General features: G+C 64.7%; 97 protein-coding genes and 1 tRNA gene (2 of these 98 running past the window's edge). 42 read left to right on the forward strand and 56 right to left on the reverse strand.

Annotated features, from left to right (window positions below; genetic code table 11):
• From fadI to htpG, 3 genes are all read left to right on the forward strand, one after another.
• Positions 1–22: the end of an acetyl-CoA C-acyltransferase FadI gene (gene fadI / locus JKV55_RS07095; RefSeq protein WP_202083636.1), read on the forward strand. The gene continues 1,292 nt to the left of window position 1, outside the view; the window shows 22 of its 1,314 coding nt (coding positions 1,293–1,314); the start codon falls outside the window, past its left edge; it ends in the stop codon at positions 20–22.
• Positions 23–30: 8 nt separating this feature from the next.
• Positions 31–2,139, forward strand: a complete 2,109-nt coding sequence (gene fadJ, locus JKV55_RS07100) for a fatty acid oxidation complex subunit alpha FadJ (RefSeq protein ID WP_202083637.1) — start codon at positions 31–33, stop codon at positions 2,137–2,139.
• 214 nt (positions 2,140–2,353) lie between these two features.
• Positions 2,354–4,264 (forward strand): molecular chaperone HtpG, encoded by a 1,911-nt coding sequence (gene htpG / locus JKV55_RS07105; protein WP_202083638.1) that lies wholly within the window; start codon positions 2,354–2,356, stop codon positions 4,262–4,264.
• Between the two features lie 142 nt (positions 4,265–4,406).
• Here the strand turns inward: htpG and JKV55_RS07110 are convergent, their stop codons facing one another.
• Both JKV55_RS07110 and JKV55_RS07115 read right to left on the reverse strand, forming a co-directional pair.
• Positions 4,407–6,119, reverse strand: coding sequence for an amidohydrolase (locus JKV55_RS07110; RefSeq protein WP_202083639.1), 1,713 nt, complete (start codon positions 6,117–6,119; stop codon positions 4,407–4,409).
• A gap of 235 nt (positions 6,120–6,354) precedes the next feature.
• Positions 6,355–7,020: a metallophosphoesterase gene (locus JKV55_RS07115; protein ID WP_202083640.1), complete on the reverse strand. Its 666-nt coding sequence runs from the start codon at positions 7,018–7,020 to the stop codon at positions 6,355–6,357.
• A 238-nt stretch (positions 7,021–7,258) separates the two neighbouring features.
• Between JKV55_RS07115 and adk the strand changes: the two genes are divergently transcribed.
• Both adk and hemH read left to right on the forward strand, forming a co-directional pair.
• Positions 7,259–7,903 carry an adenylate kinase gene (gene adk, locus JKV55_RS07120; RefSeq protein WP_202083642.1) on the forward strand — a complete coding sequence of 215 codons (645 nt, stop codon included), beginning with the start codon at positions 7,259–7,261 and terminating at the stop codon, positions 7,901–7,903.
• A gap of 63 nt (positions 7,904–7,966) precedes the next feature.
• Entirely contained in the window at positions 7,967–8,935 is a 969-nt protein-coding gene (gene hemH, locus JKV55_RS07125) for a ferrochelatase (protein ID WP_202083644.1), read from the forward strand.
• Positions 8,936–8,982: 47 nt separating this feature from the next.
• Here hemH and JKV55_RS07130 read toward each other — a convergent pair whose 3' ends face one another.
• Entirely contained in the window at positions 8,983–9,441 is a 459-nt protein-coding gene (locus JKV55_RS07130) for a hypothetical protein (RefSeq protein WP_202083646.1), read from the reverse strand.
• A 159-nt stretch (positions 9,442–9,600) separates the two neighbouring features.
• On the opposite strand from JKV55_RS07130, the gene JKV55_RS07135 reads away from it, so the two are divergent.
• The 4 genes from JKV55_RS07135 to JKV55_RS07150 all read left to right on the forward strand — a co-directional run bounded on the left by JKV55_RS07135 (position 9,601) and on the right by JKV55_RS07150 (position 12,830).
• On the forward strand, positions 9,601–9,798 hold the full coding sequence (locus tag JKV55_RS07135) for a DUF4250 domain-containing protein (RefSeq protein ID WP_202083648.1): 198 nt from the start codon (positions 9,601–9,603) through the stop codon (positions 9,796–9,798).
• Positions 9,799–9,853: 55 nt separating this feature from the next.
• Positions 9,854–10,507: a thiopurine S-methyltransferase gene (locus JKV55_RS07140; RefSeq protein ID WP_202083649.1), complete on the forward strand. Its 654-nt coding sequence runs from the start codon at positions 9,854–9,856 to the stop codon at positions 10,505–10,507.
• A gap of 361 nt (positions 10,508–10,868) precedes the next feature.
• A complete protein-coding gene (locus JKV55_RS07145; RefSeq protein WP_202084244.1) occupies positions 10,869–12,239 on the forward strand; it encodes a YjiH family protein in 1,371 nt (456 codons plus the stop codon).
• A 54-nt stretch (positions 12,240–12,293) separates the two neighbouring features.
• A complete protein-coding gene (locus JKV55_RS07150) occupies positions 12,294–12,830 on the forward strand; it encodes a DUF924 family protein (RefSeq protein ID WP_202083651.1) in 537 nt (178 codons plus the stop codon).
• A gap of 248 nt (positions 12,831–13,078) precedes the next feature.
• Here JKV55_RS07150 and JKV55_RS07155 read toward each other — a convergent pair whose 3' ends face one another.
• The 3 genes from JKV55_RS07155 to dinG form a co-directional block, all read right to left on the reverse strand.
• Entirely contained in the window at positions 13,079–13,711 is a 633-nt protein-coding gene (locus JKV55_RS07155) for a YccT family protein (RefSeq protein ID WP_202083653.1), read from the reverse strand.
• Between the two features lie 107 nt (positions 13,712–13,818).
• A complete protein-coding gene (locus JKV55_RS07160) occupies positions 13,819–14,586 on the reverse strand; it encodes a sulfite exporter TauE/SafE family protein (RefSeq protein ID WP_202083654.1) in 768 nt (255 codons plus the stop codon).
• Entirely contained in the window at positions 14,583–16,643 is a 2,061-nt protein-coding gene (gene dinG / locus JKV55_RS07165) for an ATP-dependent DNA helicase DinG (protein WP_202083656.1), read from the reverse strand. Before dinG ends, JKV55_RS07160 begins: the two co-directional genes overlap by 4 nt.
• A gap of 256 nt (positions 16,644–16,899) precedes the next feature.
• Between dinG and JKV55_RS07170 the strand changes: the two genes are divergently transcribed.
• Positions 16,900–17,856 (forward strand): porin, encoded by a 957-nt coding sequence (locus JKV55_RS07170; protein ID WP_202083658.1) that lies wholly within the window; start codon positions 16,900–16,902, stop codon positions 17,854–17,856.
• 153 nt (positions 17,857–18,009) lie between these two features.
• On the opposite strand, the gene JKV55_RS07175 is transcribed toward JKV55_RS07170, so the two are convergent.
• From JKV55_RS07175 to JKV55_RS07210, 8 genes are all read right to left on the reverse strand, one after another.
• Positions 18,010–18,802, reverse strand: a protein-coding gene (locus JKV55_RS07175) for an IS5 family transposase (protein ID WP_202083660.1) whose coding sequence is annotated in 2 segments (ribosomal slippage) — positions 18,010–18,532 and positions 18,531–18,802 — 795 coding nt in all. Because the reading frame shifts where the segments join, the coding sequence is not laid out codon by codon here.
• A gap of 42 nt (positions 18,803–18,844) precedes the next feature.
• The gene (locus JKV55_RS07180; RefSeq protein ID WP_202083662.1) at positions 18,845–19,216 is read right to left on the reverse strand and encodes a transcriptional regulator, TraR/DksA family protein; all 372 of its coding nucleotides are present in this window, start codon (positions 19,214–19,216) and stop codon (positions 18,845–18,847) included.
• Positions 19,217–19,287: 71 nt separating this feature from the next.
• A complete protein-coding gene (locus JKV55_RS07185; RefSeq protein ID WP_202083664.1) occupies positions 19,288–20,217 on the reverse strand; it encodes a tRNA-dihydrouridine synthase in 930 nt (309 codons plus the stop codon).
• Between the two features lie 108 nt (positions 20,218–20,325).
• Complete coding sequence (locus JKV55_RS07190) at positions 20,326–20,808, reverse strand: DUF3299 domain-containing protein (protein ID WP_369409627.1); 483 nt, start codon at positions 20,806–20,808, stop codon at positions 20,326–20,328.
• Complete coding sequence (locus JKV55_RS07195) at positions 20,805–22,052, reverse strand: ABC transporter permease (protein WP_202083666.1); 1,248 nt, start codon at positions 22,050–22,052, stop codon at positions 20,805–20,807. The genes JKV55_RS07190 and JKV55_RS07195 overlap by 4 nt, the downstream gene beginning before the upstream one ends.
• Positions 22,046–22,732, reverse strand: coding sequence for an ABC transporter ATP-binding protein (locus JKV55_RS07200; protein ID WP_202083668.1), 687 nt, complete (start codon positions 22,730–22,732; stop codon positions 22,046–22,048). The genes JKV55_RS07195 and JKV55_RS07200 overlap by 7 nt, the downstream gene beginning before the upstream one ends.
• Positions 22,733–22,735: 3 nt before the next feature.
• Entirely contained in the window at positions 22,736–23,392 is a 657-nt protein-coding gene (gene zrgA / locus JKV55_RS07205; RefSeq protein ID WP_202083670.1) for a zinc uptake protein ZrgA, read from the reverse strand.
• 100 nt (positions 23,393–23,492) lie between these two features.
• Positions 23,493–24,377, reverse strand: a complete 885-nt coding sequence (locus JKV55_RS07210; protein WP_202083671.1) for a LysR family transcriptional regulator — start codon at positions 24,375–24,377, stop codon at positions 23,493–23,495.
• 88 nt (positions 24,378–24,465) lie between these two features.
• On the opposite strand from JKV55_RS07210, the gene JKV55_RS07215 reads away from it, so the two are divergent.
• Positions 24,466–25,656, forward strand: a complete 1,191-nt coding sequence (locus JKV55_RS07215; RefSeq protein WP_202083673.1) for an MFS transporter — start codon at positions 24,466–24,468, stop codon at positions 25,654–25,656.
• On the opposite strand, the gene JKV55_RS07220 is transcribed toward JKV55_RS07215, so the two are convergent.
• Both JKV55_RS07220 and JKV55_RS07225 read right to left on the reverse strand, forming a co-directional pair.
• Positions 25,646–26,176, reverse strand: a complete 531-nt coding sequence (locus tag JKV55_RS07220; RefSeq protein ID WP_237332730.1) for a VOC family protein — start codon at positions 26,174–26,176, stop codon at positions 25,646–25,648. The genes JKV55_RS07215 and JKV55_RS07220 overlap by 11 nt on opposite strands.
• A gap of 5 nt (positions 26,177–26,181) precedes the next feature.
• Positions 26,182–26,946, reverse strand: a complete 765-nt coding sequence (locus JKV55_RS07225) for a DNA repair ATPase (RefSeq protein WP_202083677.1) — start codon at positions 26,944–26,946, stop codon at positions 26,182–26,184.
• 201 nt (positions 26,947–27,147) lie between these two features.
• Here JKV55_RS07225 and cysB point away from each other — a divergent pair, with 201 nt between their 5' ends.
• Positions 27,148–28,122: an HTH-type transcriptional regulator CysB gene (gene cysB, locus JKV55_RS07230; RefSeq protein WP_202083688.1), complete on the forward strand. Its 975-nt coding sequence runs from the start codon at positions 27,148–27,150 to the stop codon at positions 28,120–28,122.
• Positions 28,123–28,209: 87 nt separating this feature from the next.
• Here the strand turns inward: cysB and gloA are convergent, their stop codons facing one another.
• From gloA to JKV55_RS07305, 15 genes are all read right to left on the reverse strand, one after another.
• A complete protein-coding gene (gene gloA / locus JKV55_RS07235; protein ID WP_202083690.1) occupies positions 28,210–28,617 on the reverse strand; it encodes a lactoylglutathione lyase in 408 nt (135 codons plus the stop codon).
• A gap of 50 nt (positions 28,618–28,667) precedes the next feature.
• Entirely contained in the window at positions 28,668–29,054 is a 387-nt protein-coding gene (locus JKV55_RS07240) for a CBS domain-containing protein (protein WP_202083698.1), read from the reverse strand.
• A 91-nt stretch (positions 29,055–29,145) separates the two neighbouring features.
• Entirely contained in the window at positions 29,146–29,511 is a 366-nt protein-coding gene (locus JKV55_RS07245; protein WP_202083701.1) for a transcriptional regulator, read from the reverse strand.
• A complete protein-coding gene (locus tag JKV55_RS07250; RefSeq protein WP_202083703.1) occupies positions 29,508–30,992 on the reverse strand; it encodes a DUF1538 domain-containing protein in 1,485 nt (494 codons plus the stop codon). Before JKV55_RS07250 ends, JKV55_RS07245 begins: the two co-directional genes overlap by 4 nt.
• A 72-nt stretch (positions 30,993–31,064) precedes the next feature.
• Positions 31,065–31,706: an endonuclease III gene (gene nth / locus JKV55_RS07255; RefSeq protein WP_202083705.1), complete on the reverse strand. Its 642-nt coding sequence runs from the start codon at positions 31,704–31,706 to the stop codon at positions 31,065–31,067.
• Complete coding sequence (locus tag JKV55_RS07260; protein ID WP_202083707.1) at positions 31,703–32,398, reverse strand: electron transport complex subunit E; 696 nt, start codon at positions 32,396–32,398, stop codon at positions 31,703–31,705. Before JKV55_RS07260 ends, nth begins: the two co-directional genes overlap by 4 nt.
• On the reverse strand, positions 32,395–33,027 hold the full coding sequence (gene rsxG / locus JKV55_RS07265) for an electron transport complex subunit RsxG (RefSeq protein WP_202083708.1): 633 nt from the start codon (positions 33,025–33,027) through the stop codon (positions 32,395–32,397). Before rsxG ends, JKV55_RS07260 begins: the two co-directional genes overlap by 4 nt.
• The gene (gene rsxD / locus JKV55_RS07270) at positions 33,027–34,076 is read right to left on the reverse strand and encodes an electron transport complex subunit RsxD (RefSeq protein ID WP_202083710.1); all 1,050 of its coding nucleotides are present in this window, start codon (positions 34,074–34,076) and stop codon (positions 33,027–33,029) included. The genes rsxG and rsxD overlap by 1 nt, the downstream gene beginning before the upstream one ends.
• Positions 34,076–36,367, reverse strand: a complete 2,292-nt coding sequence (gene rsxC / locus JKV55_RS07275; protein ID WP_202083712.1) for an electron transport complex subunit RsxC — start codon at positions 36,365–36,367, stop codon at positions 34,076–34,078. The genes rsxD and rsxC overlap by 1 nt, the downstream gene beginning before the upstream one ends.
• A 1-nt stretch (position 36,368) precedes the next feature.
• Positions 36,369–36,923, reverse strand: coding sequence for an electron transport complex subunit RsxB (gene rsxB, locus JKV55_RS07280; RefSeq protein ID WP_202083714.1), 555 nt, complete (start codon positions 36,921–36,923; stop codon positions 36,369–36,371).
• A 1-nt stretch (position 36,924) separates the two neighbouring features.
• Positions 36,925–37,506 carry an electron transport complex subunit RsxA gene (gene rsxA, locus JKV55_RS07285; RefSeq protein WP_202083716.1) on the reverse strand — a complete coding sequence of 194 codons (582 nt, stop codon included), beginning with the start codon at positions 37,504–37,506 and terminating at the stop codon, positions 36,925–36,927.
• Between the two features lie 79 nt (positions 37,507–37,585).
• A complete protein-coding gene (locus JKV55_RS07290; RefSeq protein WP_202083718.1) occupies positions 37,586–38,320 on the reverse strand; it encodes a sulfite exporter TauE/SafE family protein in 735 nt (244 codons plus the stop codon).
• Positions 38,321–38,805: 485 nt separating this feature from the next.
• Positions 38,806–39,768 carry a 6-phosphofructokinase gene (gene pfkA, locus JKV55_RS07295; RefSeq protein WP_202083720.1) on the reverse strand — a complete coding sequence of 321 codons (963 nt, stop codon included), beginning with the start codon at positions 39,766–39,768 and terminating at the stop codon, positions 38,806–38,808.
• Between the two features lie 79 nt (positions 39,769–39,847).
• Positions 39,848–40,600 carry a triose-phosphate isomerase gene (tpiA, locus tag JKV55_RS07300; protein ID WP_202083722.1) on the reverse strand — a complete coding sequence of 251 codons (753 nt, stop codon included), beginning with the start codon at positions 40,598–40,600 and terminating at the stop codon, positions 39,848–39,850.
• A gap of 92 nt (positions 40,601–40,692) precedes the next feature.
• Positions 40,693–41,478 carry an ElyC/SanA/YdcF family protein gene (locus JKV55_RS07305; RefSeq protein WP_237332731.1) on the reverse strand — a complete coding sequence of 262 codons (786 nt, stop codon included), beginning with the start codon at positions 41,476–41,478 and terminating at the stop codon, positions 40,693–40,695.
• Between the two features lie 80 nt (positions 41,479–41,558).
• On the opposite strand from JKV55_RS07305, the gene JKV55_RS07310 reads away from it, so the two are divergent.
• The 12 genes from JKV55_RS07310 (at position 41,559) to JKV55_RS07365 (ending at position 62,662) form a co-directional block, all read left to right on the forward strand.
• Positions 41,559–42,347: a methyltransferase domain-containing protein gene (locus tag JKV55_RS07310; RefSeq protein WP_202083725.1), complete on the forward strand. Its 789-nt coding sequence runs from the start codon at positions 41,559–41,561 to the stop codon at positions 42,345–42,347.
• Positions 42,348–42,465: 118 nt separating this feature from the next.
• Positions 42,466–43,791 carry a chromosome partition protein MukF gene (mukF, locus tag JKV55_RS07315; protein ID WP_202083727.1) on the forward strand — a complete coding sequence of 442 codons (1,326 nt, stop codon included), beginning with the start codon at positions 42,466–42,468 and terminating at the stop codon, positions 43,789–43,791.
• A complete protein-coding gene (mukE, locus tag JKV55_RS07320) occupies positions 43,772–44,446 on the forward strand; it encodes a chromosome partition protein MukE (protein ID WP_202083729.1) in 675 nt (224 codons plus the stop codon). Before mukF ends, mukE begins: the two co-directional genes overlap by 20 nt.
• Complete coding sequence (gene mukB / locus JKV55_RS07325) at positions 44,443–48,873, forward strand: chromosome partition protein MukB (RefSeq protein WP_369409628.1); 4,431 nt, start codon at positions 44,443–44,445, stop codon at positions 48,871–48,873. The genes mukE and mukB overlap by 4 nt, the downstream gene beginning before the upstream one ends.
• A gap of 267 nt (positions 48,874–49,140) precedes the next feature.
• Positions 49,141–52,557: an exodeoxyribonuclease V subunit gamma gene (recC, locus tag JKV55_RS07330; protein WP_202083731.1), complete on the forward strand. Its 3,417-nt coding sequence runs from the start codon at positions 49,141–49,143 to the stop codon at positions 52,555–52,557.
• On the forward strand, positions 52,554–56,189 hold the full coding sequence (gene recB / locus JKV55_RS07335; protein WP_202083732.1) for an exodeoxyribonuclease V subunit beta: 3,636 nt from the start codon (positions 52,554–52,556) through the stop codon (positions 56,187–56,189). The genes recC and recB overlap by 4 nt, the downstream gene beginning before the upstream one ends.
• A complete protein-coding gene (gene recD, locus JKV55_RS07340; protein WP_237332732.1) occupies positions 56,186–58,216 on the forward strand; it encodes an exodeoxyribonuclease V subunit alpha in 2,031 nt (676 codons plus the stop codon). Before recB ends, recD begins: the two co-directional genes overlap by 4 nt.
• A 181-nt stretch (positions 58,217–58,397) precedes the next feature.
• Complete coding sequence (locus JKV55_RS07345; RefSeq protein WP_202083734.1) at positions 58,398–60,062, forward strand: VRR-NUC domain-containing protein; 1,665 nt, start codon at positions 58,398–58,400, stop codon at positions 60,060–60,062.
• 48 nt (positions 60,063–60,110) lie between these two features.
• Positions 60,111–60,653, forward strand: a complete 543-nt coding sequence (locus JKV55_RS07350; protein WP_202083736.1) for a nucleoside deaminase — start codon at positions 60,111–60,113, stop codon at positions 60,651–60,653.
• A 115-nt stretch (positions 60,654–60,768) separates the two neighbouring features.
• Positions 60,769–61,299 (forward strand): DUF3455 domain-containing protein, encoded by a 531-nt coding sequence (locus JKV55_RS07355; RefSeq protein WP_202083738.1) that lies wholly within the window; start codon positions 60,769–60,771, stop codon positions 61,297–61,299.
• 95 nt (positions 61,300–61,394) lie between these two features.
• Complete coding sequence (locus JKV55_RS07360; RefSeq protein ID WP_202083740.1) at positions 61,395–61,961, forward strand: sigma-70 family RNA polymerase sigma factor; 567 nt, start codon at positions 61,395–61,397, stop codon at positions 61,959–61,961.
• Positions 61,958–62,662, forward strand: coding sequence for an anti-sigma factor (locus JKV55_RS07365; RefSeq protein ID WP_202083742.1), 705 nt, complete (start codon positions 61,958–61,960; stop codon positions 62,660–62,662). The genes JKV55_RS07360 and JKV55_RS07365 overlap by 4 nt, the downstream gene beginning before the upstream one ends.
• On the opposite strand, the gene JKV55_RS07370 is transcribed toward JKV55_RS07365, so the two are convergent.
• From JKV55_RS07370 to JKV55_RS07385, 4 genes are all read right to left on the reverse strand, one after another.
• A complete protein-coding gene (locus tag JKV55_RS07370) occupies positions 62,659–65,241 on the reverse strand; it encodes an EAL domain-containing protein (protein ID WP_237332756.1) in 2,583 nt (860 codons plus the stop codon). The genes JKV55_RS07365 and JKV55_RS07370 overlap by 4 nt on opposite strands.
• Before the next feature lie 150 nt (positions 65,242–65,391).
• A complete protein-coding gene (locus JKV55_RS20145) occupies positions 65,392–69,231 on the reverse strand; it encodes a response regulator (protein ID WP_202083745.1) in 3,840 nt (1,279 codons plus the stop codon).
• Between the two features lie 11 nt (positions 69,232–69,242).
• A complete protein-coding gene (locus JKV55_RS07380; RefSeq protein WP_202083746.1) occupies positions 69,243–70,892 on the reverse strand; it encodes a Glu/Leu/Phe/Val dehydrogenase dimerization domain-containing protein in 1,650 nt (549 codons plus the stop codon).
• Positions 70,893–70,985: 93 nt separating this feature from the next.
• Entirely contained in the window at positions 70,986–71,900 is a 915-nt protein-coding gene (locus JKV55_RS07385) for a LysR substrate-binding domain-containing protein (protein ID WP_202083748.1), read from the reverse strand.
• Positions 71,901–72,003: 103 nt separating this feature from the next.
• On the opposite strand from JKV55_RS07385, the gene JKV55_RS07390 reads away from it, so the two are divergent.
• Entirely contained in the window at positions 72,004–72,837 is an 834-nt protein-coding gene (locus tag JKV55_RS07390; RefSeq protein ID WP_202083749.1) for a PhzF family phenazine biosynthesis protein, read from the forward strand.
• A 15-nt stretch (positions 72,838–72,852) separates the two neighbouring features.
• Here the strand turns inward: JKV55_RS07390 and JKV55_RS07395 are convergent, their stop codons facing one another.
• Entirely contained in the window at positions 72,853–73,611 is a 759-nt protein-coding gene (locus JKV55_RS07395; RefSeq protein ID WP_202083751.1) for a MipA/OmpV family protein, read from the reverse strand.
• Positions 73,612–73,655: 44 nt separating this feature from the next.
• Positions 73,656–76,187, reverse strand: coding sequence for an EAL domain-containing protein (locus tag JKV55_RS07400; RefSeq protein WP_369409629.1), 2,532 nt, complete (start codon positions 76,185–76,187; stop codon positions 73,656–73,658).
• Positions 76,188–76,321: 134 nt separating this feature from the next.
• Between JKV55_RS07400 and JKV55_RS07405 the strand changes: the two genes are divergently transcribed.
• Positions 76,322–76,792 (forward strand): hypothetical protein, encoded by a 471-nt coding sequence (locus JKV55_RS07405; RefSeq protein ID WP_202083753.1) that lies wholly within the window; start codon positions 76,322–76,324, stop codon positions 76,790–76,792.
• A 15-nt stretch (positions 76,793–76,807) separates the two neighbouring features.
• On the opposite strand, the gene JKV55_RS07410 is transcribed toward JKV55_RS07405, so the two are convergent.
• Both JKV55_RS07410 and asnB read right to left on the reverse strand, forming a co-directional pair.
• Entirely contained in the window at positions 76,808–78,091 is a 1,284-nt protein-coding gene (locus tag JKV55_RS07410) for an MFS transporter (RefSeq protein ID WP_202083755.1), read from the reverse strand.
• A 228-nt stretch (positions 78,092–78,319) separates the two neighbouring features.
• Entirely contained in the window at positions 78,320–79,984 is a 1,665-nt protein-coding gene (gene asnB, locus JKV55_RS07415) for an asparagine synthase B (protein WP_202083756.1), read from the reverse strand.
• Positions 79,985–80,312: 328 nt separating this feature from the next.
• Here asnB and JKV55_RS07420 point away from each other — a divergent pair, with 328 nt between their 5' ends.
• Positions 80,313–81,332 carry a patatin-like phospholipase family protein gene (locus JKV55_RS07420; protein WP_202083758.1) on the forward strand — a complete coding sequence of 340 codons (1,020 nt, stop codon included), beginning with the start codon at positions 80,313–80,315 and terminating at the stop codon, positions 81,330–81,332.
• A 35-nt stretch (positions 81,333–81,367) separates the two neighbouring features.
• Here JKV55_RS07420 and JKV55_RS07425 read toward each other — a convergent pair whose 3' ends face one another.
• Positions 81,368–82,006, reverse strand: coding sequence for a 2OG-Fe(II) oxygenase (locus JKV55_RS07425; RefSeq protein WP_237332733.1), 639 nt, complete (start codon positions 82,004–82,006; stop codon positions 81,368–81,370).
• 155 nt (positions 82,007–82,161) lie between these two features.
• Between JKV55_RS07425 and JKV55_RS07430 the strand changes: the two genes are divergently transcribed.
• Complete coding sequence (locus tag JKV55_RS07430; protein ID WP_202083760.1) at positions 82,162–83,274, forward strand: hypothetical protein; 1,113 nt, start codon at positions 82,162–82,164, stop codon at positions 83,272–83,274.
• Positions 83,275–83,318: 44 nt separating this feature from the next.
• On the opposite strand, the gene JKV55_RS07435 is transcribed toward JKV55_RS07430, so the two are convergent.
• Both JKV55_RS07435 and JKV55_RS07440 read right to left on the reverse strand, forming a co-directional pair.
• Positions 83,319–83,406 (reverse strand) — tRNA-Ser (locus tag JKV55_RS07435).
• 146 nt (positions 83,407–83,552) lie between these two features.
• Positions 83,553–83,978: a YbjN domain-containing protein gene (locus JKV55_RS07440; RefSeq protein WP_202084256.1), complete on the reverse strand. Its 426-nt coding sequence runs from the start codon at positions 83,976–83,978 to the stop codon at positions 83,553–83,555.
• Positions 83,979–84,202: 224 nt separating this feature from the next.
• Between JKV55_RS07440 and JKV55_RS07445 the strand changes: the two genes are divergently transcribed.
• Positions 84,203–85,063 carry a universal stress protein gene (locus JKV55_RS07445; protein ID WP_202083762.1) on the forward strand — a complete coding sequence of 287 codons (861 nt, stop codon included), beginning with the start codon at positions 84,203–84,205 and terminating at the stop codon, positions 85,061–85,063.
• A 48-nt stretch (positions 85,064–85,111) separates the two neighbouring features.
• Here JKV55_RS07445 and cysQ read toward each other — a convergent pair whose 3' ends face one another.
• Positions 85,112–85,918 (reverse strand): 3'(2'),5'-bisphosphate nucleotidase CysQ, encoded by an 807-nt coding sequence (gene cysQ / locus JKV55_RS07450; RefSeq protein WP_202083764.1) that lies wholly within the window; start codon positions 85,916–85,918, stop codon positions 85,112–85,114.
• A gap of 77 nt (positions 85,919–85,995) precedes the next feature.
• Here cysQ and JKV55_RS07455 point away from each other — a divergent pair, with 77 nt between their 5' ends.
• The 5 genes from JKV55_RS07455 to JKV55_RS07475 all read left to right on the forward strand — a co-directional run bounded on the left by JKV55_RS07455 (position 85,996) and on the right by JKV55_RS07475 (position 90,015).
• Positions 85,996–86,985: a D-2-hydroxyacid dehydrogenase family protein gene (locus tag JKV55_RS07455; RefSeq protein ID WP_202083765.1), complete on the forward strand. Its 990-nt coding sequence runs from the start codon at positions 85,996–85,998 to the stop codon at positions 86,983–86,985.
• Entirely contained in the window at positions 86,978–87,349 is a 372-nt protein-coding gene (locus tag JKV55_RS07460; RefSeq protein ID WP_202083767.1) for a guanyl-specific ribonuclease, read from the forward strand. The genes JKV55_RS07455 and JKV55_RS07460 overlap by 8 nt, the downstream gene beginning before the upstream one ends.
• Before the next feature lie 151 nt (positions 87,350–87,500).
• Positions 87,501–87,764 (forward strand): hypothetical protein, encoded by a 264-nt coding sequence (locus tag JKV55_RS07465; protein ID WP_202083769.1) that lies wholly within the window; start codon positions 87,501–87,503, stop codon positions 87,762–87,764.
• A gap of 112 nt (positions 87,765–87,876) precedes the next feature.
• Positions 87,877–88,323: a barstar family protein gene (locus JKV55_RS07470; RefSeq protein WP_202083771.1), complete on the forward strand. Its 447-nt coding sequence runs from the start codon at positions 87,877–87,879 to the stop codon at positions 88,321–88,323.
• A 99-nt stretch (positions 88,324–88,422) separates the two neighbouring features.
• Positions 88,423–90,015, forward strand: a complete 1,593-nt coding sequence (locus JKV55_RS07475; RefSeq protein WP_202083773.1) for an ABC-F family ATPase — start codon at positions 88,423–88,425, stop codon at positions 90,013–90,015.
• Positions 90,016–90,173: 158 nt separating this feature from the next.
• On the opposite strand, the gene cfa is transcribed toward JKV55_RS07475, so the two are convergent.
• The 4 genes from cfa to JKV55_RS07495 form a co-directional block, all read right to left on the reverse strand.
• Positions 90,174–91,313, reverse strand: coding sequence for a cyclopropane fatty acyl phospholipid synthase (cfa, locus tag JKV55_RS07480; protein WP_202083775.1), 1,140 nt, complete (start codon positions 91,311–91,313; stop codon positions 90,174–90,176).
• Between the two features lie 247 nt (positions 91,314–91,560).
• Positions 91,561–92,415 (reverse strand): universal stress protein, encoded by an 855-nt coding sequence (locus JKV55_RS07485; RefSeq protein ID WP_237332735.1) that lies wholly within the window; start codon positions 92,413–92,415, stop codon positions 91,561–91,563.
• Between the two features lie 100 nt (positions 92,416–92,515).
• On the reverse strand, positions 92,516–93,370 hold the full coding sequence (locus JKV55_RS07490) for a universal stress protein (RefSeq protein WP_202083777.1): 855 nt from the start codon (positions 93,368–93,370) through the stop codon (positions 92,516–92,518).
• A gap of 13 nt (positions 93,371–93,383) precedes the next feature.
• Positions 93,384–94,868: a SulP family inorganic anion transporter gene (locus JKV55_RS07495; RefSeq protein ID WP_202083779.1), complete on the reverse strand. Its 1,485-nt coding sequence runs from the start codon at positions 94,866–94,868 to the stop codon at positions 93,384–93,386.
• A gap of 412 nt (positions 94,869–95,280) precedes the next feature.
• On the opposite strand from JKV55_RS07495, the gene JKV55_RS07500 reads away from it, so the two are divergent.
• On the forward strand, positions 95,281–95,682 hold the full coding sequence (locus JKV55_RS07500; protein WP_202083781.1) for a phosphate-starvation-inducible protein PsiE: 402 nt from the start codon (positions 95,281–95,283) through the stop codon (positions 95,680–95,682).
• Between the two features lie 45 nt (positions 95,683–95,727).
• Here the strand turns inward: JKV55_RS07500 and JKV55_RS07505 are convergent, their stop codons facing one another.
• The gene (locus JKV55_RS07505) at positions 95,728–97,299 is read right to left on the reverse strand and encodes a cation:proton antiporter domain-containing protein (RefSeq protein ID WP_202083783.1); all 1,572 of its coding nucleotides are present in this window, start codon (positions 97,297–97,299) and stop codon (positions 95,728–95,730) included.
• Positions 97,300–97,456: 157 nt separating this feature from the next.
• On the opposite strand from JKV55_RS07505, the gene JKV55_RS07510 reads away from it, so the two are divergent.
• Positions 97,457–97,807, forward strand: a complete 351-nt coding sequence (locus JKV55_RS07510; protein ID WP_096779113.1) for a P-II family nitrogen regulator — start codon at positions 97,457–97,459, stop codon at positions 97,805–97,807.
• A gap of 7 nt (positions 97,808–97,814) precedes the next feature.
• Here the strand turns inward: JKV55_RS07510 and JKV55_RS07515 are convergent, their stop codons facing one another.
• The 3 genes from JKV55_RS07515 to mtgA form a co-directional block, all read right to left on the reverse strand.
• Positions 97,815–99,815 (reverse strand): monovalent cation:proton antiporter family protein, encoded by a 2,001-nt coding sequence (locus JKV55_RS07515; protein WP_202083786.1) that lies wholly within the window; start codon positions 99,813–99,815, stop codon positions 97,815–97,817.
• A gap of 81 nt (positions 99,816–99,896) precedes the next feature.
• On the reverse strand, positions 99,897–100,649 hold the full coding sequence (locus JKV55_RS07520) for an HAD-IIA family hydrolase (RefSeq protein ID WP_202083788.1): 753 nt from the start codon (positions 100,647–100,649) through the stop codon (positions 99,897–99,899).
• 85 nt (positions 100,650–100,734) lie between these two features.
• Positions 100,735–101,418, reverse strand: a complete 684-nt coding sequence (mtgA, locus tag JKV55_RS07525; RefSeq protein ID WP_237332736.1) for a monofunctional biosynthetic peptidoglycan transglycosylase — start codon at positions 101,416–101,418, stop codon at positions 100,735–100,737.
• Positions 101,419–101,541: 123 nt separating this feature from the next.
• Between mtgA and JKV55_RS07530 the strand changes: the two genes are divergently transcribed.
• From JKV55_RS07530 to JKV55_RS07540, 3 genes are all read left to right on the forward strand, one after another.
• Positions 101,542–102,564 carry an adenosine deaminase gene (locus tag JKV55_RS07530; protein WP_202083790.1) on the forward strand — a complete coding sequence of 341 codons (1,023 nt, stop codon included), beginning with the start codon at positions 101,542–101,544 and terminating at the stop codon, positions 102,562–102,564.
• A 61-nt stretch (positions 102,565–102,625) separates the two neighbouring features.
• Positions 102,626–103,495, forward strand: a complete 870-nt coding sequence (locus tag JKV55_RS07535; protein WP_202083792.1) for a flagellar protein MotY — start codon at positions 102,626–102,628, stop codon at positions 103,493–103,495.
• A gap of 84 nt (positions 103,496–103,579) precedes the next feature.
• Positions 103,580–104,371 (forward strand): sulfite exporter TauE/SafE family protein, encoded by a 792-nt coding sequence (locus JKV55_RS07540; protein ID WP_202083794.1) that lies wholly within the window; start codon positions 103,580–103,582, stop codon positions 104,369–104,371.
• A 184-nt stretch (positions 104,372–104,555) separates the two neighbouring features.
• Here JKV55_RS07540 and lpxM read toward each other — a convergent pair whose 3' ends face one another.
• Both lpxM and JKV55_RS07550 read right to left on the reverse strand, forming a co-directional pair.
• Positions 104,556–105,524: a lauroyl-Kdo(2)-lipid IV(A) myristoyltransferase gene (gene lpxM / locus JKV55_RS07545; protein WP_202083796.1), complete on the reverse strand. Its 969-nt coding sequence runs from the start codon at positions 105,522–105,524 to the stop codon at positions 104,556–104,558.
• Positions 105,525–105,578: 54 nt separating this feature from the next.
• Entirely contained in the window at positions 105,579–106,352 is a 774-nt protein-coding gene (locus JKV55_RS07550; RefSeq protein ID WP_202083798.1) for a DUF3025 domain-containing protein, read from the reverse strand.
• 190 nt (positions 106,353–106,542) lie between these two features.
• On the opposite strand from JKV55_RS07550, the gene JKV55_RS07555 reads away from it, so the two are divergent.
• Positions 106,543–107,025 carry an ATP-dependent zinc protease family protein gene (locus tag JKV55_RS07555; RefSeq protein WP_202083800.1) on the forward strand — a complete coding sequence of 161 codons (483 nt, stop codon included), beginning with the start codon at positions 106,543–106,545 and terminating at the stop codon, positions 107,023–107,025.
• A 138-nt stretch (positions 107,026–107,163) separates the two neighbouring features.
• Here JKV55_RS07555 and JKV55_RS07560 read toward each other — a convergent pair whose 3' ends face one another.
• Together JKV55_RS07560 and JKV55_RS07565 are read right to left on the reverse strand one after the other, a co-directional pair.
• On the reverse strand, positions 107,164–107,265 hold the full coding sequence (locus JKV55_RS07560) for a MetS family NSS transporter small subunit (RefSeq protein ID WP_202083801.1): 102 nt from the start codon (positions 107,263–107,265) through the stop codon (positions 107,164–107,166).
• A complete protein-coding gene (locus tag JKV55_RS07565) occupies positions 107,262–108,740 on the reverse strand; it encodes a sodium-dependent transporter (protein ID WP_202083803.1) in 1,479 nt (492 codons plus the stop codon). Before JKV55_RS07565 ends, JKV55_RS07560 begins: the two co-directional genes overlap by 4 nt.
• Positions 108,741–109,182: 442 nt before the next feature.
• On the opposite strand from JKV55_RS07565, the gene JKV55_RS07570 reads away from it, so the two are divergent.
• Positions 109,183–109,392, forward strand: a complete 210-nt coding sequence (locus JKV55_RS07570) for a DUF1127 domain-containing protein (RefSeq protein ID WP_202083805.1) — start codon at positions 109,183–109,185, stop codon at positions 109,390–109,392.
• A 68-nt stretch (positions 109,393–109,460) separates the two neighbouring features.
• On the opposite strand, the gene JKV55_RS07575 is transcribed toward JKV55_RS07570, so the two are convergent.
• Entirely contained in the window at positions 109,461–110,828 is a 1,368-nt protein-coding gene (locus tag JKV55_RS07575) for an SLC13 family permease (protein ID WP_202083814.1), read from the reverse strand.
• A gap of 69 nt (positions 110,829–110,897) precedes the next feature.
• Here JKV55_RS07575 and JKV55_RS07580 point away from each other — a divergent pair, with 69 nt between their 5' ends.
• Positions 110,898–113,192, forward strand: the 5' portion of a protein-coding gene (locus JKV55_RS07580; protein ID WP_202083816.1) for a hybrid sensor histidine kinase/response regulator. The gene runs 414 nt beyond the window's last position; the window shows 2,295 of its 2,709 coding nt (coding positions 1–2,295); the start codon lies at positions 110,898–110,900; its stop codon lies off the right edge, out of view.

A 113,192-nucleotide genomic window follows, 5' to 3' on the forward strand; every position in this document is an offset into this window, starting at 1 on the left:
GGTACTGGAGGCAGCACAATGAGCGACACTATGACCCAAACGACTTTCAGCCTGCGCAACGAAGAGGGTATCGGCATCATCACCATGGATGTGCCGGGCGAGCGCATGAACACCCTGCGGGCGAGCTTCGCCACAGAGATCCGTTCCCTGCTGGAGCAAATCCGGGCCGACGGTGCCATCAAGGGCCTGGTGCTCTGCTCCGGCAAGCCCGACTCCTTCGTGGCCGGGGCCGATGTCCATATGCTGGCCGCCTGCCAGAGCGCCGAGGAAGCCGAAGCCCTGGCCAGGGCCGGCCAGGACATGTTCAATGAGCTGGAAGCACTGGCGGTGCCGTTGATTGCCGCCATCCACGGCCCCTGCCTGGGAGGCGGCCTGGAGCTGGCCCTGGCCTGCCATGGTCGGGTGTGCAGCGACGACGACATCACCCGCCTGGGGCTGCCGGAAGTGCAGCTCGGCCTGCTGCCCGGCTCCGGCGGCACCCAGCGCCTGCCGAGGCTGGTGGGGCTGACCAGGGCGCTGGACATGATGCTCACCGGCAAACAGCTGCGGCCCAAACAGGCGTTGAAAGCGGGACTGGTGGACGACATGGTGCCCCCCAGCATACTGCTGGAAACGGCGATTGCCCTGGCCCGCAAGGGCAAGCCGAGCCACAAGCGCAAGCAGGACATCAAGACCCTGGCGCTGGAGGCCAACCCCTTCGGCCGCAAGCTGGTGTTCGACAAGGCGCTGAGCGCCCTGCGCCACAAGACCCGGGGCAACTACCCGGCGCCGGAAAAGTTGCTGGAGGTGGTGCGCACCGGCCTGGAAGACGGCATAAGCCAGGGCCTGGCGGCCGAAGCCAGGGCCTTCGGCGAGCTGGTGATGACGCCGGAATCGGCTTCCCTGCGCCACCTGTTCTTCGCCACCACCGAGATGAAGAAGGAAAAAACCTTCCAGGGCGCCGAGCCCATGGCGTTGAAGCGCATCGGCGTGCTGGGCGGCGGCCTGATGGGTGGCGGCATCGCCTTCGTCACCGCCACCAGGGCGGGGTTGCCGGTGCGCATCAAGGACATTGCCCATAACGGTATCAACCAGGCCATGGCCACCGCCCACCAGCTGCTGGCGCCCAAGGTCAAGAAGAAGCAGCTGCGCGCCACCGAGATGCAGCAACAGCTGGCGCGGATGACCGGCACCCTGGACTACCGCGGTTTCGACCGGGTCGACCTGGTGGTGGAAGCGGTGTTCGAGGATCTGGAGGTCAAGCGCAAGATGGTGGCGGAGGTGGAGGCCCATTGCCCGGCCCATGTCATCTTCGCCTCCAACACCTCCTCCCTGCCCATCCACCGCATCGCGGAAGGGGCGGCGCGCCCGGAGCGGGTGCTGGGCCTGCATTACTTCAGCCCGGTGGACAAGATGCCCCTGGCGGAAATCATCCCCCACGCCGGCACCGGCAATGAGACGGTGGCCACCGCCATCAAACTGGCCCGGGCCCAGGGCAAGACCCCCATAGTGGTGCGGGACAAGGCCGGCTTTTACGTCAACCGTATCCTGGCGCCCTACCTCAACGAAGCGGCACGGCTGCTGCTGGAAGGGGAACCCATAGAAGCCATCGACCGGGCCCTGGTGGACTACGGCTTCCCGGTGGGGCCCATCACCCTGCTGGACGAGGTGGGCATAGACGTGGCCGCCAAGATATCCCCCATCCTGGAGCAGGAGCTGGGCAGCCGCTTCAAGGCGCCCGAGGCCTTCGGCAAGCTGCTGGAGGACAAGCGCTACGGCAAGAAGAACGGCCGCGGCTTCTACCGGTTCGACAAGAAGGACAAGCCGGCGGACGAGAGCGTCTACAAGCTGCTCGGGCTCAAGCCCCAGGGCCGGCTGCCAGCCCGGGACATGGCCGAACGCTGCGTACTGCTGATGCTGAACGAGGCGGCCATGACCCTGGAGGAGGGCGTGGTGGCCTCGGCCCGGGACGGGGACATAGGCGCCATCTTCGGTATCGGCTTCCCGCCCTTCAGCGGCGGCCCCTTCTACTATATGCACCGGCAGGGCATCGGCGAGATCGTCGCCAGGATGGAGGAATACGCCCGTAAGTACGGCGAACGCTTCGCTCCTTGCGACTCCTTGCGCCGGCTGGCGGAAGAAGGACGCAGCTACTACTGACTAAAGCTTGAAGCTTGAAGCTTGAAGCTTGAAGCTTGAAGCTGGAAGAGTCATCCTTCCGGCTTCCGGCTTCCGGCTTCCGGCTTCCGGCTTCCGGCTTCCGGCTTCCGGCTTCCGGCTTCCGGCTTCCGGCTTTGTTTCCCGCCGCCTCTTGAAATCCCCGCATCCAACCCCATCTTTCTGGCTGTAGGTTAACCCAAGCAAGGAACTTATCATGTCAGAAGCCGTGCATACCGAAACTCATGGTTTTCAAACCGAAGTCAAACAACTGCTCAACCTGATGGCGCACAGCCTCTATTCCAACAAAGAGGTGTTCCTGCGCGAGCTGGTGTCCAACGCCGCCGACGCCGCCGACAAGCTGCGCTTCAAGGCCCTGTCTGACAGTGAACTCTATGAAAATGACGGCCACCTGCGGGTACGTCTGATCCTGGACAAGGATAACAAGACCCTGACCATCTCCGACAACGGCATCGGCATGAGCCGGGACGAGGTGATCGAGCACCTGGGCACCATCGCCAAGTCGGGCACCAAGGCCTTCTTCAGCCAGTTGTCCGGCGACCAGGCCAGGGATTCCCAGCTGATCGGCCAGTTCGGGGTGGGTTTCTATTCCGCCTTTATCGTGGCCGACAAGGTGACCGTGCTGAGCCGGGCCGCCGGCCAGGCCGCCGACCGCGGCGTGCGCTGGGAGTCCGACGGCGACGGCAGCTTCACCGTGGCCGACATCGAGAAAACCGGCCGTGGCACCGATGTGATCCTGCACTTGCGCGAGGAGGAGCAGGAGTTCCTCGACGACTGGCGCCTGCGCAGCATCATCGGCAAATATTCCGACCATATCAGCATCGCGGTGGAAATGTGGAAGGACGGCGAGCCCGAGCGGGAAGAAGACGGCGAAAAAATCCCTGCCACCGAGGGCGAGTGGGAGCAGGTGAACAAGGCCACCGCGCTCTGGACCCGCGCCAAGGGCGAGGTGAGCGACGAAGAATACCAGGAGTTCTACAAGCATATCTCCCACGACTGGCAGGACGCCCTGGCCTGGAGCCACAACAAGGTGGAAGGCAACCAGGAATACACCAGCCTGCTGTATGTGCCCGCCAAGGCGCCCTGGGACATGTGGAACCGGGATCAGAGCCACGGCCTCAAGCTGTATGTGCAGCGGGTGTTCATCATGGATGACGCTGAACAGTTTATGCCAACATACCTGAGGTTCGTCAAAGGGGTGCTCGACTCCAACGATCTGCCGCTCAACGTCTCCCGCGAAATCCTGCAGGACAACAAGGTGACGGCGCAACTGCGCAAGGCCTGCAGCAAGCGGGTACTGTCCCTGCTGGAGCAGATGGCCAGGAACGAGCCGGAAAAATACCAGGGCTTCTGGAAGGAATTCGGCAACGTGCTGAAGGAAGGTCCGGCCGAGGATTACGGCAACCGCGAGCAGATCGCCGGCTTGTTGCGCTTCGCCAGCACCCATAACGACGCCGACGCCCAGAGCGTGTCGCTCGACGATTACCTCGGGCGGATGAAGGAAGGCCAGGACAAGATCTACTACATCACCGCCGACAGTTATGCCGCTGCCAGCCACAGCCCGCACCTGGAAATCTTCCGCAAGAAGGGCATCGAGGTGCTGCTGATGTGGGAGCGGGTGGACGAGTGGCTGATGAACCACCTCAGCGACTATAAAGAGAAGCAGTTCGTATCCGTGACCAAGGGCGAGCTGGATCTGGGCGAGCTGGACGACGAAGAGACCAAGAAGGCCCAGGAAGCAGCCAAGGAAGCCCTGGCGCCGCTGCTGGAGCGGGTGAAGACCGCCCTGGGTGAGGAGGTGAAGGAAGTGCGCCTGAGCCATCGCCTGACCAGCACCCCGTCCTGCGTGGTGGCCGGCGAGCACGACATGAGCACCCAGATGATCAAGCTGATGCGCGCCGCCGGCCAGCCGGTGCCGGAGCAGAAGTACATACTGGAGCTCAACCCGGATCATGTGCTGGTGAAAAAACTGGAGAGCCTGGCCGAAGGCGAGCAGTTCACCGAATGGTCGCACCTGCTGCTGGAGCAGGCGCAACTGGCCGAACAGGGCGGCCTGAAAGATCCCGCCGCCTTCGTGGCCCGGGTCAACCGCCTGCTGCTGGGCTAAGCACAAAACCGCCCCGACGCACCGGGGCGGTTTCAGCCGGGTGACAAAACCCGGCACCTGCTTGTCGCCAGATATTTCCTTAGAGATATCTGAAGGTTTGTCAGCCGTCTGCAACGCCCTGCCTTCGCAGGGCGTTGCTTTTTCAGGGGGCTGGCGGCCGTTGATGGTAGGGTTCGACATGCGAGCCCTGGAACAGCTCCCGGCCGGCGATAATGGTCCTTTCCACCGCCAGGTCCCGCAGCCGCAGCGGATCGACGCTCAGGGGGTCTTCGGCCAGCACCACCAGATCCGCCACCTTGCCCGCCTCGATGCTGCCGCGCTCCTGTTCATCGAAGGTCAGGTAGGCGGGTCCCCGGGTGTAGGCCCGAATCGCCTCTTCCACGGAAATCGCCTCCTCGGCACCATACACCTTGCCATCATGGCCGAGACGGTTCACCGCCGCCCAGATCCCGAGCAGGGGACCATGCGGCAGGCCGTCCGAGCCGTAGGCGATGCGGATGCCGTGCTCCAGCAGCGAACGCTGCGGGTTCTGCCGTTCCAGCCGGTTGCCGCTCACCGCGGCCAGCATAAAGGCGTTGTTGTAATAGGTATAGTTGGGCTGGGTGTCGACGATCAGCTCCAGTGCGGCGATCTTGGCGAGGGTTTCTTCCGGCGGCCTGATGGTCAGGTGATGCAGATGGTGGCGGTGATCCTGCCGGGGTCGCTCATGCAGCACCCGCTCCAGCACCTCGACCGCCTCGACCACGGCGGCATCCCCTATGGTGTGGATGCCGAGCTGCCAGCCCAGTTCATGGGCCCGGCTGGCCACCCGGTACAGGCTGTCCTTGGGGATCACCGTCACGCCGTCGAAATCGCCCTTCCGGTTGTCCCAGGGACCGCGCTCCTTGAAACGCTCCTGGCCGTCATAGGGTTTGAGGGTCCTGAAGTCCGGTACGGCGATGGCGCCATCCATGCTCATCTTGATGGCACCGAGTTTCAGCCGGTCATCGCCGATACCGGTACGAAAACCGAGGCCTTCCAGCTCGGCGAGGCTGGTGTCGACATCGTCGTAGCCGGGAAACAGGAAAATCTGCAGGGTGGCTCGGGGCAACTCGTCGCCCCAGCGCTGGTAGACATCCTGGATCAGGCGCAACTCGTTCGGGCGTACGCCGGCGATATTGACGCTGGTGACCCCCATGGGCAGGAATTTTGCCAACTGGGCGCGCAGGTTGTCCCGGGCGCTGTCGTCACTCAGCGCCGGGTTGGGGATGACCCGGGTGGCGTAGCGGCGCGCGCCCATGGTCAGCACGCCCTGCGGCTCGCCCTGCTCGTCGCGCACGATAAGCCCATCCTTGGGCTCCGGCGTGTCCCTGCTCAAGCCGGCCAGCTCGATGGCCCTGGAGTTGAGGGTCAGCTTGAGCACGCCGCAGGCCAGCATCACCGGGTGGTCGGGCACGATGGCGTCCAGCTCCCGGCGGTCGGGCATCTGCAGATGGCAATGGGGGCGGTTCATCATCCCGACCAGCCAGTCGCCGGCCGGCACCGTGGCGGCCTGCTGAGCCAGTATCTCTGTTAATTGCTCCGGGGTGGGGACATTGAAGGTGGCGCCGAAGGGGCGGGGGCCTGTGCCCACGTGAATATGGCCGTCATAGAAGCCGGGCAGCAGGGACTTGCCCTGCAGGTCGATCTGCCGGGTGTCATCACCGGCCAGTTCCCGCAGCTGATCATAGCGGCCGACCGCCATGATGCGCCCGTCCTTGATGGCCACGGCCTCGGCGATATCGAAGTTATCGTTCACTGTTACCACCCGGGCATTGTGGTATAGCGTGTCGGCCATTCCCTCGGGAGTGCTGGCACCGGCGCTGAATATCGCCATAGGGGCGAAAGCCAGTAAGACCCGAGCGGCCTTGCACATTATGTTGTCCATTGTCTTTCCTCATCACATCCATTGGGATGATATTTGCCTGCACCATGCCAAGGCATTCCTGAGCTGATGGTGACCGTTATGCTAGCTATGGTAATAAATATTGCTAGCAATTATCATCTCAATGGATCCGAGGCCGGGTGGTTAGAGCCAGTGGCTGCACCCTGGTGGAACCAGCCATGGTGGTTCACAGCCAGGATTGTATCTCCAGCAGGGTCAGCCGACCCCGGGAGCTGAAGGCGCCGGTGTCGATAAACAGGGTATTGCCGAGGCGGGTGATGGCGGGGACTATGGTGTGTCCGACCAGAACCAGGTCGATATGGGCGATGGGGCTTCGGTCGCGGCGGGTTATGCGCTCCCGTGCCCACAACAGCTGGGCGAGCCGTGCTTCCGACAGGGGATGCTGCAGGCTGTGCCAGTCGTGAGCCGGCACCTCTGCATGCACCAGGCCCACTCGTTTGCCGCCAACATCCACTTCGATGGCATAGGGCATGCGGGCAAGCGCGGCGCGGGCACAGGCTTCCACGTCGGCCTGGTCGTGTTCTAGCATCCACTGGCCGCCGTTCATATACCATAACGGCAGGGCGAGGGGACTGGCGCGATCGAAGGCATTGAGCATCATCTGTTCGTGATTGCCTCGTATTGCAAAAAACCAGGGTTCGAACACCAACTGCAGGCAACCGAGCGAGTCGGGGCCCCGGTCAATCAGGTCACCGACGCTGAACAGGCGATCACATCCGGTATCGAAGCCGGCCTCGGCCAGCCGGGTGACGAGTTGTTCACGGCAACCGTGCAGATCGCCAATGGCAAAGTCACGGCCCCGAGCATTGCGGGTAAAGGTCTGGAGCTGCACTGCTGTGCTCCTTGGCTGAATGCGCAGAAATCATGCCCTGTTTTCAGTATCGGTATCTTTTGTTGTTTCGTCCCTTGAGCGGGTGCTCGATATGGTTTGGCCTCCTTTGAAGACGCAGTGTTGTCGCCAATATCATCAATAGGTCTAACACCCTCTTGCTCTCCCTTGTCCCCATGCCGGTGTCATGCCACAATCATGCCCCAAATTACGAATGACTAATCAAAAAGAGGACGCTGTTATGCGCATCGTTTTGCTGGGTGCTCCGGGCGCGGGTAAGGGAACGCAGGCTCAATTCATCATGGAGAAGTTCGGCATTCCGCAAATCTCCACCGGTGACATGCTGCGAGCCGCTATCAAGGCCGGTACCCCGCTGGGGCTGAAAGCCAAGGAAGTCATGGATCAAGGACAACTGGTCTCCGACGACATCATCATCGGTCTGGTTAAAGAACGCATCAGCCAAGACGACTGTGCCAAGGGCTTCCTGCTCGATGGCTTTCCGCGCACCATTCCTCAGGCCGATGCCATGAAGGAAGCCGGCGTGCCCGTCGACTATGTGCTGGAGTTTGCCGTGCCGGACGAGGAAATCGTCAAGCGCATGAGTGGCCGCCGGGTACACCCGGGCTCTGGCCGGGTGTACCACCTGGTCTACAATCCGCCCAAGGTGGAAGGCAAGGACGACGTGACCGGTGAAGAGCTGGTGATCCGTGCGGACGACGAAGAGAGCACGGTGCGCAAGCGCCTGGCGGTGTACCACGAGCAAACCGCGCCGCTGATCGACTATTACAAGCAAGAAGCTGCTGCCGGTCACACCCGTCATTATAAAGTGGACGGGACACAATCGGTTGAGCAAGTCAGCCGCGAACTGACCGATATTCTGTCCTAATTCCATTGTGTTTGGCCGGGAGCCCGCGGCTCCCGGCCTTTTTCTTCAGGATATGGTAACAAGGTGAAAACAGGCGTTTTACTGGTTAACCTGGGTACCCCCACCGCCCCTACCGCCAAAGCGGTCAAGACCTTCCTCAGTCAATTCCTGCACGACCACCGGGTGGTTGATGTGCCCAGGGCGTTGTGGTGCCCCTTGCTGCACGGCATTATTCTGCCTTTTCGCTCGCCCAAGGTGGCCAGGCTGTATCAGTCCATCTGGTGGCCGGAAGGGTCTCCGCTGATGGTGGTGAGCCGCCGCCAGCAAATGGCGTTGAGCGAGGCACTGAAGGCGGCGGGTATCGATATGCCGGTGGCACTGGGCATGAGCTATGGTGAACCGTCCATGGCTTCCGCCTGGCAGGCGCTGAAAGCCGCCGGGGTGGACCGGGTGGTCCTGTTGCCCCTGTACCCCCAATATTCGGTCAGCACCACGGCTTCCGTGTTCGACAGCTGGGCCCGGCTGATGAAAAAAGAGCGCCTGGTGCCGGCGTTTCGCTTTATTCATGATTATCACGACCACCGGAGCTATATCCAGGCCCTGGCCGAGTCGGTGCGGGCGCAGTGGGATGCGCACGGCCGGGGAGACATGCTGCTGCTGTCTTACCACGGTATTCCTAAACGGTACGAGGATGAAGGGGATCCCTACGGCCAGCAATGCCATCGTACTTCCGAACTGGTGGCGGCGGAGCTGGGGCTGGAGCGCCATCAGTGGCGAACCACCTTTCAGTCCCGCTTTGGCCGTGAACCCTGGTTGCAGCCCTACACCGACGACACCATGGCAGCGCTGCCGGGGGAAGGCATCAAGCGCCTGGATGTGATCTGCCCCGCCTTTTCCGCCGACTGCCTCGAAACCCTGGAAGAGATCGCCGAGCAAAACCAGGCGCTGTTTATGGCCGCCGGCGGCGAGGCCTATCACTATATTCCCGCCCTCAATGACCATCCCGCCCATATCCGTATGATGATGGATCTGGTTTGCCGGGAGCTGGTGTAGTCCCCTGGAGTGGCCCTGCCTTAGTGGCCCGCCTTGGCGGTCCCACCCTAATGCAGCAGGGCCGCCTCTCTGCTGGCTGCAATCAGGAACACCTTGTTCCGGTGGCGCTGTGCCGCCAGCTCCAGCAGCCGCTGCTGTTCCGCCGCGGGCCTGCATTGCCAGCATACCACCGCGGCTATCCCTTTATGGCTGATGGCCCGCTGCACCAGATTGAACAGGTTGGCACCTACCTTGCCCATGTCTACCACATGGGCCGGCGCCACGCCCATTGCCGCCAGCGCGTGGCGTGAGAGGGGCGCGGGGGTATTGATCGTCAGGATCCAGCCACACCGGCGCTGGCTGATGGCGGCCAGTTCAGCCAGCAGGCGGCGTTGCCGGGCGGCACTCCAGTCATCGATGCGCTCAATCAAGCCGGGGGCGGCCACAGTATGAGTAACAGCCGTGCCATGCCACTGCCCGGGTAGAGAAGGGAGCTCGGGGTTGCGAGTTAACAAGATGGTCGCCATATGCATTCCTTCCTTGTTGGTCTTTACTGTTCATATATACAGTATTGTCCAACCGGGTCCCGGGTCAAGAAGAATACTGTTTAAATTTACAGTATTCCGAGCGGTGAGGATTCAGGCTTCAGGCTATACTGAGCTGAAACGCCGACTCGGGAGCTGGGGATGAACAAAGCACAACTGGAGCACATGGACAATCATATGCTGCTCAGCATCATCAATGAGAAATTGCGGCTGGAGTGCGACAGCCTGGATGCCCTGCTGGCACTGTATGAGCTGGATGGGGGGCATTTGCGCGCCCGCATGTCCCAGATTGGTTACCATTACGATGCGGGCAGCAATCAGTTCAAGGCCCACTCTTGATCACGGTGGGCGAGGCTTGAGATAGTAGCCGGTTTGTTGCACTCAAGGATTTGATATGGACGCCCATTTCTGGCATCAGCGCTGGCAGTCATCCCGCATCGGTTTTCACCAGCAGCGGGTCAACGAGCATCTCAGCCGCTTCTGGCGGCAACTCGGGGTAGCCGAGCGCACCGAGGTACTGGTACCGCTGTGCGGAAAAAGCCGGGACATGCACTGGCTGGTGGAGCAAGGCCATAATATTGCCGGCTTCGAGCTTTCCCCCCTGGCGATCCGGGACTTTTTCAGCGAGGCGGGAGTCATCCCGCAACGGCAGGAACTCGAGCATTATTGCCGCTGGCAGGCTCCGGGTTTCAGCCTGTATGAAGGCGATTTCTTCCAGGCCGACACCCTGGGCCTGCGTTTTGATGCCGCTTACGATCGGGCGGCGCTGATCGCCTTGCCCGCACCCGTCAGGCCAGGTTACGCGCGCCTGCTGGCCCGTTTGCTGAATCCGGGAGCCACCATGCTGCTGGTCACCCTGGACTATGCCCCGATACAGCATGAATCTCCCCCTTTTTCGGTGAATGAGGCGGAAGTCAAGCGCCTGTTTGGCGCCGACTTCGAGGTGGTTTTCCTCGGCGGCATAGAGGAGGGGAGCGCCAACCCCCGGGTAGCCAGCGGGGAGTGCGAGTTTTTCAATGAACTGTGTTTTTCTCTGCGGAGAAGGTAGTTTTTCTTTTTCCGCATGCAACCCACACCGGTGTTCGACAAGGCTGCTTTTGCAGCCTTTCTTGTTTTGTGCGCGGGATCTGTTTGCATGGCGGTACAAAATCTTTATACTCCTTCCCTGAAATTAACAAGTCAGAACAAAAATCTAACAATATTTGTTTTTGTGGGGTTATGTTTTGATTATGTCTTTTGATTAAATATATTTGGCTATAAAATAAGTATTCAGAGAGCTTTCCTGTTAGCGGTAACTTATGCATTTTTTAGTTGCTTTTATTCTGGGTGGCTGGGCTGGGCTGCATAAAAGTGCGGTTTTTACCCTTTTTTAGCCGAGTTGGGTGCTGTTGCCCGATAAGGAAGGAGTAATCATGGAAAAGACGTTGACGGCGCAGGCTGCGGTAAGCAAGCGGAACCTGCTGATGTTCTTGCTGCCCTCGCTCGCGGGCATACTGCTGTTTATGACTCCGGTCAGCTATAACGGCGACCTCACCATTATGATTGCGGTGCTGGCCAAGGGCCTGCAGGCGTTGCTGGCCGACTGGCTGACGGCCATAGTGACCGGCCTTATCGCCCTCTCGGCGCTGCTGTCGCTGCTGACCAGCCTGTTCAAGCCGGCCTTTGTGACCCGCAGCCTGTTCCTGAACACCCTGTTCAACGTGCGTCCGGTATGGCTGTTCAGCCGGCTGCTGGGTGCGGCCTTCGTGCTGATGGTCTTTACCCAGTCCGGCCCCGAGCTGCTCTACAGTGGCGACACCGGTGGCCTGGTCTTGAACGACCTGCTGCCGGTGCTGTTCGCGGTGTTTATTTTCGCGGGCCTGCTGCTGCCGCTGTTGCTGGACTTCGGTCTGCTGGAGTTTGTCGGTACCCTGCTCACCGGCCTGATGCGGCCGGTGTTCCGCCTGCCCGGCCGGTCGGCGGTGGATTGCATGGCCTCCTGGCTGGGAGACGGCAGCGTGGGTATCCTGCTGACCAGCAAGCAGTATGAAGGCCATCACTATACCCAGCGGGAAGCGGCGGTGATCGGCACCACCTTCTCCGCAGTGTCCATCACCTTCAGCCTGGTGGTGCTGGCCCAGGTGAAGCTGGAGCATATGTTTCTGTCGTTTTATCTGGCGGTGTGCCTGGCCGGCATAGTGGCGGCCATAGTGGTGCCGCGGTTGCCGCCGCTGTGCTGGAAAAAAGACACCTTTATCAATGGCGAGCCCCGGCCGGCCAACGATGAGAGCACCCCGGCCGGCTATTCCCGCCTGAGCCACGGCTACGCCCTGGCGCTGGCCCGGGCCGGCAAGGTCAAGAGCATGGGCCAGGTGGCCCGCACCGGGGTGCATAACGCCTTGGACATGCTGTTCGGCGTACTGCCGGTGGTGATGGCGTTCGGTACCCTGGCGCTGGTGATCGCCGAAACCACGCCGCTGTTCACCTGGCTGGGCCTGCCCTTCGTGCCGCTGCTGGAACTGCTGCAGATCCCGGAGGCCGCCGCCGCTTCCGCGACCATAGTGGTGGGCTTTGCCGACATGTTTATTCCGGCCATCCTCGCCACCTCCATCGAAAGCGACATGACCCGCTTCGTGATCGCCGCCCTGTCGGTGACCCAGCTTATCTACATGTCGGAAGTGGGCGCCCTGCTGCTGGGCAGCAAGATCCCGGTCAATATCGTCGAGCTGTTCGTGATCTTCCTGCTGCGGACCCTGGTGACCCTGCCGGTGATCGCCCTGGTCGCCCACCTGGTGTTTTAATCCCTCCCTCATCCCCTATACTGTGGCCAGATATTCACGGTATAGGGGAACCTCATGTATCAGTCTGTACTGGATTTCTGGTTTGAAGAGCTGTCTCCCGAGCGGTGGTGGCTCAAGGATCCGTCCCTGGACGAGGTGATTCGCCAACGCTTCGGCCGGCTGCACGCCCAGGCCTGCCTGGGCGAGCTGTTTGAATGGCGTACCCGGGCCCGGGGACGACTGGCGGAAGTTATCGTGCTCGATCAGTTCTCCCGCAACATTTACCGGGACAAGCCCCAGGCCTTCGCCGCCGATGGCATGGCCCTGGCGCTGGCCCAGGAGGCCATCAGCAGCGGTGCCGAAAAGGGCTTGAACCCGCAGCAGCGGCTGTTTCTGTACATGCCCTTTATGCACAGCGAGTCGCTCAAGGTGCACAATGTGGCGCTGGCGCTGTTCGAGAAGAACGGTCTGGCGGACAACCTGGACTACGAGGTGCGCCACCGGGACATCATCGCCCGTTTCGGGCGTTATCCCCATCGCAACGCCCTGCTGGGGCGGGAGTCCACAGAGGAAGAACAACGCTTCCTGCAACAGCCGGGATCGAGCTTCTGACCCAACGAAAAAGGCACCCTCGGGTGCCTGTGCAGACGGCTGACAACGCGTTGTCATGTGCTGTAGTCACTCCCGCGAAGGCGGGAGTCCAGTGCCATATGTCATGGATCTCCGCCTGCGCGGAGATGACCAGGGGTAAGAAGACGGAGATGACCAGGGTTAAACAGCTGCGACAAAGGGAAATGTCTGGCCAAAAAGCAGGCAGTGGACTTTGCCGTCAAGCTGTTTTCTACGCAAGATCCTGCCGGTTACTGCTGCTGGATAGCCCAGATCTGGAAGGCGCGGCGGGTATCCTGGTCGGCGGCGTTCCACCAGTGTTGCAGCATTTCCAGGGCATCCGCATCGACGGCGGCATCGCCGAACTTCGCCTGGGCGGCGGCCACGGCGGCATTGGTACGGCCGCTGAAGGCCTGGCCCTGCTCCTGCAGGTAGTTCTGGATACCGCGGCCGAGATCCAGCCCCGCCGGGATGGGGATGGTGAAAATGTCGGCATCCATCACCCGGCCGCTGGCCTTGTCGAGCACCCGTACCCGGGTTTCCTGCTCGCGTAAAAACTGGGTTGCTTGCTGATAGTTGGCGGGGGCGCTGTAGTCCAGGCTCAGCTGGGCGTCGGCGGGCACTTCCAGGGTGATGATCACCGGCTGGCCACTCAGTACACGCGCGTCGGAACGGGTGGAGAAATCCTTGCTGTAGGCCACGGCCAGCTGATGCTTGCCTTCGCCCAGGGTGACGTTATATACCGACTGGGTGATGCTGTTGGTGGTTTTTTCACCGTTCACCAGGTGGATCTGGTAAGGCTCTTGGACTTCGAAGGTGGCCGCGCTGGCACCGAAAGACAGGCCGGCAACAACCAGGGTGGCGAGGGTTGAACGCATTTTCATCAGGGGCTCCTGAGCCATTGTGATGCCCGTAACGGGCTGCTAAGTAATTGAACCAAATACCCACTAAACCGCGCGATTGTGGCAATTAATGGGCTGGCGCGCAATGGTCAAAACCAGGCCTGCCAGGCCAGCTTGGCGGAGATGGCCAGTACCATGACCACGAAGATGGGACGGATAAAGCCGCCGCCGAAGCGAATGGCGGAGCGGGCACCGATAAAGGAGCCGGCCATGATCCCCAGGCTCAGGGTCAGGCCCAGCACCCAGTCCACCTGGCCCAGGGCGACAAAGGTCAGCAGCGAAACCGAGTTGCTGATAAAGTTCATCGACTTGGCCAGGCCCGAAGCGAGCAGGATATTCAGCCGGTACAGGGCCATGCCCGAGACGATAAGAAAGGCGCCGGTGCCGGGGCCGAAGGCGCCGTCGTAGGCGCCGAGCAGCAGCCCCTGACCCCACTGGCGGCGATAGAGCCGTCGTCCGGCCCGGGGCAGCTGATTGCCCTGGGGCTCACGCTTGCGATTAAGAATGGTATAAACCGCGACCATCAGGATCAGCAGTGGCAGGGCTTTTTCCAGCCAGGCGGCGCTGATCTGGTTGATAAGCAGGGTGCCCCCCAGGGCGCCCAGGGCCGCGGCCAGGCAGGCCCGCCACCAGAAGGCGGGGGCAAAGAGTCGCTGGCGATAAAAGGTGGTGGCCGAGGTCAGCGAACTGATGCTGGCGGCGACCTTGTTGGTGCCCAGCGCCAGGTGGGGCGGCAGGCCGGCGCTGAGCAGGGCGGGAATGGTGATAAGGCCGCCGCCACCGGCCACCGCATCCAGGAAGCCGGCAACCAGGCCGGTGGCGGCCAGTAACAGGTAAACGGAAATATCCAGGCTCATGACAGCTCCCGGCTGAAGGGGGGCAGGGCGTCCAGCAGGGCGGCGCCGTAACGGCGGCTGACCAGGCGTTTGTCGAGCAACACGATACGGCCGTGGTCGGTTTCGGTACGCAGCAGCCGGCCACAGGCCTGGATCAGCTTGCGGGAGGCTTCCGGCATGGCCAATTGCATAAAGGCATTGCCACCGCACAGGGTGATCCACTCGGCCATGGCTTCTTCCACCGGCGAGGTGGGTACGGCGAAAGGCAGCTTGGTGATGATAAGGTTGGTCAGGTAATGGCCGGGCAAGTCCAGCCCTTCGGCAAAGCTGCCGGTACCGAACAGCACGCTGGGCTGGTTGCCGTCGCACCTTTGCCGGTGCAGCTGCAACAGGGCCTGGCGGCTGGCTTCGCCCTGCACCAGCAGGGAAAACCCCTTGGCCCGCAGTGCCTCGGCCACGCCCTGCATCTGCCGGTAGGAGGAAAACAGCACCAGGCTGGCGCCCTGGCCCGCGAGCCAGACGGGAACCTGCTCCGCCAGTAGCCGATCAAAACCGGCGTCCGTGGGTTCGCAGTCCAGGCGGGGAATGATCAAAGGGGCGCTGCGGTAATCGAAGGGGGAGTGCAGGCGCAGGTAATGGCTGCCGTCGTCCGCCCTGAGCCCCACGGCCCGGCGGAAATAGCCGAAGTCGTTGAGTGCCGTGAGGGTGGCCGACACCATGATCACCGCCGCCGCCCGCGACCAGCACCATTGTTCGAGCAAGTGGCCGACCGCCAGGGGAGTGGCGCACAGGGTCAGCTCCTGCGGCTCCTGCTCCAGCCAGCGGGCCGGCGGGGTTTGCCTGGGGCCGGTGGGGCGCAACAGCAGCTCGCACAGATCCCGGGTCTGCTCGCCGCGCCGCTGTTGCTGGCTCAACAGGGCCAGGGCCGCTTCCAGGGCCGCGGCCCTGGCCGGCTGGCGCTTGAGCTGGTCGCCCAGCTGTCCCTGCACCCGCTCCAGCGCTCGCGCGAAGGCCTTGTTATCTTCCTTCAGGGCGCTCAGCGCTTCGTCCATAAAACCGGGTAATTCACCGGTGGCAAAGCGCAGGCAGCCCTGCTCGTCGGGGCAGAGCTCTGTGCGCTGCAGGGCGCCGGCCAGCTGGTTATAAAGGGTGGTGAGCGCCGGCAGCAGCTGTTGCAAGGCCTGTTGCAGCCGGCCCAGGGCGGGCTGGCCTTCTTCCCCCAGCAGATCGCTGAAGGAGCCCAGCCCTTTGTTGAACTGTTCCAGCCCGCGCCGGGCCTGGCGCAGGGCCAGGCGGGCCGAGCCCTGCTCGCGGGCCACCGCGGCAATATGGTGGGCCTCATCCAGTATATAAAGGCATTGCTCGGGCTCGGGCAACACCACGCCGCCGCCCATCTTCAGGTCGGCCAGCAGCAGGGCGTGATTGACCACTATGATATCGACCCTGTCCAGCTCGGCCCGGGCCAGGTGAAAAGGGCAGTTGTGGTGGCCCCATTGGGGCTGGCAACTGTGCGCCTCCGCCTGCAGCTGTTGCCAGAGCGCATCCGCGATGGGCTCCGGCCAGCTATCCCGGTCTCCGTGCCATCTTTTGTCGCACCAGGCCTGCCAGAGCTCGGCCAACTGCCGTTGCTGGGCGGGGGTGGGGCCCTCGGCCGCTTCGAACAGGCCGAGCTGGTTTTCGCCCAGGGCCAGGGCCTCCAGCCGGCGCCCGCAGCAGTAGCGGGCCCGGCCCTTGGCGAGGGCAAAGGTAAAGCCGGGTTGGCAATGGGGCTGGAACAGCGGCAGATCCTTGGAAACCAGTTGTTCCTGCAGCGCCAGGGTGGCGGTGGAAATAATCAGTTTTTTTTGATTAAGGCGGGCCCAGGGGATACCGGCCTGCAGGTAGGCGAGGGATTTGCCGATGCCGGTGCCGGCTTCGGCCACCAGGATGCGCCGCCCGCTGTCGTACTGCCCCAGCAGCACCTTGCCGATTTCCGCGACCAGGTAGTTTTGTTCCCGGCGGGGCTTAAATCCTTGAATCGACTGGCTTAAGCGGCGGTAATTGGCACGCACCAGGGTGCGGTAATCGGCGTTGGGCATGGGCGTGGACTGGAATGAGGACAGGGGGCCAGTATACCCGTCGGTGGCGTTTATGCCAGTTGCAAGCGCCGGCGCAAGGAAAGGTGGCGGTAGTCACATTTACGTACGCTAGGAACATCTTTGTCATAAAAAGTTCCCGCGATTTTGTTGCAAGCTCAAAAAACCGGTGATAGGCTGCCTGCCATAGTAACGTACGCGTTGCTAACACAGGGAATAACAAGGACTTAGTGTTTAATTACAGTAGGCATTTAAAACTATGAAAAAGACTATTCTTGCACTGACCATCCCTGCGCTGTTCGCAACTTCTGCCAGCGCTGTGACCGTTTACTCTGATCAAGGCGCCCAGGTCGACGTCTATGGCCGTATCCAATACGATATCGGCGAGCTGAAAGGCGCTAACAACGAAGATATCGGTGGTGACGGCAAAGCCCGTCTGGGTGTTAACGTCAAGTACAACGTAAACAACGACGTAGACCTGATCGGTAAATTCGAATCCGAAGTAGCTGCCGAGTCTTCCCAGAACGGCAAGTTCAACTCCCGTTACGCTTGGGCCGGTTTCCGTTTTATGGGCACCACCGACCTGACCTTCGGCAAGAGCGAGAATCCCTTCGTTCAGCTGTCTGACGTGACCGATATCTTCAACCTGTGGGGCGCTTCTGCCTATTCCCACAACTGGCGTGTCGATGACCAGATCCGCGTGAGCTATGCCGACCAGGGCTTCGACCTGCGCGCCGCCTACGCCTTCGCTGACGACAACCGCACCAGCGACACCGTGGGTGCCAAGAACCAGTACAGCCTGTCCGCCGGCTACGCCTTCGCCACCGGCCCCGGCGAGCTGGGCCTGGTTGCCGCCTATGAAGCCCGTAACTCCAACGAAGTTAACAGCGATGAAGAAGAATGGGGCCTGGGTGCCAACTTCTCCATTGACGGCTTCTACTTCGGTGCCACCTACGGTGAAACCGATTTCGATGCCGGCAGCGACGAGCGTTTCTGGGAAGTGGCCGCGTCTTACAACGTAGATGCCTGGACCCTGGGTGCCGCCTACAACAACCGCAAAGAAACCCAAGGCGCCAAGGATAAGTTGGTTGACGAGTACCTGCTGGCCGTTCAGTACGCCCTCAACTCCAAGGCCAAGCTGTACGGTGAGTACGTGATCAACGACCTCAGCAACAGCAACGACCGTTACGGCGTTGGTATCCAATACAACTTCTAAGTTAGCCTTAAGCTAAATTAGCAAGTTCAAAAAAGCCGGCGAAAGCCGGCTTTTTTATTTTTGAACTTATCGATTGACGTCAATACTGCCAGTCCCCAGTCCCCAGTCCCCAGTCCCCAGTCCCCAGTCCCCAGTCCCGTTCTTAGAACCTGTTCACGATCTTCGTAGCAGTAGGGCCAGGAATGCCAAGTGGATGAACTGCAAGCTGGTGTTGAGCTTACGCTCGCAGTTCTTCCACAACCGCCTGTTCTTCTCTAGCCAGGCAAAGCTGCGTTCGACAATCCAGCGCTTGGGGATCACCGCAAAGGTATGCAACTCACTGCGCTTGGTCACCTGCACCGTGGCCCCTAGGATCTCATGTACTCCCTGGGCAAACGGCTTACCGGTGTAGGCGCTATCTACCAAGACACTCTCGACTTGCCCCAACCCTGACTGACATCGCTCAAAGGCCTCCAGGGCTCCCTTTCGATCCGTCACGTTCGCTGTCGTCACCGCCACCGCATGCGGCAAGCCCTGAGTGTCGACGGCAATGTGCCGCTTAATACCCGATACCTTCTTGCCCGCATCGTAGCCTTTCTGTACGGCGCTATCGGTGTTCTTCACGCTCTGCGCGTCCACGATCAAGAACGCGCTGCAGGCGTTGCGCCCCTGTTTCGTACGGGCCGCGCCAACCTGATTTTTTGAGTGCCCGCTCCAGCAGGCTGATCCCTTCCGCATCCGGCTCACTCCATTTGGCAAAGTACGAGTACACCGTCCGCCACTTGGGAAAGTCATTGGGCAAGGCTCGCCACTGGCAGCCGGTGCGCAATACGTACAATACCCCGCACCAGACCTCGTACAGGTCCACTGTTCGTGGTTTGGTCCGCCTACGGGCACTTTCCAGTAGCGGCCGAATGGCCTCAAACTGCTCTTGCGTGGTATCGCTGGGGTATTTCTTCCGTTTCATCCGCCCAGTATCGGATATTTACACGAGATCGTGAACAGGTTCTTACAACTCCCAGGCGCCGTGCTGGGCCTTGCGGTATTTCTGTTCGCAAGGGTCGCACCGCTGGCGGCAGGGATCGTCCCACAGCTGCTCGGGGGTGAGCTCGGCTTCGCAGTCGCTGCACAGGCCGTACAGGCCCAGTTGCCACTGGCAGAGGGCGGCGTCCGCCTGTTTCAGCAGTTTCAGCTGCGGCTGCAGCTGCGGGTAGCCGGCCAGGGGCGGGTAGTCGGCCCACTCATCCGCCGGCAGCCGGTGCAGCGCGGCGGCCAGGGGGGCGTCCAGGGCCAGCAGCGCCTGCAAGAAGAGCTGGCGCCGTTGCTCCGCCACCGCCAGCAGCCGGGCCTCCAGCTGGGACTCGGTAATGATGCTGCTCATGATGATATCCAAAAAGGGGGAATACTGGCCGCCAGTATAGGGCCCTGTCTAGCGGCACATCATGATGCAAATCAAAGGGCAGCCAGAGTCCGGCGGATATCGGCGGTGTGCTTCAGGGTGCGAACCTGGCCGAACAGGGCCTGGGCCTCGGGGTATTGCAGCTTGAGATAACTGAGCCACTGCTTGAGGCGGTTCGGGTAATAGAGCCCCTTGTCACCCTCTATCTCCATATCGGAATAGTCCAGCAGCAAGGCCCTGATTTGCGCCCAGCTCAGGGCAGCGGTGCCGGCCTTGATGGTGGCGGCCAGGTTGGGCAGCGCCAGGGCGCCCCGGCCCAGCATCAGGTCCTGGCAGCCGCTCTCCCTCCTGGCCTGGTCGGCCTGGGCGGCGTTCCAGATCTCCCCGTTCACCACCACCGGAATGGCGAGGGCCGCCCTGATCTCGGCCACCAGCGGCCAGTAGGCGGGGGGACGATAGCCGTCCTGCTTGCTGCGGGCATGCACCGCCAGCTCGCTGATGCCGCCCTCATACAGGGCCAGGCTGTTTTCCAGGTAGGAATCCCGCTCTTCCAGCCCCAGCCGGATCTTGGCGCTCACCGGCAGGCCGGCGGGCACCGCCGCCCGCACCGCCCGGGCGATGCGGTAGAGCTGCTCGCTGTCGCCCAGCAAGGCGGCCCCGCCCCTGTGCCGGTTGACGGTTTTGGCCGGGCAGCCGAAATTGAGGTCGATGCCGCCGGCCCCTAGCCGGCAGGCCTGGGCCGCGTTTTCGGCCAGCCAGTCCGGATCCTGGCCGAGCAGCTGGATGCGCACCGGGGTGCCCGCCGGGGTACGACAGCCCTGGTACAGCTCGGGACACAGCCGGTAGAACACCCGGGGAGGCAGGCGCATGTCTACCACCCGGATAAACTCGGTCACGCAGAGATCGAAGGGATTGAGGCGGGTCAGCAGATCCCGCATCAGGTGGTCCAGTACCCCTTCCATCGGGGCCAGTATCAGGCGCATGGCGGCTCTAAGGTGCTAAAAGCGGGGATTGTATAGCGGCAAGCGGTTCAGGCAAAGCGTTTGGGACTGGGGATGCGGAATTGTCTCCTAATCCCCAATCCCGGGTTTTTACAGATCGTAAGGCTCGACGCTGACGCCTTCGAGGGAGTAGGAGGCGTTGGCCACTTCATGGCTGGCGCTGACGGTACGCAGGGTGCCGGTGACCCAGACCGCGTCCCAGAGATCGTCCACCCGGGCGCCCTTGGGGAAGTCCACGTAGACTATCTGGTTGGTGGGCGGCGGCGGCACATGGATGCAGGCGCCGAAATAGGGCACCAGGAAGAAGGTGGTAATGGCCTTGCTGTCGCCTTCGAGCGGCACCACAAAGCCCGGCAACCGCACTTTCTGGCCATTCAGCGACGGCACTACCTTGCCGATCGGCTGGGGCGGAATGGCGAATTCGTCTTCATGGTTCACCTCGGGGAAGGGCGGCGGGTTGAGCCGCTCTTCCATCGGGATCAGATCGTCCCATTCCAGCAGGGTGAAGTCATCGCCCCAGGCCGGGGCCACCAACAGGGCCAGGGTGGCCAGCCATATCTTTGCGGTTTTCACTGTTTAATACTCATTCCATCGTTGACCGAGTAGCGGTAGGCCTGGGCCGCCGGCAACAGGCCGATCACCAGGCCCGCCAGCCAGATAAGCCCCAACAGGCGCCATTCGGCCGCCGTGGGCAGGCCGGGATACAGCAGCAGCCCGTACTGGGCCTGCACCAGCGGCGCCGCCAGGACAAGGCCAAGATACAACAGCAGCAGCCCCAGTAAAATACCCAGGCCGGTCAAAATGGCCGCTTCCAGTGCCAGCAGTACGAACAGGTGGCGTGGCCCGGCGCCCAGGGAACGCAGTATCGCCAGCTCCCGCCGCCGGGCCGAGAGGCCGGCGAGCAGGGTGGTGAGCATGCCCAGCAGGCCGGCCACCACCACGAACAGGGCGATAAAGGCGATGGCCTTCTCGGCCATGCTCATCATGCTCCACAGCTCGTGCAGGGCGGTACCGGGCAGAATGGCGGACAGCGGCTCGGCCCGGTAGCTGTTGATGGCCCGCTGCAGCTGGAAGGCCAGGATCTTGTTGTCCAGCCCCACCAGGAAGGCGGTGATGGCCTTGGGGGTCAGGTCGGCGGCGCGGGCCTCATCGTGGCTGAGGCTATGGGTCTGGCGGCCGCTCTGCCAGCCGAGGTGGATGGCTTCGAGGCCGTCCAGCCGGACATGCACCGTTCTGTCCACCGGCGTGCCGGTGGGGGCCAGTATGCCCACCAGGGTAAAGGGCAGATCCTCGTGCAGGCTGAAGGAGGTGCTGCCGGCACCGTGGGCGATCACCAGCTCTTCTCCCAGCCGGTAGCCGAGCTGGCGCGCCACGTCGCTGCCTATCACCGCGTCGAAGGTATCGGCAAAGGGGCGGCCCTGGGCCAGTTGCAGCGGTTGCTGGCGGCCGTAGGCGTAGTGCGTGAAGTAGTCCTCGCTGGTGCCCAGTACCCGGAACCCCTGGTGGGAGTCGCCCAGCGACAGGGGAATGGTCCAGGCCACGCCCTTCTGCTCCCTGATGCGCTGATAGGAGTCCCAGCTGATGTTGTTGGTGGGGTTGCCGAGGCGGAACACCGAATACAGCAAGAGGTTGATCTGGCCGGAGCGGGCACCCACGATCAGATCGGTGCCGGAGATGGTGCGGGCGAAGCTGTCTTTCAGCTCATGGCGCACCTTTTCCACCCCCACCAGCAGCAGCACGCTGATGGCGATGGCGGCCAGGGTGAGGCCGGCGGTGAGCCGGCGTGCCCACAGGCTTTTAAAGGCCAGCATTAACATGGAGGTACCTTATTCAGTTCGGGCAGGGACACCACCCGGGAAAACAGCGGCTCCAGATAGGGATCATGGCTGACGAACACCAGGGTGCTGCCCTGCAGGTTGCACTCGTTGAACAGCAGCTCGATAAAGGCGGCCCTGTTGTCGGTGTCCAGCGCCGAGGTGGGCTCGTCGGCGATCACCAGCTCGGGGCGGCCGATCAGCGCCCGGGCCGCGGCCACCCGCTGCTGCTGGCCGATGCTTAAACTGTGCACCGGCTGCTGCCACAGGCTGGCGGGCAGTTGCAGCTCGGCCAGCAGCCGCTCGGCCTCTTCCCGGGCCGGGGCCTGCAACCGGTCGCGCTTGTGGCGGGAGAAAATCAGCGCCGAGGTCACGTTTTCCAGCACCGACAGGAAGGGCAGCAGGTTGAACTGCTGGAAGATATAGCCCAGGTGATCGGCCCGGAAGCGATCCCGGGCCCGGCCCGACAGCTGCGCCAGATCCTGGCCCAGCACCTCGAGCCGGCCCTGGCTGGCCCGCTGGATGCCGGCCAGCAGGCCGAGCAGGGTGCTCTTGCCGCTGCCGCTGGGGCCCTTGATAAAGACGCGCTCGCCGGCGGCCAGCTCGAGCCGCTCGATATGCAGCAGCTCGGGCTGGCCGGGCCAGGAAAAGCGCAGGTTTTCCATGGAGATCAGAGCAGTCATCTATTACCAGCTGAGTTGGGTTTGTGCCGGGGTCAGGGTGGCGGCCACCTGGCCCGAAGGCAGGATACCCTGTACCTCGAGGCGATTAAAGCTCGGGAATTGCTCGAACAGGGCCACGTCGATACGGTTCAGGGCCTGGGGTTGCTCGCAGTGGTAGAAATAGTGCACCTGCACATCGCTGTGGCCATGCTCATCATGGTCATGGTCATGGTCATGGTCATGGTCATGGTCCTTATGGTCGTCGCCATGGGCGTGCTGATGATCATCATGATGGTCGTGGTCGTGGTCGTGCTTATGATCATCATGATGGTCGCGGTCATGATCGTGTTTATGATCATGGTGGTGCTCATCGTGTTCGTCCTTGACCAGCTCGACCTTCTCCAGCCGGCAGCCCGCCGCCGGGGCCAGGGTGAAGAGAGCATCGGCCTGGCGGATTTTTTCCAGGGCCGCAGTCAGCTGGGCCTTCTCGGCGTCGGTGGTGGCTTTATGCTCGAAGCCGACGATATCTGCCGCCGGGGCGGTCAGCTCCAGCACCAGATGCTGCTGCTCCAGGGCCAGGTTGAGCTGGCCAAAGCCGTGCTCATGCACACCGAGCTGGGTTTGGGCGGACAGGCCGAGGGGCAGCAGGGCCAGGGAGAGGGCAACGGGGTTGAGTTTCATACGACGCTCCAGTCAGTTTGATTTGTTACGTTATAACGTTTTTAGTGTCGCTCTGTAAAGGCCGGCCCGGGGGTTCCGCCTCCGGCCGCCGTCCTGAACGTTAACATGGGCCCCGGGGCTGCTCCCGGATAAAGTCGATAAAGGCCTGCTCGGCCCGGGACAATCGCCGGTCGTCCGGCCAGGCCAGGCAGAGGTCGAGGAAGTAGGGCTCGCGGAAGGAGACGGCGAACAGCTCGGGATCGTCCTTGACGGCCATGCGCAGGAAGGTGGTGATGGCAAAGCCCTGGCGGACCACCGCCTTCAGCAGCGGGATCAGGTTGCTTTCGAAGCCGATGCGGGGGCTGATGCCGGCCCGGCGGGCCACCTCCTCGATATACTCCCGGTGGAAGAAGCCGTGGCGGAACAGCGCCAGCTCCTGGCGCAGAAAGTCCTCGATGGCCATGCTGGGCTGGTGGCGGGCCGGGTGCTCCGCCGGTACCACCGCCACCATTTCCTCCCGCAGCAGGGGCAGGCCGGTGAGCCCGGCCGGCAGCGAGGGGGTGAGCACTATGCCGAGGCCGAGTTTTCCCTGGCACAGGCGTCCGAGCAGATCCTGGGTGCCCGCGTCTTCCACCCGCACCGACAGCCCCGGGTAGCGATGCTTGAACGCCATCAGCAAGGGCGGGAAGTAAAAGGAGCCGAGCATGCTGGGAATGCCGATACAGACCTCACCGCTGTTCAGGTCGTGCAAGGCCGCCATGTCCTGCTCGGCCAGCCGCAGGGCGCCGAGGATACGCTCGGCGTGCTGGTAAAGCCGCTCGCCTTCGGCGGTCAAATGCATGCGCCCCTGCCGGCGGTCGAACAGGACGATGCCGAGCTGTTGCTCCAGCTTCTTGATGGTCATGGTCACGGCGGGCTGGGCCAGGCGCAGTTGTTCGGCGGCCCGGGTGATACTGCCTTCCCGGGCCACGGCGGCGAACTGGCGCAGCCACTTGGTCTCAAGCATAACGTTCAATTATTTTTTCTATAAATTATATATATTTCATTTATGCATTGGCGGGCGCTAAGGTCAAGGCTGTGATCCCGGAGGCCCCATGATAGACCTGAAAACCCCGCTCTGGTGGCGTGCCACCCTGGCCCTCGGCCTGGGCTCCATGCTGGTATTCGTCAACCTCTACCTGACCCAGCCGTTGTTGCCGCTGCTGGCCCGGGACTTCGAGCTGTCGGCGCTGAGCGCCAGCTGGGCGTTGTCGGTATCGACCCTGGGGCTGGCCGCCGGCCTGTTGTTCTGGGCCCGGGTGGCCGACCGCCTTGGCCGCAAGCCGGTGATGCTGGGCTGCCTGCTGGTGGCCATCCTGCTCAGCCTGCTGATTGCCCTGGTGCCCGGCTTTACCGCCTTGGTGGTATTGCGGGCCCTGCAGGGCTTCTTCCTGGCCGGGCTGCCGGCCACGGCGGTGGCCTACATGGGGGAAGAGTTCACGCCCAAGGCGCTGGTGACCAGCATCGGCATCTATATTGCCGCCAATTCCGTCGGGGGCATCGCCGGGCGGGTACTGGGCGGGCTGATCGCCCAGTGGGCGGGAGGCTGGCAGGCCAGCTTCCTGATCCTCGGCGGGCTCAGCCTGCTGCTGTGGCTGCCGCTGCTGAAGCTGCTGCCCCGCTCCCGGCAGTTCGTGCCGGCGGCCAGGGGGGAGGGCGCCAGCGCCCTGCTCGGGCATGTGCGCAATCCCCTGCTGTGGCCGGTGTATCTGGTGGGCGGGCTCAACTTTATGGTGTTTCTCAACCAGTACACCTATGTGGCCTTTTACCTGGCGGCGCCCCCCATCAGTCTGGCGCCGGCGGCCCTGGGGCTGTTGTTCCTGACCTACCTGACCGGTACCTTCGCCTCCGGCATCAGCGGCTGGCTTATCCACCGCTTCGGCCTGTGCCAGACCCTGCTGCTGGCCATCGCCATCATGGCGGTGGGCAACCTGGGGTTGCTCAGCCAGCGGTTGCCGCTGATCCTGCTGGCGCTGCTGGTGGACAGCTTCGCCTTTTTCCTGGCCCACGCCTGTGCCAGCAGCTGGGTGGGGCGTAGCGTACGGCAGCACCGGGCGCTGGCCTCGTCGCTTTACCTGGTGTTTTACTACCTGGGGGCCAGCCTGGGCGGGCTTTATCTCTACCCGTTCTGGGAAGGGGCGGGCCTGCCCGGCGTGGCGATGGGCATGATGCTGGTGCTGGTGGTGACGGCGGGGCTTAGCCTGCGGCTGTGGCGCCTGGAGCGGCGGGTGCCGGTCAGCACCTGAAGTAGTCCGCGGGTACCGGCACCACCTCATTCCGGGCGATTTCCGCGGCTATGGTGTCCGCCAGGCTCTGCAGGTGGAATTTGAGCTGGTAGGGGGCCAGGGCCAGGGTCAGCTCCGGCGGATGCTGGGCCAGCCCCCTGGTATCAAACGGCACGGCCGGATAGTCACGCAGCAATTGCTCCAGCTCGGGCACTACTATCTCCCCGTGCTCCAGGCCGTGCAGATGGGTTTTGCCCGGCTTGGGCGCGGCCAGCTCCAGGCAGGGGACGGGGCCGAAAGGGCCTGCCAGCGGCTGGTGCAGCCGGAAGGTGATAATGGGCCGGCCGGCAATCATGCCCTCCACCAGGCAATCGCCCTCCGTCGCCAGGGCTTGGCGCAGTTCAAGGTACTGGTCGTTACTCTCGGCCCGGTAGCAGATATGGTCCATGGGACCCAGAGCGAGGGGCAGGCCATGCTCTTGCAGGCCCCGGGCCAGTTGCTCGAAGAAGGGGCGGGGATCGCCCAGTAGCTGTTTCAGCATCGGGGTTACCATTTGCGCTTGGGTTCGAACAGCACGTCCAGCTCGGACTTTTCCTGTTGCTCTTCCCGCTCTTTTTGCTCCTGCTCAACCCGGATCTGGCTGCTGGTAAGATCGCTCAGCCGCTGTTGCAGGACTTCTTCAACCTTCTTCAACTGCTCATCCTTATCCATGACCTGTTCCAGCACCGTCAGGCCTTTCTGAAGCATCTGCCGGGCCATGGCGTTATCACGGTTTTCGTGGGCCATGCGCGCCCGTTTGGTCAGGTTGGACAGATTGATCTTCAACTGTACCAATTCCAGCCGGCGATCTTCCTGGACAAAGGTCTGGGTGCCGAGCTTGCCCTTGTTATGCTCGATACGGAGCACGGCCCGCAGCCGTTTCACGATTTGCAGCATATGGATGGCCTGCTGATCGGACTCCGGTGGCTTCAGGGCGGATTGCTCCATCTGGTAATGTTCTTTGACCTGCTGCAGCTGCTGCTGAATATTGACGAGGCGGGATTTGACCTGGCTGTTTTTCGGATCCTGCTGCTGCATGGTTTGCAGGCTGGATAAAATGCGCTGGTAGAGGGCCATCACCAGGGTTTTGCTGTAGGGCAACTGGCCGGCGTTCAGCAGCAGCTCATCGGCTTCGTTGATGATGTTCTTGTGCTTGAGCAGCAGGGCGCGCTTTTCGGCTTCCTGCTTTTGTCGGTATTGCTGGAGAATATTGTAAATGATGACCAGAAACAGCAGGGCGCCTATGGCTATGAGTACCAGGGTCAGAGTCATCTGTCAGCGGCTCGCTTCGGTTACGGTGAGAGTCAGGGGGAAATGTTAACCCAGTAATAGCGCTTTGGCTAACTTCCTGCGCGTAAAGACGGCAAAACCGGCGGCAGTTCAGATGATTAGCATATTCGGTGCGGTCGCTACAGAGGATCTTTTTCCAAGGTCTGATAGTATTTAGCTAAGTCACCCTAACCCTGAGACGCCATGAAACTGCAACAGTTGCGCTACATCGTCGAAGTTGCCAACCATAACCTGAATGTATCCGCCACCGCCGAAAGCCTGTATACCTCCCAGCCCGGGATCAGCAAGCAGGTGCGGATGCTGGAGGATGAACTGGGAATTCAGGTATTTGAGCGCAGCGGCAAGCATTTGACCCAGGTGACCCCTGCGGGAAAGGATATCATCCGCATCGCCAGCGAGATCCTGGGCAAGGTAGAGAGCATCAGGGCGGTGGCCAGCCAGCATACCCACCCGGATCAGGGCTCGCTCAATATTTCGACCACCCATACCCAGGCCCGCTACGCCCTGCCCGAGGTGATCAAAGGCTTTATCGCCCGCTATCCCAAGGTGTCCTTGCATATGCATCAGGGCACCCCGGTGCAGATCAGCGAGTCGGTGGCCAAGGGCGCCTCCGATTTTGCCATCGCCACCGAGGCGCTGCACCTGTATCAGGACTTGATCATGCTGCCCTGTTACCATTGGAACCGCTGTATTCTGGTGCCCAAGGGGCACCCGCTCACGGCCATCGATAAACCCAGTATCGCCGATATTGCCCAGTATCCGCTGGTGACCTATGTGTTTGGCTTTACCGGCCGTTCCGAGCTCGACATCGCCTTCAACCGGGCCGGCTTCGAGCCCAAGGTGGTGTTTACCGCCACCGATGCGGATGTGATCAAAACCTATGTGCGGCTGGGGATTGGCATCGGCGTGCTGGCCAGCATGGCGGTGGACCCGGTGCAGGATGCGGACCTGGTGGCCATCGACGCCAGCCACCTGTTCGCCGCCAGCACCACCAAGATAGGTTTCCGCAAGGGCACTTTTCTGCGCAGCTATATGTATGACTTTATGGAAAGGTTCGCGCCACACCTCACCCGGGAGCGGGTGGACAGGGTGATCGCGCTGAAGGCGCCGGAAGAGATAGACAAACTGTTCGAAGGGATAGAGCTGCCTTATCGATAGCCGGAAGCTTGAGGCCGGAAGCCGGAAGCTGGAAGTGGGGCAACTTCCGGCTTCAAGCTTCAAGCTTCAAGCTTCAAGCATCCAGCTTTAGTCCCCCAGCCCTTTGCCGGCGTCTTTCTTGGCGATCAGCTCAATCTTGTAGCCGTCTGGGTCTTCCACGAAGGCGATGACGGTGGTGCCGCCCTTGACCGGGCCCGGCTCGCGGGTCACCTTGCCGCCGGCGGCGCGGATCTGCTCGCACATGCCGTAGATGTCGCCGGCTTCGATGGCGATATGGCCGTAGGCGGTGCCCAGATCATAGCGCTCGGTGCCCCAGTTGTAGGTCAGCTCCAGTACCGCTTCGTCCTTTTCCTCGCCGTAGCCGACAAAGGCCAGGGTGTACTGGTACTCGGTGTTTTCGCTGGTACGCAGCAGTTTCATGCCCATGATGTCGGTGTAAAAGGCGATGGACTTGTCCAGATTGCCGACCCGCAGCATGGTGTGCAAAATACGCATAATCAAGGCTCCCAGTAGTTCAATTAAAGTTTGAAATCAGTCCGTTATGGTTATTCCACCATGTCCAGTATGGTGTCGATGATATCGGTAATGGTGATAAGCCCCACCAGGCTGTTGTTGTCCAGCACCAGTATGCGGTTGAAACCGTAGCAGGTCATCAGCCGGGCCACGTGCTTGATGGCCAGATCCTGGCCCACGGCGATGGCCGGCTTGGCGCAGACATCGTAGACATTGATCAAGTCGATGTCGCCGCTTTCCGCCACTATGGTCTTGATGACGGTGGAGTAGGTGATAAGGCCGTAGGCGTCGTGCTCGCTGGCCTTGTCCACCACCAGGCATTTCACCTTGTGCCGTTTCATCAGGCTCAGGGCTTCCCGCACCTTGGCGAAGGGGGAGACGGTGATGACCTCGGACACCATGATATCTTTTACCAGCATGAGCGTGCTCCTTGACTACCTGACCCTAATTTTGTCGTATCGACCGGGTCTGCTTAGCGATACCCGGCCGTTGTTCCGGGTGATCTTCTGTTTAAAAGTCGTCCTTGATAAAGCGTTCGAACTGCTCGAGCTGGGCTGCCTCTATGCCGCCCAGGTGCTCCAGGGGCAGGGTCAGCACCACGCCCTTGGAGGCGCCTTCTTCCTTGTCCTTCGGGATGATGGCAAGCTCCGCCTGAATGGCCTTCAGCACATGCAGCGACAGGTTTTTCTCCAGCACCATCAGCAGTATGCTCTGGGAGCCCTCGTAGGTGAGCCCGAAAAAGGTCTTCTTGCTGCTGGTGCCTATGCCCCGGCCGCTCATGATGGTGACGCCGCCAGCCCCGGCCCCTTTGGCCGCATCGATGCACTCCTGCTCCAGCTCTTCCGGCACTATGGCCACCAGTAACGAAAATTTCATGAGGATGCTCTCCGGTATTTAAATAGCAGATCCGCTGCGATGGCGTAGATCATCACCGTCACTATGGGGTAGATGGAGGCGAAGGCGATAAGGCCAAAGCCGTCGATCAGCACGTTGCGCCCCTCGATATGGCTGGCCAGGCCTATCCCTAAGGCGGTGATCAGCGGCACCGTCACCTCCGAGGTGGTGACCCCGCCCAGATCGAAGGCCAGCGCCAGTATGTTGCGCGGGCAGAACCAGATCAGCAGCAAGACCAGCAGGTAGCTGCCGATGATGAAGTGGTGGATGGAGCCGCCATCGATGATGCGGTGTACCCCCAGGGTGATGCCCAGGGCCACCCCCAGGGCCACCACCAGGCGGATAGCCCGGGCGTTCAGCTCGCCGGGGGCGGCCTGCTCCGCCTGGTGGCCCACGGCGATCAGTGCCGGCTCCGCCATGGTGGTGGCGAAGCCGATGGCGAAGGCGAACAGGTAGATATAGAGCACCCGGTCCTGGCCGATCAGCTGTTCGGCCATGCGGGTACCTATGGGGAAGAGGCCGAGCTTGAGACCGACCACGAAGGCGTACAGCCCCACCAGCACCAGCAGGAAGCCGAAAAACACCCGGGTCGGGTTGGACAGGGAACGCTTGAGCACCAGGTACTGGAAGAACAGCACCACCACCAGTATGGGGGTCACGTCCCGCAGCATCAGAAAGAGATCGAGAATGACACGCAACCAAGGGGCATGGATGGCGCTGTCCTGGATGCCGCTCGCCGACAGCGGCAGGGGGGCCGTGCCCAGGCTGTAGGTGACGATGCCGTAGAGCTGTACGCTGACCATGGGCACCATCACCGCCAGGGCCACCAGGCCGAAGCCGTCCATCAGCGGGTTGCGGCCCTTGATGGACGAGGCCAGGCCGATGCCCATGGCGGCGATCAGCGGCACCGTCACGATATTGGTGGTGACCCCGCCCGAGTCGTAGGCCAGGCCCACGATTTCGGGCGGGGCGAAGAAGGTCACCAGTACCACCAGGCTGTAGCCGCCTATCATGTACCAGTGCAGGCCCTGGCCGAGGATGATGCGCAGCACCCCGGCGGCCATCACCAGGCCCACCGACAGGGCCACGATCAGGCGCAGGGTCAGGGCCTGGATGCGGCCCTCGCTGACCAGCTCGGCCTGGGAGGCCACCGCGATCAGCGCCGGCTCGGCGATCACCGCCGAAAAGCCCATGGCGAAGCCGAAGCAGAGCAGTATGGGCACCGAGCCCCTGCGGGCGAACTGGTTGGCCAGGCTCTTGCCGAGGGGAAAGATGCTGAGCTCCAGCCCCTGCAGGAAGAGGGCGATGCCGGCGGCCACGATAAGCAGCCCCAGGGCCATGCCGGCGGCGTCCTCCGGCCACTGGCCGAGCAGCAGCTGGAACAGCAGCACTACCCCTATGATGGGCAGCAGGTTGTTCAGGGCATGTAAAAAGGCGCCGGCGAAGAGCCTGATGGTGTGCAAGCCATGCTCCTTGGGTTACTCGGTTGAACCCCAGTCTACCCCGGACCGCGGGGGAAGGATCAAGCCCAAGGTTCAGGAATCGGGATATTGCTTGTCTTTATACTCGCACAAATCCTCGATGATGCAGGCGCCGCAGCGCGGCTTGCGTGCCAGGCACACATAGCGGCCATGCAGGATAAACCAGTGGTGCACGTCCAGCTTGAACTCGGCCGGCACCCATTTCAGCAGTTTCTGCTCCACCTCGTCCACGTTCTTGCCCGGGGCGAAGCGGGTGCGGTTGGCCAGGCGGAAGATATGGGTGTCCACCGCTATGGTGGGCCAGCCGAAGGCGGTGTTGAGCACCACGTTGGCGGTCTTGCGGCCGACCCCGGGCAGAGCCTCGAGGGCTTCCCGATCTTCCGGCACCTCGCCGCCGTGCTGCTCCAGCAGCAGGGTACAGGTCTTGATGACGTTCTCGGCCTTGGCATTGAACAGCCCTATGGTCTTGATGTGCTCCCTGACCCCGTTCACCCCCAGGGCCTGCATGGCGGCGGGGGTGGGGGCGGCGGCGAACAGGCCCTTGGTGGCCTTGTTGACGCTCACGTCGGTGGCCTGGGCCGAAAGCAGCACGGCGATCAGCAGCTCGAAGGGGCTGGCGTAGTTGAGCTCGGTGGTGGGCCGGGGGTTGTCCGCCCGCAGCCGCTCCAGGATTTGGCGGCGTTTTTCCATGTTCATAAGGAGGTGACCCTTGCTCTGGTGATCTCGGCCTTGGGCGCCGGGGCGCGGCGGGCCGCCAGCCGCCCGTCCAGCCAGTTTTTGGCGGCGATCAGCAGGCCCAGGCCGAGAAAGGCGCCGGGGGGCAGTATCGCCAGCAGGAAGGCATTGTCCAGGTGCAGCACATCGATGCGCAGCCCCGCCGCCCAGTCGCCCAGCAGCAGCTCGGCACCGTCGAACAGGGTGCCCTGGCCCAGCAGCTCGCGCAGCCCGCCCAGCACCAGCAGCACGGCGGTGAAGCCCAGGCCCATCATCAGGCCGTCGAGGGCGGCGAGCGGCGGACTGTTCTTGGAGGCGAAGGCCTCGGCCCGGCCGATGATCACGCAGTTGGTGACGATAAGGGGGATGAAGATGCCGAGCGACTGGTACAGGCCGTAGGTATAGGCGTTCATCAGCAACTGCACGCAGGTGACGAAACTGGCGATGATCATCACATAGATGGGGATGCGCACCTCGTTCGGCACCCAGCGGCGCACCAGGGAGACGGTGACGTTGGAGCCAATCAGCACCAGCATGGTGGCCAGCCCCAGGCCCATGGCGTTGGTCAGGGTGCTGGTCACCGCCAGCACCGGGCACAGGCCGAGGATCTGCACCAGGGCCGGGTTGTTCCGCCACAGGCCCTGGCGGATGATGTCTTTGTGTTGTTCGGTCATAGGGTATCTCCGCAGCGGGGGGAACGGCTCAGCAGCCCGGGCTCCTGTTCCAGCATCAGCAGCACCTGGCGCACCGCCTTGACCACCGCCCGGGGGGTGATGGTGGCGCCGGTAAAGGCATCGAACTGGCCGCCGTCCCGGCGCACCGCCCAGCGGGGGTCTTCCTCGCCCTGCAGTTGCATGCCGTCGAAGGCCAACACCCAGGGGGATTTTTTCAGCTCTATTTTGTCACCCAGGCCCGGGGTCTCGTTATGGGCCAGCACCCGCACGCCCGAGAGGCGGCCGTCGGCGTTCACCCCCACCACCAGCTTGATGGCGCCGCTGTAGCCGTCGGGGGCGATGGCCTCGATGGCGTGGCCCCGCACCTCGCCGTTTTTCACCGCGGTGAAGGCGGGCAGCGGATCCCGGCTGCCCAGGTAGTGTTCGTTGCTCACCAACATGCAGTGGTCGAACAGGGGCTCGTCGTGGCTGTCGGGGGGCAGCAGATCATTCAGCACCAGCAGCAGCTGGGCCTGCTCCTGGGCCACTATGGTGTGGCGGGTCAGGCTGTGGGTAAAGGCCACCAGGGCGGTACAGCCCAGGGCGAACAGGGCCAGGATGAGACCGTTCTTGCGCATCATCTCCAGCATCAGCGGGCCTCCCCGTAGGTCTTGGGTTTGGTCAGGCTGTCTATCATGGGCACCGTCATGTTGGCCAGCAGCACCGCGAAGGCCACCGCGTCCGGGTAGCCGCCGAAGGTGCGGATAAGGTAGATAAGCAGGCCGATCAGGGCGCCGTAGACGAGGCGGCCGCGGAAGGTGGTGGAAGCCGACACCGGATCGGTGGCGATAAAGAAGGCCCCCAGCATGGTGGCGCCGGAAAAGAGGTGCATCATGGGCCCTATGCTGCCGTCGGGGGACACCATAAAGCCCACCAGACCGAGCAGGAAGAGGGTGCCGAGCATGGCCACCGGAATGGGCCAGCTGATGAGCCGCAGCCGCAACAGGGCCAGGCCGCCGGCCAGGTAGGCCAGGTTGACCCACTGCCAGCCGACGCCGGCCATGCCGCCGAACGCCGGGCCGGCCAGGATTTCGCCGCTGGTGTGGCCTTGGGTGAAGCCGGTTTTCAGGGTATCGAGGGGAGTAGCCATGGTGGTGCCGTCGGCCAGCTCGCGCAGCTGGTGGGGGGCGAAGCCGTCCAGGGTGAAACCGGTGAAGATGGCGGACAGGCTGTCCAGCAGCCCCGGCGGGTAGGTCTGCAGCGCAAGCGGCGGCAGCCAGCTGGTCATGGGCAGGGGAAAGGACACCAGCAGCAGCACATAGGCCACCATGGCCGGGTTGAACAGGTTCTGGCCCAGGCCGCCGTAGAGCTGCTTGGCGACGATGATGGCGAAGGCGGTGCCGATCACCACCAGCCACCAGGGCGCGAGCGGCGGCACGGCGATGCCGATCAGCAGCGCCGTCAGCAGGGCCGAGTTGTCCCTGAGGGGAGCGAAGCGCCGCTTGCGCAGGGCCAGCACCAGGGCCTCGGCGGCGTAGGCGGTGGTCACGGCCAGGGCTATCTGGACCAGGCTGCCCCAGCCGAAGAACCACCACTGCACCAATATGCCCGGGATCAGGCAGTAGCAGACCCGCCGCATCAGGGTGGCGGTGTTCAGGGGGACGTGATCATGGGGTGAGCTGCTGAGTGTAAACGCCATTAGGACTCGTCTTCTCGATCGGGGTGAGAGGGGGTGGTCTGCTGCTGGGCCCGGCGGGCCTTGGCCCGCTCCACGGCGGCCTTGATGGCCGCTTTTTTGGCGGCGTCGGCATCCTGGGTTTCAGCCGGCGGCTCGGCCGCAGGGGGGACAACGACTGCTCCGGCCGGGGCGGCCCCGGCTTGCTGCCCGGCCTTGCGCGCCTTGGCCCGGGCGATGGCGGCGGCCACGGCGGCCTTTTTGTCGTCGTCGGACTTTTCCGCCGCCGGGGCGGCCCCGGCTTGCTGCCCGGCCTTGCGCGCCTTGGCCCGGGCGATGGCGGCGGCCACGGCGGCCTTTTTGTCGTCGTCGGACTTTTCCGCCGCCGGGACGGCCCCGGCTTGCTGCCCGGCCTTGCGCGCCTTGGCGCGGGCGATGGCGGCGGCCACGGCGGCTTTTTTATCGTCGTCGGATTGCTCCGCCGCCGGGGCGGCGTCGGCGTCCTGTCCGGCCTTGCGCGCCTTGGCGCGGGCGATGGCGGCGGCCACGGCGGCCTTCTTGTCGTCGTCGGATTGCTCCGCCGCCGGGGCGGTGTCGGCGTCCTGCCCGGCCTTGCGCGCCTTGGCGCGGGCGATGGCGGCGGCCACCGCCGTTGCCTTGTCGGCGGCCGGCGCCGGGGGGCCTTGCTCCGTTTCCTGGGCCTTCAGCTCCCGGTTGCGGCGTGCCTCTTCCTTGCGGGCGGCGCGGGCGGCGGTCATGTCCTCCTGGCCCTGCTCCGGCTGTTGGCGGGCCTTGACCCGGGCCAGGGCGGCGGCCACCGGATCCTCGCCGCCGGCGGCCACCTGCTCGGCCATGCGCGCCTTGCGCTCGGCGGCGGCCTTCTCGTGGCGGGCCTGGCGCTCGGTCTTTTCCCGCTCCAGCCGGGCCTGGCGGGCCTCGAAACGGTGTTTGGCCCGCTCCGCCAGCTCCGCCTCGCGCTGGGCTTGGCGGATATCGGCCTTGGCCACCCGGTAATACTGCACCAGGGGGATCTGGCTGGGGCAGACATAGGCGCAGGCACCGCATTCGATGCAGTCGAACAGGTTGTGGCTGTTGAGCTTGTCGTGCTCCCCGGCGCGGGCAAACCAGTACAACTGCTGGGGCAGCAGGCTGGCGGGGCAGGCGTCGGCACACTGGCTGCAACGGATGCAGGCCAGCTCCTCGCCGGCCGGCGGCAGCTCGGCCCGGGTCGGCGCCAGCACGCAGTTGCTGCCCTTGATGATGGGGGCGCTGGCGCTGTGCAGGGTAAAGCCCATCATGGGGCCGCCCATGATGATGCGCTGTTCGGGCTCGGGCCTGAGCCCGTAGCGCTTGAGCAGGTAGCGCACCGGGGTGCCGATATGCACCCAGGCGTTGCCGGGCTCGGCGAAGGCGTCGCCCGCCAGGGTGACCACCCGGCGAGTCAGGGGCTCGTCGTCCATCACCGCCCGCTTCACCGCGAAGGCGGTGCCCACATTCTGCACTACCATGCCGATGTCGGCGGGCAGGCCGTTGTGGGGCACCTGCTGGCCGGTGAGGATCTCGATCAGCTGCTTCTCACCGCCGGAAGGGTACTTGGTGGGCACCGCCACTATCAGAATATGGTCGTCATCATTGGCCTCGCGCAGGGCGGCCAGGGCCTCGGGCTTGTTGTCCTCCACCGCCAGCACAGTGACGTGCGGTTGCACAATGTGCCGCAGGATGGCCACCCCTTGCAGTATTTCCTGCGGGTGTTCGCGCATCAGCCGGTCGTCGGCGCTGATATAGGGCTCGCATTCCACCCCGTTGATGATCAGCGCCTCTATGGCCTTGCGCCGGGGCATCAGCTTGACGTGGGCGGGGAAGCCGGCGCCACCCAGGCCGGTGACGCCGGCGGAGTGAATGCGCTCCAGCAGCACGTCGGCGCCGAGGGCCTGGTAATCGCTGATGGGGAAGCGCGGCCGCCACTGGTCCTCGCCGTCGGGCTTGAGCACCACGCAAGGGCCGTCCAGCCCCGAGGGGTGGCACAGGGGCCTGTCCTCGACGGCGGTCACCACTCCCGAGGTGGGGGCGTGCACCGGTATCATCATGGGGTTGAGCGGCTCGGTCAGGGGCTGGCCCTTGAGCACCCGGTCGCCGACCCCGACCTTTATCCGGGCCGGCTGGCCGATATGCTGGCGCACCTGCAGCACCAGCTCTTCGGGCAGGCCGGCCTCGCCGATGGGGGCAATATTGGCCGGCGCCTTGCGCTCGGGCGGATGGATGCCGCCATGAAAACCGTGCAGCTTGCCTGCGTTCAGATCCTGTAACAGCGACATCTTACTCTACCTGCTTGATGGCGATGGACGGCAGTTGCCATTTCCAGTTGTCGGGGGTGACCGGCAGCGGGATCATCTCGATACAGTCGGTGGGGCAGGGATCCACGCACAGATCGCAACCGGTGCATTCGTCGCGGAGCACGGTGTGCACCGCCTTGGTGGCGCCGACGATGGCGTCCACCGGGCAGGCCTGGATGCACTTGGTGCAGCCGATGCACATGTCTTCGTGGATAAAGGCGACCTGCTTCACCGGCTCGGCGGCTTCCTCGCCCATGGCCTGGGGTTCCACCCCCATCAGGTCGGCAATCTTGCGCATGGTGGCGTCGCCGCCGGGCACGCACTTGTTGATGTCGTCGCCGTTGGCGACGGCCTCGGCATAGGGACGGCAGCCCGGATAGCCGCACTGGCCGCACTGGGTCTGGGGCAGCAGTTCATCCAGCTGCTCGACGACGGGATCCGACTCCACGCGGAACCTGACGGCGGCAAAGCCCAGTACCAGACCGAAGATCAGCGCCAGCAGCGCCAGTACCGCGATGGCGATTAAGATATGCATCATGTTAAAACTTGACCAGTCCGGTAAAGCCCATAAAGGCCAGCGACATCAGGCCGGCGGTGATCATGGCCAGGGCCGCGCCCTTGAAGGGCGCCGGCACATCGGCCCCGGCCAGGCGTTCGCGCATGGCGGCGAACAGCACCAGCACCAGGGAAAAACCGAGCGCGGCGCCGAAACCGTACACCAGGCTCTGCATAAAGTTGTGTTGTTCGTTGATGTTCAGCAAGGCCACCCCCAATACCGCGCAGTTGGTGGTGATCAGCGGCAGGAAAATGCCCAGCAGCCGGTACAGGGTGGGGCTGGTCTTGTGCACCACCATCTCGGTGAACTGCACCACCACGGCGATCACCAGAATAAAAGACAGGGTGCGCAGGTATAAAAGTTCCAGCGGCAGCAGTAGGTACTGGTTGACCAGGTAGGAGCAGGCGGCGGCCAGGGTCAGCACGAAGGTGGTGGCCAGCCCCATGCCGATGGCGGTTTCCAGTTTTCCCGACACCCCCATAAAGGGGCAGAGTCCGAGAAACTTCACCAGCACGAAGTTGTTGACCAGCACGGTGCCGACAAACAGCAGCAGGTATTCAGACATGATCACTCGGCGATATGAAATGGCGGCCGGTATTATCGGACTTTACGCCTCGTTTAACAATGCCACATATTCTATGGGATTATGACAAGGTATTGATTAACATGCCGATCACCGCCAGGGTACAGAGCAATAAAGATCCGTAATGCATCACCGGCCTGGACACCAGGTGCAGGGTCTGCACCGCCAGCCAGTTGCCGAGCAGGGCCGCCGGCACCAGGGGAGCGGCCTGCAGCAGCTGGGCCTGGCCGAAATAGCCGCCGCCGATCAGCGCTATCACCGACATCAGGCTGGACACCAGGAAAAAGCCCGCCAGGTTGGCGCGGATACGGTGCATGTCGGCGCCGTGCAGCACCAGCACCATGGGTGGCCCGCCGATGGTGGTGCTGGTGCCCATGACCCCGGACAGAAAGCCGCCCAGGGAGAGGGTGGCGGTGTTGGTGGGCAGGGCCAGGTTGCACAGGCGCACCAGCACCCCCAGCATGATGGTGAAGGCGATAAGGATGGCCAGCCACGACTGGGACATCACCCCCAGCAGCCAGACCCCCACCAGGCTGCCGGGCACGCGCGCCAGCAGCGCCGGCGCCAGCAGGTTGAGCTCCAGCCCCTTGCGGAAACGCCAGCCGTTGATCAGGCACATCATCAGGATCACGAAGGACAGGGGGCCGGGCACCAGGGCCGGGTCCAGGTAGAACATCAGGGGGGCGGCGATGATCGCCATGCCGAAGCCGATGGCGGTCTGCACATAGGCGCCGGTAAAGCAGGCCAAGGCAGCGAGCAGCAATACCTGGGGGTCGAGTTCGATAATGTCCAGCATGTCAGGGCCTTGGAACAGCAAGCAGGGTGCCATTATGGCCAAGGGCGGCAGGCGGGGGAAGGCGGAAAGGGGCTGGCCTTATGGATATTCCGGGTTGGCACCACAGGAGCGCAGGCGGCCCGCCTGCCGATGGACCCCCGCCTTCGCGGGGGTGACGGTTCTGAAGGTTCTCGCGACCTGCCCTGGACGAACGGCATTGGAGCCGGCCGAACAGGACTCAAAAACCGACTGGTTTCAGGAGGACTTTTCCTCCTGCTTCGGCTCCGCCTGCTGTTGTTCCGTCTGTTTCTTGTCCTGCTCTTTGTCCTGGCCGCCGCAGGCGCCGCAACATCCGCTCATGGTGTTCTCCTCTGGGTTGATGACGGGAGCCAGCATAGCCTTTGGGAAGGCGGGGGCACCTTGATCGGGGACAATAAAGATGTATTAGCGATGATAATTAAAAAGCGGAGAAATAAAGGCAGGCGGAGCGCCTGCCTTGAGTACCCTCAGAACAGGGTGTTGGACAGCTGGTACATCTCTTCGTTGAAGGGACGCTTGAGGTGCTTGATGGAGTCGATGATATCGTGATGCACGATATGGTTGTTCTGAAGGCCGACGCAGCGACCGCCATAACCTTCCAGCAGCAGCTCCACCGCCCGCGCGCCCATGCGGCTGGCCATGATCCTGTCCTGGGCGGTGGGGGTGCCGCCGCGCTGGATATGACCGAGGATGGTGGCGCGGGTATCGCGGCCGGTGGCGGCCTGGATTTCCTTGGCCAGCTCGTTCACGTCACAGACATTTTCGCAGATGGCCACGATGGCGTGCTTCTTGCCTTTGGCCACCCCTTCGTGGATTTGCCGGATCAGCTCGTCCTTGTCGAAGGCGATTTCGGGCACGATAACGTACTCGGCGCCACCGGCCACGGCCGCGGAGGAGGTGAGGTCGCCGCAGTGGCGGCCCATGATCTCCACCACCGAAATCCGGTTATGGGAGCTGCAGGTGTCGCGCAGCCGGTCGATGGCTTCCACCGCCACGTTCAGCGCGGTGTCGAAGCCGATGGTGAACTCGGTGCCGGCGATGTCGTTGTCGATGGTGCCGGGGATGCCGATGCAGGGAAAACCCATTTCGGTCAGGCGCATGGCGCCCATGTAGGAGCCGTCACCGCCGACCACCACCAGGGCGTCGATGCCGTGTTTCTTCAGGTTTTCGACCGCTTCCTCGCGCACCTTCTCTTCCTTGAACTCGGGAAAGCGGGCCGAGCCCAGGAAGGTGCCGCCGCGGGTGATCACGTCGGACACGCTGTGGCGCTCGAGCGGCCTGATGTCGTCGGCGTGCAGGCCCTGGTAGCCGTTGTAGATGCCGAACACTTCCAGGTTATGGTGCAAACCGGCCCGTACCACGGCACGGATGGCGGCGTTCATGCCGGGGGCGTCGCCGCCGCTGGTCAGTACCCCAATTCGTTTAATCATCTTGGCCTCAATTCAAAATCGTGGTTGAAACCCGGAACAGCGGGCATATGTAGTAAAATTACCAATATGCCCGTTCTTTTTAGGCGCCGGCCTTGATAATGGCGGCAAATTCATCCGCCTGCAGGGCGGCACCGCCCACCAGGGCGCCGTCGATGTCTTCCATGGCGAACAGGCCGGCGGCGCTGGCGCCCTTGACCGAGCCGCCGTAGAGGATCTGCACGCCGGCGGCCACATCGGCATCCTGCTTGGCCAGGAAACCGCGGATGGCGGCATGTACGCTCTGGGCGATGTCGGGGGTGGCGGTCTTGCCGGTGCCGATGGCCCATACCGGCTCATAGGCGATCACGGCGCTGGCCAGGGCCTGGATGCCGCTGTGGTCGATCACCGCCTGCAGCTGGCGCTCCACCACGGCCTGGGTTTCATTGGCTTCAAATTGCTCCAGGGTTTCACCGATGCACAGCACCGGCACCAAGCCGGCTTGCTGGATGGCGGCGAACTTGGCGGCCACCACGGCGTCGGATTCCGCGTGCAGGGTGCGGCGCTCGCTGTGGCCCACCAGCACATACTGCACCCCGAACTCACCGTACATGGCCGGGGAGTTTTCGCCGGTGAAGGCGCCCTGGGTGTGGACGTCCGCGTCCTGGGCGCCGAGGGCGATGGTGCTGTCGGCCAGCAGCTCCTGGGCCTGGCCCAGGAACAGCACGGGCGGGCATACGGCCACGGCCACGTTGCCGGCCTCGTCGGCGGGGGCCTTGAGGGCGTTGATCAGCTCCGCCACCATGGTCTTGCTGCCGTTCAGCTTCCAGTTGCCCATTACCAGTATTTGTCTCATGAGTTGTTTCCTTTCAGTTAAATGTGATCATTATAGGGACATAGATCCGGTGAAACTAGGAACCAGGGCACAATTTGATGTAATTTTTCATCTTATTTGTTGTGCCCGGTCAAAGATGTGGCCTGGGTGCGGCCGAGTCGCTGCCACCACAGCCCCAGGTACTCATGCCAGGCCAGCTCGCTGCGCCATAGATAGCGGGCCCGGGGCAGGTAAGTATAAAGCGGCAGGGCGGCACCGCTTTCCTTGGCCTGGTGATCGACCGGGGCCGCCAGGGGCGCGGCGCCGGCGGCGGCGAACAGCGCCATGGCCCGCGGCATATGGCTGGCGGAGGTGACCAGCACCGCCCGGCGGCCGATGATGAGCGGGGCCATGGCCCGGGCCTCTTCCGCCGTGTCCTTCGGCTCGGGCAGCAACAGCAGGCGCTGGCCGGCGACGCCGAGCGCCACCGCCACTTCGCCGTAGAGTTCGGCGCTGGAGCGGCTTTCGCCGCCCGCATAGCCACTCAGGATCAGTCGGGCTTGCGGGTAGGCATGGGCCAGGCGCACCCCCTCAATGATGCGGTAGAGCCCGGCCTGGCCGAGCTGGCTCAGCAGCGGCAGGCGCGGGTCCGCCACCTGGGCGGCCCCCAGCACTATGATGTCCTGCACCGGCTCGGCGGTGATCTCATGGGGGGGATAGCGCGATTCCAGCGGCGCCATCAGGGCATTGGCCACCGGGCGGGTGGAGAGCAGCATCAATGTTGCCATGGAAAGGACAAGCAGGCAGATCCCGCTGCGCTTTTGCCGCAACAGCAGCAGAAACAACCCCAAAAAACCCAGGAACAGCAGCAGGGGTAGCGGTAATAACAGGCTACCCAGCCACTTTTTCGCCAAAAACATCGTCTCCATGCACGCACGCATTTGTTAACCGTAGCGGTTATGCCAGAATAGCCTCCCCCGAGTCACGAAGAAACACCCAGGTGCAGCCAAATACCAGCTTCGATGGCAAAAGCCATACCTTTTCCCGCAATATCTACGGCACCACCAAGGGCCGCATCCGGCTGGCGGTGCTGAACCGGGATCTGGACGAGCTGCTGCAGGGCTTGCCGGACAGATCCTTGCGCATCCTGGATGCGGGCGGCGGTTTCGGCCCCCTGTCGCAACCCCTGGCGGCCCGGGGCCACAGCGTGGTGCTGTGCGATCTTTCCGGCGAAATGCTGGCCCTGGCCCGGGCCCAGGTAACGGAAAAGGGGCTGGATGATCGCTTCGACTTTATTCAGGGCCCCATCCAGTCGTTATCGGCGGAAGATCTGGGCCGGTTCGACCTGATCCTGTGCCATGCGGTGCTGGAGTGGGTGGAGGATCAGGCCGGCCTGCTGAGCGTCCTGAATGCCCTGCTGGCGGACGACGGCCACCTGTCGCTGATGTTCTATAACCGGGATGGCCTCTTGTTCCACAGCCTGGTGATGGGCAACTTTGATTACGTGCACGCCAACCTGGTCAAGAAACGACGCCAGAAACTGACGCCGGCCTGGCCCTGCCGGCCGGACGAGGTTTACCGATGGCTGGCGGAGCTGGGCTTTGCTATAACCGGGCGCAGCGGCGTGCGGGTGCTCCACGACTATATGGTGGATCGCCAGGTGAAAGCGGAGCGCCCGGAAGAAGTGATAGCCATGGAGCTGGCCCACGCCCGCCGGGAGCCCTTTGTGCACCTGGGCCGCTATATCCATGTGCTGGCGCGCAAGAGCGCCGGGCCGGCCCCCGAGTGAATGGACCCCCGCCTTCGCGGGGGTGACGGCAAGCGCGTGGACGACGGAAAAAGCCGCAACAGTATAAGAGCCGCCGGGCAAGGCCGGGCGGCGCCAACGGTGAAGAGAGCAAAAACTGATGACGGAAATGTCCCGCACCCTGCCGGACTGGATCGGCTGGGTCAGAGAGGAAAATTTGGGGCTCAACCTGCCCCCCGAGCGGCTGGCCTTCCTGCTGGCGGTGCATGTGGTCGGCCGGGGCGGCGAGCAGCCGCAGCTGAGCGAGGCCGAGCTGCACCATGCCTTCGGCTATGTCAGCAAGGGCTTCGCCCAGGCCGACGACACCCTGGCCAGCCGGGCCAACAACGCCATCAACGATCTGGTGCGCCAGCGCCTGCTGAGCCGCTTCCAGGGCGAGCCGGGGGAGGGCGAAAGCCTCTACCGCCTGACCCGCCTGGGGTTGGCCATAGTGGCATTCTTCGCCGCCCAGCGGGAAGTGAGCCAAATAAAGCTCTCGCTGCTGCTGGCGCAGATCGCCCAGGATCTGGACAAGGTGGCCGAGGCCATCGCCGCCGGGCCGGACGAGCAGGCCTGGGCCCAGGAGGTGGAAGGCCGGCTCAAGTACTCGGTGGCCGAACAGCTGGCGCGCATCGACGACACCCAGCGCGCCATGGACGAGCAGCAGAACGCGGTCAAGGCCAACATCGCCGCCCTGCTCAACAAAAACTGGCACGAGGCCATTTCCGCCTGCGAGCAACTGCTGCGGGAAACCGGCCACACCCTGCGCGAGCTGCAGGACACCCTGGACAAGGCCGGCCACGGCCTGCAGCAGAGCCTGCTCAATATCGAGGAGCGGCTGCAGCAAAGCCCCCGCGGCATCGGGGTGGCGCCCCTGTGCCAGCAGCTGCAGGCCAGGCTTGACGCCATCATCCACTGGGGCAGCCAGTGCATCGAGCTGTGGTCCCGCTACGACCGCCACGTGCACCGCTTTATCCGCACCGCCATCGACATGGACAAGAACCGCGCCTTCAGCCAGCGGCTGCGCGAGTCCATCCGCCAGTTCGAACAGCACAACTGGCGGCTGCGGATCAGTCAGGCGCAGCCGTTGCTGGAGCTGCGCGACGAGACCATGGCCGCCTACGCCGAGGAAGTGACCGGCGAGCTGCCCGAGGAGCTGGAATACCAGGAGATGGTGGACCTGGCCGCCGAGCTGTCGGAGCGCATCCGCGGCCATTTGCAGGACTTTCCGCTGACCGGCCGGCCGCTGGATCTGGCCCAGGTGCTCAGGGACTACCTCAACGATTTTCCCCATTACCAACATTTTGATCTCGCCCGCCTGCTGATCGACGAAGCGGTCAAGCTGGGCCATGCCGACGCCGAACGCCAGGGCGCGGCCATGCCGGACTGGCAGACCATCAATGCCCACGGGGCCAAGGTACAAGCACATGTCATCGACCAATACTGAACTCGCCCTGGACCCCCGCCTGGCCCAGGCCATCGCCAACCCGCTGTTTCCGGCGCTGGACAACCAGCTGCGCGCCGGCCGCCACCTGACCGCCGACGAGCTGGAGCAGCACTCGCTGCTGCAGGAATACTTCACCGAGCTGGAGGCCTTTTACCAGCGCTACCAGGTGGAGCTGGTGCGCGCCCCCGAGGGCTTTTATTACCTGCGGCCGCGCTCCACCAGCGAGCTGGGCACCTCCATCCTCTCCGAGCTGGAGATGCTGGTGGGCAAGGTGCTGTGCTACCTCTACCTGAGCCCGGACCGGCTGATCAACGAAGGGGTGTTTTCGCTGGCCGACCTGCAGGAAGAGATTTTGACCCTGTCCAACGAGCAGGCACTGCTGCGCATGGTGAACCAGCGCGCCGGCGGCTCCGATCTCGACAAGCGTAAGCTGGCCGACAAGCTGAAAAGCGCCATCCGCCGGCTCAAGCGCCTGGGCATGGTCAGCGCCGTGGGCACCCAGGACAAGTTTCGCATCACCGAGGCGGTGTTCCGCTTTGCCGCCGACGTGCGCAGCGATGAAGACCCGCGCGCACTGCAATTGCGCATGATAAAAGACGGCGAGGCCGTGGCCGGCACCGACAACGAAGAAGAAGAGCAGGAGAACGAGCAGTGAGCAGCGTTAACAGAGGCAAGTTTCACTCCCTGACCATGGTCAACTGGAACGGCTTTTTTGCCCGCACCTTCGAGCTGGACGCCCTGGTCACCACGCTTTCCGGCGGCAACGGCGCCGGCAAGTCCACCACCATGGCGGCCTTTATCGCCGCGCTTATCCCCGATCTCAGCCTGCTGCACTTTCGCAACACCACAGAGGCGGGCAGCCAGTCCGGCAGCCGCGACAAGGGTCTGTACGGCAAGCTGCAGCGGGGCCACTGCTATTCGCTGATCGAGGTGGACACTTCCCAGGCCGAGCGGGTCTGGTTCGGCGTGCACCTGGAGCAGGTGGCCAACCGGGACAACAAGGTCAATATGGTGCCCTTTGCGGTGCAGGGCTTGTCCGAAGGGGTGAGCGAGGGCCGGGCCCCCACCGAGCTGCTGCTGAACCGCCTCGACGACGGCCGCGGCCAGGTGCGCTCGCTCAACGAGCTGAAGGCCGCCGCGGTGGAGGCGGGCCTGCGCTTCACTCGCTTCAATACGGTGAGCGAGTATCACAACTTTTTGTTCGACATCGGCGTGACCCCGCGCAAGCTCAAGGATCAGCGCGACCGGGTGAAGTTCTACCGGCTGATCGAGGCGTCCCTGTACGGCGGCATTTCCAGCACCATCAGCCGCAGCCTCAAGGACTACCTGCTGCCGGAAAACGCCGGCATTCGCAAGGCCTTTAACGACATGGAGGCGGCCATCTTCGAAAACCGCCGCACCCTGGAGGCCATCCGCGAAACCCAGCGCCAGCGGGACCTGTTCCGCCAGCTGATCACCGAAACCACCCATTACGTGGCCGCCGACTATGTGCGCAACAGCGCCGAGAAAAAGCGGCTGTCCGGGCAGGCCCTGGCCGCGCGCAAGGCCCTGGCCGAGGAGCGGCGCATCCTGGCCGAGGAAAAGGCCCGGCTGATTTATCTCGCCGACGAGCTGGACAACCTCTCCGCCCGGGAACGCATGCTCACCGAGGAGCTGGACATCGCCTCCGAGCACCTGGCGCGGGTGCTGAGCGGGGTCAAGCTCAACGAGAAGATCGAGTCCTACCAGCAGGAGCTGGACGAGCTGGAAGAAAAGCTCGCCATCCAGGAGGAAATGCTGGCCGAGCTGCAGGACGAACATGAAGAGGCCGCCGCCACCCGCCTTGCCGCCGAGGAAGAGGTGGACAGCCTCAAGAGCCAGCTGGCCGACTACCAGCAGGCGCTGGACACCCAGCAGACCCGCGCCATCCAGTACCGCCAGGCCCAACAGGCGCTGGGGGAGGCCAAGGTGCGCTGCGGCCTGCCCGAACTGAGCCCGGAGCAGGCCAGGGAAGAAGAGCAGCGCCACCAGGGCCGCGAGCAGGAACTGACCGCCGTGGTGCTGGAGCAGCGCCAGCAGCTTTCCCTGGCCGACGCCGCCAGGGCCCAGTACGACCAGGCCCTGGGGTTGCTCGAGGCCGTGGCCGGCCCGGTGGAGCGGGCCGCCGCCTTCGGCAAGGCCTGCCAGCTGATCGAGCAGGGCCGCGACTACCAGGGCCTGCTGGGGCGGGAAGAGGGCATTCGCCGCGCCCTGCAGGACGCCGAGCAGGCCGCCGAGCGCCGGCAGAGGGTGCAGGCGCTGCAGGCGGAGCTGGCCCGCCATGGCCGCGCCGTGCACGACGAGGCCGAACTCGAGCTGCAACTGGCGGAGCTGGAGGAACAAAAGGCCGAGGTGGAAGAGCAACTGGCCGACGGCGCCGAGGACAAGCGCCAGCTGCAATCGCAACTGGCGCAGGTGGCCCCCCGGGTGGCCCGGCTGCGCGCCGAGGCGCCCGCCTGGCACAAGGCCCAGGCCAAGTTGGAGCGGCTGCGCGAGCTGAGCGGCCAGATGCTGGCCGACAGCGCCGAGGTGACCCATGCCATGCAGCAGGCCCTGCGCGACGAGCACCAGGCCGAGCAGAGCAAGCAGCAGTCGCTGGCCGCCAAGCAGCAGCTGGAGCAGCAGATCCGCCGCCTCGGCAGCGGCGTCGATGCGGATCCGCGGCTGCTTGCCCTGTGCGAGCAGCTGGGCGGCACCCTGCTGGCGGACGTGTACGACGACATCGCTGTGGACGATGCCCCCTATTACGAGGCCCTGTACGGCCCGGCCCGCCACGCCATCGTGGTGGCCGATCCCCAGGCGGCGCTGGCGCAACTGCAGGCGCTGGAGGAATGCCCGCCGGACGTGTATCTCATCCAGGGCAACCCGGACGCCTTCGATGAAGATCTGCTGCAGGCCACCGAGCTGGACGGGGCCATCTGGGTGCAGAATGGCGAGCGCCAGCTGCGCTATTCCCGTTTTCCCGCCGAGCCCCTGTTCGGCCGCGCCGCCCGCGAGGCGCGCATCGAGATCCTCGGCGCCGAGCTGGAGGCGGTGAGCGCCCGCTATGCCGAGTCCGCCTTCGCCCAGCAAAAGCACAGCCGGCTCTACCACCAGTTGAGCGAATTCGTGAACGAGGGCCTGCAGCTGGCCTTCGGTCCCAGCCCGGAAGAGGCCTTGGCCGAGCTGGCCGGGCAGCAGCAGGAGCTGGAGCAGGCGCAGGCCCGGCTGGCCGAGCAGCAGGCCCAGTGGCAGCAGAAACTGGCCCTGCTGCGCGAGCAGCAGGGGCTGCTGCACAAGCTGCTGCCGCTGGCCGCCTGGCTGGACGCCGAGGGGCTGGAAGAACGCCTGGCCGCCGCCCGCGCCGAGGCCGACCGGCTCAAGGCGGCGCGCGACTTTATGGCCGCCCACGGCCAGCGCCTGGGCCGGCTGGCCGAACAGGTGCAGGTGCTGCGCCAGGATCCCGCCGGTTATGAGTCCCTCAGGGCCCGGGTGGAGCAGGCGGAAGCCGAGCTGACCGAGGCCCGTACCCGCACCTATGCCCTCAACCAGCTGGTGGCGCGGCTGCCCCATTTCGCCTACGCCGACGCCGAGCAGCTGCTGAGCCAGAGCTCGGCCATGAACGACAGCCTCAAGGCCAAGCTGGTGCAGGCGGAGGAGGCCAGGCGCAAGGCCGGCCTGCGCGCCGAACAGCTGGCCGGGCGGGTGAGCGACGCCCTGCAGGCGCGCACCGCCCTGGTGACCGGCCGCGACGCCCGAAGCCAGACCCTGAACGAATTCCGCGAGGAGCTGGCGGCGCTGGGCATCGTCCTTTCCGCCGACATGGAGGACAAGGCCCGGGAGGCCAAGCGCGAGCTTGAAAACGACCTGGTGCAGACCCGCAACCGGCGCAGCCAGACCGAGGCCCAGCGCCAGGTGACCAAGCGCGAGATAGAATCCTTGAGCCAGCGCCTGGGCAAGGACGGCCAGGGCTACTTTGCCGCCCGCAAGGCGCTGGTGGCCCACAAGGCCAACTGGGCGAAAGTGGAGCGGCTGGCCCGGGAGCACGGGGTGGAGCGCAGCCTGAGCCGGCCGGAGCTGGCCTACCTGGACGCCGAGGAGCTGAGATCCATCTCCGACAAGGCGCTGGGCGCCCTGCGCATGGCGGTGAACCACGACGAGGAGCTGCGCGACGCCCTGCGCCTCTCCGAGGGCAACCGCAACACCCTGCAGAAGGTGCAGTTCTACATACTGGTGTTCAGCTACCTCAAGGCGCGCATCCGCCACGACATCATCCGCGCCGACGATCCGGTGGAGGCGCTGGAAGAGATGGAGGTGGAGCTGGGCCGGCTGGCCGACGAGCTGAGCCTGCGCGAAGGCCAGCTGTCGCTCTCCTCCCATGAGGTGGCGGCCAAGATCACCACCATCATCCGCCGGGAGCAGAACCGCATCCGCCTGCTTAACCAGGGGCTGCAGAACATCCGCTTCGGCCTGGTGGCCGGGGTGCGGCTCAACGTGAACATCCGCGACACCTACCAGCGCCTGCTGGAGGCCCTGAGCGACCCGGAAGGGCGCCACCAGGATCTGTTCAACAGCAAGGAGCTCAGCTTCTCCGAGGCCATGGGCAAGCTGTTCCAGCGGCTCAACCCGCAGCTGGAGCAGGGCGATCGCAGCCCGCAGGTGCTGGGCCAGGCGCTGCTGGACTACCGCAACTACCTGGATCTGGACATCGAGGTGCAGCGCGGCGCCGACGGCTGGCTGCGCGCCGAGAGCGGGGCGCTGTCCACCGGCGAGGCCATCGGCACCGGCCAGGCCATTCTGCTGATGGTGCTGCAGAGCTGGGAGGAGGAATCCCGCCACCTGCGTGCCCGGGAAGTGCTGCCCTGCCGCCTGCTGTTCCTGGACGAGGCCGCGCGCCTGGACGCCCGCTCCATCGCCACCCTGTTCGAGCTGTGCGAACGCCAGGACATGCAGCTGCTGATCGCCGCGCCCGAGAACATCAGCCCGGAAAAAGGCACCACCTACAAGCTGATCCGCAAGGTGCACGGCAAGCAGGAGCACGTGCACGTGGTGGGCCTGCGCGGCTTCGCCGGCGTTGCCGCCTGATCCCTGTTGTTGAGCCCTGGGGTCCATTTCAGCGGACCCCTTAACCACAAGGGGCGACGTCAGTCGATCAATAACCTGTTTCGCCGATGCCTTGCCAGTCTCCTGGGGCCCGTTCAATGGGCCCCAGGCACCACTCTTTCCCGCCCCGCCCGGCCTTGCTACCATCCCGGCCTTGTCTCCCGCTTTTTTCCGTTTGCCGTTCGATCTGCCCGGCGCGCCCTTCAGGCGCTATCATGGGCCCCGGACGGAACGGTATAAGGAACCCAGATGCAGCATGACGAGGCCTTGACGCCGGGGTTGATGGTGGTGCACGGCAACCACCTGGAGGAATTGCGCGAGCTGGCGGTGGCCTGGATGCGGCGCTATCCGCTGGCCCCGCTCGAAAACGAGGTGATACTGGTGCAGAGCAACGGCATCGCCCAGTGGCTCAAGCTGGCCCTGGCCGAGCACCGCAGCGGCGGCATCGCCGCGGCGGTGCAGGTGGAGCTGCCGGCACGCTTCTTGTGGCAGACTTACCGCACCGTGCTCGGCAGCCACAGCATTCCGCTGCAGTCGCCGCTCGACAAGGCGCCGCTTACCTGGCGGCTGATGCGGTTGTTGCCCGATCTGCTGGCGGACCCGGTGTTCGCCCCGCTGCACCGCTTCCTGCGGGACGACGCGGACGCGCGCAAGCGCTACCAGTTGGCCGAACGGCTGGCGGATCTGTTCGACCAGTACCAGGTATACCGGGCCGACTGGCTGGCGGCCTGGGCCGAGGGGCGGGATGAAATCATCAATATGCGCCAGGGCGCCCAGCCCCTGGACGAGGCCGTGCGCTGGCAGCCGGCCCTGTGGCGTGCCCTGCTGGCCGACGTGGGCCGGGATGAGCTGGCCGGCAGCCGGGCCGGGGTGCATCCGCGCTTCGTGGCCGAGCTGCGTGAACGGGACTGTGCCCCCGCCGGACTGTCGCGGCGGGTAGTGGTGTTCGGTATCTCCTCGCTGCCGGCCCAGACCCTGGAGGCCCTGGCGGCCCTGGCGCGCTTCAGCCAGGTGCTGCTGTGCGTGCACAACCCCTGCCAGCACCACTGGGGCGACATAGTGCCGGATCAGGATCTGCTCCGGCACCAGTATCGCCGCCACCGGCGCAAGCCCGGCCAGCCCCCGGCGCTGAGCGACGACGATCTGCACCAGCACGCCCACCCGCTGCTGGCGGCCTGGGGCAAGCAGGGGCGGGACTACATCAACCTGCTCGACAGTTACGACGATCCCGACCACTACCGGGCCCGTTTCGACGCCATCGGCAGTCGCATCGATCTGTTCGGCGAGGGGCAGACCGACCACCTGCTCGGCCAGTTGCAGGACGACATCCTCAACCTGCGCCCGCTGGCGGAAACCCGCGCCCAGTGGCCGCCGCTGGCCGACGAGGCCGCCTCCATCCGTTTCCATCTGGCCCACAGCGCCCAGCGCGAGGTGGAGATACTGCACGATCAGCTGCTGGCGCATTTTGCCGCCGACGACAGCCTCAAGCCCCGGGAAATCATCGTGATGGTGCCGGACGTCAACGCCTACGCGCCCCATATCGAGGCGGTGTTCGGCCAGTACGGCCGGGACGATCCCCGCTATATTCCCTTTACCCTGGCGGACCAGGGCAGCCGCGGCACCGAGCCGCTGCTGATCGCCCTCGAACACCTGCTGCGGCTGCCGGAAAACCGGCTTACGGTGAGCGAGGTGCTGGATCTGCTGGATGTGCCGGCCCTGCGCGATCTGTTCGGCATCGAGGAGCAGGACTTGCCCACCCTGCACCGCTGGATAGAAGGGGCGGGCATCCGCTGGGGGCTGGACGCCCGCCGCCGGGCCGAGCTGGGCCTGCCCGCGGAGCTGGAGCAGAATACCTGGCGCTTCGGCCTGCGCCGCATGCTGCTCGGCTATGCGGTGGGGGCGGGGGAGGCCTGCCAGGGCATAGAGCCCTATGATGAAATCGGCGGCCTGGACGCGGCGCTGATCGGCCCCCTGGTGCGGCTGCTGGACGCCCTGGACCGGCTGCACGGGCAACTGGCGCGGCCGCTGCCGGCCGCCGACTGGGGCGCGGTGCTGCACGGCCTGCTGGCGGATTTCTTCCTGCCCCGCCAGGAGCGGGATCAGGCACTGCTGGCGGGGCTGACCGAGGCGCTGGAGCAGTGGCAGGAGCTGTGCGCCGGGGTGGCGCTGACCGAGCCGCTGCCGCTCAACGTGGTGCGCGAGGCCTGGCTGGGGGCCCTGGATCAGGGCCGGCTCAGCCAGCGTTTCCTGGCCGGGGCGGTCAACTTCTGCACCCTGATGCCGATGCGCGCCATTCCCTTTCGCATGGTGTGCCTGCTCGGCATGAACGACGGCGACTACCCGCGCAGCCAGACTCCGCTCGACTTCGACCTGATGGCCGGGGACTACCGCCCCGGCGATCGCTCCCGGCGGGAAGACGACCGCTACCTGCTGCTGGAGGCGCTGCTGGCCGCCCGCGAGCAGCTCTACATCAGCTGGGTGGGGCGCAGCATCCGCGACAACAGCGAGCGGCCGGCCTCGGTACTGGTGGGCCAGCTGCGCGATCACCTGGCCAACGGCTGGGTCATGGCCGACGGCCGCCCCCTGCTGGCGGCGCTGACCACCGAGCACCCGCTGCAGCCGTTCAGCCGGGACTATTTCGGCACCGGCCCCCTGTTCAGCTATGCCCGGGAATGGGCCGAGCTGCACCGCCCCCGGGCCCCGGGAGAGGCCCGGGCCCTGCCGCCGCCGGTGATCGAGGAGGCCCAGCCGCTGGAGCGGTTGCAGCATTTCCTGCGCGATCCGGTCGGCCATTTCTTTACCCAGCGGCTCAAGGTGTACCTGGACGAGGAAGTCCAGCCCCAGCTGGATGAAGAGCCGTTCCGGCTGGACGGCCTGCAGCAGTACCAGCTGAAACAGCACCTGCTGGAGCAGGCCAGCCTGGCGGCGGAGGCACCCTTGCCGGCCCTGGCGCAGGCCGCCCGCCGGCTGCAGGGCAACGGCGTGCTGCCCCTGGCCGGCTTCGGCGAGCGCCTGAGCCAGCAACTGCTCGCGCCCCTGCCCGAACAGTTGCAGCGGTTCCAGGACCTGTGCCGGTGCTGGCCCGAGCGGCTGGACTCGCCGCTGCCGGTGCAACTGGCCCATGCCGGGATCGAGCTGCAAGGCTGGCTCGGCGGCCTGCACCGGGCCGGCGAACGGCTGGCACGCATCGAGCTGCAACCCGGTACCCTGCTGCGCAAAGCAGGGCCCAAGTGGCACCGAATATTGCGCCCCTTCGTGGCCCAGGTGGCGGCGGCCGCCGCCGGCATAGAGCTGACCACCTTGCTGGTGGGGGAGGATACGACCCTGCATTTCGCCCCCCTGGCGCGGGACGAGGCCGAGGCCATCATGCAGGGCTGGCTGGAGGCCTGGCGCGCCGGGCAGGCGGCGCCGCTGCCGGTGGCGCTCAATACCGCCATGGCCTGGCTGGACCAGCAGGACGAGGCCAAGGCCGAGGCCGCCGCCCGCCTGGCCTATGAGGGCGACGGCTACCACGGCCCGGGCGAATGCGGCCAGCATGCCGCCCTGGCGCGGCAGTTTCCCGACTTTGCCGCGCTTTGCGCCGATGGCGGCTTTGCCACCTGGAGCCGGTTGCTGTACCAACCCTTGCTGGACCATCAACCCGAACTGCTGGAGGCCGACGCATGAGCCCCTTACCCACCCGCCCGCTGGCGCTGCGCTTCGTGCTGCACGGCAGCCGCCTGATCGAGGCCAGCGCCGGCACCGGCAAAACCTTTACCATCTCCGCCCTCTACCTGCGGCTGGTGCTGGGCCATGGCGGCGACGCCGGCTTCGCCCGCGAGCTGCTGCCGCCGGAGATCCTGGTGGTGACCTTTACCGACGCCGCCACCCGTGAGCTGCGCGATCGCATTCGCGCCCGGCTGGTGGAGGCGGCGGCGGTGTTCCGCGCGGAGCAGGCCGGCGATCCGTTGCTGCAGGCGCTGCGCGACGACTTCGATCCCGAACGCTGGCCGGCTTGTGCCCGCCGGCTCGATATCGCCGCCCAGTGGATGGACGAGGCGGCGGTGTCCACCATCCACGGCTGGTGCCAGCGCATGCTGCGCGAGCACGCCTTCGACAGCGGCAGCCTCTTTACCCAGACCCTGGAAACCGATCACGGCGAACTGCTGGCCGAGGTGGTGCGCGACTACTGGCGGCGCCAGTGCTACCCGCTGGCGGGCGAGGCGCTCGACTGGGTGATGGCGCACTGGCAGGCGCCGGATCTGCTGCTGGGCGAGGTCCGTCCGCTGCTGGGCGAGCAGGATGCCGTCGGCGGCGAGCTGGGCGAGCTGCTGGAGCGCTCCCTTGGGGAGCAGGCCGAGGCACTGGCGGCGCTCAAGGCGCCCTGGCGCCTCTGGCTGGAAGACATTGATGGCATATTGCAACCGGCGATAGCGGCAAAACAGGTACACGGCAAATGGTTGCAGGCCAAGCGAACCGACGGTTGGCTGGCCGCCATACGCGATTGGCTCGAGAGTGATGAGGTTGCGCTGTCGCTCAGCGAGGCGGCGATTTATCGTCTGACGCCCGAGGGAATAGCGGAAGCCTGGAAAGTCGGGGAGGCACCGTCACACCCCGCCTTTACCGCCATGCGGACGCTGCCCGGACAGCTTGCCGCCCTTGCCGCGCCGCTCGAGGCACCCCGCCGCCACGCCGCCGCCTGGATCCGCCGCCGCTTCGACGAGGAAAAGCGCCGCCGGGCCGAGATGGGCTTCGACGACATGCTGTCCCGGTTGGACGAGGCCTTGCAGGGAGAGAACGGCGATCGCCTGGCCGAGGTGATCCGCCGCCAGTTTCCGGTGGCCCTGATCGACGAATTCCAGGACACGGATCCGCTGCAGTACCGTATTTTCGACCGCATCTACCGGCTGGCGGAAAACGACCCGGCGTGCGGCCTGTTCCTGATCGGCGATCCCAAGCAGGCGATCTACGCCTTTCGCGGCGCCGATATCCACACCTACCTGGCGGCGCGGCGGGCCACCGACGGCCGCCACGACAGCCTGGACACCAACTTCCGCTCCGCCACGGCCATGGTCGACGCCGTCAACCGGGTGTTCGAGCTGGCGGAGCGGCGGGAGTCAGGCCAGGGTGCCTTCCTGTTCCGCTCTGCCGCCGACAACCCGCTGCCCTTCCTGCCGGTGCGGGCCCAGGGCCGCAAGGAGTGCTGGCAGCTTGACGGCGAGCCCGGGCCGGCGTTGACCTGCTGGCAACTGGAGCAGGAGGAGCCGCTGTCGGGCACCACCTACCGCGCCGAGATGGCGGCCCGGGCGGCGAGCGAGATCACCCGCCTGCTGAGCCTGGGCCGGGAGGGACGCGCCGGTTTTGCCGGCGACCAGGACTTCGCCCCGCTGCGGCCGAGCGACATTGCCGTGCTGGTGCGGGATTTCAAGGAAGCCGAAGCCATCCGCGGCGAGCTGGCCGCCCGGGGCGTGCGCAGCGTCTACCTGTCCGACAAGGATTCCATCTTCGACAGCCGGGAGGCGAGGGATCTGCTGTTGTGGCTGCGCGCCTGCGCCGAGCCGGAGCAGGATCGCCGGTTGCGGGCGGCCCTGGCCAGCCGCAGCCTGGGCCTGGAGCTGCATGAGCTGGAACAGCTCAACCAGGACGAACGCCACTGGGAGCGGCGGGTGATGCAGTTTCGCGGCTACCGACAGCGCTGGCAGCGCCAGGGCGTGCTGCCCATGGTGCACCAGCTGCTGCACGACTTCGCCCTGCCGGGGCGGCTGATGCTCCGGGCCGACGGCGAACGGGCCCTGACCAACCTGTTGCACCTGGCCGAGCTGATGCAGCAGGCCGCCGCCGGCCTGGACGGCGAGCAGGCATTGATCCGCCACCTGGCGGAGCTTATCGGCGGCCAGGGCCAGGCGGCGGACGAGCAGGTGCTGCGGCTGGAAAGCGACGCCGCCCTGGTGCGGGTGGTGACCATCCACAAGTCCAAGGGGCTGGAATACCCGCTGGTGTTCCTGCCCTTTATCTGCTCCTTCCGCGAGGCCGGCAAGGGGCGGCCGGTGCAGCTGCACGACGGCGCCCGCCGCCGCCTGGTGCTGACCCCGGACGAGGACGACCTGGCCCTGGCCGACCGCGAGCGGCTGGGGGAGGATCTGCGGCTGCTGTACGTGGCGCTGACCCGCGCCCGCCACGCCTGCTGGCTGGGGCTGGCCGATCTCAAGGTGGGCAACGCCAGGGCCTCGCGCCTGCACCGCTCGGCGCTCGGCTACCTGCTCGGGGGCGGGGCCGAACTGCCCGCCAGCGCCGCCCTCGGCGACTGGCTGCACCCGCTGGCGACGGCAGGCGATACGGTGGTGCTGCCGGCCCCGGCGAGCAGCGGGCAGTGCCTGCCGGTCGAGACCGGGGCGGAGCGGGAGCTGCGCTGGCGCACGCCCGGACGCGCCGCCGCCGAGCACTGGTGGATTGCCTCCTACAGCGCCCTGCGCACCGGCGAACAGGGCGGGACGATACCGGCCCGGCGTTTCGAGGACGCGGCGCCGGAAAGCCCGGCGGCGGCCAAGGTGGCGGACGACGAGCGGGAGGCGGTGTTCGTGCCGCTGCGGCCGGGTGAAACGCCGACCCTGCACCGCTTTCCACGCGGGCCCAACCCGGGTACCTTCCTGCACGGCCTGCTGGAGCTGGCCGGGCGCGAGGGCTTTGCCGGCGATGCGGCCGGGCTGCGCGAGCAGCTTGCCCGCCGCTGCCAGCTGCGCGGCCTGAGCGAGTGGATACCCCCCCTCGGCGACTGGCTGCGGCAACTGCTCGGGGCGCCCCTGACCGAGGACGGCGCCACCCTGGCCGGGCTGTCGGCCTGGCAGCCGGAGCTGGAGTTCTGGCTGGAAGTCAGCCGGGTAGACGTGCGCCGCATCGACGAGCTGGCGCAGGCGGCGGTGCTGCCCGGCCAGCCCCGGCCGGCGCTGTTGCCGGACCGGCTCAACGGCATGCTCAAGGGCTTTATCGATCTGGTGTTCGAGCACGACGGCCGCTATTTCGTGGTGGATTACAAGTCGAACTGGCTGGGCTCCGACGACGACGCCTACACCCCGGAGGCGATGGCGGCCCAGGTGCTGAAACACCGCTACGATCTGCAGTACCTGCTCTACCTGCTGGCGCTGCACCGCCAGCTCCGGCTGCGCCTGCCCGACTACGACTACGACCGCCACCTGGGCGGCGCCCTCTACCTGTTCGTGCGCAGCCCCGGCGCCGTTTACCGCCACAAGCCGCCGCGCGAACTGATCGAATCCCTCGACGCCCTGTTCCGGGGCGAAGACCCGCAGGAGACCGCCGCATGACCCCGTCCGAGATGATCACCGAGCCGGCCCTGCAGCGGCGGGAGGAGATGCTGGCCCTGCTCGATGCCTGGGTGGCGTGCGGCTGGCTGCGGGCCCTGGACCGGGCCCTGGCCGGCTTTTTCCTCGAGCTGGATCCGGACGCCTCGCCCCTGCTGCTGCTGGCGGCGGCCCTGGCCAGCCACCAGCTCGGCCAGGGCCACGTCTGCCTGGATCTGGCCGCCACCCTCGACAATCCCGACTTCGCCCTGTCGCTGCCGCCGGAAGGGGAAGCGGCGGACGCCGGCTGGCTGCCCTCCCAGCTGCTGGCCGGAGTGAGCCTGGCCGCCTGGCAGGCGGCCCTGGCCGCAAGCCCCCTGGTGGCCGACGCCGGAGGCGACACGGCGACGCCGCTGGTGCTCGACGGCGAGCGGCTCTACCTGCGCCGATACTGGCGTTACGAGCAGTCGGTGGCCTCGGCCCTGGCGGCGCGGCTGCGCCGGGAGCCGCCCCTGCCGGACGCGCTGGCGGCGCGGCTGGATCGGCTCTTTCCCGATCCGCTGGTGGTGGCGGGGGAGCGGCTGACCGACTGGCAGAAGCTGGCCTGCGCCCTGGCGGTGAGGGGCAATTTCGCGCTGATCACCGGCGGCCCCGGCACCGGCAAGACCACCACAGTGGTGCGGCTGCTGGCCCTGTTGCAGGAGTCGGCCGGCGAGCGGCCGCTGCGCATCCGGCTGGCGGCCCCCACCGGCAAGGCGGCGGCCCGGCTGACCGAGTCCATCGGCGGCCAGGTGGCGTCGCTGCCGGTGAGCGAGGCGGTGCGTGCCCAGATCCCGAGCGAGGTGACCACCCTGCACCGGCTGCTCGGCAGCCTGCCGGCCAGCCGCCATTTCCGCCACCATGCCGGCAACCCGCTGCCGCTGGACGTGCTGGTGGTGGACGAGGCCTCGATGATCGATCTGGAGATGATGGCCTGCCTGCTGGCGGCGTTGCCGCCCCATGCCCGCCTGATCCTGCTGGGCGACAAGGATCAGCTCGCTTCGGTGGAAGCCGGCGCCCTGCTCGGCGACCTGTGCCGGGACGCGGAGCGCGGCCGCTACGATCCGGCGCTGGTCGACTGGCTGGAGCAGGTCAGCGGCGAGTCCGTGTGCGATCCGGCACTGGTGCCGGGCCATGCCGACCGGCATCCGCTGGCCCAGCGCACCCTGATGCTGCGCTATTCCCGCCGCTTCGGCAGCGGCTCCGGCATCGGCCGCCTGGCGCGGGCGGTGAACGAGCAGGACGCGGCGACGGCCCGTGCCATACTGGCCGAGGCCGGTGAGGATTTGCACCTGCGGCGGCTGCGCGGCGAGCAGGACTCGGGATTGGACAGCCTGCTGCGACGCGGTCGGGGCCAGGCCCGGGGCTACGGCCATTACCTGGCGGTGATGACGGCGGCGCGCCCGGCCGCAGACTGTCCGCCGGAGGATCCGGCCTGGGAGCATTGGGCGGCGCAGGTGCTTGCCGCCTTCGACGAGTTTCGCCTGCTGTGCGCGGTGCGCAAGGGCCCCTGGGGGGTGGAAGGACTCAACCTGCGCATCGCGGCGCTGCTGCACCGGCAGGGCCTGCTGGAAGGGGATCAGGGCTGGTACGAGGGGAGGCCGGTGCTGGTGACCCGCAACGACTACAGCCTGGGGCTGATGAACGGCGATATCGGCATCGCCTTGCGCCTGCCCGACGAGCCCGGCCGCCCGGTGCTGCGGGTGGCCTTTCCCCGCAACGACGGCTCCGGCGGCCTGAAGTTCATCCTGCCCAGCCGGCTGGGCGCGGTGGAGACGGTGTTCGCCATGACGGTGCACAAGTCCCAGGGCTCGGAGTTCGCCCACACCGCCCTGATCCTGCCGGAAACCCTCAACCCGGTGCTGACCAAGGAGCTGCTCTACACCGGCATCACCCGGGCCCGGCACTGGTTCAGCCTGGTGGAAAGCCGGCCCTCGGTGTTCGACGAGGCGGTGAAACGCCGGGTGGAGCGGCGCAGCGGCCTGCTGGCCGGCCTGCAGGGTGAGGCGTGAGAGCAACAGTGGTCGATGGGATGCGGACGGTAGGCTCCATTTCAATGGACCTCCCGACCACGGTGCCGTGGTTTGGTCGAATAAATTCGACCCTAGGGGACAGCCTGTTCTCCGGGGAACTGGCCAGAATAAAAAGGAAGGACTGAGATGCAACTGCAACCGGCAACGATGGTGCGCGCCCATGGCGACGGTTAAACGGCCGGCGCCGGCTTCGCTGGCGGATCCCTACTACTACCTGGTTAATGCCCGCACCCTGGTGGGCTGGGTGCTGGAGCATCACGGCGATCTGCTGCTGGACGGGGAAAAGGCGCAGCTGGCCGCCTGGCTCGGCGCCGGGCGTGAAGCCCGGGCGCTGCTGGTGCGCATGGTGATGCGCAAGGGCGAGCACTTTCGGCTGAGCCGGCTGCGCTATCCGGAGATTGGGGCGCCGGCTCCGGTCGCGGAGGAGCTGGTGTCGCTGGGGCTGGTGCAGAGCCGGACGCCGATCCCGGTGGAGGAACTGACCGACCTGCTCACCCTGGCAGAGCTGAACCGCTGTTTTGCCGGCGCCTTCGCCGAGGCCGGGCTGGTCCGCGCCAACAAGGGCGTGAAGCGGGACTGGCTGCGGGCCCGGCCCGAGTACGCCACGCCGCGCCCCTTTGCCGACTGGTGGCCCGCCAGCCAGGACCGCCTGCTGAGCCTCGCCTGCATGCCCCTGTTCGAGCGGCTGCGACTGATGTTCTTCGGCAACCTGCACCAGGACTGGTCTGAGTTCGTGCTCACCGAGCTGGGCAGCCAGCGCTACGAAAGCGTGGCCTTCACGCCCGAGTCCCGAGCCTTCCATCACCGCGCCGAGGTGGATCATTATCTGGTTTTGCACCGGCTGCGGGAGCGGCTGGAACAGGGTGAAGCGCCGGCCACCTTACTGGAAGCCTTGCCGGCCCCGCTCGATAACGACTGGCTGGCGGCTCGTCGGGCCAAGCTGATGTACCAGCTGGCCCGGGCGGCGGAAAAGGCCGGCGACGGCGATACCGCCCTTCGGGCCTATCGCCACAGCGATGACCGTGAGGCCCGGGTGCGCCAGGCCCGGCTGCTCGAACGCCGGGGCGACCATGGCGACGCCTTTGCCCTGGCCCAGGCGGGGCTGGCACAGCCCCGGGACGAGGCCGAGCTGCAGGGCATGACGCGGTTGTACCGCCGGCTTTACAAAAAGGTGGGTGGCCCGGCGCCGGCGCCCGTTACCGAGGCCCCCGTCGTCACCCGCACCCTGACGCTGCCGGCGTCGGAGGAGCGAGTAGAGCGGTTGGCGGCCAAGGCCCTGGCCGGGCCGGACACACCGGTGTATTACGTGGAAAACCAGCTGTTCAACGGCCTGCTGGCGCTACTGTGCTGGGAAGCGCTGTACGCGCCCCTGCCCGGGGCCTTCTTCCATCCCTTCCATGCCGGACCGGTGGATCTGTACCGGCCCGGTTTTGCCGAGCGGCGTCAGGATTTGCTCGCCGCCTGCCTGGCCCGGCTGGAGAACGGCAGTTACCGGCCCGCCATCCTGGCGCGCTACCGGCAGAAGCTGGGCATCAGCTGCCCGCTGCTGGCCTGGCCGGCGCTGTCCGAGCCCCTGCTGGCGCGTGTGCTGAGCTGCATACCGCCGGCGCACCTCAAGGCCATCTTTACCCGCCTGCTGTCGGATCTGCGCGGCCACGGCAGCGGCCTGCCGGATCTGATCCGCTTCCTGCCGGACGGAGGCTATGAGCTGGTCGAGGTCAAGGGCCCGGGGGATCGGCTGCAGGACAACCAGCGCCGCTGGCTGGCGTTTTTCCACCAGCAGGGTATTGCCGCCTCGGTCTGCCAGGTGCGCTGGTCGCCTTAGCCAGTGCCCTTTCACCTATGCTGAAAGCAGTCATCACCAGGAGGCGGCATGAACAGGATGGAACAGCTGGCGCGGCTTAACGCCGAAACGGCGGATGACGGTCCGGCCCTGGGCCTGCTGGCCGAGGCCCTGGCGGCCGGGGCGCGGGGCGACTACCCGGTGGCGGCCTGGCTGATGGATGCCTCGGGCCGGGTCTGGGCCAGCGGGCAGAACCGGGTGTTCAGCGATGGTTTTTGCTCGGCGGCCCACGCTGAGATGCAGGCGCTGGATACCTTTGAACGACTGTCGGTGCGTCCGGCCGCCACCGGGCTCAGTCTCTGGGTGAGCCTGGAGCCCTGCCCCATGTGCCTGGCCCGGGCCCTGTACGCCGGGGTGGGCGAAATCGTCTATCTGGTGGAGGACGAGGCCGGCGGCATGGTCCATCGCCGTGACCAACTGCCACCGGCCCTGCTTGAGCTGGTCCGCCGGGTTCGCTGTCGCCCGGCCCGGCTCGGCTGGGCGGTGGCGCGTTTCGCCGGGGAGCTGGCCCGGGCCTCCCGGGCCGAACTCAGGGCGGCCCTGCTGGCGGCCCGTGAGGGCGATGGCCCCTGATCATCAAAAAACACGGAAAATTTATTTTTGCCTGCATCCTTTTGTGCTCCTGGCGGGTAGTACAAGGGTGGCACCTCTTGCCGCGCTCGATACGACCGTCATAAGGAGACATGACATGCAAAAGCCTCACCTCAAGATGACCCCTGTGCTGGCCCCGGCCCTGCTGCTCGGCCTCGCCTTCGCCGCCCACGCCATGGTGCCCGAGAGTATACAGGTGCCGGCAGGCCACCAAGTGGCCTGGGAAACCGTGGGGGTAGGTGAAATCACCTACGAATGCCGCGACAAGCCCGACGCCCCCGGTGAACTGGGCTGGGTGTTTGCCGGGCCGGATGCGGTGCTCAACGATCGTGCCGGCGCCGAGGTGGGCCGCTACTACGGCCCGCCCGCTACCTGGGAGGCGGCGGACGGCTCCAAGGTCACCGCCACCCAGCTGGCCGTGGCCCCGGCCGGCGAGGGCAATATTCCCTACCAGCTGGTGCAGGCCGATCCCGCCATGGGGGAGGGCGCCATGACCGGCGTCACCTATATCCAGCGGCTGGACACCCGGGGCGGGGTGGCGCCTGCCATGGCCTGCGGCGAGGCCAACAAGGGCGAACGTCAGATAGTCCGCTACCAGGCCGATTATATTTTCTGGAAAGCCGGCTGAAGAGGGGTGGCTGCGCCGTCCGCGGCATGGTGGTCTACACTTGAGTCTATATTCAGTGGGCTTCGTTTGGCCACCATGTGTATGGTGCTTCGCTTATGACAGAACACAGTCAGAATTTTGATTACCAGGCCGCGTTGGCGGCCTGTGCCCGTCATGATCGCCATGGCCTTCACGCCTTGTATGAGCAGGAAGGCGGTCGGCTGCTGGGCGTGGTGGTGCGCATAGTGCGCGACCACGCCCTGGCGGAAGACATAGTGCACGACGCCCTGATCAACATCTGGCTGCGTGCCGACAGTTTCGACCCGGCCCGGGGCTCCGCCCGGAGCTGGATTTACAGCGTGGCCCGGCACCTGGCCCTGAATACGGTGCGTAACCGGGGACGGGAGCTTGGACTGGATCAGCACGGCGCCGCGGCCCTGGATGCCCGCCAGTCCTATGAACACTGGCAGCAGAGCCGGGATGGGGAATCCTGGAATGACCATGGCAAACGGGTTGAATATTGTCTGGAGCAGCTCGAGCCCGAGCGGCGCAGCTGCATACTCCACGCCTATGTGGACGGCTGCACCCATCATGAGATTGCCGGCCGGATGGGCGCCCCGCTGGGCACCGTCAAGGCCTGGATCCGGCGCAGCCTGGCAGCCCTGAGGGAGTGCATGGCATGAGCACTTTACATCAGCAGGATCCCGAACTGTACGATCTGGCCGGTGAATATGTGCTGGGCACCCTGGCCGCCGACGAACGGCGGCAGCTGGAGCAGCGGCTGGCGCAGGATGAACCCTTGCGGGCGGCGGTGGCGGAGTGGGAAGAGCGGTTGCATCCATTGACTGGGCTGGTGGTGCCACAAACGCCTTCTACCCGGCTGTGGCCCCGGGTAGAGCGCAGCCTGGATGCCTTGGCCCGAGCCAGGGAGGCAGCCGAGCCCGCCCGTGGGTGGCGGCGGCTGGGGCTGTGGCGGGGGTTGACCGCTGCCAGCCTGGCCATGAGTCTGCTGCTGGCAGCGGTACTGGTGTATCGCCCCTTGCCCGAGCCCCGTTACATAGTGGTGCTGGTGGCGCCGGAAGATCGGGCGCCGGGCTGGCTGGTCCAGGCCCGGGATCCGCGGGAGGTCCAGCTGATCCCGCTGGCTTCGGTGGAAGTACCGGCGGACAAGGTGCTGGAGTTCTGGACCAAGGGCGACGACTGGAGCCAGCCCGTCTCCCTGGGCCTAGTGGCGCCGGGTGAGCGGCTGCGCATCACCATGGATGAGCTGCCTCCCCTGGCGCCTAACCAGCTGTTCGAGCTGACCCTGGAGCAGGCCGGCGGCTCGCCCACCGGCCTGCCCACCGGGCCTATCCAGTTTATCGGCCGGGCGGTCGAACTCTAGTCGCCGGGGGCACTGTGCTCGTTCCCGGTGTGCTCGCTCAGCCGGGCGCGCCAATGGTCGGAACGTTCCGGCTGGCCGAACCAGTAGCCCTGAAAGGCGGTGCAGCCCAGCTCCTGTAGCCGGCTTGCCTGCTCGGCGGTTTCCACCCCCTCGGCGATCACCTGCAGGTCCAGGCTGCGGCCCAGGGCGATGATGGTGCGCACTATGGCTTCGTCGTTGGGATCCCTGAGCAGGTCGCGCACGAAGGACTGATCGATCTTCAGCTGGCTGAGCGGCAGCCGCTTGAGGTAGCCGAGCGAGGCATAGCCGGTGCCGAAGTCGTCCAGGGAGAAGCGCAGCCCCAGCCGGCGCAGCTGCTCCATCCGGTCGATGGTCTGCTCGATATCGTCGATCAGCAGGCTTTCGGTGATCTCCAGCTCCAGCCTGGCCGGCTCGGCGCCGCTGTCCTGCAACAGGCGCTGCAGGCCGGCCACGAAATCCGGATGGCGGAACTGGCGCGGACTGATATTGACCGCCAGGCCGAGCCGGGCCAGGGCCGGCTCCCGGCGCCATTCGGCCAGCAGCCGGCAGGCCTGGGCCAGCACCCAGTCGCCCAGGGGAACGATGAGCCCGCTGCTTTCCGCCAGGGGGATGAAGTCGGCGGGAGAAACCCGGCCCAGCTCCGGGTGTTGCCAGCGCAGCAGGGCCTCCATGCCGGTGATCCGTTCGCCGGCATCGACCTGGGGCTGCAGGTGAAGTTCCAGTTCATCCCGCTCCAGGGCCAGGCGCAGATCGTGCTCCAGCCGGCTGCGGTGATTGGCGTCGTCCTGCATCGCCTGGTTGAAGAAGTGCAGATTGTTGCGACCATCGGCCTTGGCGGTAAACATCGCCAGATCGGCGGCCTTGAGCAATTCCTCGATATTGCCCTGGGCGTCCGAAAACATGGCGATGCCGATGCTGGCGGAGCAACGGTGCGCCTTGCCCGCTATGTCGTAGGGCATGGCCAGCCGCTCGAGCAGTTGCCGGGTCCGGTTGCGGGCCTGCATGACGGCGTCTTCCTGCCGGGGGCTGAGGTCTTCCATGATCAGTACGAACTCGTCGGAGCCCAGGCGACCGGCGGTGTCGGTGCCGGCCAGGCTGTGCCGCAGGCGAGCGGCGGTCTGTTGCAGCAGTTGGTCGCCGCAGTCGTGGCCCCGGGTGTCGTTGATGTCCTTGAAGTTGTCGAGGTCGATCAGCACCAGGGCACCCTGGTAGCCGGTGGCCTGGCTGCCGGCCAGGGCGTGGCGCAGCCGGTCCAGCAGCAGCCGGCGGTTGGCCAGGCCGGTGAGGGGATCGAAAAAGGCCAGTTGATGCAGCTCTTCCTGCAGCCGGCGATATTCGGTGATGTCGGTGGAGATGCCGCACAGGCCGTGGATGCGGCCATCCGGGTGGCGCAGGGGCAGCTTGACCGAGAGAAAGGTACGCCGCTCCCCGTTGCGGCTCAGGCCGTTGACCTCTTCCCCGGCCACCCGTTCGCCCTGCTGCAGCACCCGCCGATCGTTCTGTTGCAACAGGGCGCAGGTCTCGGTGTCGAAGAAGCGGTCGTCGGTCTGGCCGAGGATCTGCGCCGGCGTAACGCCGAACAGCTCGCACACCCTGCGGTTGGCGTACTGGTAACGCAGTTGGTCGTCCTTGATGTAGATGCAGGCTTCCACGCTGTCGAGGATGGTGTTGAGCCGGGTTTCACTGGCCTGCAGGCTCAGGGTGCGCTCGGTGACCTTGCGCCGCAGCAGCAGGTTGAAGCCGATGGCCAGCAGCAGGGCAGAAAGCAGCAGCCCCAGGCTCCACCACAGGGCCGGTGGCAGGGGCGCGGGGGCGGGCTCGCTCCAGCGTGCCAGTATGTCGAAATAGCGGGAGCCGTTGTCCGACTGCCAGCGCTGCAGATGCCGGTCGATGCGTGCCAGCAGGGCCGGATTGGTGCCGGCCGGCACGGCAAAGTAGAGCTTGCTCGGCTGGAACAGGATAGGGGAGGCCACCAGATCCCGGCTGGCCGCCTGCTGGTTGCCGATGAAGTGGTTGGCCGCGGCGGCATCCGCCCGGCCGCTGGCCACGGCGTCGAACACCTGATCCAGGCCATCGAGCGGCAGCCATTCCACCTGCAGGCCGAAGCTGTCGACCAACTGGCCGAGGAACTGTTGCTGCACCGAGCCGCGCAGCACTGCCAGCCGCTTGCCGTCCAGCTCCAGCAGGCTGGCCAGGCGGCGATGGGAGAGGGTATAGATCTGTGACCAGCTCAGCAGGGCCGGGGTGCGGTGAAAATCGAAGCGGGTTGCCCGCTCTTCGGTAAAGGCCACGTCGGGCATCAGGTCGATGCGTCCCTCCGCCAGCCACTCCAGGCACTGTTGCCACTGGCAGGGCACCGACTCCAGCTGCCAGCCCTCTTCCGCCGCGATCTCGCTGATCAGATCGCCGAAGATGCCGCTGGCTTGCCCCTGGGCGTCGGCCATTATCTTGGGGGGATTATGGTAGAGGCCGAGGCGTATGGATTGAGCCTGGGCCGGGGACAGCAGCAACAGCAGCAGCCATGGCAACAGCCGCCGCAGCGGGGTGTTCGGGAACATGATGCTCAAGGGTATCCCTATCCTCGTGCCGGTTTTTTGTGGGGGGCATTGGCTCCATTTATAACAGATCCTGCGACTTTGGTCGGATATTTCGTTATGCAATGCGCGCTGTGTCCTAGGATATTTATCGTGGCCAGCCGGATTGCTGGCTCAGGCCGGGCCGGCCAGCCGGGCTTGCAGGGCCGGCTCCAGCTGGGACAGCTGTTGTTCCACCAGCGGCAACTGCCCGGCCGCCGCCGCCAGCTCGCCATTGCGGGCCAGGGTTTCCAGCGCCAGGGCGGCCTCACCCAGGGCCCGGCCGCCCACCACCAGGGCCGCACCCTTGAGGGTATGGGCCGCCCGGCGCAGCTCGGCGGCGTCTCCTCGCGCCAGGGCCTCGGTCATGGCCCGCATCAGGCCGGGCGCCTCCTGCAGGAAGAGCCCGGCCATCTCCGCCAGCAGGGCGGTGTTGCCTTCCAGCCGGGCCAGGGCGTCGCTCCAGTCCAGGATGGCGGTGCTATCCGGCGTTTCTGCGTTTTCTGGCGTCTTGGGTGCCGCCGCCGGGGTGTCGGGCGGCCCGCTCCGCTCTGCGGCCATGGCCGCCTTCTGCTCCACCGCGGCGTAGAGTTCGGCGGCGCGGAACGGCTTGGTGACGTAGTCGTCCATGCCGGCGGTCAGGCAGCGCTCCCGGTCTTCCTTGGTGGCGCTGGCGGTCATGGCGATGATGGGCACATGGCCGCCGTGTTCGGCCTCTTGGGCGCGGATGGCCCGGGTGGCGGCCAGGCCGTCCATCACCGGCATGTGGATGTCCATCAGCACCACGTCGAAGCTGTCCCGGGTCACGGCGTCGACGGCTTCTTCCCCGTTCTCGGCGAGTTCGACCTGGTGGCCCCGCTGGCGCAGCAGATCCATGGCCACCCGCTGGTTGGTGAGGCCGTCCTCCACCAGCAGCACCCGGCGCGCCAGCGGCCTGGCCAGCGCCTCGCCGGGCGGGGGCGGCGCCTCGGCCAGCACGGTGCCGAGGGCCTCGCCCACGGCGTTGAGCAGCTCCGACTGCTTCACCGGTTTCATCAACTGGCGGGAGATGCGCAGTTGCCGGCGCAGGGCGGTGTCGCCCGAGTAGCCCCCCGAAGACAGCATCAGGATGCGCAGGCCGGCCAGGGCCGGCCGCTCGCGGATGCGGGCGGCCAGCTCGAAGCCGTCCATGCCCGGCATCATGACGTCGAGCAGGGCCAGGGGGAAGGGATCGTCCCGGCTCTGGTCGAGCAGGGTCAGGGCCTGCATGGCGCTGTGGGCCAGCACCGGGCGCATGCCCCAGTTCTGCAGTATTTCCTCGAGGATCATGCGGTTGGTGTGGTTGTCGTCCACCACCAGCACCCTGAGCCCGTGCAGGGCGGTGGGGGCGGCGAGGGGCTCGCTGCGCTCCGCCGCCAGGCCGAAGTCGGCGTCGAAGGAGAAACGGCTGCCCCGGCCGCCGGGGCCGCTGTCCACCCGGATCTGGCCGCCCATCATGCCCACCAGCTGGGCGGCGATGGACAGGCCCAGCCCGGTGCCGCCGCTCTGGCGGGTGGTGGAGCCGTCGGCCTGGGCGAAGGCCTCGAAGATGCGCCCGCGCTGATCCTCGGCGATGCCGATGCCGGTATCGCGCACCTCGAAGTACAGGCGGATACGCGATTTCTGGCGCGTTTTCAGTTGCAGATCCACCACGATCTCGCCGCTTTCGGTGAACTTGATGGCGTTGCCCACCAGGTTGACCACCACCTGGCGCAGCCGCACCGGATCGCCCACCAGCCGGTCCGGGATCTCGGCGGGAATATGCACCGCCAGCTCCAGGCCCTTTTCGTCGGCGCGCAGGGCCAGGGTCTGCAGGGTGTCGCCCAGGGTGTCGCGCAGCAGGAAGGGCAGGGAGTCGAGTTCCAGCCGGCCCGCCTCTATCTTGGAGAAGTCGAGGATATCGTTGATAAGGCCGAGCAGGGTGTCTGCCGATTTCTCGATGATGGCCAGGTATTCGCTTTGCTGCTCGGTCAGTTCGGTGCGGGCCAGCAGCTCGGCCACGCCGATCACCCCGTTCATGGGGGTGCGGATCTCGTGGCTCATGTTGGCCAGGAACTCGCTCTTGGCCAGGTTGGCCTGCTCCGCCAGGTCCCGCGCCCGCTGCAGCTCCGCCTGGGAGCGGCGTAACTGCTCGGTGGTGGCCTGCAGCTCCTGGGTGCGTTCGGCCACCAGTTCCTCCAGGTGGTGGCGGTGATGTTCCAGCTCGGTGACATCGGTGTACACCGCCACATAGCCGCCGTCGCCGGTGCGGTGCTCGCTCACCTGGACGGCGAGGCCGTCGCTGCGGATGAAGAAGTAGGGGCCCCGGGGCTGACGATGCCGCTCGAGCCGCTCGGCTATCCACTGCTCGCCCGAGGCGTAGCCCAGCGGCACATGCCCCCGCTTGGCCACGTCCCGCAGCAGCGCCTCGAATGCCATGCCCACCGCCACCAGATCGTTGGGCAGGGCGAAGTGCTCCTTGAAGCGGGAATTGAACAGCACCAGGCGATCGTCGGCGTCGTACAGGGTGAAGCCCTCGGCGATGGACTCGATGGCCTCGGTCAGTTGATCCCGGGCCGATTCGGCCCGGCGCTGGGCCTCTTCGGTCAGCCGTACCTGTCGTTCGAGATCCTCGCGTTGCTCTTCCAGCTCGGTGATGTCGGTGTAGATGGCGACCACGCCGCCGTCTTTGGTGCGGCGTTCGCTGACCCGCAGTTGCAGGCCGTCGGTCCGCTTGAGCTTGAACGGCGGCCCCGGATGGCGCCGTTGCGCCAGGCGCCACTCGAACCATTGCCGGCCGTCGTCCTCGCCGAACTCGAGCAGGCGCCGGTCCACCACCGCCTGGATCAGATCCCGGAAGGGCATGCCCACCCGCACTATGTCGGGCGCGGCGGAGTAGTCGCGAAAACGGGAGTTGAAGGCCACCAGGCGATCGTCGGCATCGTACAGGGTAAAGCCCTCGGAGATGGACTCGATGGCCTCGGTCAGTTGCTGGTGGGCGGCCTCGGCCCTGGCCTGCAGGCGGCGGGTTTCCTGGTATTGCTGGGCCAGCTCCAGCTCGGCCTGGCGGCGGGCGGTGATGTCGGTGATAAAGCCCTCCAGCAGTTGCAGCCGGCCGGCTTCGTCGAACACCCCGCAGCCCTGTGCCCACACCCATTTCTCCTCGCCGCCGCGGCTATGGATGCGGTATTCGAACTGGTAGGGGCGCTGATTCTTGATGGCTTCCTGCACCTGTTGCCACAAGGCCTCGCGATCCTCGGGGTGGATCAGCTCAATAAAATGGGGATGGCCGGCGATGACCTCTTCCGGCGCATAGCCGGTCAGGTCTCGGCAGCCCTGGCTGAGGAAGGTCATGGTCCACCGGGGATCGTTCCGACACTGGTAGGCGATACCGGGCAGGTTGGCCATCAGGGTGGCCAGCCGGCGCCGGCTTTCCTGCAGCTCGCGGGCGGCGCGCTCCCGCTCCATCACCCGGCCCAGTTGGGTACCGATCTGGGCCATCAAATCGAGCAGCGGCGGATCGGGCTCCTGCACCCGGTCGGAGAAGAATTCCAGCACCGCCACCACCAGGTTGCCGGACAGTACCGGGAAGGCGGCGCCGGCGCGTACCCCGGTATCCTGTTCCTGATGGGCGCGCTGAAAGCCCGGGTCCCGGGTCACGTCCGGGATCCAGGCGGGCTCGCCGCTTTTCAGCACCCGCTCCGGCAGGCCCATGCTGGAGCCGTAGCGGCTGGCTTCGGTAATGTCCTTGAACAGGCGAAAGCGCTCGCTGTCGCCCAGGTGCCAGAGCCGGGTCGACACCAGGCCGTCCCCGTCTGCGGACGGGTACCAGGCGTGGCCCAGGGGCCAGCCGGTATGGGCACAGACCAGGTCGAGGGCGGTCTGCATCGCCTCGTCGACGCTGCGCGCCTCGTTGGCGGCCCGGGTGATCAGCTGGTTGAGGCGCAGCAGGCGGCTTTCGGTGCGGCGGTGGGCCATGATGTCGTCCCTCAGGGGAAGACGCCGCGCAGCAGCTTGGCCTCGGTGACCCGGGAGACGCCCTCGATCAGGGCTGCGGTGCGCATGTCGATGTGGTTGTCACCGGCCCGCTTGAGGGTGCGGTGAAAGGCGTCCAGCAGTATGGCCTGTAGCCGGGCGTTGATCTCCTCCAGGGTCCAGGTCAGGCTCTGCATGCCCTGCACCCATTCGAAGTAGGACACGGTCACGCCGCCGGCGTTGCCGAGGATATCGGGCAGCACGAAGATGCCCCGTTCGAACAGGATGTCGTCGGCCTCCAGCATGGTGGGGCCGTTGGCCCCTTCCGCCAGCAGCCGGCACTGGAGCCTGCCGGCGTTTTCCACCGTCACCTGGTTTTGCAGCGCCGCCAGCGCCAGCACGTCGCAGTCGAGTTCGAGCAGTGCCTGGTTGCTGACGGCCTCGGCATCCGGGAAGCCGGCCAGCACCCGGTGCTCGGCCACATAAGCGAGCAGGGCGTCCACCGACAGGCCGGCGGGGTTGAACAGGCCGGTGGAGACGTCGCTGACCCCGACCAGTTTGACCCCGGCCTCGGCCAGGAAGCGGGCGGTGTAGCTGCCCACGTTACCGAAGCCCTGCACCACGGCGCTGGCCCCGGACAGATCCAGCCCCAGGTGCTCGGCCGAGGCCTTGATCAGGTAGACCAGGCCGCGGCCGGTGGCTTCCTTGCGGCCCAGGGAGCCGCCCAGCACCACCGGCTTGCCGGTCACCACCGCCGGCACCGCATGGCCCACCTGCTGGCTGTAGGTGTCCATCAGCCAGGCCATCACCTGCTCGTCGGTGCCCATGTCCGGCGCGGGAATGTCCCTGTCGGGGCCGATGATGTCGATGATCTCGGCGGTGTAGCGCCGGGTCAGCCGTTGCAGCTCGCGCTTGCTCAGGCTGGTGGGATCGACCCGCACCCCGCCCTTGGCACCGCCGAAGGGCAGCTTCATCAGGGCGCATTTCCAGGTCATCCACATGGCCAGCGCCGCCACCTCGCCCAGGTCCACGTCCTGGTGGTAGCGGATACCGCCCTTGGTGGGGCCCATGGACAGCACATGCTGCACCCGGTAGCCGAACACCGTCTCGACCTGGCTGCGGTCGTCGCGGAAAAAGGGGAAGGACACCACCTGGGTGCGCTGGGGAAACAGCAGCCGCTGGCGGATATTGTCGTCCAGATCCATGTACTGGGCGGCCTTGAGGAACTGCTGCTGGGCCAGGCGGAACATGGGCGAGTCCCACTCTCCGCCCCGGGCCCGCGCCCGGGACAGGGTATAGCGGATGGAGCGGCTGAGGGCGGTGCTCTTGAGGTTGGACTTGACCAGGTAGTCGTAGGCGCCGGACTCCACCGCCCGCGCCGCCAGCTTGACGTCGTCCAGGCTGGTGAGGATCACCACCGGCACCTGGGGTGCGGCAAGGCGCACCCGCAGCAGGGTTTCGAGCTCCTGGCTGTCGGGCAGCACCAGATCGAGCAGCACCAGATCCACGTCGTTGCGGGCCAGGCGGGCGAGGCCGTCGGCCAGCCGCTCCACCGCCTCCACCTCGCACTGCAGCTGGGGATCGGTCGTGAGCAGCTGCTGGATCAGCCGGCGATGGAGCGGGTTGTCTTCGATCAGCAGCAGACGAACGGGCAAGTCGAGCATGGGACGCCTCGCAACGCTAGCGGACGGGCGGAGCCCGGAGCCGGTGTCATATAGGTTTAAGCGTAGGCCAGGCCGGGGCAAGGCTCCACCGGACTAGGGCGAGGGCCGCGGCTCCCGGGCGAACAGCGTGGCCTGCTCCTGCAACCAGAGCCGCAGGGCCCGGATGCGGGGGTTGTCTTCCTCGCCCGGGCGACTCAGCAGGTAATAGGCGAAGTCGGTGCCGCGCCAGGGCAGCAGGGGGCGCAGTTCACCCGCCTGCAGTAGCGGCTGGGCCAGGGACCAGCGCCCGAGGCAGAGCCCCAGCCGCTGGCGGCAGGCGTCGAGGGCGAGGCCCGCATCGGTCACGCCGATGGTGCCGGCCGCCTCGACCCCGGCCTCCCGCAGCCAGGGGCGCCAGCTGCTCCAGGGCTCGGTGGCCCGGACGCCGATGTCGTCCAGCAGGGGGGTGTTGGCCAGCCAGTCGCCGGGGCGACGGCGGGGGCGGCTGTCGAGCAGGCGGGCGGCGGCCAGCACGGTAACGGCATCGTCCAGCAGCAGCTCGCTATGCAGCCCCGGGTAGTCACCGGCGCCGAAGCGGATGGCCAGATCCGCCTGGCCGGTGCGCAGATCCGCCAGCCGGTCTTCGGCCTGCAGGGTCAGTCTCAGTCCGGGATGACGCGCGAGCAGCCCGGCCAGGCGCGGCAACAGCCAGTGCCGGCAGAAGCCGTGGGGCAGGGAGAGCACCAGGGGGCCGGCCAGCGGGGGCTGGCTCAGCTCGGTGGTGGCACTGGCGATGATGCCGAAGGCGTCGGCGATCCTGGCCTGGTAGCGGCGTCCGGCCTCGGTCAGGCTGACGCCCCGGGCCCGGCGGATGAACAGCGGCACGCCCAGGGCCTGTTCCAGCTCCTTGATGCGGTGGCTGATGGCGGCGGCGGTCAGGTGGAGCTCACCCGCCGCGGCGCTGAAGCTGTTGAGCCGGGCCGCGGCCTCGAAGGCGCGCAGGGTGTTGAGGGGCGGGGATACGGGCATCTTTAAGGATAATGTCAGCTAAGTCTTAGGGCTAGAATATAGCAGTTGTCTTAACTATGGCTAATGTCAAAATGCGCCTGTCACCACCACAGGAGAATGATCGATGAACGAGCCCCTTTATCGCCTCGCGGCCTTCAGCACCAGCCCGTCCGGCGGCAATCCCGCCGGCGTCTGGCTGGGCGAGGCCCTGCCCGACGCCGCTACCATGCAGCGCATCGCCGCCGAGGTGGGCTATTCGGAAACCGCCTTCGTGGCGCCGCTCGACGGAACCGAGCGCCATATCCGCTATTACAGCCCGCTCCGGGAGATCAGCTTTTGCGGCCACGCCACCATCGCCGCCGGTGTGGTGCTGGGCCAGACGGCGGGCGCCGGCCGCTACCGGCTGCAGACGGCGGTGGGCGAGGTGCCGGTCGAGGTGTTCCGGGACGGTGAGCAGTGGCTGGCGGCGCTGACCTCGGTCGAGCCGGAGCAAAAGGCGGTACCGCCCCGCTGGCTGGAGAAGGTGCTCGAGGCGCTGCACTGGCGGCCCGAGGAGCTGGATCCGGCGCTGCCGCCGATGCTGGCCTACGCCGGGGCTTGGCACCTGGTGCTGGCGGCGGGCTCGGCCGCGCGGCTGGCCCGGCTGGAGTACGACGTCGAGCGGCTGAAGGCGCTGATGGAGGACGCCGGCCTGGTCACCCTGCAACTGGTATACCGGCAGGACGAGCTGGTGTTCCAGGCCCGCAATCCCTTCCCGGTGGGTGGAGTGGTGGAGGATCCGGCCACCGGGGCGGCGGCCGCGGCCATGGGCGGCTACCTGCGGGCGGCGGGGCTGATGCCGGTGCCGGGCGAGCTGCTGATCCGCCAGGGCGAGGCCATGGGCCGGCCCAGTGAACTGCGGGTGGGGGTGCCGGCCGCGGGCGGTATCCGGGTCAGCGGCGCGGCGGTGGCGCTCTGAGCGTGCGGCATCGGCTCAGAAATGATAGCTGACCAGCAGTCCGGTGATGGCCTGGGTGGCATCGCCGACCCGGGACACTATGGGGCTGTCCTTGGCATCGCCGGTGAGCCGGGTTAGGCCGGTGATGCCGGTGACCGACCAGTCGGTGGCGAAGCGGTAGTTCAGGCTGCCGCTTAGCCCCAGGCGCCAGTAGCCGTCGTCGGGACGGTAGGCACTCAGGCCGGAGCGGGCGGCCTCTTGCACCGATATCCCGAACATGTCCCGGGTCCATTCGCTACTGCTGTAGGTCAGGCTGGGGCTGATGCGTACCGACCAGTCGGGCGCGAGCTGTTCGCGCCAGTTGGCGGTGAAGCTCAGCTGGTAGCCGTCCACGTCGCCGGTGGCGGCGGTGTGCCCCTCGAGCTGGTAGCGCCAGGGGCCCTGTCGGTAGCCGAGCCGCAGCCCGGCGGTGGCCCCACCCTTGACCTTGTCGAAGCGGCTCAGGTCTCCGGTGTTGTCGCGGCCGGGGTGGTAGCCGATAAAGGGTGACAGGCTAAAGCCCTGGTATTGGAACAGATTCCAGCCCAGGCCGTCACGCCAGCTGACATAGAAGAGATCGCCATAAGTCAGGTTGGCATCGGGAACCGCCCGGGTCTTGTAGTTGTCGCTGCCCAGATAGTCGGGGGCCACCAGGGCACCGGCGCCGATACTGCCGCTCCAGCCCTGCTGGGCCAGGACCGGGGGGGCTGCCAGCGGCAGCAACAGCAAGGCGGGCAGGAAATAAGTGCGGGACATGTGCGGGCCTCCTATATGGCATGGTTCTCTTGGGATGGGCAGGATCAGGACGTCGGCACCGACCGGGCTGCCGTGCTCAGACAAGACTCGGCGAACTCGGTCGCCGGCATGGGCCGGCCGGTGAGCCAGCCCTGTACCAGGGGGACATGATAGCGGGCCAGGGCGTCGAGCTGGGCCGGGGTTTCGACCCCTTCGGCCACCACCTGCAGCTCCAGCTCCCGGGCCAGCCCGGTCACCGCGGCCAGCACGGCGCTGCTGCTGCGGCATTCGCCGAGCTGTCGGATAAAGGATCTGTCTATCTTCAGGCTGGTGACCGGCAGGGCGTGCAGGTAGCTGAGCGACGAATAACCGGTGCCGAAGTCGTCGATGGCCAGCGGGCAGCCCAGCTCGCGCAACTCCTGCAGCAGCCGCTCGGCCTGCTGCTGTTTGTCGAGCAGGATGCTTTCGGTCAGCTCCAGGCCGAGCAGCCCGGCCGGCAACCGGTAATCCGCGAGCAGGGTGCTGACCTCGGTCACCAGATCCTGCTGCCAGAACTGCTGGGCCGACAGGTTGACCGACACCGGCACCGGCGTCCGCCCCTCGTCGAGCCAGGTGCGCAGCTGGGCGGCGGCCAGACGCATCAGCCGCCGGCCCAGGGGCACCATAAGCCCGGCGCGCTCGGCCAGGGGGATGAAGTCGGCGGGTGACACCGCCCCCAGCTCCGGGTGCTGCCAGCGGGCCAGGGCCTCGGCGGCCCGCACCCGCCGGTCGGCGGGCTCGACCTGGGGCTGGTAATGCAGGCTGAGGCCCTCGCCGCTTTCCACCGCGTCGCGCAGTGCCGTTTCCATCTGCAGCCAGCGGTGTTCCTGCTGGTTCATGTCCCGGCGGAACAGCCGGTAGCCGTTGCGCCCTTCCTGCTTGGCCCGGTACATGGCGGCATCGGCGTGGTGCACCAGCTCCTCGGCGCCGGTGGCATCGTCGGGATAGAGGCTGATGCCGAGGCTGCAGCCGATGCGGAAACTCTGCTGGCCGATGCGAAAGGGCTCGCCGATGGCGTCGATCAGGCGCCGGGCGACGCGGGTGACCTCGTCCGCCTCTTCCAGATCGGGCAGCAGTACGATGAATTCGTCGCCGCCCAGCCGGGCCAGGGTGTCGTCTTCCCGCAGCCGGCCGCCGAGGCGGCGCGACACCTCGAGCAGCAGTTCGTCGCCGGCGGCATGGCCCAGGCTGTCGTTGACCTGCTTGAAGTGATCCAGATCGATGAACAGCACCGCCAGCCGCCGCTGGTGGCGGTGGGCGTGGCGGATGGCCAGCTCCAGGCGATCTTCCAGCAGGCGGCGGTTGGGCAGGCGGGTGAGGGGATCGTAGTAGGCCAGTTGGCGGATCTGATCCTCGTTCTCGCGGATGTGGGTGATGTCGGTGAACAGGGCGGCAAAGTTGGTGATCCGGCCCTCACCATCGCGGATGGCGGTGATGGTCAGTAACTCCAGGTAGAGCTGGCCGCTCTTGCGCCGGTTCCAGATCTCGCCGCGCCAGTAGCCCTTTTCTCGCAGCGTCCGCCACATCTCGGTATAGAAGGCGCCGTCGTGGCGGCCGGAGGAGAGCACCGCCGGGGTGCGGCCCAGCACTTCTTCCGGGTCGTAGCCGGTGGTGTGGGAAAAAGCCGGGTTGACGAACTCGATACGGCCTTCGGCGTCGGTGATGATGATGCCTTCGAGGGAGGCCTCGATCACCCGTTCGGCCAGCTCCAGGTTGAGCCGGGAGCGGCTGAGGGCCTGGTCGCGCTGCTCCAGCGCCTGGCGCAGCTGCTGCTGGTAGCGGTGTTCGACACCGTCGAGGATGTTGCGAAAACCGAGCAGGCCCACCACCTGGCGGCCCTCCAGCACCGCCAGGTGGCGCACCCGGTGATCGATCAGCTGGTCCCGGGCGCGTAACAGGGTATCGCCCCGATTCACGGTCAGCAGCGGCCGGCTGGCCAGGCCGCCGACCGGGGTGTTGCCCGGATGGCGGGCGACGAAGCGGACCATGTCCCGCTCGGTGAGGATGCCGTAGCCGCCGTCGGCGCAGGCCACCACGGCGGCGTCCCGTCCCTGTTGATGCATGAGGGCCGCTACCTCGGCCAGGGACAGTGCTCCCGCCACCGTCAGGGGCTGGCCGTCCATGGCCTCGTGCACCTCGCGCAGGCCGAGGTAGGGCTCCAGCCCCTGCTTCAGCGCCATATCGGTCTGGGAGACGATGCCCCTGGGCCGGCCCCGGTCGTCCACCACCAGGAAGTGCCGGTGGCCTTCGGCGCGAAAACGTGCGGCCACCGCTGACAGGGGCGTGTTCGGGTGCAGCTGGCTGACCGGCGTGCTCATCATCTGGCCTATGGGGGTGAGCAGGGCCTGGGGATTGTTGAAGTCGAGGCGCAGGCTGTCGCGCTCGGTCCAGATCCCCAGCACCTGGTCGCCTTCCATGACCAGCATGGAGCTGCAGCGACGCGAGGCCATGCGCTCGGCCGCCTCGCGCAGCGGGGTGTCGGGGCCGCAGCTGAGCAGCCCGGTTTGCATCAGCCGTTCGACCGGCGGGTCGGCCGTTACAGGGTCTTGATATTTCACGTCGCGTGACCTGGATTGCGGGGGAATGGGCCACACTATCATATCTGTCCCGGGGGACAGAAGCCTTTGGGCGTTCCCCGTATGCAAAGGCGCCGGACTGGGATTATGCTCTGGTGAGAGCCTGGAGGTGTCGCATGAAACGTCGTATCTGGTGGCTGTTATTGCTCCCCCTGGCCGGTTGCGCCAGCCAGCAGGAGCAGACCATGAGGCGGCTGAACGACATCGCCGAGCAGTTGCTGGCCCGGGAGTGCGACCAGCCCCAGCTCAGCTACCGGCAGGTGGAAAATCCCCATGTGCCCGGCCTTATCGACGAGGTGGAAATCCTGCGCTGTCCGGGCCTGGTGGCGCAGATCTACCTGTCCGAGGCGGCGTCCAATCCCAATGGCATGCCGATACTGCTGGAGGTGTCCGAACCCCAGCCGGGGCTGCCGTCCTTTATGAACGTCGGCGCCGACCGGGCAGGGCTGGTGGCCGAGCTGGGCCGGCCGGCCCGGCAGGGACCCGAACTGCTGCGTTATCAGTCCCGCGAAACCACCGAGAATGTGACCTTCAGGCTGCGGGGCGAGCGCATCGCCAGCATCCGCTGGGAATGGTATTTCGACTGAGGGCGTGAACCGCCGCTACCGCTGGGGCCGCCGGACGGCATGGCCCTGCTGTTCCGGGGTAGTCTGGGGCTCGACATCGCCGAAGCGGTCGACCCGCAGCAGGGATCTGAAGCCCCACATCCAGGTGCCGGCCACCGCCAGGGTGGAAACCCCGCCAATGACGGCGGCGGGCACGGTGCCGAACCAGGCGGCGCTGGTGCCGGCGCGGAATTCCCCCAGCTCGTTGGAGGAGCCGATAAACAGCATGTTCACGGCGCTGACCCGGCCGCGCATCTCGTCCGGGGTGGCCAGCTGGATTAGGGTGGAGCGGATATAGACGCTGATCATGTCCGCCGCGCCCGCCACCAGCAGGGCGGCGAAGGACAGCCAGAACAGGGTGGAGAAGGCGAACACCAGGTTGGCCACGCCGAACACCAGGACGGCGATAAACATGGCCGGCCCCACCCGGCGGTTGAGCGACCAGGTGCTGAGCGCCACCCCCATCAGCAGGGCGCCGAGGGCGATGGCGCTGCGCAGGGCGCCCAGGCCCTCCGGCCCCACCATCAGCACCTCCTGGGCGTAGATGGGCAACAGCGCCACCACGCCGCCGAGCAGCACCGCGAACAGGTCCAGCGAGATGGCGCCGAGGATGATGGGGCGCGAGCGGATGTAGCCGATGCCGGCGGTGAAGCGGTGCCAGGCGGTGGCCTCCGGCGCTTTGGCGCCGCCGGCGTAGCGGGGCTGCACCGGGGCCAGCAGCACCAGGGCCAGCAAGAAGGCGCCGAGGCAGACGCCATAGGCCAGGCTGCCGCCCAGGGCATAGAGCAGGCCGCCGACCAAGGGGCCGCCGATGACGGCGAGCTTCATGATCATGCTGTTGACGGCGATGGCCCGGGCCAGTTGGCCGCGGGGCACGATTTGCGGCAGCAGGCTTTGCAGGGTGGGGCCGGTGAAGGCCCGGGCACAGCCGTAGAGCACCAGCACGGCGTAGTAGAGCCGTACCTCCGGCTGGGGGGAGAGCGACAGCATCAAGAGCAGGCCGCTGCACAGGGCCTGCACCAGCCAGCTGCCGGCGAGCAGGCGCTTGCGGGAGTGGCGGTCGGCCAGATCGCCGGCCGGCAGCAACAGCAGCAGCATGGGAATGAACTGGGCCAGGCCCACGTAGGCCAGGGCCAGGGGATCCCGGGTCAGGTCGTACACCTGCCAGGCCACCACCACCGCCTGGATCTGCATGGCGAACACCGCCGCCAGCCGGGCGATCAGAAAGGGCAGAAAACCCTGTTGGCGCAGCACCTGGGTGCCGCCGGGATGGGAAGACATGGATTCTTGGGCAAAGCGGAACGGACGGGCAGTGTAAATCCGACGGCCCGCGGCAGCAAGTCGGGCGGGCGCGCCTCGGCAATAGGGCGCCGGGTTCGGTCGAATAGATTCGACACCCTACGGACAAATGTGCCGTAGGGTCCACTTCAGTGGACCTCCCGACCACGGCGCCGCGCCCGGTCGAATAAATTCGACCCTACAGCCTGGGCCTAGGGTCGATTACTGCGCTCAGTAGGACTGGGTATGCACACCCTTGACCGCGCGGCCGGAGGGGTCGGCCATGTTTTTCCACTGCTCGTCCCATTCCAGCGCCTTGGGGGTGGAGCAGGCCACGGAAGGACCGCAGGGCACGCAGTTGGCGGCGGAATCCTGGGGGAAGTGGCCTTCGAAGATGGATCTGTAATAGTAGGCTTCCTTGCTGGTCGGGGTGTTCAGCGGGAAGCGGAACGCCGCCGTGGCCATCATCTGATCGGTGACCTGCTCTTCCACCATGGCCTTGAGGCTGTCTATCCAGGAATAGCCCACGCCGTCGGAGAATTGCTCCTTCTGGCGCCAGGCCACCTCGTGGGGCAGCATGTCGCTGAAGGCCTCGCGCAGTATGTGCTTTTCCATCTTGCCGTTGCCGCACATCTTGTCGGCCGGGTTCAGGCGCATGGCCACGTCCATGAATTCCTTGTCGAGGAAGGGCACCCGGGCCTCGACACCCCAGGCGGCCATGGACTTGTTGGCGCGCAGGCAGTCGAACATGTGCAGCGCCTTGAGCTTGCGCACCGTCTCTTCGTGGAACTCCCGGGCGTCGGGCGCCTTGTGGAAGTAGAGGTAACCGCCGAACAGTTCGTCGGAGCCTTCGCCGGAGAGCACCATCTTGATGCCCATGGCCTTGATGCGCCGCGCCATCAGGTACATGGGGGTGGAGGCGCGCACCGTGGTGACGTCGTAGGTTTCCAGGTGGTAGATGACTTCGCGCAGGGCGTCCAGGCCTTCCTGCACCGTGTAGTGCAGCTCGTGGTGCACCGTGCCCAGGTGATCCGCCACCTTGCGGGCCGCTATCAGGTCCGGGGCGCCTTCCAGGCCCACGGCGAAGGAGTGCAGGCGCGGCCACCAGGCCTCGCTGTTGCCGTCGTCTTCCACCCGGCGCTCGGCATACAGCTTGGCCACGGCGGAGATGATGGAGGAATCCAGGCCACCGGACAGCAGCACCCCGTAGGGCACGTCGCACATCAGCTGGCGCTTGACCGCCGCCATCAGCGCCTCGCGCAGCTCGGACACGCTGGAGACGTTGTCCTTGACCGCGTCGTAGTTTTCCCAGTCGCGCTGGTAGTAGCGGCGCGGCTGGCCTTCCTTGCTGTACAGCAGGTGGCCCGGGGGGAATTCGCTGATGGTCTTGCACACCGGGGTCAGCGCCTTCATCTCGGAGGCCACGTAGAAGTTGCCGGCTTCGTCGTAACCGGTGTAGAGCGGGATGATGCCCATGTGATCGCGGCCGATGAGATAGGCGTCGTTCTCCTGGTCGTAAAGCACGAAGGCGAAGATGCCGTTCAGATCGTCGAGGAATTCCGGCCCCTTTTCCTGGTACAGGCCGAGGATGACTTCGCAGTCGGACTTGGTCTGGAACTCGAATCCGCAGGTGAGCTCGGCTTCCAGCTCCTTGTGGTTGTAGATCTCGCCGTTCACCGCCAGGGCATGGGTCTTGGCCGGGTTCAGCAGCGGCTGGGCGCCGCTGTCCAGGCCGACGATGGCCAGGCGCTCGTGCACCAGGATGGCGTTGTCGCTGCTGTAGACGCCGGACCAGTCGGGGCCGCGGTGGCGCAACAGCTTGGACAACTCCAGGGCACGGCTACGCAGGGCGGTGGGATCGGATTTGAGTTCGAGAATACCGAAGATGGAACACATGGGGGCTTGTCCTTAACACATTGATCTACATGAATGAACTCAGGTTGCCAGAGTCAAACCGGGATGAAAAGAGAAAATAGCGAAAATTTATAAAAAAAGGCTGCTAATTTTTTATTCCATATTTAAGGTGGTTTTATTTGGAAAATAGATAATAAAATGGTCGTTATATTGATTATTCGTTAAAAGTGCTCGGGCGGGTCTGCTCCGGATACACCGGCGGGCTGCCGGCCTTCATTCGGGTAGGCGGCGCTGTCATCAAAGCGATGTGCGGGGGTAGTATGGTACAGGAGGGCGGGCTTCGGTAGCTTGGCGCAACTCGGAGGCTTTTATGCTGTTTCGTTCATCTCGGCGTCGTTCCGTCAGCCTTGCCCTGCAGGGCGGTGGTGCCCACGGCGCCTTTACCTGGGGCGTACTCGACGCCCTGCTGGAAGACGGCCGCTTTGTCATTGATGGGATCAGCGGCGCCAGCGCCGGTGCCATGAACGCCGTGGTACTGGCCCATGGCCTGTTGCAGGGGGGCAACGAGGGTGCACGGGAGGCACTGGCCCGTTTCTGGGAAGCGGTCGCCGACTGTGCCCCCATGCTCAATGCCGGCGCCGACAGTGAAAGCGGCCGCCTGGCCACCGCCATCAGGATCATGCTGTACTGGACACGGCAGTTTTCACCACAACAGTTTAATCCTTATGGGATCAATCCGTTACGGGATATTGTCGGTCGGCAAATCGATTTTGACCGCTTGCGTGAGCGCTGCCCGCTGAAACTGTTCATTGCCGCCACTCACGCCAATAGCGGCAGGCTGCGGCTGTTCCGGACGGCCGAGCTGACGGCGGACATGTTGCTTGCCTCGGCCTGCCTGCCGACCCTGCACCATGCGATATTGATCGAGGGAGAGCCGTATTGGGACGGCGCCTTTGCCGCCAACCCGGCGGTTTTTCCCCTGGTCTACGAGGTATCTTCGGCGGATATCCTGCTGGTCTTGCTCAGTCCCTTCGAACATTCGCAACTCCCGTTGACCCATGAGGAAATACACCATCGCACCCAGGAGCTGGCGTTCAATAGCACCTTGCTGCGTGAGCTGCACAGTCTGGCGCTGGCGCGCCAGTTTGCCCGCCAGACGCTGTGGCCGGGGGGACGGTTGGAGCGGCGTCTTGCCCGCACCAGGATGCACCTGATCGATACCGGGGATCTGGTCGGCCGGCTGGCCATGGAATCCAGGCTGACGACCAGCCGGTCGTTTCTGGAGATGCTGCGCGATCAGGGCCGGGCCCGGGCCGGCGCCTGGCTGTCGGAACACGGCGATAGCGTGGGGAAAGGGGCTACGGCGGACATTGCCAAATTGTTTCTTTGAGCGCGGGGAGGAGCCGGGGGCGGTACTGGTGGAGCCTACGGCAGTAGCGCCGGCGCCAGGGGATCGTCGATCCGGAACCAGCCGGCGATGCTCAGCCGCTCCCGCCGGGCCGGCAGCACCTCGTGGGGAAACAGCTCCGACAGGAAACACACCAGGGTGCCGGCCTCGGGCCGCACCCGGTGCAGTACTGCCTTGCCTTTTTCAGGATAAACCAGCAGCTCGCCGCCATCGTCGTCCTGCCAGTGTTCGTTGAGGTAGACGACAGTGGTCAACCGGCGGTTGCCGCGGCCACGGAAGGCATCCAGGTGCTTCTTGTAGAAATCTCCGGCCTGGTAGAGCGCATAGTGGCATTCATAGTCCTTGAGCCCCATAAACAGCTGGCGGTTCATCTGTTGCTGCAGGCCGGCCATCAGCGTCTGGTAATCGCGCTGGGCCGGGCTGTCAGCCTCCAGCCAGCGGGTCTTGTCGGTGCGGATACGCTCGTTGGTGTGATGGGTTTGCTCCCGGCCGATGCCCGCAGGCGTGAGCTGCCAGGGGGGCAGGGCGGCGAAGTCCTGGCGCAGGGCCGTGACCTGCGCCTCGTCCAGGAAGCGGGGGAAGATGCCGATACCCGGCCCGGCGATGGCGTCCACCACTTCATCAAAGGCTTGTTCTAGCTGCGACACGGTATTCAAGCGATAAACCCTCCAGTAGGAGCGCCTATGTACACCCAGAGCGGCCCTGGTCGCCAGAGAGAAAAACTGTGCGTCAAATAAAATAATACTTCTCGCGGGCCCCGGTGCCCGCCCTCTTTCCGATCACGGCCCCGGACACGATAATAGAGGGCAGGATGATTCGATGGGTGCAGGCGGTGATGAGGCGGGTAAGAAAACTGTTTTTCGTGGCGATGCTGTCCAGCCTGATGCTGAGTGCCGGTACTGTGTTGCCCCAGGCCCGGGACGCGGCGCGGATCTTCTGGTGGCAGGGCGATCCGCTGTTGATGGCGCAGTTCCGCCTGTCATGGCTGCCGGCGGCTCGTTACCAGGCGGCACTGGAGCAGGCGCTGCAGCAGGAAGATGTGGAGCTGGCCCTCTCCCTCTATCAACTGGCGCAGGAGCAGGGGGTGGTATTGGACGACGTCCTGATCGCCCGGTTGCAGGAGGCCGATCGCTGGCAGGCCCGGATGCTGCGCTCCGCCGGGGACATCTGGCAGGGGCTCAGCACCGGTCGGGCCGACAGCGCCGAGGGGATGGCGGCGGCGGTGATCACCGACCTGACCCTGCTGGGGGATCTGCGTGATCTGACCCGGGAAGGCCTGGCCTGGCCGGATCACGATCCCCTGTTGCTGGCCCTGGCCGGCACCGGCATCGGGCTCAGCGCCCTGAGCCTGGCCAGCGGCGGTGCCACTGTGCCGGCCCGGGCCGGGGTGTCGCTGCTGAAGGTGGCCCGCAAGAGCGGTCGCATGAGCCGGCAACTGGGGGAGCAGCTCCACCGCCTGAGCCGGGAGGCCATCGACGGCCGGGCGGCGCGGGAGCTGGGTGAACGCCTGGGCCGGCTGGAACTGAAGCAGCTGAGCCGGGCGGAGCTGGACGAACTGGCACTGGCCGCCGGACGCATCGTCGGCACCGAGGCGACCGGGCAGTTGGCCTCCACCGGTCGGGCGGTGCGCAATATCGCCGGTCACAGTGGCGCCCGGGGCGCCATGGACTCCCTCGGGCGGGCCGATTCGGTGCGGGAGCTGGTGCGGCTGGAGCAATTATCATCGGGGTATCGCGGCGCCTACCGCGGGGTGCTGCGGTTGCTGCCGGACGCGGGCAAGGGGCTTTACCGGCTGTCGCTGCTGATGGCCTCCCTGCTGCTGTGGTTGGGATCTTTTCTGTTATGGTGCCTGGGTGTCCTCTGGACCCTGCAGGGCTTGCTGCGCGGCTTGTATCGGGGCTTGTTCGGGCGACGCACCGGCTGAGCCATAACGAAAAACCCCGAGCATTTCTGCTCGGGGTTTCAAGGTGGCGGTGAGGGAGGGATTCGAACCCTCGATACGTTGCCGTATACACACTTTCCAGGCGTGCTCCTTCAGCCACTCGGACACCTCACCAGATTTTTTTGCGTTTTTTGTTATCGGTGTTACCTTCACCGGCCCCGCTTGGGAACGGGGCGTAATTTAACGACTTGCCGAACGTTGTTCAAGGGTTTTTTAACAGGCTTTGGTGCAACTGCCTTAACCGCGTGCAATTTGCGGGCTTAATGCACAGCCGAAGGCATTTTCTGCGGCTCGTCCTGCATCAGGAAACCCAGTTCGGTGATCTCCTGCACCAGCTGCTGGGTGGCCACCATGGTCTGCTGCACTATCCACAGAAACTGGTGCTGTTCCAGCCCGGCCTGGGTATGCAGGTAGTCGGCCACGATCAGCCGGGGCAGGTTGTCGTCAACGATATCGACAAACACCTTGAGGCTGGGGTAGTTCATGTTCAGCCGGCCCAGGTCGGCCACCAGTGCCAGCAGGGCGGTGGGACGGATTTCCACTTCGGTGGTGATGATGGCGTCTTCATGTTCAACAAACAGCCGGCTTTCCAGCACGCCATCCAGACCCTGCAGCTCGGACAGATGGATGCCGTGGCAGTTTTCACAGATGTAATGGTCGATATAGCCGGCGGTGAGCCAGCGCATGGCGATTTCTGCTGTTAACACTGAAATTCCTGAAAATTGGGCTTGAAGGGACGCTAGTGTAAACCAAAGGCCCGGCGAGGAGAATCAAAAGCCGGACCGGGCCTTGAAACCGGGGGGACTGAAAAAGGGCTTTCATTTGATTTTATGGCAAAAAGCGGGAATGCTCATGGTACGTCAATCATGGATCCGCCGTGACGCGATCCCTCTGTATAAGGAAAGCCGAGATGAAAACGCTGCTTGCTGCCATCGATCTGGAGCCGGAGTCCGCGCTGGTCGTAAAAAAGGCGGCCGAACTGGCCGTGCAACTCAACGCCAGCCTGCATCTGGTTCATGTGGTGGACGATGCCCTGACCCTGTACGAGCCCCTGGTGGAGATACCGGTACGGCATCGGCTGAAACAGGCGGCGGAAACCGCCCTGGATACCTTCTTCGATGCCCTGCCCGGAGCGGTGAAACCGGACGGCGGACGGCATGTGCTGTTGGGCAAGCCGGATCGGGCGCTGATCAAGAAGGCGGCGGAGCTGAACGCCGATGTGATCATCGTCGGTAAACATCATATGGACCCCATGCGGGATCTGTTTCTGGGCACCACCGCCGAACGTCTGTTACGCCACTGTGACATTCCGTTGCTGATGGTGAACACAGAGACCACCCAACCCTATCAGCAGGTGCTGGCCGGCAGCGATTTCTCCCGCAGCTCCCATCATGCCCTGCAGGCCGGTTTGTGGCTGGCACCCCAGGCCCAGGTACGGCTGGTGCATGTGTTTGACCCGCCTTTTATGGGGTTTGTCCGCCATGACCAACTGGAGGTCGACACCCTGATGGATCACCAGAAGGTGCGTATCGAACGGGAAGTCAAAACCGAAATGGCCCATTTCCTGGCCGACGACGATCAGAGCCGGATTACCACCGAGATCATGGCGGGGGAAACCCAGGCCTGCTTGGCACAGGCGGTAGAAAAACATAAACCGCAGTTACTGGTGTTGGGCACCCATGGCCGGCAGGGCATCAGCCGGCTGCTGATCGGCAGCATCGCCATGAGTTTTCTGAGCATGCCGCCCTGCGACGTGCTGGTGGCCCGTTGAGACGGGGAGCTATGTAAACCGAGGCCGGGTGTCCCCGGCCTTGTTGCGTCAGAACAGGGCGGTCCAGTCCTGCTCGCTGTTACCCAGCACCAGGAAGTGGGGATTGAGCAGCTGTTGTGGCGTCGCGTAGCCGAGCGGACTGCCATCCAGCCGCACCACCCGGCCGCCGGCCTGTTCGGCCACGCAGTGGGCGGCGGCGGTATCCCACAAACAGGTGGGCCCCAGGCGCGGATAGGCGTCGGCGGCACCTTCCGCCACCAGACACAGCTTCAGTGAACTGCCCATGGGCACCAGCTCATGCTCACCCAGCCTGGCCAACAGGCGCGGCATCTCCTCGCCGGCGTGGGAACGGCTGCCCACCACCCGCCAGGGGGTTCCGGGCTGGTGTTCGGCGACCCGGATGGGGCGGCAATGGCCGTCGGCATCGGTCTTGCTGGCGCCCAGGCCGCGGGCGGCGGTGTAGCACACGGCCAAGGCCGGGGCATAGACCACGCCCAGTACCGGCCGGCCCTGCTCGATCAGGGCGATATTGACGGTGAACTCGCCGTTGCGCTTGATGAATTCCTTGGTGCCGTCGAGCGGATCCACCAGCCAGTAACGGCCCAGGGCGTCGGGGCCGCTGAAGTGCTCGGTGTCTTCTTCCGACAACAGCGGCAGGGGCAGGGGCAGGGCGGCCAGGCGCTCGGCAATCAGCCGGTGGGCGGCGGCATCCGCCTCGGTGAGCGGGGATTTGTCGGCTTTTTCCTCGACCGAAAACTCCCGGCGATAGATGGCCATGATGGCGGCGCCGGCATCCCGGGCGATAGCTTCAACCTCGGCGACCAGATCGGCGGTTATATACTCTGAGTTCACCATGTTCTCCATGGGGTGACCTTGAAACGGCCCCCATGATATAAAAAAACGCGGTTTATTCCCAACAACAAGGACACGCCATGAACATAGCCATACTGGATGATTACCAGGACGTGGTGAGGACTCTGCCTTGCTTTGGCCGCCTGGCGGCCCACCGGGTAACGGTGTTTACCGACGGTTGTTCCGACCCCGAGGCGCTGGCCGAACGGCTCGCCCCCTTCGAGGCCCTGGTCCTTATCCGGGAGCGGACCGAGATAAATGCCGGGCTGTTGGCCCGCCTGCCAAGGCTGAGGCTTATCAGCCAGACCGGCAAGATAAGCAACCATATCCGCCTGCAAGACTGCAGCAAGGCCGGCGTGGCCCTGGCGGAAGGGGCGGGCTCGCCGGTGGCACCGGCGGAGTTGACCTGGGCGCTGATCATGGCGGCCAGCCGGCAGTTGCTGCCCTATTGCAGTGCGCTCAAGGCGGGCCAGTGGCAGCAGAACGGCGATCTTGGGCTGGGCCGCAGCCTGGCCGGCAAAACCCTGGGAATATGGGGGTACGGCAAAATCGGCAGGCGCATCGCCCGTTTTGGCCAGGCCTTCGATATGCAGGTGCAGGTATGGGGCAGCGAGGCTTCTCGGGCCCAAGCCATGGACGATGGCCTGATGGCGGCCCCCGACAAGGCGACGTTTTTTGCGAGCAGCGATGTGCTGAGCCTGCACCTGCGGTTGAACGAGGCGAGCCGGCATCTGATCTCGGCAGCCGATCTGGCCCTGATGAAGGCGGACGCGCTGCTGGTGAACACCAGCCGGGCCGAGCTGTTCGCCCCCGGCGCCCTGGTGGCGGCGCTTGGACGAGGGCGGCCGGGCTTTGCCGCCGTGGATGTGTATGAGCAGGAACCGGCCGGGGCGCAGTTGCAACAGCTGCTGTCCCTGCCGAACGTACTCTGCTCGCCCCACCTGGGGTATGTGGAGCGGGGCGGCTACGAGCTCTACTTCGGCGCCGCCTTCGACAATATCCTGGCCTACGCCGAGGGCCGGCCGGTGAACATCGCCAACCCCGAGGTGCTGGAGTATCAGGATGACTAGGCGAGGGCGGCGGCGACACTTCAACCTGCGCCTGCTCGGCGGCGCCCTGCTGCTCGGCCTGGCGCTGCTGTTTCAGGGCCTATGGCCGGGCGATCCGGCCCCAGCCAATCCGCAACTGGCCGAGACGCTGGTGCTTATCGAGCAGGGCGGGCCCTTTCCCTACCGCCAGGACGGCACCATTTTCCACAACCGGGAAGGGCTGCTGCCGGCCCGGGAACGGGGTTATTACCGGGAATACACGGTGGATACGCCCGGGCTGAGCCACCGTGGCCCCCGGCGGGTGGTGACCGGCGGTGACCCGCCCGAGATCTGGTATTATACGCAAGATCATTACCGCAGCTTTGTTGAGCTGGAACGCGAGTAAATCCCATCCGCTGCCGCGTCGGCAACGGATGTCGTGGCGGGAAGGGGGCGGTATCGGAGCCGGCCAGTGGTAGTCATCGATATGGTTCAATAGTTGGCGCCTTTGGCTATGCTTAGAACTCCGGGAAAAGCTGTCCGCCACGGAGGGCACTATGGATATCAGCCAGGGATTGACCGCCGGTGAGCTTATCGAGTTGCTGTCCTCTTTGCCAAGGAACAGCAAAGTGATGCTCATTGACAAAGCAGGTAAGTTTTACTCGCCGGCACTGCTCGTCTGGCCGGACAAGTTTGTTGCTATGAATATCTGCGGCCACACCATTTTCGATGCGGCAGACGCGGCGGTTGATTGCAACAACCCGGTGGGCAGTCCATTCGAGGGGGTGCTGATATTGCCCACCCCCCCGGAGGCCGAATAAAAAAGCCCCGGGGTGCGCCCAATGGGTGCCGGTGATGAGGAGTCACCCTGGCGAGGGGACAACTACGCTACCGAAAACCATGACCGCCGTTTTACCGAGCTCAGGGTGAACCATGAATGAAACCGAATTGACCCGCCTGCTGAAGGCCGGGCCGGCACGCAGCTGTTGTATCCCGCCCGACGCCCAGTTGGCGCTGGAGCTGTCGGCCCGGCGGCTGGGGCTGGACTTTTATCTGGTCGACTTCAGCGGGGTCGACTCCAAGGCCGGCTGCATCGCGCAACTGGCCGGTGCGCTGGAATTGCCGGCCTGGTTCGGGCAGAACTGGGATGCCCTGAGCGATGCCCTGACCGAGCCGGCGCTGATCGATGGGCGGGGCGCCGTGCTTTGCCTGCAACAGGTGGAGCGCTTTGTCTGTCGCGAGCCGCCCGGCTGGTTGACCCTGCTCGATATCATGAGCGAGGCGGCGGAATATTGGGGGCAGCAGCAAAAGCCGTTCTGGTGCGTGGTGCTGAGCACGTCTCCGGCCCTGGTGTCGGTGCCGGTGCTGGCTAACCATTAATGCTGCACATACTTTGAACTTTGGCGCCGACATCGGTATCCTTGGCGGTCTGTGGCGATACCGTCATATCTTGTTCCGCTAATTTAGTGAGTCTGCTCCTTGATTTCCACCAACAACATTACCATGCAGTTCGGCTCCAAGCCGTTGTTTGAAAACATTTCCGTCAAATTCGGCGACGGCAACCGCTATGGCCTGATCGGTGCCAACGGCTGCGGCAAGTCCACCTTTATGAAGATACTGGGCGGCGATCTGGACCCTTCCGCCGGCAACGTCAGCCTGGACGTGAACGAGCGCCTGGGCAAGCTGCGCCAGGATCAGTTCGCCTACGAAGAGGCACGGGTGCTGGACGTGGTGATGATGGGACACAGCGAACTGTGGGCCGCCATTCATGAGCGCGACGCCATTTACGCCAACCTGGAGGCCAGCGATGACGACTACATGAGGGCGGCGGAGCTGGAAGGCAAGGTGGCGGAGTACGACGGCTACACCGCCGAGTCGCGCGCCGGCGAACTGCTGCTGGGGGTGGGTATTCCGCTGGAACAGCATAACGGCCCCATGAGCGAGGTGGCCCCGGGCTGGAAACTGCGGGTGCTGCTGGCCCAGGCCCTGTTCTCCAACCCCGAGATCCTGCTGCTCGACGAGCCGACCAACAACCTGGATATCGACACCATCCGCTGGCTCGAAGACGTGCTCAACGAGCGCAACAGCACCATGATCATCATCTCCCACGATCGTCACTTCCTGAACAGCGTCTGCACCCATATGGCGGATCTGGACTACGGTGAGCTCAGGGTCTACCCGGGCAACTACGATGACTACATGCTGGCCGCCACCCAGGCCCGGGAGCGGCTGCTGTCCGACAACGCCAAGAAGAAGGCCCAGATTGCCGATCTGCAATCTTTCGTGGCCCGCTTCAGCGCCAACGCTTCCAAGGCGCGCCAGGCTACCTCCCGCGCCAAGCAGATTGAAAAAATCAAGCTGGAGGAAGTGAAGGCGTCCAGCCGGCAGAACCCCTTTATCCGCTTCGAGCAGGAGAAAAAGCTGTACCGCAACGTGCTGGAGGTGGAGCAGCTGAGCAAGGGATATGGCGACGGCCCCCTGTTCAAGGGCCTGAACATGCTGGTGGAAGTGGGTGAGCGCATCGCCATCCTCGGCACCAACGGCATCGGCAAGTCGACCCTGGTCAAGACCCTGGTGGGCGAGCTCGCTCCCGATCAGGGCCAGTTCAAGTGGTCCGAAAATGCCACCATCGGCTATTACGCCCAGGATCACGCCGCCGACTTCGACAAGGATCTGACGGTGTTCGAATGGATGAGCCAGTGGCAGCAGGCGGGCGACGACGAGCAAACCATCCGCGGCGTGCTGGGCCGGCTGCTGTTCGGCCAGGACGACATCAAGAAGAAGGTCGGGGTGCTGTCCGGGGGCGAGCAGGGTCGCATGCTGTTCGGCAAGCTGATGCTGCAGCGGCCCAATATCCTGGTGATGGACGAGCCTACCAACCACCTGGATATGGAATCTATCGAGTCCCTGAATATGGCGCTGGAGCTGTATCAGGGCACCCTGATCTTCGTGTCCCACGACCGGGAGTTTGTGTCGTCCCTGGCCACCCGCATCCTGGAGCTGAGCGAAAACGGCATCCGCGACTTCAGCGGCAGCTACGAGGAGTACCTGCGCGAGCAGGGCGTGGTGTAACGCTAGCTGACCCGCCGGTAGCGCGGCGCCGTGGGCGGGTGGTCCACTGCAGTGGACCCTTGGATGGAGGTGCTTGTAGGGTCGAATTTATTCGACCGAACCTCGGCACCGGTGTCGGAAAGGTCCATTGAAATGGCCCCTATATCGGACCCCGGTTGTCAACTTACCCGCCGATAGCCCTGCTCCGCGCCGCCCTTGGCCAGCACCCACTGCCACAGCTGAATATCGCGGGCGCGGAAGGCGCCGGCGCAGGCCAGCAAGTAGTAGCGCCACATGCGGTAGAAGCGCTCGCCCAATTGCTCCCGGAAGCGGGGCCAGGCTTGCTCGAAGTTGGCGTGCCAGGCCATCAGGGTCTTGTCGTAGTCGGCGCCGAAGTTGTGCAGATCCTCCACCACGAACAATTGGTCCACCGCATCGCCTAGCTGGCCAATGGAGGGCAGCTCGCCGTTGGGGAAGATGTACTTGTCTATCCAGGGATCCGTGTGGAGGCGGCGTTCGTTCTTGCCGATGGTGTGCAGCAGAAAGAGGCCGCCGTCCGCCAGGCAGCGATGGACCACTTCCATGTAGGTGCGGTAGTTCTTGTGGCCCACGTGCTCGAACATGCCCACGCTCACCACCCGATCAAAAGTCTCGTTCAGCTCCCTGTAATCCTGCAACCGGAATTCCAGCGGCAGTCCGGGGTAGCGTTGCCTGGCCCATTGGGCCTGCTCCCGGGAGATGGTCACGCCCACGCATTCCACCCCGTAGTGTTCGGCGGCGTAGCCCATAAAGCTGCCCCAGCCGCAGCCGATGTCCAGCACCCGCATGCCGGGCTCGAGCCCGAGCTTGCGGCAGATAAGATCCAGCTTGGCGTCTTGCGCCTGCTCCAGGGTGGTGGCGTCTTGCCAGTAGCCGCAGGTGTAGGTCAGGCGCGAGTCGAGCATGGCGGCGTAGAAGTCGTTGCCCAGATCGTAGTGGGCTTCCCCCACCTGCCAGGCCCGCTTGCTGGTCTGGCGGTTGAGCAGCCGGGCCTTGAGCGCATGGAGCAGCAGGCGGGAGGGACGTACCTTGCGGTGCAGATGCGCCTTCAGCAGCCGGCAGATCAGCTCGTCGGGCTGCTGGGCGTCCCAGGCGCCGTCCATGTAGCTCTCGCCCAGCCCCAAGCTGCCCCCGGTCAAGATGCGCTCCGGCACGCCCGGCGCCTTCAGTTGCATGTCCCAAGGCTGGGGACCGTTGACTTCAATACCGGCTCCCGCCAGCAATTCCTGCCACAATCGGTGCAGGCTGGAATCTGGATAGAGAAAAGCGGTGTCTGTCACACCCGTGTATTCAGCGCCACCCATAAGGACTACCTCTTGCCATCGTTCAAGCGGAGCCGGCTCAATGGTTGCAACGAAGTATCCGCACCCAGGGGTCGGCTTTTTGGAGTTCTGCCATTTTATTAAAGGACAGTTTTTTACACTTTTGTAGTCGGCGTCACATTTTTATCGGGTGGTTTTATTTGCATTTTTTAACTTTTCATTAACCGTTTCCGCCTGCTGTTGGCCGGCCCGCCTCGGCGTGTGTTCAGCGCAGCACCAGCAGCGGCACCCGAATGGTGCGGAGCATGGCGGTGGTGGTGCTGCCCAGCAGCCAGCGGCGCAGGCGGGAGTGGCCGTAGGCGCCCATCACCATCAGATCGATGCCGTTGTCCTGCTGATAGCGGGGCAGAACCAGCTCCGGCTCGCCGGGGAGGACCAGGGCGAATGCCTCGACGCCGGCCTGGGTCAGCAAGGCCTGTGCCTCCTCCAGCAGGGCCCGGTGTTCGCCATCGATCTTCCCCACCAGTAGCAGGTGCAGCTCCAGCCCCTGGAGCAGGGGACTTTGGGCCAGCAACGCCAGCCCCCGGCGGCTGCCGGCACTGCCGTCGTAGGCCAGCATGGCCTTTTGCGGAGTCCGGAATTCCGGTTGGGCCACCAGCATGGGCTGGTGCAGGGCGCGGACCACCTGCTCCACCTGGCTGCCCAGGCGAGCGAGAGACTCGCTGCTCTGCTCCCCGTAGGCGCCCAGCACCAGCAGCCGCTCGTCCTGCTCCAGCTCGGCCAGGTTGTCGACCAGGGCGCCGTGGCGCTGCAGGCACTCCACTCTAGTGACCCCGGCCGCCAGGACCCGCTCCCGGGCGGCGGCGAGGATGAGTTTGCCTTGCTCCACCGCCAGCCGGCTGCGTCGCTCATCCAGACGGGACAGCTCCTGGAGCAGCTCCCGCCGGCCCTCCAGCCCCAGGTAACCGCTGAAATCGGCTTCGTGGATGTACTGGCTCTGATCCAGCACGTGCAGCAGGGTCAGCGGTGCGGACAGGCGCAGGCTGGCCCAGCCGGCCAGGTCGCACACGGCGCCGGCCTGGCGAGAGCCATCGATACAGGCCATCAGTTGAGTGATCATGATTTTTCCCCCGGTTGACGGCGGGCCCGGTTACCGGGCCCCTGGATACAGTGTAATGCGCCGTCGGCCGGGGGGACGATGGCGCCTGGTCATGGCGTTGTCAGCGCAGTACCAGCAGCGGCACCCGGGCCGAGCGGATCATGGCGGTGGTGGTGCTGCCCACCAGCAACTGGCGAATGCGGGAGTGGCCGTAGGCGCCCATCACCATGAGGTCGATGCCGTTGTCCTGCTGATACTGGGGCAGGGCCTTGTCGACCTCACCGGCGACGATGGCGGCACTGGCGTTGATGCCGGACTGGGCCAGGGTGGTCCTGGCCCAGTTGAGCTGCTCCCGGTTGTCGTCGGTGTCGGCGCCCACCAGCACCAGGTGCAACTCCAGCCCGTTGAACAGCGGGCTCCTGGCCAGCATCTCCACCCCCTTGCGGGTGGTGGCGCTGCCGTCGAAGGCCAGCATGATCTTTTGTGGTGCGCTGAATTCGCCCTGGGTCACCAGAGTGGGGCGGTGCAGGGCGCGGATCACCTGCTCCACGTGGCTGCCGAGGTGGGCGTAGACGGAGGCCGACTCTTCGCCGTGGCGGCCGAGCACCAGCAGCCGGGTGTCGGGTTCGAGCGCCACCAGGGCGTCCACCAGGCCACCGTGGCGCTGCAGGGTGGCGGGCTCGCTCACCCCGTCTTCAATGGCGCGGGTGCGGGCCGCGTCGAGCAGGATGCGGCCCTGCTCCTTGGCCAGCTTGCCGCGTTTTTCATCGAGTTCGGCCAGTTCTTCCAGCAGGTGCTCCTGGCTGCCCAGGCCGATGCTGCCGCTCAGGTCGGCCAGGCCCGGCTGCCGACCTTTATCCAGCACATGGATAAAGCTCAGCGGTGCCGCCAGGCGCAAGCTGGCCCAGCTGGCGTAATCACAGACTGTGGTGGCGTGGCTGGAGCCGTCGATACAGGCGAGTACGTGGGTGGTCATGGTCATTCCTCTCTCAGTGGCCCATCAGCTTTTCTACCGCTTTCGGATCCTTGTGAACAGCAAAGCGGTCCACCAGTGTGGCGCTGGCCTCATTCAGGCCGATCATTTCCACCTCGGTGCCTTCCCGGCGGAAGCTGAGCACCACCTTGTCGAGGGCGCTGATGGCGGTGATGTCCCAGAAATGGGCCCGGCTCAGATCGATGCGCACCTGGTCGATGACCTCCTTGAAATCGAAGGCGGCGATAAACTGCTCGGCGGAGCTGAAGAACACCTGGCCCACCACCTGGTATTCCCGGCTGTTGTCGCCGGTTGCTTCCGAGCCCACATAGAGGATCTGACCCACCTTGTTGGCGAAGAAGAGGGCGCTGAGCAGTACGCCCACCAGCACGCCGTAGGCCAGGTTGTGGGTAAAGACCACCACCACCACGGTGGCGATCATCACCAGGCTGGAGCTTTTGGGCAGGGTCTTCAAGTTCTTCACCGAGTCCCAACTGAAGGTACCGATGGACACCATGATCATCACCGCCACCAGGGCGGCCATGGGAATTTGCGACACCCAGGGGCCGAGGAAGACCACCAGGATCAACAGCACTGCGCCGGCCACCAGGGTGGACAGCCGGCCGCGGCCGCCGGACTTCACGTTGATGACGGACTGGCCGATCATGGCACAGCCGGCCATGCCGCCGAGCAGGCCGGTGGCGATGTTGGCGATGCCCTGGCCCTTGCACTCGCGGTTCTTGTCGCTCTGGGTGTCGGTCAGGTCATCCACTATGGTGGCGGTCATCATCGACTCCAGCAGGCCCACCACCGCCAGGGACAGGGAGTAGGGGAAGATGATGGCCAGGGTGTCGAGGTTGAGCGGCACCTGCGGCCACAGGAACACCGGCAGGCTGTCGGGCAGCTCGCCCATGTCGCCCACGGTGCGGATATCGATGCTGAAGGCGATGGCCACCAGGGTCAGTACCACTATGCATACCAGGGGTGAGGGCAGCAGCTTGCCCACCACCGGCACCAGGGGCAGCAGGTAGATGATGCCGAGGCCGGCGGCGGTCATGGCGTAGACATGCCAGGTCACGTCGGTCAGCTCCGGCAACTGGGCCAGGAAGATCAGGATGGCCAGGGCGTTGACGAAGCCGGTGACCACGGAACGGGACACGAAGCGCATCAGCTCGCCCAGCTTCAGGTAGCCGGCGATGATCTGCAGCACGCCGCACAAGAGGGTGGCGGCCAGCAGGTATTCCAGGCCGTGGTTTTTAACCAGGGTGACCATCAGCAGGGCCATGGCGCCGGTGGCGGCGGAGATCATGCCCGGACGGCCGCCGGCGAAGGCGATGACTACCGCCATGCTGAAGGAGGCGTAAAGGCCGATCTTGGGATCGACCCCGGCGATGATGGAGAAGGCGATGGCCTCCGGGATCAGGGCCAGGGCGACCACCAGACCGGCGAGCACATCTCCCCTAATGTTCGAGAACCAGGTTTGCTTGATGCTGGGTAACATTGTGGTTGTTCCAAGGTGGTGGGTAAATGCAGTCCATACCAGGCCGGCGCCAAGGGCGGGCACAGCGGTACGGGAGCCGGGTTTTTGGGTTAAAGCACAGCACTCGCACAAGGGGTGAGCAGGGAGAGAGCAGAATGCGGTAAATGCAGGGCCTGAAGGCTAGGGTGGCGTAATCGCTTTATTCAAAAAATTCATAAAAGTTTAATTTTTTATAAGCTCTGTTCGTTAGGCTGCGGCTATTATAGGTGGCCAGCCGTCCAGGGACAAGGGCGGCTCCGGGTTCGTCCGGATGTCTTGCCGACGCATCCCGGGTGGCAACCAATGGCACTGTTTTTGCTTGGTTTATATTGGTGCAGCAAGAGGGCGCCGGGATCGAGTTCGGATAATAACAACATCAAGAAAGAGGCAATCTATGAATAATAAACGGATGCTGGGCAGCAAAATGCTGGATGTGCTGCAGCACATCGGCCTGATTATCGTCGCCATCTCCACCGTGGTGGCGGTGGGTATTGAAGTCAACACCATGTGGCAGGCCAGAACGGTGACCCTGGCCGATCTGCTGCTGATGTTTATCTACCTGGAAGTGCTGGCCATGGTGGCCATCTACCTGCGTTCCGGCAAGCTGCCCATCCGCATTCCACTCTATATCGCCATCGTCGCCCTGGCCCGCTACCTTATCCTGGACATGAAGGGCATGGACAGCTGGCGCCTTATTACGGTGGCGGGCGCCGCCCTGGTGCTGGCCCTGGCGATACTGGTGATCCGCTTCGGCCATATCCACTACCCCTACGATAAGGACGAAGGCGGACACTGAGGTGCGGGAACTGGGGATTAGGGGTGTCCCCAGTCCTGGCGCTATTTACCCGGCGTGCTCTATCACATGGCGGGCAAAGCCGCTGCCCGCTTCCTCGTAGATGTCAAACACCTCGTCGGCGCCCATATCGCGCAGCTGGGCACCTTCTTCCGGATAGCGGATGATGGCGGCCACCCGGCCCTTGAAATCGGCCTGGTGAATTTGCTCCAGGGCATAGAGGTTACCGGCGTGGTTGGGCATGGCGAGGAAGATATAATCCAGCTGGCCGTTAATATTGGTCTTGTCCCAGAAGTCCGAGTCGGAGGCGTCGCCCTTGATGGCGTTGATGTTCAGCTTCTGCAGCAGCTCCACCTTTTTTTCATCGCTGTCGATGCCGAGCAGCTTGCCGTCGAAACGGCTTTCCAGCTCCATATAGGCGCCCTGGCCGATACGGCCCATGCCGACGATCAGCACCCGGGCGTCGCCCAGCTCGATGGGCATGTCGTCCGGATGCAGGCGCCGCTTTTCCTTAGGCCGGAAGCGTGCAAGCAGGCGGCGGTAGATGTTCTCGTTGTGGCTGTTGAGGGGAGCCGCCGCCACGAAGGAAATGGCCAGGGCGATGGAGGCGACGATGACCCAGTCGTTGCTGAGCAGCCCTTGCTTGGCGGCCAGTGCCGCCACTATCAGCCCGAATTCGGAATAGTTGGTCAGGCTGAAGGTGGCCAGCAGCGAGGTGCGCATGCGCAGGCCGCAGCGGGCGTAAAGCAGGTAGTAGAGCAGGCTCTTCGCCGGCAGCGCCAGCAGCAGTATGGCCGCAATCCACAGGGCGTCGGTGGTGGGCATGCCGTTCAGGCCGATGTTGAGGAAAAAGGCCACCAGGAACAGCTCCTTCATGTTGAAGAAGGACTTGGCCAGGCTTGATGCGCTGTAGTGGGGGGCCAGCATCATGCCGATGATCAGCGCGCCCAGGTCGCCCTTGAGCCCGACCAGCTCGAAGCCGCCCACGCCCACCACCAGCGCCAGGAACACCGCGAACAGGGTTTGCAGCTCGCCGTGGCCGGCCCGCTCCAGGACGCGATAGAACAGCGGCCGCAACAGCGGCAGCAGCACCAGCAGGCTGAGCGCCCAGGGGCTGGGGATCTTGCCGGCGGAGGCGGTAAGGAAGGCCACCGCGAACAAGTCCTGCATCACCAGCACCCCGATGGCGATGCGGCCGTAGAAGGTATTCATGTCGCTGCGCTCTTCCAGCACCTTGACCGCGAACACCGTGCTGGAAAAACTCAGGGCGAAGCCCATCAGCATGGCCTGGCGCCACTCCAGCTCCATCGCCAGGCTGAAGCCGAGGGTTTTCACCGCCAGCAGCACCCCGGTGAACAGCAGGGTGGACAGCAGCACATGGCCGCTGGCCGTGCCCCAGACTTCCTTCTTCAGCAGCGTCTTGATATCCAGCTTGAGCCCGATGCTGAACAGCAGCAGGGTCACCCCTAGGTTGGCCAGGGTCTCCAGGGTATCGTTGCTTGCATAGCCCATGGCGTTGAGCACGAAGCCCGCCGCCAGGAAGCCGATCAGCGGCGGCAGCTTGATCAGGTAAACCGCCAGGCCGCAGCCGAAGGCGATGGCGATAAAAATAGGATCCATGGTGTTTTGTATATTGTTGTCAGTGTGGGGAGGGGGGCTCAAGATGGGCTATAGTGGTGCCGTATGCCTATCTTGTCAATGCAGGGGGAGGTATGGTGGGCCGGAAAAACCAGGCCCTGGAGTGGCCGAAGCATGTTAGCCAATGGGGAGTACCACGATGAACTTCAAGTTGTTGATGGTCTTTGTCGATGATGACAAGACGGAAAAAATACTGGATATGGCGAGAGCCGCCGGCGCCACCGGCGCCACCATCATCACCAGCGCCAAGGGGCTGGGGCTTGAAAAACTGATCGGCCTGTTCGGAGTCGAGCTTTACCGGCAGCGGGATGTGATTCTCATCTTGGTGGAGGAACGGCGGGCCGACTTCGTCTTGCAAGAAATCGTCGATGTCGGCGACCTGGATGAAAGCCTGGGGACCGGCATCGCCGTCATGCTGGATGTGGAAAAGGCCATGGGGCTCACCGAGCACGTGAAAGCGCTGGAAAAACAACACCCGCTGCCCTACTGATACCCGTTCAGCTCACCATTGTGGAGCCGGGCTGCCCTGCCCCGAGTTGCCAGCGGATCTGCTCCAGTTCGTCCGGGGTGCCGAACAATACCAGTACGTCGCCGGTTTGCAGCAGGGTATCCGGCCCGGGCGAAAGGGATCTTTTACCGTCTCTCACCAGGACAGTGGCGATCACCCCCCGGCTGGCCAGATCGAGTTCGGCCAGCCGCTTGCCGATTACCGGGCTTTCTGCCTGCAACTGGACCGGATAGAGCCGGTCCGCCTTTTGCTCGTCCAGTCCTTCCAGGGAGGCGGTGGTGCCGGGGAAGAGCTCTCTCAGCATCTGGTAGCGGCTGGTGCGCTGCTGCTGGATGTAGCTCGCCACCTTATGCAGGGGCACCCGCAGCGACAGCATGGCGTGGGAGGCCATCATCATGCCCGCTTCGAGCGTTTCGGGGATGACTTCGGTGGCGCCGGCGGTACGGAGTTCCTCCACGTGGGTTTCGTCACGTGTCCTCACCATGATCGGCAGCTTGGGGTGATGGCGCTTGAGGTAAGCCAGGGTTTTCAGGGCGGCACTCAGGTCGTCGTGACCGATCAGCAGCAGGCGGGCCTTGCCGGCCCCGGCGGCTTCCAGCACGGCGGGATCCGCGGAATCCGCGAAGAAAACGGGCTCGCCGGAAAGGCGGGCGTCCTTGACTCGCTTGGCGTCCATATCCAGCGCAATATAGGGAATGTGTTCATTTTCCAGGAAGTGGCCGACAATCTGGCCGATACGACCATAGCCGCAGACGATAACGTGATGGTTAAGATGATGCCCTTCCGGAACCTCCTGGCCTTGTTCGGCGATGGGGCTGCGGTTTCGCAAACTGAATAGCCAGGTAGCCAGGGGCTGGTTAAAGCGGATCAGAAAAGGCGCGAGTATCATCGAAAAGAGCACGGCGGTCAGGGCTATCTGGGCGGGCAACACCGCTATCACTTTGGCGTCCAGGGCGATGGCCAGCAGGGCGAAGCCGAACTCTCCCCCCACGGCCAGCACCATACCGGTACGAAAGGCGGTGGGGCCGTCTATCTTCGCCCATCTGACGATGGCGGTGACCAGCAGCAGCTTGATAAGCAATAAAGCGCAGGCGCCGACCAGGGCCTCCAGCCAGATGTCGGGGAGCAGGGCGGGATCGATCAGCATGCCGATGCTGACGAAAAACAGTCCCAGCAGCACATCCCTGAAGGGCCTGACAGTGGAGTCCACCTGATGGCGAAATTCGGTTTCCCCCAGCATCATGCCCGCCAGAAAGGCGCCAAACGCCATGGAAAGTCCCAGGCTCATGGTGGTCCAGGCCGCGATCAGCGACACGAACAGCACCGTCAGGGTGAAGAGTTCGGCTGAGCGTTGCTCGGATACCATATGGAAAAAGGGACGCAGTAAATAACGTCCTACCAGGAAGACGATGGCAAAAGCCGCTAACGCCTTGACCAGGGCGATACCAAGGGCTCCGGCTACCTCCTGGGCGGCGGCGATGCCGAGCACGGGAATGATGATGACGAAGGGCACCGCCGTAATGTCCTGGAACACCGAGAGGGTCGTGCCCAGCTTGCCGTGCCGGGTCTGCTCCTCTCCTTGTTCGGCGAGCTGCTTGCTGATGATGGTGGTCGAGGACTGGGCAAAGACGGCGCCGATCACGAAGGCGGCGATGCCGGGTACGCCCATGGCCCACAGCAGCAGGGCGACCACGGCGGTGGTCAATACCACCTGTGCCGTGCCCAGCCCCAGTATCAGGTGGCGCAGGGCATAAATCTGGGAGAGCGAGAAGCTCAGTCCTATGGTGAACAGCAGGAAGACGATGCCGAATTCGGCGATAAGCTTGATGTAGTGTTCCTCCAGCACCGGGCCGGCGGTGTGGGAGCCGAGCAACACACCCACCAGCAGATAACCCAGGCTCGGGGGGATACGCAGGCGCTGGAACAGCAGCACGATAAAGACCGTCAACCCGAGGAGGATCAGTAATTGTGTGAGTGTCTGTTCAATCATAAGAGGGCTGCTTCATATTAGTCGCTAGGTACCGCTGGGGCTCGGCGAAACGGCAGCGGTACAGAAAGTGCGTCGGGTGTGTCAGAACAGGTCGATCTCGGCGACGGAAGGGTAGATATGCTGGGGACGGAAGGGCATCTTGTCAATATCCGCGACCTGGCTGACGCCGGTGAGCACCAGCACCGTTTCCAGCCCGGCCTGGAAACCGGCGAGGATGTCGGTGCGCAGGTTGTCGCCCACGATCAGGGTGTTTTCGGAATGGGCGTCCATATGGTTGAGGGCGGCGCGCACTATCCAGGCGCTGGGCTTGCCCACGTAGAAGGGCTTTTTGCCGGTCATGCGCTCGATGGGGGCGCACAGGGCGCCGCAGGCCGGGTGCATGTGCGGGCCGTGGGTGTCCGGGTTGGTGGCGATAAAGCGGGCCCCGCCGGCCACGAACTTGGCCGCCATCTGGATCATGCTCCAGTTGTAGTTGCGGGTCTCGCCCACCACCACGAAGTCGGGATCGATGTCGGTGATGGTGAAGCCGGCCTTGTACAGCTCGTGGATCAGGGCCCCTTCGCCGATCACATAGGCCTTTTCGCCGCTTTGGCGCTTGAGGAAGTCGGCGGTGGCCATGGCCGAGGTGTAGAAGCAGTGCTCGGGCACCTCGATGCCGGCGGAATAGAAACGATTTTGCAAGTCTTTGGGGGTTTGCGCCGGGTAATTGGTGAGGAACAGCAGGTTCATCTCCTGCTCCAGCACCCGGCGGATAAAGCCGTCGGCGCCCGGGATCAGATCATTGTTGTGCAGGATGACGCCGTCGATATCACAGATCAGGTTTTTTTTATTCATTCGCTCTCCTCGTCGCCGGTCGGTTCCGGCGCTGTTCCCACTGTCATGGCAGCTTATGACAAATTGATGACAAAGGGTAAGGCTTTTATGAAGCCCTGATACAAGCGAGCAGGGGCCCCAACTGGTTGATACGAGTCTGGATGGTGGCGGCCCGGCGCTGGATATAGGGTGAAGGGCGGCCGGCATGGTAGACCCTGGGATTGGGCAGCACGGCGGCCAGCTGCGCCGCCTGCTGGCGACTCAGGTTGGCGGCGGAGGTATTGAAATAGGCCTGCGCCGCCGCCTCGGCACCGTAGATGCCGGGTCCGAATTCGGCGATATTCAGATACAGGGTCAGGATGCGTTCCTTGGGCAGTATCAGCTCCAGCATGGGGGTGTAGAGTGCCTCCAGCACCTTGCGGCTGTAGCTTCGCCCCGGCCACAGATAGAGGTTCTTGGCGGTCTGCATGCTGATGGTGCTGCCGCCGCGCAACCTGCCTTCGCTGCGGAATTCGTTGAGTACGTCACCGAAGGCTTTCCAGTCGAAGCCCCGGTGGCGGCAGAACAGGTTGTCTTCGGAGGCGATGACCGCCATCTTCAGGTGATTGGAAATATGTGCCGACGGCTGCCAGTCTTTAGCCAGGCCTTCGCCTTCGAACAGCCGGATCACCATCAGCGGGGTCACCGGCACCGGCACATAGCGATAGGCCAGGGTGAGCAGCAGCGGCGCCAGCACCAGCAGGGCGGCCAGCCAGAGTAAACAACGCTTGAGCAAAGGTATCATCAACATAGAGTCCGTAACTGGAGCCTGGCGCACAGGCGCATCGCTTTTTGACCAACCGGTTATATTTTCGCAATGACGGCGGCCGGATTTTTGTTATCTTTAAGGTATCGGGAGCAAGGGAGGAATGCCATGTCCACGTTTATCAATGGATTACCCAAGGTGGAGCTGCACCTGCACATAGAAGGAACCCTGGAGCCGGAGATGGTCTTTGCCCTCGCCGGACGCAATGGTATCACCCTCGATTACGCGGATGAAAGGGCGCTGAAGGCGGCCTACGACTTCAAGGATCTGCAGTCCTTCCTCGACGTCTACTACCAGGGCATGCAGGTATTGCTGACCGAGCAGGATTTTTTCGACATGACCTGGGCCTATCTCGAACGGGCCCACGCCGAGCAGGTGCGCCATAGCGAAATTTTCTTTGATCCCCAGGCCCATACCGACAGGGGAGTGCCCCTGGCGGCGGTGATCGGCGGCATCCATCGGGCGCTGGAACAGGCCCGGCAGCAGTGGGGGCTGACCAGCCGCTTGATCATGTCCTTCCTGCGGCACCTGCCGGAGGAAAGTGCCTTCGAGACCCTGCACCATGCGGAGCCTTTTCGCCACCAGCTGTCGGGCATAGGGCTGGACTCTGCCGAAAAAGGCAACCCGCCGACCAAGTTCACTCATGTGTATGCCGCGGCCCGGGAGCAGGGCTTCCGCCTGGTGGCCCACGCCGGCGAAGAAGGGCCGGCCCAGTATATCCGTGATGCGCTGGATATCCTCAGGGTGGAGCGCATCGATCACGGGGTGGCGGCGGCGGGGGACCGGCACCTGGTGGAACGGCTGGCCCGGGAGCGCGTTCCCCTTACCGTCTGTCCCCTGTCCAACCTCAAGCTCAGGGTAGTGGAGCGCATGAGCGAGCACCCCATGTTGAGGCTGTTGCATGCGGGAGTGTGCGTGACCGTCAACTCCGACGATCCGGCCTATTTCGGTGGTTACATGAACGCCAACTATCAGGCTTTGCAGGATGGGCTGGGCGCCACCGACGGGGAACTGCTGCAGATGGCGCTGAACAGCGTGGAGGCGTGCTGGCTGTCGCCGGAAGAAAAGGCGGTGCTGGCCCGGGAGATCCGGGCCCACGGGGAGGCGGCGGGGCTTACACTCAAGCACTAGTACTAAAGCTATGGCGCCGGCTGCCGATACAGAGCTTAACGGTTAACAGGAGACATCTGGCGTGCGCATTCTTCCCCTGGTGGCGGGGCTGGCTTGGTGCTCGGGCGCCTGGGCCCAGCCCCGCACCTTTATCGCGGATATTGAACAGTCCTTGTGGCGGCTGACGTCGGACTCGGCGGTGGAATGCCGCCTCGAGCACCCCATCCCCGGTTTCGGTACCGGCGCCTTTGTCAGCCGGGCCTCCAAGAACATCAATCTGGTATTCGAATTGAACCCCTTGCGGGCGCTGCCGCGTACCCAGTCCGCCGCACTGAAGAGCGAGCCGCCCCAGTGGCAGCCGGGGCGGGGGGCGCGCAACCTGACCCGGGTGACCTTCTATCAGCAGTTCGACGCCATGGTGGAGCAACAGTCCGCCTGGGTGATGCTGGACGAGCTGAGCGAAGGCCGCTGGCCTATCTTCTATTTCGATGACTGGTACCGTAATAACCAGACCACGGGCGTGGGGCTGTCGTCGGTCAATTTCCGCGCCCGTTACGCCGCTTTTCTCGACTGCCAGCACAACCTGCTGCCCTATGGCTTCGAAGACATCGCGTTCAGCGTGCTCAACTATGTCAACAATGCCGATGAACTGACGGCCCATTCCAGCCAACGGCTGGCGATGATTGCCGAATACGTCAAGGCCGATCCCCATATCGGGGAGGTCGTGATCAACACCTATACCGACAGCTTCGGCAGCGAATACCACAATAAACAGCTGTCCCAGCGCCGGGCCGAGGCCATCAAAGGCCGCTTTATGGAGCTGGGCCTGCCTGCAAACGCCATCTCGCTCGAAGGGCATGGCGAGCGTCGGCCCATCGCCGACAACAGCACCCCGGAAGGGCGGGAGGTCAACCGTCGGGTGGTGATCAGCCTGGGCCGCGAACGGCTCTGAGTCCTTTTGCCGGGCAGAAGGGGATTGGCTTTTGCCGCCGGCTTAGGTAGCTTATGGCCTTTTGCTTTTTTTAGGGATAAGCGCATGACCTGGTTGATGTATCTGGTACTGGGGGCCTTTGCCGGCACCCTGGCCGGACTGTTTGGTGTGGGCGGCGGGCTGATCATAGTGCCGGTGCTGATTTTCAGTTTCAAGTTGCAAGGCATCGGCGGGGACTGGGTGGCGCACATGGCGGTGGGCACCTCGCTCGCGACCATCATGTTTACTTCGTTGAGCGCCATCCAGACCCACCATAGCCGCAAGGCCATCGACTGGCGGCTGGCGGCGTTGCTGTCGGCGGGCATAGTGTTCGGAGCCTGGCTGGGCGGTTTTACCGCCGACAAGCTGTCGGGCCTGCACCTGCAGAGGCTGATCGGGCTCTTTGCCTGGGCCATGGCGGCACAGATGCTGTTTCATCTGGCACCCAAAGGTGGCAGCGGTCTGCCCCGCAAGCCGGTGCAGGTGGCGGTGGGGGGGGTTATCGGCTGGGCCTCGGGCATCTTCGGTATCGGCGGCGGCTCCCTGACGGTGCCCTTCCTCAGCTGGTGCTCGGTACCCATGCAGCGGGCGGTGGCGGTGTCGGCGGTGTGCGGTTTCCCCATCGCCCTGGTGGGGGCGCTCAGCTATGTGGTGCATGGCCTGCCGCATCAGGGGCTGCCCGCCGAGGCCTGGGGTTATGTGTATCTGCCGGCGATGATCGGTATCAGCCTGGCCAGCATGCCCTTCGCACGCTTCGGTGCCATCCTGGCCCATAAGCTCTCGGCCATAGCGCTGAGGCGGGCTTTTGCCGGCTTCCTTATTCTGGTGGGCGCCAAGTTTCTGTTTTTCCCGGGCTGAAGATAGCTACTGTGGGGACTGGGGACTGGTGCAGTTTCCAATCCCTAATCCCTAATCCCTAATCCCTAATCCCTAATCCCTGTTTTTCGTTTTTCCCGCGCCATCAGCCAGTCGTCGGTTTTGGCCACCAGCCAGAGTACCAGCAGGCCGGCGGCCACCAGCAGCAGATAGTGCAGCCACGCCATTATTTCCCCCTGATCCGGCGGATACCGGCTTCGTAACGGCCTTCATCCGAGTCCACCTGGGTCTGGAAGTATTTCAGGAACCACATGTACTGCTCCGGCCAGTCGGTGAGCAGGGCCTCGATCTCCGCGTTCATGGCCCGGGTATCGGCATGAAGATCGGCGGTGGGGTAGGGCGTCATGGCCGGACGGATAATGAGCTCGTAACGGTGCTGTTCGGTATTGTAGACCGAGAGCACCGGCAACACGGTGGCGCCGGTGAGCCGGACCAGCTTGGGCAGGGCCGGCAGGGTCGCCTTGGGCTCGCCAAAGAAAGGCACGAACAGGCTGGCTTCCCGGCCGTGATCCTGATCCGGCAGGTAGAAAAAGTGATTGCCGTCCCTGAGGGTCTTGATCACCGACTTGATGCCCGCGTCCCGCTCGTAGATCAGGCCGCCGAAACGGGTCCGCTGGCGGTTGATAAACCAGTCGAACAGCTCGTTCTTGGCGCTGTGCATCATGGTGCACATGGGCAGGCCGAAGGAGTTGAGGTAGAGACCACCGGCGTCGAGGGTCCAGGTGTGGGGGATCATAAAGATGATCTTGTCGCCGGCCGCCAGGCAGGCGTCCAGGTGTTCCTGGCCCTGCACCCTGAAACGGCTTTGCAGATAGAGCTTGCTGCGGGCGGTCCACTCACCATAACCGAAAAAGCCCATCAGCCCCACCTCGATGGAGTGGCGCAGCATCCGCTCGCGCTCCGCCTCGGGCAGCTCGGGAAAGCACAGCCCGATATTGGTGCGGGCGATATAGCACTGTTTCTTGGCGAAACGGATAAGCAAGGGGGCTAAGGCGGCGGCGACGCGGTCGCGCAGGCGGACCGGGACCCAGGCCAGCAGCCAGAGGGCGGCGATGGCCAGCCAGGTCGGCCAGTATTTGGGGTACAGGTAACGGGGTTTGAACGGGTGCTGGTAAACGGGATCGTGCCCGGACATAACATCATCCTCATAATGACAAGGCGGCAAGTGTAAGAAAAAAACTCGGCTAAATCACCTGTTGCGCTTGGGACGGAAGTAATCCCGGTTCAGGTAGAAGGCGGGATCTTCGTTGGCCGGCCACCAGCCCGGGATGCCGAGCAGCGGCACCGGCAGCAGCGGGCGAGGCCGGTCGAACAGCGCGCTGTGCTCCAGGTGGGTACTCAGCCGGGCATCGAGCAAGGGGTAGCGCTGATGAGTCGGGAGGCGGAAAAATCCGGGCTCCATTTCTACCAGCACCGCCTTGCCGGTGAACCCGATAAAGGGGGACAACGCCTGCTCATAGAGGGCGTGGCCGAAGACGAAAGGCTGCCAGTCCCGGCCCCAGCGGGGGCGATTGGCGAGAAAGAGCTGCTGCCAGTCGTGTTCGAGCAGCAGGGGCTCGAGTTCGTGGCACTCGGGGACGGCCAGCACCAGGCCGCATTCGTCGAAATGGGTGAGCCGGTCGCGCCGGGGTGTGCGCCGGCGGGATCCGCAATCCTCGATATCTTGCATGTGCAGGCGGTTGAGCAGGGCCTTGGTGCGGGGAAACAGATACCAGATCAGCGCCCCGAAGAAGTCGTGCCAGTTGTCCGCGCGAGTGGGCACCATACCCAGGGACACGGCCTCTTCATAGCCACAGCCGAGTTCGGCGAAGTGGTCGTTATCGATAAATCGTACCGGCAAGTGTACGGCCAGCAGCCGGTTAAGCTCGCTCAGGGGCGGCCACCGGACATCTTCTATCGGTACCAGCCCGCCCAGGGTGGCCAGTATGGCGTTACGCTCGGTAAAAGCAGGGTCCCAGTCCATTCTTGCTACCTAAATGGATTAAAACGGCAGAGCATACCCCGAGTCGGCGCCGAGATCAGGATAAAATGAGCGATAATTCTTGGTATCAACCCATTTCCCGGCGGCGCCGGCTTGGATAAGATAGCGCCGTCAAATTCTGCCGCACCCGAGGAATGTGCTGATGAAATGGTTGTTTTCACTGGTATTCGTTATGAGTTTGCTGATCCCCAACGCGCATGCCCAGCCTCCGGGCATCGACGACGTCAAGATAGGCGACAAGTGGCTGCTGGGCCGGGTGGAATGGTTGTGGCTGCCGGTGCTGGGCGACAACGTCAAGGCACGCATCGATTCCGGCGCCAAGACCTCGTCCATGAGCGCCACCGAGATTGAAGAGTTCAGGAAAGACGGCAAGCGCTGGATCCGCTTCAGCTTCAGCCATAAGAACCACCTGGAGCAACTGGAGGCCCCGCTCAGCCGCTATGTGCGCATCCGCCAGGCCAACAGCAAGAAGCTGGACCGGCGCCCTGTCATCCTGCTGCCGGTGCAGTTGGGCGGCATGGAAAAAGAGGTGGAGTTCACCCTCAAGGACCGCACCCGCATGATCTACCCGGTGCTGCTGGGGCGCGAGTTTATGGCCAAGGACGTGCTGATAGACCCCTCCCGGCTCTATATCCAGCCGCTGCGGGAGAAATAGGCTTGGAAGCTTGAAGCTTGAAGCTTGAAGCTTGAAGCTTGAAGCTTGAAGCTTGAAGCTTGAAGTTAGATGCTTCCGGCTTCCGGCTTCCGGCTTCCGGCTTCCGGCTTCCGGCTTCCGGCTTCCGGCTTCCGGCTTTCAGCGTGCCCGCATGCGGAACGCCCGGTAGATGCACAGGGCGGCCCCGCCCCAGGTAATGCCCAGTCCGATCAGCATCATGATAATGGCGCCCGTGGTCATACGCTTGCCTCCTTCTTGCTGGTGGTATTGATGGTGATGGCCACGACCAGCATCACCGCTATCATGCCCCAGCCCATAAACAGGATCTCGCTGTTGGAATAGCCGCCGTAGTTCTCCCGGAAGGCGCCCAGGATGTTGCCGAACAGGATCACCACCAGCATGGCGATGGAGACATACTTGATGCAAATGAGCCACCAGGCGCCGACGGCGAAATCGGACAGGCGGTTGGCATGGTCGCGGAAGTCTTCCAGCCGGCACAGCCAGCCCACCAGCAGCAATTCGAGCAGGCAGGAGCCGAGCAGGGCGATGTTGTTGATAAAGTAGTCCACCAGATCCAGCAACAGCAGGCCGCCCTGGGTAATGAACAACAGGCTTACCACGAAACCGACGCCGCAGAAGACGGTCGAGGTTCTGGCCCGGCTCCAGCCCAGCTTGGCCATCAGGCCCGCGGTCACCGCCTCGGCGATGGAAATATGGGAACTGATGCCGGCAAATACCAGGGCCAGGAAGAACAGGGGCCCCATGATGCCGGGGGCGGGCAGCAAATTGATCGCCGCCGGCAGGGTGACGAAGGCCAGGCCCACGCCGGAACTGACTACTTCGGTCAGCGCCTTGTCCTGGGCCATGGCCATATAGCCCAAGGCGCCGAAGATCAGGATGCCGGCCACCATGGAAAAGCCGCAGTCCATCAGTGCCGTTATGGAAGCGTTGTTGTTGATATCCGACTTTTCCGGCAGGTAGCTGGCGTAGGACAGCATGATGGCGAAGCCCACGCTCAGGGTGAAGAAGATCTGGCCGTAGGCGGCGGACCATACCTTGAGATCCCAGATCTTGCTGAAGTCGGGGGCGAACATCCAGTTGATGCCGTCCACCGCGCCGGGCAGGAAGACGATGCGGCCGATCAGCACCAGCACCAGCAGGAACAGCAGCGGCATCAGTACCTTGTTGATTTTCTCGATGCCGCCCCTGACGCCCCTGTAGGTAGCGTAATAGGTGGCGGCCCAGGCCAGGCACAGGGGGGGCAGCAGGTGCCACTGCAGGCCGCCCAGGCTGGAGGGAGCATTGTCGCCGGTGAGCCCCAGGAACTCCCCGAAGAAGAAGGCATTGCTGTCATCGCCCCAGGACTGGCCGACGGCGAAATAGACATAGGAGATGGCCCAGGCGATCACCACCACATAGTAGAAGGCGATGATGGCGGAGATCATCACCTGGAACCAGCCCAGCCATTCGAAGCGGGCGTTCAGGGCCTTGAGGATACCGGGCGCGCCGGTGCGGTATTTGTGCCCCAGGGTGAACTCCAGGATCATAAAGGGGATGCCGGCGGTGAGCAGGGCGAACAGGTAGGGGATAAAGAAGGCCCCGCCACCGTTCTCGTAGGCCACATAGGGAAAACGCCAGATGTTGCCCAGCCCCACGGCCGAGCCCACGGCGGCGAGCACGAAGCCGGCACGGGTACCCCATTGTTCTCGTTGCATAAGTCCACTCCTTGAACAGGCTCTTTGCTTCTAAGGATAGATAAGGCTCCGGAGGGCGCCCATTTTTGTTGTTGCACAGTTGTTGGGAGGAGGGAGGGCGTTATCCGGGGGCTAGCGCCGGCAACGGTGTCGACCGGAACGAGAAGACGTAGCCGGTAGCGTTTATTTATGCGAAACAGGGCGCTCACGGCAGGCCCTGATGGTGATTTTGTGCATAAAATTTCAGCGTTGCCGGATACCTGGATTCTAATGAAATTTATTTATAACCGCCCCGCAATGTGGTTTGTTTTTAGTTTGTTAAATACTTATTAAACAGTATGTTGAAAATTAAGCTTAATACATTAACCATTAGAAAAGCTAATTATATAATCGAATAAAAGTTGGTTGAGTCGGTCGGTCCGCCTCACTATCCTGTGGCCTGAATCACATCAGGAGGTGCACCATGAATGCAATCAACTACCAGAACATCGACCTTGTCAGCACCGAACCGCATGCCGCCGAACCCGGCCTGCTGGCCACCCTCGGCCTATGGCTGCAACGCAGCCGCACCCGTCGCCAGCTGTCCGAGCTGCCGACTTATCTGCTGAAAGACATCGGCCTGAACGAAGCGGAACGCTACCAGGAAGTCAGCAAGCCGTTCTGGCAACAGTAATCGTCAGCAAGGATGCGCCCATAAAAAAGCCGCTGGATATCCAGCGGCTTTTTTGTTTTCGGCAGGGCTCAGCCGAGCACGAAGAAATAGAAGGCCAACAGGCCGACACAGACCAGATTCAGGAAGAAGCCGGCCTTCATCATGTCGCGCTGGCGAATCAAGCCGGAGCCGAACACTATGGCATTGGGCGGGGTCGCAACCGGCAGCATAAAGGCGCAGGAGGCGGACACCGCGATGACCGAGGCCACCATCACCGGCGTCAGCCCCAAGCCTTCGGCCACCGCCACGAATACCGGGATCAGCAGGGCGGCGCTGGCGGTGTTGGAGGCCAGCTCGGTGAGGAACACCACGAAAGCGGTGATGGCCAGCAGGATCACGAAGGGATTGGCATTGCCCAGCAACTCGGCCAGGTGGTGGGCCAGAAACAGGCTGGTGCCGGTTTCCCGCAGGATATGGCTCAGGGTCAGGCCACCGCCGAACAGCAACAACACGCCCCAGTCGGTGTGCTTTTCAATATCCTTCCATTCGGCCACCCGGCTGATGCCGATCAAGATGATGGCCAGCAGCGCCACCAGGGTATCGAAGGCGGCGAGGTTGCCGAGGGCGGCGGAAACCGGGCCGGAAAATATCCACAGGGCCACCGTCAGGATAAAAATGGCCAGGGTGATCTTGCGTTTGCCGGTCCAGCCGATATGTTCCTGCACCAGCTCGATGCGCTCATTCAGCCGGGGGCGGAACAGCAGGTACAATACCCCTATGGCCACCGGCAACAGCAGCAGGGTGATCGGCAGGCCCAGCGCCATCCAGTCGCTGAAGCTCAGGCCCACCTCGGCGGCGGCAATGGCATTGGGCGGGCTGCCGACCAGGGTGGCGATGCCGCCGATGCTGGCGCTGTAGGCGACCCCCAGCAGCACGAACACGAAGGTGTTGCGGTGCTGTTGCTCATCCAGACAGGAAAGCAGGCCCAGCGCCAGCGGCAGCATCATGGCGGCGGTGGCGGTATTGCTGATCCACATGGACAGGAAGGCGGCGGTCACGAACAGCAGCAGCACCGCCGCGCTCAGCCGACCTTTGGCCAGCACCAGGATGCGCCCGGCGATCAGCCGGTCGAGTTGCTGGCTATGCATGGCGGCGGCCAGGGCGAAGCCGCCGAGAAACAGGAAAATGATGGAGTTGGAAAAGTTGCTCAGGGCGGCATTGGTATTGAGGATGCCGAGCAGGGTCGCCAGCAGCGGCACCAACAGGGCGGTAATGGTAATATGCACGGCTTCGGTCAGCCAGAGCACGGCAATAAAAATGAGCAGGCTGAGGCCCTTGTTGACGTTGTCTTCGAAGGGCAGGGTGGTGAGCAGGATCAGGAACAGGGCGATGTTGGCAATCAATACGCCCCATTTGGCCCTGATATTAACAGCTTGCTGCGAAAGTTCTCCAGACATGTTTATTTCTCGTTATGTTATTGTTTTGTATAAGGTTGTAAGTATATCACCCGGCAATGGATACAACAGATGACGAGTTCTGTAAAACAACGTATTTTTCTGCTGCCGCGCAGGGTCGCCCTGCTGTGCGGCCTGCTGATACTGTTGCTCATGGCCGGCTACGGCGGCCACGAGTACCGGCAGTACCGTTACTACCTGGCGTTGCAACAACAGGCGGATCCGGTGATCGACACCCTGCATCATCTTCATCACAGGGTGATGACCGAGCTGGAAAGCGGCCTGTTGCTGGATGAGCAGGTCCGCTTCCTGTCGTTGAGGCTGTCGCGCTTTGCCCGTTTTTTGGAACAGCAGCAGGGGCCGCCGGCAGCAACGAGCGAGGTGCTTGCGGAGCTGAACCGCTATCTGGAAAACCTGCGTGCCCTGCAGGATGCCGACATCCACAGTCGTTATGCGTTGCAAACCTTCATCGACAGTCTCCGGACGCCGGCAACGATGGCGAACCGCGCCGCCCTGGAGCGGTTGGTTCAGCTTAGCCGGCTCTATCTGAATGCGCCCAGCCTGTTGTTTGTCTATGAGCTGGAACAGGAGGCGGAACGGTTGCTGCGGGGTGGAAATACGGAGCTGCAGGCGAGCCATCAGCAGCATCAATTGTATCTGGACAGTTTGAAAGCGCTGATCGGCCTGCGCCGGCACATGGCGGCCGATGATATTTCCGCCTTGCTGGCGCGCAGGGCCGCCTGGCAGCAGCAGGGCGAAGACAGCTGGGAGCGCCTGCTGCTGCTGCTGGCATCGGCATTGCTGCTGATCTTCAGCCTGGGGCTGTTGCTGCTGTATGCGCGCAACCGCCAGCTGCAAGAGGGCAGCCGGGCTTCTTATGCCCTGGCCCAGGCCAAGACCGATTTTCTGGCCAACATGAGCCACGAAATCCGTACGCCGATGAATGCCATTATCGGCTTTTCCTCCTTGTTGCAGCAGACGCCGCTGGATGACCAGCAGTCCGAATACCTGAAAAAAATCAAGAGCTCGTCCGACAACCTGCTGCTGCTGATCAACGATATCCTGGATTTGACCAAGGTCGAGGCGGGCAAGCTGGAGCTGGAAGACATCGAGTTCGATCTCAATGAGCAACTCGAGCGACTGTCGGCGCTCTTCGCCGACATGTCCGAGCAGAAACAGCTGGAAGTGATCATCAGCAAGGCACCGGAAGTGCCCGACAGGGTACGAGGGGATCCGCTGCGCCTGGGCCAGGTGCTGGTCAATCTGGTGAGCAACGCGGTGAAGTTTACCGAGCGTGGTGAAGTGGTGCTGTCGGCCCGGGTTGTGCACGAGCCGGATCCCCGTCTTTGCTTCGAGGTCAGGGATACCGGCATCGGCATCATGCCCGAGCAACTCGATAAACTGTTCCTTTCCTTTACCCAAGTGGATGCCAGTACCACCCGCAAGTACGGCGGCAGCGGTCTGGGGCTCAGTATCAGCCATCACCTGGTGCAGTTGATGCAGGGCAGCATTCGGGTAGCGAGCCTGCCGGGACGGGGATCGACCTTTACCGTGACCCTGCCGCTGCGTGCGGCGGAGCGCCTCGACGACAGCGCCACCGAGCCGGTGTTTGTGCCGGGGCAGAAAGTGTTGCTGGTGGACGATAACGCGCTGGTGATCGAGATGATGAGCCAGCTGCTTCGGCGGGCCGGTTTCGTGGTTTACGCCGCCCAGGATCTGGACGGCGCCAAGGCACTGATCCAAAAGCGCGGCAGCGAGCTCAGGCTGGCCCTGATCGACTGCTGCCTGGGCCAGGACAACGGCCTGGACGTGGCCCGCTATCTGGTGCAGCAGCCCCATTTGCAGGATATCGGCATCGTGATCATCAGTGCCTTCGGCCGGGAGCGTCCCTCGGCGCAGATGCGGGCGCTGGGCATCGACCATTACCTGTCCAAGCCGGTGACCCAGAGCAGCCTGCTCGGCTGCCTGTCCCGAGTCCTCCATGCCCCGTCCGGGCCGCATCTCCGGCCAGCGGCCGTCGGCCAACCGGATACCGAGTTCTATCGCGGCCGGCTGGCGGGACGGCAGATACTGCTGGCGGAAGACAACAGGGTCAACCAGCAACTGATCGTGGAATTCCTGAAAAAAGTCGATGTCGCCGTCACGCTGGCGGACAACGGCCGGCAGGCGGTGGAGCAGATGGCCCGGCGCACCTTCGACGCCATCCTGATGGACTTGCAGATGCCGATCCTGGACGGGGTGGAGGCGACCCGCCAGATCCGCAAGCTCAGGGTAAACCACGATATTCCCATCATCGCCCTGACCGCCAGCGCCATGCGGGGGGATCGGGAGACCAGCCTGGGGGCCGGCATGAACGCCTATGTGACC

Source organism: Zobellella iuensis, from assembly GCF_016746085.1.
GTDB classification, from domain to species: domain Bacteria; phylum Pseudomonadota; class Gammaproteobacteria; order Enterobacterales; family Aeromonadaceae; genus Oceanimonas; species Oceanimonas iuensis.

What these genes read in the sequence shown, in the direction of transcription:
- dinG (WP_202083656.1), bottom strand. Translation starts at nt 16,643, where the DNA reads ATGCCCAACGCCGATTACCGCACCCTGGTGCGTGCCAATTACCGCCGC.
- JKV55_RS07195 (WP_202083666.1), bottom strand. Translation starts at nt 22,052, where the DNA reads ATGTTAATGCTGGCCTTTAAAAGCCTGTGGGCACGCCGGCTCACCGCC.
- JKV55_RS07460 (WP_202083767.1), top strand. Translation starts at nt 86,978, where the DNA reads ATGACTAGGCGAGGGCGGCGGCGACACTTCAACCTGCGCCTGCTCGGC.
- JKV55_RS07565 (WP_202083803.1), bottom strand. Translation starts at nt 108,740, where the DNA reads ATGCAACGAGAACAATGGGGTACCCGTGCCGGCTTCGTGCTCGCCGCC.
- JKV55_RS07210 (WP_202083671.1), bottom strand. Translation starts at nt 24,377, where the DNA reads ATGCTTGAGACCAAGTGGCTGCGCCAGTTCGCCGCCGTGGCCCGGGAA.
- zrgA (WP_202083670.1), bottom strand. Translation starts at nt 23,392, where the DNA reads ATGAAACTCAACCCCGTTGCCCTCTCCCTGGCCCTGCTGCCCCTCGGC.
- JKV55_RS07260 (WP_202083707.1), bottom strand. Translation starts at nt 32,398, where the DNA reads ATGACCGAACAACACAAAGACATCATCCGCCAGGGCCTGTGGCGGAAC.
- JKV55_RS07530 (WP_202083790.1), top strand. Translation starts at nt 101,542, where the DNA reads ATGTCCACGTTTATCAATGGATTACCCAAGGTGGAGCTGCACCTGCAC.
- gloA (WP_202083690.1), bottom strand. Translation starts at nt 28,617, where the DNA reads ATGCGTATTTTGCACACCATGCTGCGGGTCGGCAATCTGGACAAGTCC.
- cysQ (WP_202083764.1), bottom strand. Translation starts at nt 85,918, where the DNA reads ATGGTGAACTCAGAGTATATAACCGCCGATCTGGTCGCCGAGGTTGAA.
- JKV55_RS07150 (WP_202083651.1), top strand. Translation starts at nt 12,294, where the DNA reads ATGTATCAGTCTGTACTGGATTTCTGGTTTGAAGAGCTGTCTCCCGAG.
- JKV55_RS07180 (WP_202083662.1), bottom strand. Translation starts at nt 19,216, where the DNA reads ATGAGCAGCATCATTACCGAGTCCCAGCTGGAGGCCCGGCTGCTGGCG.
- JKV55_RS07495 (WP_202083779.1), bottom strand. Translation starts at nt 94,868, where the DNA reads ATGTTACCCAGCATCAAGCAAACCTGGTTCTCGAACATTAGGGGAGAT.
- rsxB (WP_202083714.1), bottom strand. Translation starts at nt 36,923, where the DNA reads ATGATGCATATCTTAATCGCCATCGCGGTACTGGCGCTGCTGGCGCTG.
- JKV55_RS07305 (WP_237332731.1), bottom strand. Translation starts at nt 41,478, where the DNA reads ATGTTTTTGGCGAAAAAGTGGCTGGGTAGCCTGTTATTACCGCTACCC.
- JKV55_RS07360 (WP_202083740.1), top strand. Translation starts at nt 61,395, where the DNA reads ATGACAGAACACAGTCAGAATTTTGATTACCAGGCCGCGTTGGCGGCC.
- JKV55_RS07350 (WP_202083736.1), top strand. Translation starts at nt 60,111, where the DNA reads ATGAACAGGATGGAACAGCTGGCGCGGCTTAACGCCGAAACGGCGGAT.
- rsxG (WP_202083708.1), bottom strand. Translation starts at nt 33,027, where the DNA reads ATGCTGGAGATGATGCGCAAGAACGGTCTCATCCTGGCCCTGTTCGCC.
- JKV55_RS07485 (WP_237332735.1), bottom strand. Translation starts at nt 92,415, where the DNA reads ATGATCACTCAACTGATGGCCTGTATCGATGGCTCTCGCCAGGCCGGC.
- JKV55_RS07220 (WP_237332730.1), bottom strand. Translation starts at nt 26,176, where the DNA reads ATGCTGAAACAGCTACTGGGCGATCCCCGCCCCTTCTTCGAGCAACTG.
- JKV55_RS07385 (WP_202083748.1), bottom strand. Translation starts at nt 71,900, where the DNA reads ATGCCCGTATCCCCGCCCCTCAACACCCTGCGCGCCTTCGAGGCCGCG.
- JKV55_RS07365 (WP_202083742.1), top strand. Translation starts at nt 61,958, where the DNA reads ATGAGCACTTTACATCAGCAGGATCCCGAACTGTACGATCTGGCCGGT.
- JKV55_RS07185 (WP_202083664.1), bottom strand. Translation starts at nt 20,217, where the DNA reads ATGCGCCTGATACTGGCCCCGATGGAAGGGGTACTGGACCACCTGATG.
- JKV55_RS07405 (WP_202083753.1), top strand. Translation starts at nt 76,322, where the DNA reads ATGAAACGTCGTATCTGGTGGCTGTTATTGCTCCCCCTGGCCGGTTGC.
- JKV55_RS07470 (WP_202083771.1), top strand. Translation starts at nt 87,877, where the DNA reads ATGAATGAAACCGAATTGACCCGCCTGCTGAAGGCCGGGCCGGCACGC.
- JKV55_RS07540 (WP_202083794.1), top strand. Translation starts at nt 103,580, where the DNA reads ATGACCTGGTTGATGTATCTGGTACTGGGGGCCTTTGCCGGCACCCTG.
- JKV55_RS07135 (WP_202083648.1), top strand. Translation starts at nt 9,601, where the DNA reads ATGAACAAAGCACAACTGGAGCACATGGACAATCATATGCTGCTCAGC.
- JKV55_RS07490 (WP_202083777.1), bottom strand. Translation starts at nt 93,370, where the DNA reads ATGACCACCCACGTACTCGCCTGTATCGACGGCTCCAGCCACGCCACC.
- JKV55_RS07510 (WP_096779113.1), top strand. Translation starts at nt 97,457, where the DNA reads ATGAACTTCAAGTTGTTGATGGTCTTTGTCGATGATGACAAGACGGAA.
- fadJ (WP_202083637.1), top strand. Translation starts at nt 31, where the DNA reads ATGACCCAAACGACTTTCAGCCTGCGCAACGAAGAGGGTATCGGCATC.
- JKV55_RS07505 (WP_202083783.1), bottom strand. Translation starts at nt 97,299, where the DNA reads ATGGATCCTATTTTTATCGCCATCGCCTTCGGCTGCGGCCTGGCGGTT.
- JKV55_RS07440 (WP_202084256.1), bottom strand. Translation starts at nt 83,978, where the DNA reads ATGCGCTGGCTCACCGCCGGCTATATCGACCATTACATCTGTGAAAAC.
- JKV55_RS07390 (WP_202083749.1), top strand. Translation starts at nt 72,004, where the DNA reads ATGAACGAGCCCCTTTATCGCCTCGCGGCCTTCAGCACCAGCCCGTCC.
- JKV55_RS07170 (WP_202083658.1), top strand. Translation starts at nt 16,900, where the DNA reads ATGAAAAAGACTATTCTTGCACTGACCATCCCTGCGCTGTTCGCAACT.
- JKV55_RS07370 (WP_237332756.1), bottom strand. Translation starts at nt 65,241, where the DNA reads ATGTTCCCGAACACCCCGCTGCGGCGGCTGTTGCCATGGCTGCTGCTG.
- asnB (WP_202083756.1), bottom strand. Translation starts at nt 79,984, where the DNA reads ATGTGTTCCATCTTCGGTATTCTCGAACTCAAATCCGATCCCACCGCC.
- JKV55_RS07215 (WP_202083673.1), top strand. Translation starts at nt 24,466, where the DNA reads ATGATAGACCTGAAAACCCCGCTCTGGTGGCGTGCCACCCTGGCCCTC.
- JKV55_RS07420 (WP_202083758.1), top strand. Translation starts at nt 80,313, where the DNA reads ATGCTGTTTCGTTCATCTCGGCGTCGTTCCGTCAGCCTTGCCCTGCAG.
- mtgA (WP_237332736.1), bottom strand. Translation starts at nt 101,418, where the DNA reads ATGTTGATGATACCTTTGCTCAAGCGTTGTTTACTCTGGCTGGCCGCC.
- mukE (WP_202083729.1), top strand. Translation starts at nt 43,772, where the DNA reads ATGTCATCGACCAATACTGAACTCGCCCTGGACCCCCGCCTGGCCCAG.
- JKV55_RS07160 (WP_202083654.1), bottom strand. Translation starts at nt 14,586, where the DNA reads ATGAGCCTGGATATTTCCGTTTACCTGTTACTGGCCGCCACCGGCCTG.
- JKV55_RS07345 (WP_202083734.1), top strand. Translation starts at nt 58,398, where the DNA reads ATGGCGACGGTTAAACGGCCGGCGCCGGCTTCGCTGGCGGATCCCTAC.
- JKV55_RS07200 (WP_202083668.1), bottom strand. Translation starts at nt 22,732, where the DNA reads ATGACTGCTCTGATCTCCATGGAAAACCTGCGCTTTTCCTGGCCCGGC.
- rsxA (WP_202083716.1), bottom strand. Translation starts at nt 37,506, where the DNA reads ATGTCTGAATACCTGCTGCTGTTTGTCGGCACCGTGCTGGTCAACAAC.
- JKV55_RS07140 (WP_202083649.1), top strand. Translation starts at nt 9,854, where the DNA reads ATGGACGCCCATTTCTGGCATCAGCGCTGGCAGTCATCCCGCATCGGT.
- JKV55_RS07395 (WP_202083751.1), bottom strand. Translation starts at nt 73,611, where the DNA reads ATGTCCCGCACTTATTTCCTGCCCGCCTTGCTGTTGCTGCCGCTGGCA.
- JKV55_RS07290 (WP_202083718.1), bottom strand. Translation starts at nt 38,320, where the DNA reads ATGCTGGACATTATCGAACTCGACCCCCAGGTATTGCTGCTCGCTGCC.
- JKV55_RS07570 (WP_202083805.1), top strand. Translation starts at nt 109,183, where the DNA reads ATGAATGCAATCAACTACCAGAACATCGACCTTGTCAGCACCGAACCG.
- recB (WP_202083732.1), top strand. Translation starts at nt 52,554, where the DNA reads ATGAGCCCCTTACCCACCCGCCCGCTGGCGCTGCGCTTCGTGCTGCAC.
- adk (WP_202083642.1), top strand. Translation starts at nt 7,259, where the DNA reads ATGCGCATCGTTTTGCTGGGTGCTCCGGGCGCGGGTAAGGGAACGCAG.
- JKV55_RS07445 (WP_202083762.1), top strand. Translation starts at nt 84,203, where the DNA reads ATGAAAACGCTGCTTGCTGCCATCGATCTGGAGCCGGAGTCCGCGCTG.
- JKV55_RS07430 (WP_202083760.1), top strand. Translation starts at nt 82,162, where the DNA reads ATGATTCGATGGGTGCAGGCGGTGATGAGGCGGGTAAGAAAACTGTTT.
- JKV55_RS07455 (WP_202083765.1), top strand. Translation starts at nt 85,996, where the DNA reads ATGAACATAGCCATACTGGATGATTACCAGGACGTGGTGAGGACTCTG.
- JKV55_RS07110 (WP_202083639.1), bottom strand. Translation starts at nt 6,119, where the DNA reads ATGGCGATATTCAGCGCCGGTGCCAGCACTCCCGAGGGAATGGCCGAC.
- nth (WP_202083705.1), bottom strand. Translation starts at nt 31,706, where the DNA reads ATGAACATGGAAAAACGCCGCCAAATCCTGGAGCGGCTGCGGGCGGAC.
- JKV55_RS07225 (WP_202083677.1), bottom strand. Translation starts at nt 26,946, where the DNA reads ATGACTCTGACCCTGGTACTCATAGCCATAGGCGCCCTGCTGTTTCTG.
- JKV55_RS07515 (WP_202083786.1), bottom strand. Translation starts at nt 99,815, where the DNA reads ATGATTGAACAGACACTCACACAATTACTGATCCTCCTCGGGTTGACG.
- mukF (WP_202083727.1), top strand. Translation starts at nt 42,466, where the DNA reads ATGACGGAAATGTCCCGCACCCTGCCGGACTGGATCGGCTGGGTCAGA.
- JKV55_RS07465 (WP_202083769.1), top strand. Translation starts at nt 87,501, where the DNA reads ATGGATATCAGCCAGGGATTGACCGCCGGTGAGCTTATCGAGTTGCTG.
- JKV55_RS07560 (WP_202083801.1), bottom strand. Translation starts at nt 107,265, where the DNA reads ATGACCACGGGCGCCATTATCATGATGCTGATCGGACTGGGCATTACC.
- JKV55_RS07410 (WP_202083755.1), bottom strand. Translation starts at nt 78,091, where the DNA reads ATGTCTTCCCATCCCGGCGGCACCCAGGTGCTGCGCCAACAGGGTTTT.
- rsxC (WP_202083712.1), bottom strand. Translation starts at nt 36,367, where the DNA reads ATGTCGCTGTTACAGGATCTGAACGCAGGCAAGCTGCACGGTTTTCAT.
- recD (WP_237332732.1), top strand. Translation starts at nt 56,186, where the DNA reads ATGACCCCGTCCGAGATGATCACCGAGCCGGCCCTGCAGCGGCGGGAG.
- lpxM (WP_202083796.1), bottom strand. Translation starts at nt 105,524, where the DNA reads ATGTCCGGGCACGATCCCGTTTACCAGCACCCGTTCAAACCCCGTTAC.
- JKV55_RS07355 (WP_202083738.1), top strand. Translation starts at nt 60,769, where the DNA reads ATGCAAAAGCCTCACCTCAAGATGACCCCTGTGCTGGCCCCGGCCCTG.
- JKV55_RS07240 (WP_202083698.1), bottom strand. Translation starts at nt 29,054, where the DNA reads ATGCTGGTAAAAGATATCATGGTGTCCGAGGTCATCACCGTCTCCCCC.
- JKV55_RS07575 (WP_202083814.1), bottom strand. Translation starts at nt 110,828, where the DNA reads ATGTCTGGAGAACTTTCGCAGCAAGCTGTTAATATCAGGGCCAAATGG.
- JKV55_RS07550 (WP_202083798.1), bottom strand. Translation starts at nt 106,352, where the DNA reads ATGGACTGGGACCCTGCTTTTACCGAGCGTAACGCCATACTGGCCACC.
- tpiA (WP_202083722.1), bottom strand. Translation starts at nt 40,600, where the DNA reads ATGAGACAAATACTGGTAATGGGCAACTGGAAGCTGAACGGCAGCAAG.
- JKV55_RS07245 (WP_202083701.1), bottom strand. Translation starts at nt 29,511, where the DNA reads ATGAAATTTTCGTTACTGGTGGCCATAGTGCCGGAAGAGCTGGAGCAG.
- rsxD (WP_202083710.1), bottom strand. Translation starts at nt 34,076, where the DNA reads ATGGCGTTTACACTCAGCAGCTCACCCCATGATCACGTCCCCCTGAAC.
- JKV55_RS07155 (WP_202083653.1), bottom strand. Translation starts at nt 13,711, where the DNA reads ATGAAAATGCGTTCAACCCTCGCCACCCTGGTTGTTGCCGGCCTGTCT.
- JKV55_RS07380 (WP_202083746.1), bottom strand. Translation starts at nt 70,892, where the DNA reads ATGCTCGACTTGCCCGTTCGTCTGCTGCTGATCGAAGACAACCCGCTC.
- htpG (WP_202083638.1), top strand. Translation starts at nt 2,354, where the DNA reads ATGTCAGAAGCCGTGCATACCGAAACTCATGGTTTTCAAACCGAAGTC.
- JKV55_RS07520 (WP_202083788.1), bottom strand. Translation starts at nt 100,649, where the DNA reads ATGAATAAAAAAAACCTGATCTGTGATATCGACGGCGTCATCCTGCAC.
- JKV55_RS07130 (WP_202083646.1), bottom strand. Translation starts at nt 9,441, where the DNA reads ATGGCGACCATCTTGTTAACTCGCAACCCCGAGCTCCCTTCTCTACCC.
- pfkA (WP_202083720.1), bottom strand. Translation starts at nt 39,768, where the DNA reads ATGATTAAACGAATTGGGGTACTGACCAGCGGCGGCGACGCCCCCGGC.
- JKV55_RS20145 (WP_202083745.1), bottom strand. Translation starts at nt 69,231, where the DNA reads ATGGCCCACCGCCGCACCGAAAGCCGCCTGCTGCGCCTCAACCAGCTG.
- JKV55_RS07500 (WP_202083781.1), top strand. Translation starts at nt 95,281, where the DNA reads ATGAATAATAAACGGATGCTGGGCAGCAAAATGCTGGATGTGCTGCAG.
- cysB (WP_202083688.1), top strand. Translation starts at nt 27,148, where the DNA reads ATGAAACTGCAACAGTTGCGCTACATCGTCGAAGTTGCCAACCATAAC.
- JKV55_RS07555 (WP_202083800.1), top strand. Translation starts at nt 106,543, where the DNA reads ATGAGTTTGCTGATCCCCAACGCGCATGCCCAGCCTCCGGGCATCGAC.
- recC (WP_202083731.1), top strand. Translation starts at nt 49,141, where the DNA reads ATGCAGCATGACGAGGCCTTGACGCCGGGGTTGATGGTGGTGCACGGC.